This is a genomic window from Flavobacterium sp. (assembly GCF_047602195.1).
Taxonomy (GTDB): Bacteria; Bacteroidota; Bacteroidia; order Flavobacteriales; family Flavobacteriaceae; genus Flavobacterium.
This window is the reverse complement of sequence record NZ_JASGHW010000003.1, coordinates 230687-346029: the sequence shown is the minus strand read 5'-3', so window position 1 is coordinate 346029 and position 115343 is coordinate 230687. Positions and strand designations below refer to the sequence as shown.

Here is a 115343-nt window from a genome sequence, read left to right as displayed (position 1 = left end):
GCCAACCAGTACATCAACTTGGCAATGGATGATGCGACGTTCTACAATGCAAGGCACCGTAAAATCGAAATCTCCTCGATCCTGCCGATCATCGAAAAGGCCCAGCTCAACAAAGTCAACGACAAGAACGACACGCTCGAAAAGATTGTCATCCTGCTCACGGTTTTGGCACTGATCATCATCGTTTTCCTCGTGATTATTTTCAAGCAACTCAAGGCCAAAAATGCGGCGCGAAAAGCGATGGCCGATTCCTACGGCCAATTGCAGCACATGAATGTGAGTTTGAGCGAGGCCAATACGATCAAGGAAGAATACATCGCGTATTTCATCAAGGCGACTTCCGACCTGATCAACAAAATGGACCACCTGCAGAAAAGCACGATCCAAAAAATCATTTCCAAAAAAACCGAGGAAGTCATGGCAAGCCTCAAAAAATATGACGTCAAAAAGGAACGCGAGAACCTGTACCACCAGTTCGATGAGATTTTCCTCAAGCTGTTCCCTACTTTCGTGACCGATTTCAACCGGCTTTTCCCGCCCGACCACCGAAGCGTCATCAAAAAAGGCGAATTGCTCAATACCGAACTGCGTATTTTTGCCCTGTACCGATTGGGCATACAGGATTCCAACCAGATTGCAGATTTCCTTGAATTGTCGGTGGCCACGATTTATACATACAAAACCCGTATCAAGAGTCGTTCGGACTGCAAAGATGTTTTTGAGGAAAAAATTATGGCCATCAAAACCATTTAATGCTTAAATTTGTTCATCTTTTCGCCACAAAGCATGAACAATATCAAAACCGTTTTCAGTATCAAGGATTTGGAAAACCTCTCCGGTATCAAGGCGCATACGATTCGGATTTGGGAAAAAAGGTACAATGTGTTGCAGCCGATGCGTACGCAGACCAACATCCGAGAATATGATGTGGCGAATCTGCAGAAGCTGCTCAACATTACTTTGCTGCACAACCACGGTTATAAAATTTCGAAGATTTCCAAATTGCCCCCAGAACGGATTCCGCAACTCGTCAAGGAAATCGTCTCGCAGAAAAATTCGAAAGTCCATGCCGTGAATGCGTTCAAGATGGCGATGATCAATTTCGACCAGACGCATTTCCTGAACACCTACAATGCCCTATTGAACAACCATTCGTTCCGCGATATTTTCTATGAAGTGTTCATTCCGCTCATGAATGAAATGGGATTGCTCTGGCAAACCGATACGATTACGCCGGCCCAGGAACATTTCATCAGCCATCTGGTCAAGCAGAAAATCATGGTCAATACCGAGAAAATCCAACTGGTCGAACCGCTTTATACCGATACGGTGTACGTGCTTTTTCTTCCGATCAATGAAATCCATGAACTCGGACTGATGTACATCAACTATGAATTGTTGTCGCGTGGCCACAAAACGATTTACCTCGGCGAAAGTGTCCCGGCCGAAAACCTCAAGGATTTGCAAAGGCATTTCGAGCACCTCGTTTTTATCACCTATACCACGGTGCAGCCCGATTACGATTACATCAACGAATACCTCGATGCGGTTGACCGGCTTGTGCTCGAGAACGATTCGGAACTTTGGATCCTGGGCAAACAAACCCAATACATCGATACTGCAAAACTGAGCAAACGGATCCGCGTGTTCCGCTCAATTCCTGAAGTATTTTCGAACGAACTTTCTTAAAAATCTTTGCTTTGCTTAAATAAAAAAGCCTCCCGTCCGATACTTCGGAAGGAAGGCTTTTCTCCTTTTATAATTGTTTACTTTTTATCGAACATCTCCTGCAACGGTTTGAGTTGTTCCAAATCGACATTGGCATTTTGGAGCGCCGATACCATTTCCATAATATTGGTCGGGTTCATGTCATCGCCCAAAATCCGGATGACGGCAAATCCGTTTTCTTTCTTGTTGGCAAACAGCACAAACTCGTCAATGTGTTCGTCATCGCCCACAAAGCTCACCGAAGCGCCTTCTTTGCCAGAACCGAATTTCATCAACTGTTGGTATTTCTCGTCCTTGAGGATTTCGGCTACCTTGGCGCGTTCGGCTTCAAATTTTGCGTCGTTCTTGTCGTCTTTTTTGAAGGCCAGAATGTTCATTTTGTCAAATGATTTCCAGGCAGCTTTTTGTTCGGCGGTCAGTTTCGCTTGGTCTAAGTTCAAGATAGAGGGTGAAACATCGAGCGCGATGAAATCCTTGTCTTCGGTATTCTCTACAAAATACTTTTGCAATGTGGGTTCTGAATGACAGCCCACCAGCAGCAACCCGAGAAAAACCGCAATGATTGAAATTCGTTTCATGGCTTAATTTATTTTGCGCCTTTCGGGCCTTTAGGTCCTTTGCTGCCTTTGGTTGCTTTTTTAAGGTCGTCTCCGCCTGGGAAGCGCATCTTGTCGGTCAGGGTCGAAATCTCGTTGAGATCGAAATCGCCGGTGAGCGACATCAGGACGGTGTCGTCGCCTTTTCCGCCTTCGATGAACATGAGCAGTTCCCTGACCTGTGAATCTTTCGCACCCGATTTGACGAGGATTTTGATGTTTCTTCCGTTTTCGGTGATGCGCATCAGTTCTTTCGAGACCGGCCGTCTTGATATACTGGTTGGCCGTAGTTTTCATCTCATTTTCGACGCGGGTGCTCTTGGTGGTAAACACCTTGAGGTTGTCGAGTTTCTTGATTAGATTGAGGTACTGCTGGGCTTCCTTGTCGGAGGCATCCATCTTGACCTTGCTCATCAGATCGAACATCTTTTTGTTGACGATGATCGAGGTGACGTCGTCCTGCCCGTCGAATTTGTCAAACGCGTTTTGGGCGAAATTGAGGATTGGCATCAACGCTAATACTGTGGTTAAAATCAGCTTCTTCATTATTTCTTTTGTTTTATTTCTTAAAATTATTTTTGATTGTTTGGATAGAAAACCTTGTCTTTTGCGGTTTCGTATTCCTGTAAATAGTGGACACTTTCCACTCCTGTGTTCACATGGCCAGACAACATCGCCAAGGCTTTTTGGGTTTCCCTGAATGCCTCTTCGGGGCTGTCATAGGTTCCCAAATCTTGGGATTGGTTGGTTTTTCCATAATTAACATAGGCAAAAGTTCCGGCACTGACCAGGACAACAACCGAAGCCGCTATCGATAACCACGCTACGTTTCTGCGTTTTTTGGATTGTAGTGGTACGATGGGTTCGAACTGTTGTTCCTTGGCAATGGAGAAGTAACCGAACAAAGGTTTGTATTGTTCCAGAGGCGGAGCAACATCTGATGAAGAAAAATAAGTCCTCAATTCATCTTCTTCTTTAACCGTGGTTTCCCCTTCAAAGTATTTTTCTAATAGTGATTCAATTTTATGCAATTCCATAACTGTGTGTTTTCATCATAAATTCCCTAATCGTTTTTCTGGCCCTGGACAACGCGACGCGGACGGCGGTTTCATTCATGTCCATAAATTTGGCGATTTCCTCGAACTCACATTGTTCGATGTCGCGCATCTGTACAATTAACCGTTGTTGCTCGGGCAGATCGTTGATTACCTTTTCTACCCAGTTCATTGTGTCTGCGTCTTCCACTTGCTTCTGAAGCGGCGCTTCGCGGTCGGTGAAATTATTGTGGACAATCCTGAGGTTTCCGGCGCGCTTGGATTTGAGTTGGTCCAGACAATAATTCTTGGTCATCGTCATCGCCAAGGCTTCCACGCTGTTGTAACTGGAAAGGCTTTCGTTCTTTGTCCACAATTTCACCAGCACTTCCTGCGTCGCGTCTTCCGCTTCTTCAGTGCTTACGAGCAATCGCTTGGCCACCCGAAAGAGCTTGTCCTTGAATGGTGAGATTAACTGCATAAACTCAGTCTGGTTCATAAGTTGATTTTTTGATTGATTTTTGATTTCTCCGCAGCGTTCCGCAAAGTCCGCTTCGTGTGATTTAAAGTCCAGACGATGCCTGTTTATTTTTGTTACAAAGCCTGTTGTATAAAACTAAAATAATTATTTTTACGTTCATCAAAATAAAAATTGCCATGAAAAGATCCCTTAAATTCCTAACCTTATTGCTTGTTTCGGCTTTTGTTTTCCAAAGTTGCGAAAAGGACGACAATGAAGTCCCCGCCGATGTCGAAGTCAATAATTTTGTTTGGAAAGGACTCAACCTGTATTATTTATGGCAGGCCAATGTACCCGATCTATCCGATTCACGTTTTGGCAACCAAAAGGATTTGAACGGGTATTTGCGCGGGTATTCGAATCCGGCTTTTTTGTTTGACCAATTGCTGTACCAACCGTCGAGCCGTTTCCCGCAGGACGAGGCCGTTGATCGTTTCAGCGTTATCTTTAGCGATTATTATGAGCTTGAAGGCATTCTTTCGGGCACGACCAAAAATAACGGTGCCGATTTTGCGCTCTACTATAAAGACGATACGCAATATGAAATCGTTGGCGTCGTCCGTTACATTTTACCCGGTTCGGACGCGGCTTCCAAAGACATCCAACGCGGCGATATTTTCTACGCCATCAACGGGCAAACGCTCAACATCGACAATTACCGCAATCTTTTATCGGCCGATTTGTATACGATGAATCTGGCCAATTACGACGATGGAGATTTTACACCCAACGGCGAATCGGTTTCGTTGACCAAAACGGTGTTATCCGAAAATCCGGTGTATTTGACCAACGTAATCAATGATGGCGGACACAAAATCGGTTACCTGATGTACAACGGTTTTTACCCGAATTACGAAGCGCAACTCAACAATGCGTTTGGCCAACTCAAGGCAGCCGGAATCACCGAGCTCGTGCTCGATTTACGGTACAATTCGGGTGGATCGATCGCTACGGCATCGCGGCTGGCGAGCATGATCACCGGGCAATTCACAGGACAGGTTTTTGCCAAGGAACAATGGAATGCCAAAATCGAAGCCTATTACCAGGAAAACGACCCGGCGACTTTGTTCAACTTATTCCCCAATACCATGGGCAACAACGCGCCCATCAACAGCCTGAATTTGAGCAAGGTTTATGTATTGACGACCAAGGCCACGGCTTCGGCAAGCGAATTGGTCATCAACGGATTGGAACCTTACATCGATGTCGTGCAAATCGGCGATGCCACTACCGGAAAAAATGTCGGCTCGATCACCCTGTACGATTCGCCTGCTTTCACCAAATCGGGGGCGAGCACCAACCACCGTTATGCGATGCAGCCATTGGTGCTTAAAATCATCAATGCGGCCGGTTTTGGCGATTACATCAATGGCCTGCCACCCGATGAATTGCTCAAGGAAGATTTGGGCAATATGGGTACGCTGGGCAATGCAGATGAACCGTTGCTCAATGCCGCCATTACCCGGATTGTCGGTGGCGGAAGAAGCATGCCACGCCATCAGGAAACCAATTTCAAAATCCTCAAAGACAACCGCCTCATCCACCCGCTCAAGAGTGAAATGTACCTCGAAAAACTGCCCGACGGTTTTTCAAACATCCGTTAAAACAAAAGGCTTTCCGAATCAACAGAAAGCCTTTTTCATTATAGTTGGTTGGGATTAATTGAAATAAACGCCATTCGGGATCAATCCCGTAGCCGGGGCCTGAAGCTGTGTCCCGCTGAGCGAGTAGATGAAAACCTGCCCATCAGAAACGTAGTCTTTAGAATCGGTGACAAAGATTTTTCCATCTTCGACATTCAATCCGTAAGCATTCGTCGCCGTACTCGCAAACAAAGGCGTACTGCTGATCGAACCCGAAGAAAGCGCATCATCGTAAATGTTGCCGCCAATATTGAAATAGACCTTGTTGTTTTCGATATTGAGGTTTTGTGCACCGATCATGTCCGCCGGAAAAGTGATGTCGTTTTCAATGGCGTTGGTGGTCAGGTTGATCCGGATCAAATGGCTCGGTGCCGGGTCAAAAAAGCTGCTTCCGGTCAATACGTACAATTTGCCATTTTCTTCCTCGTAAGAATTCGGGCTTTGCGGCAGATCGATCGTGTCGATGATGTCTCCATTGGCCGGATTGATGACGGTAATGGTGTTGCCGTCGCCGTAACTGCCGTTCAACACATACAGTTTATTGTTCTCTACAAAAATCTTTTCGGCTATCGCGCCCACTTCGATTACATCTTCCACTTCATTGGTTGCCAGGTTGACCACCGTAATGAAATCGTCGGTCAGGTTGGCGAACGTATTGAGGTTGGTCACATACGCTTTGCCATTGTACACCGCCGCATAGCGTGGATTGACGAAATCGCCTTCGCTTTCGATGACATCGATGAGCTTGAATGTGTATCGGTTCACGACTGAAATCTTGTTCGAGGCGCTCGAGATGATGTACGCCCTGTCTTCATTGAAAAAAATCGACTGCAGGTAACCGCCCAATCCTTCACCGTCATTCTCTGCCCCGAAAATATCCTGCTTAACGATCGAATAATCATCCGACACAAAAGAAACGCTTCCCGCAGAAGCATTGCCTTCGTTGAGGATAAAAAATCCATTTTCATAAGCGCCCAAAGGCAGGTTGACTGTTGCATCGTCGCTGTCGTCGTCGCTGCACGACACCAATAAAACCGAGCCCAGAAGCGCGGCCATAAACATTTTGTTGAGTTTCATAGATTAAAATTTAAAAGTTAGTGTTGCATTAAAATGGCGTCCAGGCAACGGTCTGTCATCGACGCTCTCGTATTTTTGGTTCCAAAGGTTGAGCACTTTAAACCCCGCCTGGATTGTATTTTTTTTCCCAAAATCATAAAAAACCATCGCATTCGACACATGGTAATCCCCGACTTTTTTCTTCGGGTTGTTGTCCGATTGCGTGTACACGAAACCGTTGTACAAATGCTGGTACGCAAACGAAAGCTTGCGGAAACCATAACTCAAAACAGCCGTCGCTTTGTGAAACGGCACATAAATCAACTGCTTGTCGGTTTCCCTGTTGCGCGAATCGGTGTAGCCGTAGGTTCCGTTGGCATTGAAATGGTGATTGCCCAACCGGCGGTCGTACTGCAACGCCAATTCGGCCCCATTGATCAAAACCTGGTTCGTATTCTCGGGCGAAAACACACCGCCGCTTCCCGGAATCCAACGGATCATGTCCTGGATATGCACCTGGTAGACCGAGGCCGTCAAGCGGAAATATTTGGTCTTGAACTCATTCCCAATCTCGATCTGGCGTGAACTTTCGGGTTTTAAATCGGGGTTACCGCCTTGTTTCCAATACAAATCATTGAAGGTTGGGATGCGGAAATTCTTTGAAAAATTCATCTTGAGGCTGTAATGTTCCGAAGGCGACAAATTCGTCCCGATCGAAAACAACAACGGGCTGTCGTAATTCGAGGTCGTTTCCTTGCGCACCGACAATTCATACACAAATACCTTTTCAAAACGGTGTTTCCACAGCAAGGCCGCCGAACCGATCTGGCGTTTTTCGGGATGAATGTCCGAACCGTCGGCTTTGTTCTGCGTAAAATCGACGATCAAATTCGTGCGGATGTCGGGATTGATGTCGTAGGCCAAATCATATTTCGCGATGAAGGTTTCGACCTTGCCGAAATAAAAGTCATCCGATTGGATGTTTTCGAAATATTGGTATTTCTCGCTCAGGAAAGCGACTTTGACTTTTGATGTGAATCGGTTGAAAAAGCTGCTGCATTCGAGTAAATTCCGCGTGTTGAAATCGCGGTATTTCGTTTTGGTATCCGACGGATTGATCAGCGAAAAATGACGTTCGCTTTCAAAAACCTGGCTGTACAGTTTAAGGTAATTGTTCGTGTTGATTTTGTAACCGAACGCCACATTCATGCTCGTGTTGTAGAACTGTCCGTTCTCGTTTTTCAAATCCTTTTTTGAGTCGATGTAATCGTAATCGTTCTGCGAACTGTTCCTTGAAATCCCCGCATTGACACTGACTTTTTCATTCGATGCCAAAACGCGGTAATGTGCATGATAGGTTTCAAAACTGCCATAACCCAATTCGAATTCATTGCGGAATGTACTGCCGAAAACCAAATCATTGTTCAGGTGAATGCTGCCTCCGATGGCACTGCTGCCGTAAATCGCGCTGCCGCCACCCGAGCGCACCGAAATATTTTCAAAATCGCGTGTCGAGACCGTATTGAAATCGGTTTGCCCGTTGAGCTGCGAATTGATGTTGATGCCGTTCCAGATGACCGCCGTCTGCTGCGCCGTCGTCCCGCGGAAAGAAGGCGAAGACACCATACCGAGTCCGTTTTCCTTGAAATAAATCGGGGAATTGAAATTGAGCAATGAAGTGAGCGACGGTTCGTTTTTCTCTACGATCGAGTCGCCCAATTTCAGCACCGACTGCGACTGCGAGAATTGCCTGAGCTGGCTGTCGGAAACCGTCACTTCGCGGATGGCAATCGAATCCCGCTGCGCCCAAATACTCTGGCACACCAAAATCAACAAGCAAATAATGTATTTTCCTCTGGTCATTATTCAGAATCTTTTTCCCGAAGATTCGGCATTTCGTTACTGAAAAAGGCAGGTCTCCTGGCTTGCGTCTTGTTGTGTACCTTCCCATTTTAATTTTAGATTTTAGATTTTAGATTTTTTGATTGTCTGAAACAAATCTGAAATCTAAATTCCGAAATCTGAAATCCAAAACAGTGGTTTTGCAGATCACAACAAGCTGGATAGCTTACAGTTGCGGGAACAGCCCAGGCTTTTTATATTTTAGATTTATGATTTTAGATTTTTGGATTGTGTGATGAATCTGAAATCTAAATTCTAAAATCTGAAATCAACTACCTGATTCCCTTTTAATGCGGTCTTGAAAATCAAAATCCGCAACCTTAATTCGCTGCAAATATAGGCTTATGATTCGAAATAAAAATAAATTTTGAATTTTAAAACCGAATCGATATACCTTTGCAAAGCTTCAAAGCCGTGCTTATGAAAACCATTTCCCTCCGACTTATACTGTTTTTTTCACTGATTGCCTTGGTTTCGTGCAGACAAAACGAGGCGGCCGAAAAAAGCGAAATCCAAAAAACCGAGAACAGCATCCGCTATGCCAAAGGGCTTTCTATTTACCATTACGATGGTTATTCGATTGTCAAAATCACGAATCCTTGGCCCAACGCGACGAAGGATTATACCTATGTACTTCAAAAAAAAGACGCACAAATTCCTGACAGTTTAAGGCAACATACAGTGGTAAATGTTCCGTTGAAATCGATTGTGGTGACCTCCACCACGCACATTCCTTCTTTGGAAATGCTTGGCGTTGCCAATACCTTGATCGGTTTTCCACAACTCGACTTGATTTCTTCGGAGAAAGTACGCGAGCGCATCGACGCCGGAAAAATCAGAGAACTTGGCAACAACCAAAGCCTCAACACCGAAGTGGTCATCGACCTGCAACCCGAGCTCATCGTCGGCTTTGGCATCGACAACAACAATCCGACGCTCGACAACCTGCAGAAAAATGGACTCAAGATCATGCTCAACGGCGACTGGAACGAGCAAACCCCTTTGGGCAAAGCTGAATGGATCAAATTCTTCGGCGCACTGTACGACCAGGATGAAAAAGCCGAAACAATTTTTACCAAAATCGAAAAAGACTACCAAAAGACTTTGGAAATTGCACAGAAAACGACGACGAAGCCCACTGCTTTGGCCGGGGCGATTTACGAAAACCAATGGTATTTGCCGCACGGCAACAGTTGGGGCTCGATTTTTATCACGGACGCGGGCGGACAATATTTGTGGGCCGAAAGCCACGGCACCGGAAGTTTGGCATTGCCTTTTGAAACGGTTCTCGAAAAAGCCAAGGATGCCGATTTTTGGATCGGACCGGCACAGTTTACCTCGCTCAAGGAAATGACCGCCGACAATCCGCATTATGCGCAGTTCAAGGCATTCCAGAATAAGAACGTCTATTCTTTCAGCACGAAAAAAGGAGCAAAAGGCGGACTCATTTTTTATGAACTCGCCCCCAACCGACCCGATTTGGTGCTCAAGGACATGGTCAAGATTTTCCATCCCGAAGCGCTTCCCACTTATCAGTTGTATTTCTTCGAACAACTCCAATAATGCAGTCTTCCAAACGAAATAGCCTGTGGTTTACGATCCTTATTATGGGAACGTTTGTGCTGTTTCTTACTGATATTGCACTGGGTTCGGTAACGATTCCGGTCAACGAAATTTTCAAAAGCCTGTTCGGCGGAGCAGCCTCGAAGGAAACCTGGCAATACATCATTATCAATTACCGATTGCCCAAGGCAATCACGGCCATTTTGGTCGGCAGCGGACTTTCGATCAGCGGTTTGCTCATGCAGACTTTGTTTCGGAATCCATTGGCCGGTCCGTATGTGCTCGGACTCAGTTCGGGTTCCAGTCTGGGCGTGGCCATCGTGATCCTCGGTGCGGCTTTTCTTCCCGGATTGGCCGGTACCTTCTTGATTTCGTCCTATGGCATTATGCTGGCTTCGTGCCTCGGCAGTTTTATGGTATTGCTTGCAGTTTTGGTCGTTTCGCAACGGCTGCGCGACACCACGGCAATCTTGATCGTCGGGCTGATGTTTGGCAGTTTCACCACGGCTTTCGTAGGGGTACTGACCTATTTCAGTACGGCCGAACAATTGCAGAAATTTACGTTTTGGTCACTCGGAAATTTGGGCAATCTATCCTGGGTCTCGGTTTTGATTTTGGCGGTTTCGGTTTTGGTCGGATTGCTGTTGAGTTTGTTGAGCATCAAATCGCTCGATGCGTTGCTGTTGGGTGAAAATTATGCCAAAAGCCTCGGGCTCAATTACCAGAAAATGCGGTTCGTGATTATTTTTGCCACGAGTATCCTGGCCGGAAGCATCACCGCTTTCGCCGGACCGATTGCGTTTGTTGGCTTGGCGGTACCGCACATCGCGAAATTGGTTTTCCAGACGAGCAACCATTTGGTGTTGTTCTGGGGAACCATCTTTTTTGGGGCGGTCATCATGTTGTTGTGCGACATGCTGTCGCAGCTTCCGGGAAGCGAACTGACCTTGCCGATCAATGCAATCACTTCAATCATTGGCGCGCCGGTGGTCATCTGGCTGCTTGTGCGCAAACGAAAAATGCTGGCCTGATGGAACAAACGGTTTTACATACGCAGGACTTGCGCATTGGCTACGCCTCGAAAAAGGCCGAAAATGTCATCGCTTTTGATATCAATGTGTCGCTTCGCAAAGGAAAACTCATTGCGCTCGTCGGGGCCAATGGGATTGGAAAATCAACCTTGTTGCGTACGATTACTGGGATCCAGAAACCGCTATCGGGAACCGTTTTACTCAACAATCGATCGATTCACGAACAAACCGCTGCGCAAGTTGCCACCGCCTTGAGCGTGGTGCTGACCGAAAAATTACCCCCGAGCAACCTGACGGTTTTTGAACTCGTCGCCTTGGGCAGGCAACCCTACACGAACTGGATCGGCAAGCTCACCGAAGAAGACCATTCCAAAATCCAACAAGCGATTGGCCTGGCGCAAATTACTTCGTTGGTACACAAGAAGCATTACGAAATCAGCGATGGCCAGTTGCAGAAGGTTTTGATCGCACGCGCCTTGGCACAAGATACGCCATTGATTATCCTTGACGAACCGACGACGCACCTGGATCTGTTGCACAAGGTTTCGCTGTTCCGTTTGCTCAAAAAACTGACGCAGGAAACCCAAAAATGCATCTTGTTTTCTACACACGACATCGACCTGGCCCTACAGCTCAGCGACGAAATCGTCGTGATGACTGCCGATAAAACGGTGCAGGACATTCCTTCCAAACTGATTGCCGATGGGGTTTTCGACCAATTGTTCAAAGACGAACATATCGTTTTTGATGTGGAAAAAGGCAAGTTTGTCTTCAAAAATCTTTAAACTGAGCCGCAGTTGTCTTATCTTTGGTAACACACTAATCGTTTTGCCATGAGATTTTTATCCGCCGTATTGTTGCTTTTTGTTTCTTTAGGTTGGGCGCAACCCCAATTGGAAATGACGCCGCGGGGTTTTGCCCCCATCGAACTCCCTAGCCCGAACAAGCCCAACGAAAAACTCATGGAGGCCGTCGAAGCCTGGGTTCCTTACTACAACAAAAAAGGACATGATATTTATGACCTAACGACGAGCTCGGCATCGATTGACGCGTTTAAGGAGTATGCCTATTTCTATTACAATACGGGCGACCGTTACGATTGCAACATCGTGTACACGCTCAAAGTGGTTTTCAATCCGAATAAAACGTACACGCTGACGTTTTCGGTCAAGGAGATTTATGCCAAGCAAACCCTGACCAAAACCACCGTCGCCGATTTTTTTACGCCCGACGGCAAACTCAAAGACGATTTTGCAGACGTCAAGCCCTCGCTTGAAAAAACGGCCAACCGCATCGTCAAGTCTTTTGCGGAATTCATCGCGAACTGATTACTTGCCTTTGAGCAGATTGATGCTGACCGTTGCGGTATCGGCATCGGGGAATCTTCTGAATACGTGCGGATCGGGAAACAAACCAGCTTCGGATGCGATCTTGTTGAACACATCGATTTCTACAATGTACTGGTCCGAAAAACCATGCGTGGCATCATAAGCCGTAGCCGAGGTCTTGCCGAGATGGGCAGCGGCCAACGAAGGCGCAATCGTATGCAATTCAATCAGCAACAATCCGAAACGGCTCACATAAGGCGACCATTTCTGCAAATGCTCGAGCAGGTTGTCTTCGACTAAATTATTGGGAATGCGTCGGCCGCGGTGCGCGAAGGCGCCAGTCGATTGGCTGATACGGCCCGAAGTGGTTTTTTTGGGCTCGTCCCAAATGCGGTTGTGGTCGAGAAACGTACGCACGTTGAGCAAATCCTTGAGGTCGATTTTGTAGTTTTCCATCAGGTCATGGGCAAGGATATCGGGACGGCCAATATCACCCCAGATGACCTTGGCCCAAATATCGGCTTTGATCAGATTGGCACGCGAGACCTTGAGTGCGGTCTGGTTGTAATCGACGCCCACCAGGAACAACGGGTAATCATCGAGCATTTTCCCGCGCAAGGTTTGGCGGTCAATCACTTCGAAAATATGCTGCAGGAACGCGCCGTTACCGCATCCCATGTCGAGAATTCCTTTGGGCTGCTGCTCGATCGGCAGGTTAAAGAGGTGGATTAAAATCTCGTCGACTACTTTAAAATAAGTGTCGTGTGCGCCGCCGCTTCCCCAAACGTTCATCTCTCGGTCCACGTGAATTTCGTCTTCGCCATCGGCAACCATACGCAAAGCCGCCGGGTTTCCGAAAATGAGTTCCTCGATTTTGGCGAAGGTCGGCAGATAAGAAACCGTCACGCCATAAGCAGAGGCACGTTTGGCATAAAACAACCCGACTTCGGTGAACTGGTAATTGCCGTTTTTCTCGTTGAACCAGCCGAGCCATACCAGGAAGTCGAGGATTTTCTTGAACAATTCGGGTGATTTATGGAATTCCTCTGGCCGGAACGAAATTTCCATGAAGTATTTGTGAAACATGCCGTTCATGCCCAAACGCACCAAGGTCGGTCCGACCAGATAACCTTCGACATGTTTTAAAATCTGTTTCTGAATATCGCTTGTTACTGCATCATCGGACAACACCACGCCGTAATTTTTCTTGTATTTTTCAAAAATGAGGTTGAGTTTCTGGAACGGCGCTTCCTCAAAAAGCCTCGGATGGAATTGGGTCGAAAAATGCAGCAAATCGACCACATCCTGATAGAGGTAAAAATGGGCAAAGGCAATCTTGCTTTTGGCATTGAGGCTGACGCTGATTTCGTCCTTTGCCGTGTCGATGTGGTAGTCGAGAAAACCCTGGGAACTCAAAATCCTGAGTCCAACATTGAGATAGCCTTCATTGGCGTTGAACTGCGATGTCAATTCGGACAACGATACTTTTTCGTTGAGGACAATGTAATCGAGTATGCCCTTTTTTTCCAATGCCATGGCAACAGGTGCCGTCGCGAGTCCGTCAAGATGTTTGAAAATGGTGCTCCTGAGTTGGGTTTTGTCTGTCATGATCGATGGATTTATCCCAAATATAGGAAATTAACCCATTACCGCAGTTGCCTTTTTGCTTCTCCCAACACAAATGCGACCGAATTGGCCAAGTTGTAACTGCGCACCAATGGCGATTTGGGAATGGTCAGGTGGTTTGGAAAACGTTGCAACATTTCTGCACCTAGCCCTACGCTTTCTTTTCCGAAAACCAGCCAGTCGCCGTCTTGAAAATCATTGTCGTAATAGGTTTTTTCGGCATGCGAGCTGAACAAAAAAATACGCGAAACATCGGACACTTGTGCGAGCCATTCCCCTACATTCTGGTATTCGTGCCAGTCGAGGTGCACCCAATAATCGAGACCGGCGCGTTTTACACTCGAATCGGTAATCTTGAACCCAAACGGATGGATCAAATGCAACCGGCTTTCGGTACCAACGCAAAGTCGGCCGATGTTACCGGTATTGTTGGGAATTTCAGGTTCGACAAGAACAATATTCAACATCATATTACTGTTATTTTTAAACATCAAGACTTTCGACTTCAATCACTTCCCCCGATTGCAGACCGTCGAGTTGGATGTTGCCCACGCGGACACGCACGAGCCGCAGCGTAGGAAAACCGACTGCCGAGGTCATTTTGCGCACCTGACGAAATTTGCCTTCGTTGAGCGTAATCGAAACCCAGCTCGTCGGACCGTGGCGTTCATCGCGGATTTTGTAGGTGCGGTTTGGGAAATTGGGATCGGGAATCAATCTCGCCTCGCATTTTCGCGTACGGTATTTTTTGCCGTTGAAACCGATTTCTACACCGCCTTTCAATTGATCGACCGCCTGCTGGGTCATGACACCGTCGACTTGGGCGTAATATTCCTTGGATACTTTTTTGCCGCGGACGATTTCGCTCATCATACCGTCGGTGGTCAGCAACAGCAAGCCTTCGGAATCTTCGTCGAGCCGACCGATGGCCATGGTCCCTTGGGCAAAATCATGCAGTTCACCTAACAGTTTCTTCTTGCGCTTGAGCTCATAAATGAATTGGCTCAAATAACCGTAAGGCTTGTGGATGATGTAATGATGGTGCGCCATATGTTTGAAATCGCGGTAAAGATAAACTTTGCCCCGTCAAAAAGCAATGTTAAAGGGATGGTTTCCTTGGCCAAAAAATCGTAATATTAAAGAAGAAAAAAACAGCCCATGGAAACCAATAGCCCATCCAATCCCAAAAAAGACCGGGTTCAAAAAACCAATGAAGGATTCAGCGGGGACAACCTGCCGAAGGATTACAACCCGGCTGCCACCAAGCTCAAGCAGGAACTGGAAGCCCACCGGCAGCTTGAAAAAAAACCTTCAAAAGAAAACCAAAACCGATGAGAAATAAATACTTATCGGTTTTTTTATTTGAAAAAAATAATATATTTGCCGTCTATTCCCTCGGACTTATGATAGTTTCTGTCGTCCTCACTTTCTAACGTAGGACACTTTCCATACCGACAAAAATTTCAGGGCGCGCATTTGCGGCAGCCTCATTTTCCAATATTTATTTTTTCATCATGACACAATCAGCGCCTTCTAAAGGCAAATTAGCTATTATATTTTCTGTAATCAAGAAATCCCTGCGCGGCGAGGAACTCGACTACACGACCGGAAGCATCCGGATGTCGGTCATCTTGCTGGCCATCCCGATGATGCTCGAGATGATGATGGAATCAGTCTTTGCACTGGTCGATCTTTATTTTGTGGGACACTTGAAAGAAAGCAGTTTTGCAATCCAGACCGTCGGTTTGACCGAATCGGTACTTACAATCATTTACTCATTGGCCATCGGGATTTCTATGGCGGCCACGGCAGTTGTCGCCCGACGCGTCGGCGAAAAAGACCCGAAAGCAGCCGGAAAAGCCGCGATGCAGGCGATTCTCGTCGCTTCGTGCATCAACTTCGTGATTACGATTTTCGGGGTGTATTTCGGAACCGATATCCTGTTGCTCATGGGCGCTTCACCCGAAGCCGCCGCACACGGTACGCCGTTCATCCGGATCATGATGGGCAGCAGCATCATTATTACGCTGTTGTTTTTGATCAATGGGATTTTCCGCGGTGCCGGAAATGCCGCCATTGCGATGAAAAGTTTGTGGATCGCCAACATCAGCAACATCATCTTGTGCCCGATTTTCATCAACGGCTTGGGCCCGGTTCCGGCGTTTGGATTGACCGGGGCGGCCATTGCAACGACCATTGGGCGAAGCATCGGCGTAGCCTATCAGTTGTACCACCTGTTCAACGGAAAAGGATTGCTCAAGATTACCTTGGCCTATCTCAAACCCAATACAGAACTCATCCGGAGCATCGTCAAGATCGCCTCGCCTGCGGTGCTGCAATTCGTGATCGCCTCGTGTAGCTGGATTTTCCTCGCGCAACTCGTAGCCACCACCGGCGGCGACCACGGTTCGGCGGGTTACCAGACCGCGATGCGACTCATGATGTTTTTCCTGTTGCCTGCCTGGGGCATGAGCAACGCGGCAGCGACTTTGGTCGGGCAGAATTTGGGCGCCAAAGAAATCCAGCGCGCCGAGGATTCGGTACTCAAGACGGCCAAATACAATGTCATTTACATGGGCATCGTGATGTTGATTTCCCTGCTCGGTGCCGAAATTTTGGTGGCTTTCTTTACCAATGACGCGCAGGTTCAAGCCTATGCCATCCGGGCGGTAAGAATCATCGCTTTGGGTTATGTGTTTTATGGCATCGGGATGGTGATGATCAATGCGTTCAACGGCGCAGGTGACACTTGGACGCCGACAAAAGTCAACCTCGTTGGGTTTTGGTTTTTCCAGATTCCGCTCGCGTATTTTCTGGCGAAAGCCTTGAAAATGGGACCCGAAGGCGTTTTCATTGCGATTCCCGTAGCCGAAACTGCGATCACGATTGCGAGTTTTATTTTGTTCAAGCGCGGGAAATGGAAGGAAGTTAAGGTTTAACCGCTATGTGTTTGCGTGAAGGATGGAAGTGGAAATCCTTTTATTGCCATCGAATATGAGATTTCTCCTTGCAGTCGAAATGACAAACCCATCGCATCCCAATTATTCCTTTAGCAATAAAAGATTGCAACGGACAGCCTGACCTAGGGCCGAGCGTAAAGAAACAGCCCAGTGGACTGTTTTAGCGAGGAGCCAGCAGGTGCGCAGGCCGGTGTGAAAGGGCACGCCCACCAAAGGCCAACGCCAGAACTGAGCGTAGTCAATAAAAAAGCCACGAATACACGAATTTTCATTTTAATTCGTGCATTCGTGGCTTACTTTTTTAACCTTTATTATTGACGGCTTGAAACGTAATCGGACAATTCATCGGCGTTCGAGCTGAACTTGAAGATACCATTGAGTTTGTAATAACTCTGCGGCTCGATGCAGTAATCGTAGGCGAATTTGGCGAATTCGAGTTTGTTGTCCTCGAAGCTGAACAACTCGGCAATCTGCATGACCTGGTTGGTATTGAGGCAATTGGCCGAAACCACTTGTTTGGCGGTCTTGAGCTTGCTGTCCTCGAACGATTGCTTTTTGATCGTGGCCACCGCGGCATTGAAATCGCCGGGTGCCATCGCGTATCTTCGGTTGCAGCCGCGGTCGTGGCCGTGTCCGTCGTGGTTGCCATGGTGACCGCCGCCTCTTGGGCCGTCATTGTAATTTGCGCCTGTCGAAGTGGTCGTCGTGGTCGTGGTGGTTTGCGTGCCGCCCATCTGGTCGTTGATGTTGACGTTCATGTTGATGCCGCCCATGTTGATCTGTGCATTGGCATTGCCTCCGTTGCCGTTTGTTGTGGTCGTGGTCGTCGTGGTTTGGGTTACAGCCGGTTGCGGCTGGCCGTAATGGATGACATAGACGTTGCTCGGGACAACATAATTTTGCTGGACAGGAATCTGCGAGAAGAAGTTCAGTTTCCTCTTGTTGGTATTGTTCTTGTCGTTCTTGATTTTGTAGGTGACGTCGCAGAATTGGGCGTCGGCGTCCTGGAGCGACAAATAATTTTTGCTGATTTCCTGGAGGTTTTTGTTCTCGAAGATGATCTTGGCGTTGTAGTAGGGCTGATTCAAATCTTCGATGCGCAGGTTGGTTTGCGCGATGTCGTTCATTTTTTCGCCGTTGAGGATCAGGAAAAATTTATCGCCGTTCTCGGAAAAAATCGTCAGGTGGCCGACGTTTCCGTATTGGGCGAAGCTTAAAAATCCGAGCATCAAAAGGCAAAGGGTAAGAGTAATTTTTTTCATAGTTCTGTCTATTGGGTCAATATTTTGTTTTAAGGTCTTGATTTCGCGGCTTCCAAAAACGATGCCACGAAGTTAAGGCAATTGAAATTCAGGGTTAAAAATGAGGCCGATGGTGTTTCCCCACGGATCTTTCACCGAGGCCACAACGATTTCACCTCCGACGTTGGTGGGTTTTTCGTGTTCGGTGGCACCCAACGACAACAATCTGTCGTATTCGGATTCGACTTCGTTGACACCCCAATAGGTCAGCACGGATGCTGATTTTTCTGTGTCAGGATGTTCTTCGGGATGTAATCCGAGTTCATAACCTGCGATGTTAAAGCCGATATAAAATGGCTCGTCGAAATAGGGTTCGGTTTCGAAAGCTTCGGTGTACCAGGCTTTGGCCTTGTCCATATCGGAAACCTTGTAAATGGTCGTACGCAAGCCCAGGATTCTTTTTTGCATGGTATGGATTGTTATTTTTTGCCAAATATATTCAAATTCAGGAATTATATAAAACTATCTTAAAATCGTATAAACCACTAGCTTGATGCAAATTATAATTTAGTCCTACGTTAAAAAACCAGTAACGCAAACCCAAAACAATAACCTAAAAATGACCTGACTATGAAAACCCTGCTCCTTTTTGTTTCGTTGGCTGTATTTGCTTTTTCGGGTTACTATTTTGCGAACAACCTGCGGTATTCAACCGACTTGAATTACATCATCTATATGAGCACCTGGCTGGTATTGATCTTGATTTCGCTCGTCGGGATTGTGTCTTATTTCCCGATGCTGCGCATCCACAAACGCCGAGTGAGATCGCTCATTTACAACAGCTATTCCAGCCGCCGCATCCGCAACAAGGAATTCGACGGCCAATTCCATATTTTCAACTAACTCTTTTATATATATCCGGGTCACACCTGAAAAAATGGCTTTCAAAAGGAAGCCATTTTTTTATGGAACGCAGTGAACAACTTTCCGATTGCGTCGATTTTTCGCGGCGATAATTGTGTACATTTACTTTTTCAAAACCATACAAATGAATACCGAAATCATTACCGTAATTACCTTTATCATTGCACTCGGACTGGGCATTTTTATCGGAAAATTGATTTTTTCCGCGCGGTTCCAATCCGAGAAAATAGGGCTCGAGGAAAAACTGATCGGGCTTACTTCCCAATTCAACGCCTTGAAAGAACAAGGGCAAAACGACAAGGCTTCTTTTGAAAAACAACTGCAATTGTCGCAAACCGAAAAGGAAAACATCCGTACCGAAAAAGACAGCCTCGCGATCCAATTGTCCAAGAAAGAAACCGATTTTGAAAATTTGTGGCAGCGCAACCTCGAACAGAAAAAGGAAGTCGAGCAATTGCAGGAAAAATTCACCAAGGAATTCGAGAATCTCGCCAATAAAATCCTGGAGGAAAAATCGACCAAGTTCACCGAACAGAACAAGGAAAACCTCAAAAACATCCTCTCGCCTTTACAGGATAAAATCCAGTTGTTCGAGAAAAAAGTCGAGGACACACACAAGGAAAGCATCGGTTACCATGCGACTTTGCGCGAACAGATTTTTAACCTGCGCGACATGAACGACCGCATGAGCAAGGAAACGGTCAACCTGACCAAGGCGCTCAAGGGCGACAGCAAAATGCAAGGCAATTGGGGCGAACTCGTGCTCGAACGCGTACTCGAAAAATCGGGCCTCGAGAAAGGACGCGAATACGAAGTGCAGCAAAGTTTTACCAACGAACTCGGCCAGCGCGTGTTTCCCGATGTCGTGGTCAATTTGCCCGACGGCAAGAAAATGGTCGTCGATTCTAAAGTCTCGCTGACGGCTTACGAAAAATACATCAACGAGGAAGACGATTTGCTCAAGTCGGGTTACCTCAAGGAGCACATCGGCTCGATCCGGCGCCACATCGACCAACTCAGCGGTAAAAATTACCACGACTTGATCGAAAGCCCCGAATTTGTGTTGCTTTTCATTCCCATCGAACCTGCTTTTTCGATTGCGGCAAGCCAGGACGCCACGTTTTATGACCATGCGCTGGGCAAAAACATCGTAATCGTGACGCCATCTACCCTTTTGGCGACCTTGCGCACCATCGACAGTATGTGGAAAAACCAAAGGCGCCAGGAAAATGTCGAGGAAATTGCCCGTCAGGCTGGCGCGTTGTACGACAAATTCCATGGCTTATTGGCCGATCTGATTACGATTGGGAAGAAAATCGATGATTCGAAGGCTGGTTACAGCGATGCGATGAACAAATTGTTCGAAGGCAAAGGCAACCTGATCACGAGTGTCGAAAAAATAAGGAAACTGGGCGCCAAGGCCAAAAAGGAAATGCCCGAAAATATCCTCAGGCGTGCCGAAAGCCAAGACGGCGAATCATTGGAATAATACCGAACCTAAATAATCAGACCATGGAATTCAAGACCGTCCAATCGTCCCAAGTCACCATTTCCGAACTCATGCTGCCGTCGCATTCGAACTTTAGCGGCAAGATCCACGGCGGTTACATTTTGTCGTTGCTCGACCAGATCGCGTTTGCGTGCGCGTCCAAATTTTCGGGTTATTATTGCGTGACGGCTTCGGTCGATACGGTCGATTTCCTGAACCCGATCGAAATCGGTGAACTGGTCACGATGAAAGCCAGTATCAATTACGCGGGCAAAAGTTCGATGATCATCGGCATCCGCGTCGAGGCCGAAAACATCCAAACGGGAAAAATCAAGCATTGCAATTCGTCCTATTTCACGATGGTGGCCAAAATGCAAAACGGTGGAAATGCGAGCGTTCCGGGATTGGTTTTGTCCAACGAGGAAGATGTAAGAAGATTCCACAAAGCCATCAAACGAATTGCCCAAAAAAAGGAAAGAAACCTGCATGAGGAAAATTTCGACTACAATGCAGAGGAAACCTTGTCTTTGCTGGGAAACTACAATGTCAAATTGGAAATAAAACAAGGTTAAACTTAACATATTCTTACTAATTTTTCCAATTCCTTAATACTTATTTGCAATATTTATCTTTGTTATTGATTTTTTACTATTTTTGGTTTTCATTTTTAAAATTTTATGAGACAAAAATACCTACTGATAGCCCTGTTGTTTGTTGCTTTGGGATTCAATTCCTGTTCAAAAGATGACGAATATTTGAACATCAGTGAAGACGAATATTCGACCCAGAAAAAGACCGGCCCACAACCCGAAGCCGCTATCAAGCTTGACCTGAGCCAGGTTCCGTTGCCCAAATTGTCCGATTACCGCTTTTTTACCGGTGCGCTCAAAGACCAAAAGCCCAATTATCTGGTGATTCCTTACAAGCCAGCGAGCGACCTTTTCTCGGATTACGCCCACAAGAAACGTTTTGTATGGATGCCCAAAGGTACGCACGCGACTTATGTCAGCGACGACAATATTTTCGTGTTTCCGGTCGGTACGGTTTTCATCAAAACCTTTTATTACGACAACGTTCAGCCGGGCAATGTGACCAAAATCATCGAGACGCGCTTGCTGATCAAGAAATACGAAGCCACCGAAAACGATTCGGGTTGGAAATTGTATGATTACGTCTGGAATGAGGAACAAACCGAGGCTTACCTCGACACCGAAGGCAATGGTATTTTTGTTCCGATTACTTTCACCGAAAACAATGTGACGCGCAGCATCAACTATAAGATTCCGGCTTCGACCGAATGTGCGACCTGCCATAAATTGAACCCGACACAAAGTGAAAATGGGGAAATTGCGATTCCAATCGGACCCAAGCCGCAAAACCTCAACACCATGTTCAATTACGGCACTTACACCAAAAACCAATTGACGCGCTGGAAAGCGGCCGGTTACCTCGACAATTCATTGCCTTCATTGGCTTCGATCAATTCGACCGTAGACTGGAGAGACACGAGCCAGCCTTTGGAAAAACGCGTCCGCTCGTATGTTGACATCAATTGTGCGCACTGCCACAGACTCGGTGGTCACTGCGATTATGTCCCGATGCGTTTCAATTACAGCAACCCGAACCTCGCCCAATTTGGCGTATGCATGGTGCCAACGGCCCAAATCGATGGCGGTCCTTTTGTGATCAATGGCGGAAGGGCGGACCAATCCGAAATGATCATCCGGATGGGATCGACCGAAGAATCGGTCATGATGCCGATCATCGGACGCACGATTGTACACGAGGAAGGCGTACAGCTCATCTCCGACTGGATCAATTCGCTGTCGACCGAATGCAATTAAAGTAAAAAAACAATCCTAAATACGAACTGATGAAAAACTATTACTACTTACTCACATTCCTTGGTCTCAGCGGCGTGGCCTCCGCTCAGGGAATTACCTTCACCTCGCAGAATTTCGGTGGCAATGCCAGTATCTGCTGTGGTGTGGACATGAATGGCGACGGCCTGGACGACATCGTGACGGTCAACGCGCCCAACATTACGATCTACAAACAGAAAGCCGATGGCGGTTTTGAAGCGCAATCGTATACCGTCACCGGATTGACGACCAACCCAGGCTGGAGTATTGCTGCCGGGGATTACGACGCCAATGGTTACAACGACCTGGTCTTGGGAAGCCAAAGCCGTTGTGCGCTGGTCAAGGCCAATGCAGACGGGTCGGTCTATTCTCAATTGGTAAATGGCGGTAATCCAAATCCAAACTGGAACAATTTCAACCGAAACATCTTTACGCAAAGAACCAATTTCATCGACATCAACAACGACGGAAACCTCGATTTGTTTGCCTGCCATGATGTGGATCAAAGCCATGTGTACCGCAACGACGGTGCCGGAAACATGATTTTCGACATCCCGATGTTCCCGACTTTGGACGTGGGCGGAAACTACGCTTCGGTCTGGATCGATTATGACAACGACGGCGACATGGACATGTACGAAGCCAAATGCCGCGGTGGTGCGCCGGAAGGCGATTTGCAGCGCATCAACCTGTTGTACACCAACAACGGCGACGGTACTTTTACCGAAGATGCAGCGGCCAAAGGCATCAATGATGGCGCCCAGTCTTGGTCGACCGCTTGGGCCGATTTCGACAATGATGGCGATTTCGATTGTTTGTTGTCGAATATTTCAGACGAAAACAGATTGTACCTCAACAATGGCGACGGTACGTTCACCGATATTTATGCCACAACCGGAATCGAATCGACGGTAGGTTCTTGGGAATTGCAGGCCGCCGACTTCAACAACGACGGCTGGGTCGATTTCCTTTGGCAAAACAACAAACAGCTTTGGATGAACAACGGCAACATGACGTTCACCGGCTACAACCTCGGATTCAGTGAGGGCGCAATCGGCGACTACAACAACGATGGCTTCCTCGATGTACAAAGCGGCTCCAAAGTATGGTACAACAGCGGCAACCCGAACAAATGGCTGACCGTCAAACTGCAGGGAACCGTGAGCAACCGAAACGGAATCGGCGCACGTCTGGAATTGTACGGCCCTTGGGGTAAGCAAATCCGCGAAATCAGAAGCGGCGAAGGTTTCAGCCACATGAGCACACTCAATGCACACTTCGGTATCGGCACGGCCAGCTCCATCGAGAAACTCGTTATCAAATGGCCATCAGGAACAGTTGACGTGATCATGAACCCATCGAGCAACCAAAGCCTGACCGTGATCGAAGGTTCGGCACCGTTGAAAGTGGAAGAAATGTCCAACACCGATTTCAGCATTTTCCCGAACCCGGCCGCGGAGGTCATCAACCTGCGTTTCAGCCAATCGGTTGACATCACCTCGGCGCAAATCATCGATTTGAGCGGAAGAGTGGTTTTCAACACTCCTGTGGTGAACCAAACCGTAGATGTGAAATCGCTCGCCATCGGCCCTTATGTATTGAAATTGCAAAGTGCAGACGGCAAACAATTCACCCAAAAATTCATCAAGAAATAATTGCTGATCAACAAAAATATAGCCTCGTTTTCTGTATCGAAAACGGGGCTTTTTTTTTGCGAAGCCCTGTCGTTATTGGCTCTTTTCAAACCTCTTTCAAAAACCCCATAACTTTCTAAAATTTAACAGGATAGACTTCAAATTCCTAACTATTTTTTAATATTTTTGGTACAGCAAGCCGGATTTATGAAAAAAAATTACGCATTCCTTTTAGTGCCGTTTGTATGCCTCGTTTTGGCCATCTTTTCATGCTCCGAATCCGACGATGATAAAACATATACTCCTTTGCCCGTAGCGCCTGAGCAATCCATTTCGGTAGATTTGACGCGCGTCCCTTATCCCAAATTATCCGACTATCATTTCTTTGAAGGCATCATGAAAAATTTGCAACCGGCCGAAGGTTTGCTTCCGTTTGAACCCGCCAGTACGCTGTTTTCCGATTACGCCAAGAAGAAACGTTTCGTATGGATGCCCAAAGGGACCAAAGCCACTTACAATTCAGACGGGACGATTCTAGAAATGCCCATAGGCGGCGTCCTGGTCAAGACTTTCTATTATGAAAACGTGCAGAACGTTAGCCCCGTAGGCGCCACACGGATTGTAGAAACACGTTTGATGATCCGCAAAGCCGACCGTTGGATCTTTGCCAATTACATCTGGAATGCCGAACAGACCGAAGCCTATTACAACATGGCCGGTGGCATTACGCCCATCAGTTGGAAGGATGAAAACAATGTGGTCAAGTCGGCCAATTACAAGATTCCCGAAATATCCCAATGCCAAGCCTGTCACCGCGCGCTGCAAAATGTCAACGGCCACCAGGTCGATGTGTACATCCCGATTGGGATCAAACCGCAAAACCTCAATTTCAATTACCATTACGGAACCGCCACTAAAAACCAACTCGAGAAATGGATCGAAATGGGGTATCTCGAAAGTGGTTTCAGCCTGCCTTCGGCGGCGCACACCGTCATTAATTACAGCGATGCGGGACAACCGCTCGAGCTTCGGGCCCGTTCCTATTTCGACGCCAACTGTGCACATTGCCATGAGGCGAATCGGTATTGTTCGTACCGTCCGATGCGCATGGCTTTCAGCAATTCGAGTCTGCTCAGCAACATGGGCGTTTGTGTCGATACCCAAGACCTACAGGACTATCCGTTGCTGAACAAGATTGTCACCCCTGGAAAGATTGACCGCTCGATGCTTTTTTTCAGGATGAATACCGTATTAGAAGGTTACAGGATGCCGCTTCATGGACGATCGATTGTCCACGAGGAAGGCGTTGCCCTAATTAGAGAATGGATCAACAGTTTACACGATTGCGAATAACATTTAACCAACACCACCAAAATGAAAAAAATGAAATTAATTATGCTATTATTGCTGGGCTTGGGCATCCAACTGTCCTATGCACAGAACACCTGCGCCACGGCTTTGCCCATCGGCGCTGGGATTACAACCGTTCCGGGAATCGACGGGACCAATATTCCGACGGCCTGTTCGAATTCGGGCGATGCTTTGGCCGAATGGTACGTTTATGTACCGACACAGAATTACAGCGTCACCGTTACCTCAGACCTCATCCAAAACATCTGCAAGGACACACATTTCATGGTGTACACCGGGACTTGCGCGGGACTTACCTGTTATGCGAATGACGATGACGGCGGCGTCATCCAGTGCAATGTCGGCAATCCAAATTCGTATTTGTCGATCGACACTTTCGATGTGACCGCCGGAACCACCTATTACATCGTTTGGGACAACCGTTGGGGCCAAACGGCCGGATTCGATTTCCAATTGATCGAATCGCCAATTGTACCGAGCCCATGTGCAACCGCTACACCGGTTACCGCAGGGGTTACTACGGTAACCGCAGTCGATGGCGTCAACCTCAACACCACTTGCTCGTCGATCACGCTACAGGCAGAATGGTATGCTTATACGCCGACGCAGAATTTCCGCGTGACGGTCAGCTCCGATTTGCCACAAAACATCTGTAAGGACACCAATTTTAGCGTATACACCGGTTCGTGCAGCGGAACGCTCAACTGTTTGACCAGCGACGACAACTCGGGGATTATCGAGTGCAATGTCGGCAATACCAATTCCTTCCTTTCCAAGAAAACATTCGATGTGAATGCAGGAACGACCTATTACATCGTCTGGGACAGCAAATGGAGCGCGGCCGGTTTTGATTTCCAAATTACCGAAGTGCCGATCGTGATCCCGATCACCTACAACATCCAAAGCATCCCGACCGTAAACTCCGCTTACAATATGTGTGTCGTTGACATGAACGGTGACGGATTGGATGATCTGGCCGGAGTAAGCGGCAACAATTTGCGTGTGCATTACCAAGGTGCCGGTGGTACATTCACCTATACCGATTTTCCGATTGCCGGTACAAGCAACATGCCGGGCTGGAGTATGGCTGCCGGGGATTACAATGCCGATGGCTATACCGATTTGCTGCTCGGAAGTACCAACGGACTGAGCTTCTGGGAATCGAATGCCACAGGAACCGCTTACACCAGCATTACGCCAGGACAATTCATTTTCTGTCAAAGGACCAATTTCTCCGACCTCAACAACGACGGACACCTCGATGCGTTTTCTTGCCATGACGTGGCCCCGAATTGCTATTACCTCAATGACGGAAATGGCCATTTGTCCTCATTCTACCAAGTCGGTGTGACTGCCGGCTCGATGTCCCTGGGTTCTGTGGGTGGAAATTATGCGACCATCTTTTGTGATTACGACAATGATGGCGACTCGGACATGTTCGTTTCGAAATGTTCTGGACTTCCATGCGAATTGCACCGCAACGACGGCAATGGGGTTTTCACCGACATCTCTGCGGTAGCGGGCATCAACATCGTTCCTGATTCGTGGTCTTCGGCAGTGGGCGATTTCGACAATGATGGTGATATGGACATCATCGTCGGGGCCAATGGTAGCTACCCAACGGTAGTTTACCGAAACAACCTCGACCTGAGCAACAGTACAGAGGAACCATTTACCGATATTACCGTGGGTTCTGGATTCGACCTCAATTCCAATTCTGCAAGGGATTGGATCACCTACGATTTCGACAACGACGGCAACCTTGATGTATTGAGCAGCGGAAACCGGATCATGTTCGGCAAAGGCGACAATACATTTGAGCTCGTCAATTACCCGAGTATGGGCGTAGGCGCCGTGGGCGATCTCAACAACGACGGTTTCCTCGACATCCAGATGCCGAGCAGCGGCGCGATTCGCTACGCGGTTCCCAATGCCAACAAATGGATCAAGATTGTTCCAAAAGGCACGACCAGCAATTCGCAGGGAATTGGTGCCCGCGTTGAAATCTATGGCTCATTCGGCAAACGAATCAGGGACATCAGAAGCGGCGAAGGTTTTGGTTACATGAGTACGCTCAATGCACATTTTGGTATCGGTACCGGAACCATCGAGAAAATCATCATCAAATGGCCTTCAGGCGAGACCGATGTCATCATGAACCCACCGGTCAACCAAACCATCGAAGTGATCGAAGGATCTTCCCCTTTGAAAACCGACGAAATGGTCAGCCAAGCCTTCAGCATCTATCCTAACCCGGCATCGGATGCACTTTACTTTACATTCAATAGCAGTATCCAGGCCAAATCGGCCCAGGTCTTTGATTTGAATGGCCGTGAAGTATTGAACACAACGATTGCAAACGATACGATTTCGGTCAAGAAATTGGCTTCCGGAACTTATATCGTTTTGGTCAAAGATTTGAGCGGAAGACAATACACCCAGAAATTCATCAAAAAATAATTCATTTTTTTTCAGCTTAAAGAAGCCCCGTTTTTCAAGTGAAAGCGGGGCTTTTCTTTTACAATCTGGGTAGATTTTCGTCCTATTTTGTTAATTCATTTTACTGAAAATCAAACCAATGTGATTTTTTTATTATATTTGAGAAACCGCACCCCATCCCTACTCCTGCTTTGGTTTTCCATCATTGAGCCTATTCACTAATATCCAATAAAACCAAAACAATTATGAAAAAAATCTTACTCTTTTGTCTGTTCGCAGCGGGTACCTTTAGCGCCCATGCGCAGTACGATTGCTCGACGGCCTATCAGGTCACGCCTGGCTCTTATTTTGTCGATTCGGTCAACGGAACGCAAATCCCCAATCCGGTTTGCATTCCAGGAGCCACTGCCGCCACCGCCGGGATGTGGTATGTATACACGCCCACAGAAAACCACACCGTGACCGTCAGCACCGACCTGCCCATCAACAACGGACGCAACACCCGTTTCCAGGTGTACCGCGGCAACTGCGACAACCTGATTTGCCACGGAGGCGATGACGACAGCGGCACCGGCAACACTTCGATCGATAGTTTTGCAGCCCAAGTAGGTTGGAGTTATTATATTGCTTTCGACAACAAATGGAGTTCCCAAGGTTTTACTTTCGAATTGACCGAAGGCCCTTATGTGGTGGTGCCTGTCGAAGCCGGAATTGCCTTTAGTTCGCAAACGATTGTCTTGACCGGTGAAAAGGCCGTCGTAGACATGAACGGTGACTTTCTTGACGATATCGTTGGTGTAAACCAGACCAGCGTCAATATGGCCTACCAAAGCGCTACCGGCAGCGGATTTACGATGGCCACACTTACAACCCCCAGTGCAGCCTATATGCCCGGCTGGAGTATGGCCGCAGGTGACATCGACAACAACGGTTTCAACGATTTACTTTATGGCTCTGGAAGCGGCGTCAGTTTCATGAAGCAAAACAACACCCAAACCGCTTTCACCCAGATGTACACGACCAACAATGTATTTTCGCAGCGTTCCAATTTTGTAGACCTCGACAATGATGGGCACCTCGATGCTTTCGTCTGCCATGACGTCGCGCCAAATGTGTATTACACCAATGATGGCTTTGGCAACTATACCTTCCACCAGGGTGGTATGGGCGATTTCCCGAGTGGCGGAAACTACGGCTCCATCTTCGTCGATTATGACAACGATGGCGACCAGGACATGTTCATCGCCAAATGCCGCGGCGGAAACTCCGGGGCGAATATTGACGAGTTGCACCAAAACAATGGCGACGGTACATTTACCAATGTGAGTTTGTTTGCCGGTATGGCCGAACCCTCGCAATCGTGGTCTTCCGCTTGGGGCGATTTCGACAACGATGGCGACATGGATGCCTTGATCGGCGCGAGTTCATTTGCCACAGGCGGCCACAAGCTCATGCGCAACAATGGCGATGGGACTTTTACCGACATCACGGCCGGATCCGGATTTGAAATTTTCTCGGGAACCGACCACGAACACGTCGCACACGACTTCAACAACGACGGATGGATCGATATTTTCGCAGGCGCCAAAACCATCATGATCAACAACGGCAGCATGAATTTTTCACCATTGGTCATCCCGGCCGGCCACGGACCGATTGGCGACCTCAACAACGATGGTTTCCTCGACATCCTGAACAACAATTTCCCGAATACTACCGCTACGCTTTACCTGCATACCGGAAACGACAACAATTGGATCAAAGTACAACTGCAAGGCGTTTTGAGCAACCGAAGCGCGATTGGGGCAAGGGTTGAAATCTACGGCATCTGGGGCAAGCAAATCCGTGATGTGCGCAGTGGTGATGGGTTTGAATACATGAGCTCGCTCAATACGCATTTCGGTATCGGACCGGCCAATGCGATTGAAAAGGTGATCATCCGGTGGCCATCGGGAACAGTGGATACCGTTTTCAACCCGAACATCAACGAACCGCTAACGGTGATTGAAGGCTCAACACTGGGCACGACCAATTTTGCCAGTTCGTCGTTCAGCGTGTATCCGAACCCTACCGACGATCTGCTCAACATCAAAATGGCGCATACCTCCGAGATCAAGACGGTAGAAGTATACGACCTGACCGGAAGGAAAGTCCTCGATGCCGGAACCGCAGACCAGTTCTCTGTCAAGGCGCTTTCGTCGGGCACTTATATCTTGCTCATGAAAGACAATCAGGGCCGCCAACATTCGCAAAAATTCATCAAGAAATAATCACTACTTTATACCAACGAAAAATCCCGCTCAAAAGGCGGGATTTTTTATGCTTTGAATTGTTTTGGATTAAAAAACGCGCAACAAATTGAATCCGAAATAAATATCGCCCTTATCCCATTGCCCGGTGGTATTACCGAGAAAGCCTGCTTCATGGATGCCTTGGGAATTGGTGAAATGCATCTGGAATACGTGTCCGCCAGTCTCGATGTCAACCCCCACAGACAACGGATTGTGGAATGGGGAATTGCTGGAACGGTTCGTGTGCACGGCATAATCGGCGTTGATGGAAACCCGTTTGGAGATTTTGACCCTTCCGCCTCCACCGATGGCGAGTTGCGAATTGTCCTGCTCGTCATCGATTACGAAATTCTCGTGGAAAAAGGTCGGCGCCAATTCGAGCGACAACCAATTGTTGAACTTGCGCGAAACCAAAATCTGTGTCACGTAGGTCATCCGGTTCTCGAAATTCATGTTCGGATAATTGCTTTCCTTGAGTTGATTGTTGAAGGCCAAACTGTTGAACGACACAATCGAAACCGGAAGCCCATTGGTGGTCTGGTCTGCGATTTTAACCTTTCCCGAAACATCATAAGCCTGTTCGGAACGGCCGACAGCCACGGTCAGCCAATCGGTCAAACCGTACAGGAATTTGATCTGCGTCACGGCGTTGTCCAATCCGAAGAAACCTTCGAAACCGTCTTCGACCGAACCGAAACGGTGCGCCACGATAAAGTAGAAGTCCTTCTTGGCGGCGAGTTTGGTCGATTCGAGGTTGACGATTTTGATTGCCTTAAACGCCGAGTCGACTTTCTCGTTCTTCGGAACCGAATCTATTCCGGCCAACAAATCGTCCTGGGCCAAAGCAATAATGGGAAACAGTAAAAAAGCAAGTAGTAATTTTTTTTTCATAGAGCTAATTTTATTTGAGTATGGATACCTGATCCATTTTTAATTCGTCGACCAAATCATCGTAACCCAGGAAACGGCCCTTGATTTTGATGCTCTGTCCTGCTGCGATGGGTTCTTTGACTTTTTTCTTCTTAAGCACCGCGGAGAGTTTTTCATCGATGGTCAGCGTTCCCGTTGCGGCATCGAACGCAGTGACTTTTCCGTCTACCTCGATCGTTTGGTTGCCATAGGTCCGGTTGGCCAAACTGTCGTTGGATACAAATTCGATTTGAAGTTCCTTCACGGTCATGGTAAATTCCGGATCTTCAGAACCAATGTCACGATGCCCCTGATACAGGTAATTGTACGTGAGGAATCCCCCTGCCAAAATAACCAGCAGGATAATAAAGCGGATGTTTTTTTTGACTGCTTGTTTCATAGTTGTTAGATTATTTGGAACATATTAGTATTCAAATTTAATTATTTTTTTATTTTTTTCAATTTATTTAATCATTATTCTATAATTTTGGCTAAAACCTATGAAAAATGCGACTTGTAAGAAATTTAACCTTTTTTGCTGGATTGGCTGTCCTTACAGGCTGTTCCAATGACAGTACCTCCGACTTGATTGGAGATCCTATTCCTCCCGGCGCGACCATCACCTACTCTGGAAACGTGGCCGCCATCATCAACAACAACTGCCTGGGATGCCATTCCAATCCTACCCAAAATGGCGCGCCTATGTCTTTAACGACCTACGAATTTGTCAAGCAAGCGATTCAAAATCGTGGTCTTCTTGACCGTATCTCGCGTGACCAAGGTGCCGAAGGAATGATGCCTCTCGGCGGTACCCGATTACCGCAAAGCGCCATCGACATCATCGAACAATGGCAACAGCAAGGATTACAAGAATAAATTAAATAAACCGCTATGAAAAAGAAGATTGAAAAACTCCAAAAAGGTTGCTACCTATTTGTGAGAAAAAAGAGTATTTTGTTTTGTTTGCTGATAACTGCAGCGACGATTTCCGCACAGGAGAAAATGATTACCAAAGCTGGAAAAATTACCTTTGAGGCTTCCGTCCCCGCGTTTGAAGAAGTCAAAGCCACCAACACCACCGCAACCTGCGTACTCAATCCTGCCACAGGCGAAATCGCCAGCCTCGCGCTCATGAAGGGGTTCCGCTTTAAAGTGGCGCTCATGGAAGAACATTTCAATGAGAATTACATCGAAAGCGACAAATTCCCTAAAGCGACTTTCAAAGGAAAAATTGACAATTTTGATGCTTCGGCACTTTCAGGTACAGCCAAAGACTATACGATCAAAGGCAAACTCGAATTGCACGGAAAATCCAAAGACGTAACGATGACCGCAAAAATCCGCAAGACCGATGCCGGCATCGAAATCATCGCCAACTTTAGCGTCAACGCCGACGATTTTGCCATTGCGATTCCTTCGGTGGTCAAGAGCAAAGTCTCGAACAAGGTCAACGTCCATTCCGAATTCGTGGTCAAATAAAAATGAAAATGTCCCATTCAAGGGACATTTTTTTTATACGTTTAATTCCAATTGTCGATTTTGATATCGTGCGGCGACGGTTTTCCCTGGCCGGTTTCGACAAGTTGTTTAAGGCTCAACATAAAGATCGCCCATTTCATGCTGCAATGCGATTTGAATTCGACTTCCTCGGCCCAATTTCGATGGCTGAATAAAACGATGGTATAATCGCCATCCTGATGCAGATCGAAAATGACTTCCGTCCCGATCCATTCGGGCGGGCCCGCCGTGAATTCCCAGCGTACTTTTTTCTCCGGATCGAGCGTCTTTGCCGTAAAATGCATGCTGCCGATCTCGGTTCCTTCCAAAGTGTGAAATCGGGTGACGATTGTCCCTCCAATCTCAGATTTCCCAGTCGTGTCTTGCGTCCACCAACCGGCAATTCCTTGGATGGTGGCCAAAGCCTCATAAACTTTTTGCAAAGGTGCCTTGATGCCGACGCGATGATTGATGTGTACCATTTCTGTTTTTATTTTATATTTTAATTGTACTCAAAACTATTCAGGCATTTCACCATGATGGCCATGTTGGTTTTGGGTTCGTCCTTGAGTTGGCCATTGGCAGTGATTGAATAAAAAACACCTTGCTCTTTGCCCTTGACCAAAAACGTAATGATTTCGATCGGGTTTTCATTGGTCGATTGGAGATGCATGAAATAAGCGTCGTAATTGTTGAGCTTCGTTTTGCCGCTTTCTACCATTTCCAGAGTGGCTTTGTCTTCATGATATTTTCTTGAAGATTCATATTCTTTGTAAAGTGTTGCATTCTTTTGTAGACTTCGGTATTTATACACGCTAATGATTTGTGTGTAGCCACGGGTTGTTTCTGAAAAAGCCGCCGTAATTCCAAGCATCATTTTCTCCGATTCATATCGTTCCGATTTCCAAAACCAATTTTGTGGAATCGTCATTGAAAAATCATTGGACGGATGCGAAATTTTTTCTTTCGGATATTTCACAGGCAAAGCGACATACTCGCGAACAGGCGTGTAATTTTTGGAACACGAACCCAAAAGCAAAAGAAGCAAAAGAAGTGGTAAACCTTTCATATTTGAGCCGTTACTTTCTGATTATTTTTTCGGTCTGCGCATAACCTTCACCGCTGATTTTCACGAAATAAATCCCTTGTGCAAAATCAGAAAAATCCACCGCCGTCTCTTTTGAATGGCAGTTGAATTCGCGCAACAATTTTCCGCTGATGTCAAAAATCTGTACCGATTCGATATCGGTCGCAGCCGAAATATTCAGGTTGCCGCTCACCGGATTCGGATACACCGTCCTATTGGTTTTCGCAAAAGCGGTCGCCGATAAACTGGCATTCGATGCAATCCAACTCGAGGCCAAATTGTTGTCGAGCGCCGTGTCGATCAGTTGCAGATAGCTGCCGTTGCCATCGGCATTGGGCCAAGGCGAGGCATCGAAATATTCAACCGTATCGATCGTATTGCCAAACGAATCGGCCAAAACGAGTTTTTGTTTGCTGTTGGACAGATTGCGCGTGAATTGCCCAAAGGCTGCAAATCCGTAGCGCGCCTCGAAGGTCGCCAAATTGCTCGCGAGATAGACACTTTGGCCCGCTTCGACCGTGGCGGCGGGAAACACATACGAAATGCCCAATTCCTTGAAATAAATCCCGCCCAGGTTGACGGTTTGCGTCCCGGCATTCTTGATTTCGATGAATTCCTGGTCGTTGCTCACCGGAAACGAACCACTGGTCCCGGGATTGTAATTGATGCGGTTGATGACCAACGGCGGCGTAACGATTGCGTTGCAGGCCGAAAAACCTCCCAGGTTGGCCGTCATCCAGTTGATCCTTTGGTACAGCCAGGTCTTGAGGTTATCGATTTCGAGCGCATGGTCCGGAACGGTTCCCCAACGCTCCGCTTCCCTAGGGATCGCCTCGCCGATGTAGGTCACGGTCTGGTCGATGAAAGTGACCAGACTGTTGTGCTTGAGCGGCTGGCCCGCTGCGGTGAGTTCGTTCCATCGTTTGGACAAATAACAGCGAAAAGTGGGATTGACAAACAAATCCCGCCAAAATTTCGCGCCCGTATTGTCGCCGTTGTCAAGCTGCCACACATCGTAATGGCTACGGTCGAGGCCGAAATCGAAAAGGTCGTTGCCATAAGTCAGGTTGTAATCCCAGATCGGGCCGGCCCTGAGCTTGCCGTTGCGGTCTTTGTGGAAATAGGTGCTGAACTGGTAGCTGTCGGCATTAGAGGACAATTCGGACAAGACCATAAAATCGACAAAAGTCGGCACATCGATCACCGAAGGATAGCCGTTCACAAAACTCGTATTGTTGTTGTGTGCTGTCAACCCCAGATTGGTAAACTGGCTGTGGATGTACGCATCCTGTTGCGTAGTCACCTCCTCGGGCTTGGGCAGGTCGTGCAGAAAATCGGTGGTGCCGTTGTAGGAACTCATGCTCCAGGCGACCGGATCGCCGCCCGTGGTCTTGTCCGATTTGGTGATGTAGCCGCCGCTGAGTTCGGGCAAGGCATTATCGGCCGTAGTGATCTTGACCACATTAACGCGGTTCGAATCGGCCTTGATTTTTTCCTGGAACACATACAATCCTTTGTAATCGCCGTTGATGACGACCTCACAGTACTGGGTTCGCGGGGCATAATTCCCGATTTGGCGCGCGAGGTTGTAGGACAAATAATCCCGGATCAACGACGGATCGTAGGCCAATGAATTCAGCACCCAGTCGTTCTCGCTTGGCATTCCCAAAAGACTCACGTTGTTGTTGCTCGTATTGTTGGCCTGCAGCGTGGTCAATCCATATGGCTTTTTGGGCAGCCATTGCGAGGTCGACCCACGGATTTCGATACTGATGCGCCCATTGTAATTGAGGTAAGCCGGCGTGTTCTGGTCGGTCAGGTAATTGCGGCTGCCGTCGGGATGCTTGATGATTTTCATCGTGGCCAGTACGCGCGGATCGTCGGGGATTTCGTAAGGCTGGTTGGTTTCGGGATTGATGTCGGTATTGATGATGACGATCGGCAGGTTGCTGTCGGTGAAATCCTGTGCAAAAACTACGGCGCTTTGGATCACCAACAAGGTCAACAACAGCCGTTTGTAAAGATTCTTCATTGAGGCATTTTTTTAAACTCGAGTAACAAATGTAAGTTATTTTTTGTTTGGTGTTTTAACAAAATAAAGGTTGCACGACCGATGGGTTTCCGTTATCTTTCGGTATGCAAAATCAACCCTTACTTTTAGAACGCCTCGCGCAGGCACCGATTGAAAAAGTCTGGCGGGCGCTCACCGAAATCCAGCAATTGAAACAATGGTTTTTCCCGATGATGGAACATTTCGAACCCCAACCCGGATTTGAAACCGCTTTCGACGTACACCACAACGGCCATGTTTACCCGCACCTGATCAAGGTCGTGGAAGCCGACGCACCACAAAACCTTGCCTACACTTGGCGTTACGGCGGCTATCCTGGGAATTCCATCGTGCGTTTTGAACTGGAAGCCCTCGGCAACCAAACCCAAATCACACTCACGCATGCCGTCACCGAATCTTTTTTTGCTGAACAATATCCCGATTTCTCCGAAAATAATTTTAAATTGGGCTGGACGCATTTCATCGAGGCATTGCAGCAGTTTGCAGCGCGTTGAAGGCAAAACACACAACAGAGAAATGAACCAATCAATAGCAATCACATTTGGCGAGCCGGAACACGGATGGTTGCCGGTCGACTTCAGCTATCGGGATTTCCGTTTGCATTTTACGGCATCCGATGTCTTGAATGATCCAATGGCAGAGCTATACAGCGCCTTGGTCTCATTGGATAGCACCGCACCGCAAAACATCACCTGGTGGCTTGAACCTGAGGCGTATTTTTTCGAATTGGAAAAAGAAGCATCCCATTTTTCATTGACCATAACGGAAACCGAAAACCTTCATAATGGAAAGATGCCCAAAAGACAATTGATCAAAATAACCGGGACCGAAAAAGAAATCATAGCGCCTTTGCGTATTTCATTGAAACAATTTTCCGCAAAAACACATGACAAAAAACATTGGCCCTTTGATTTAAAAAAAGACAATGTGGACAAACTGTAAAATTTCTTTTTAGACCATCAAACCTTTTGTTGAATCGAAAATAACCCACTCCAAATGAACCAAACCCCAGAAACCCTAACAGATACGCAACCAAAAAATAAAATCGTACGCCGCAACTTATTACCCGTTTGGATGAAAATAGGTTGCTGGATATTCATGTTTATGGGCGTCATGGGAATCTTGTGCCTGCTCATCGGTGCCTTTGGTATTCCGGCAGACATGTCGCTTTACGGATATTCGACCAATAAACCTATTTCGTTTATGGGTATTTTTTTGGCTATTGTGATCGGCATAAAAGGCTTTGCGGCTTATAGCCTGTGGTTTGAAAAGTCCAATGCGATTTCAATCGGCAAATTCGATGCGATTCTGGGTTTCGTCTTGTGCGTCATCGCATTGGTGTATTTTCCGTTGGTTCACCATACGATAAGCATCCGGCTTGAAATCCTTTTCCTGATTCCCTATTACAAGGTCCTGAATCGAATGGAATATGCCTGGGAAAATCTCGAAGAACAATAGCACCGACGCCTTCCGGCAAACGAAACTTCCCGACTCCGAACGCGGGTTCACGGTATCCGAAAATTGCTATCTTTGAAAAAACGATTTGCCATGCGCTTGCTGTTGCTGTTGCTGCCCCTGCTGATTTTGTCCTGTAGCCCAGGTAAACCGACCGATTCCCGTGCCGATCAGACAGCCGCGGTCGCTACAGACGAAATCGTATTCCTGACGTTCAAGATCGAAAAAGACAGTTTGTCGCACCAAAATAAAATCACTTTACTGCACCAGACCAAAGCCGCCGGCAAACTCAAGGCTTTTGCCGAAAATGCCGGTACACCGCAGTTTTTGACCGTCGAATTGTTCCAGGGCGAACAATTGTCCAAAAGCTTTACGATAGCCCATCCACTTTACAAACACTTGGAATACCTCGATGCCAACCAACATTTTGCCGTCAAGGAGGCCCAGGTCGACCAGGAGGAATTTTTCTTCCGCATCCAGACCAAAGGAAACGGTTACCGCGTCCGGATTTCCGAAACCTTGAACCACCAACCCAAGACCGAACTCTTAACATTGACCCTCTGATGAAAAAACTGTACCTCCTGCTGTCCCTTTGCCTCTATGCAATCGCCAACGCCCAGACTTTCGAAGTCGAAACCTTGCAATACAAAGGCAGCACCGACCAATTCATCAACATTGCGATCCTTGGCGACGGCTATACCGCAGCGGAGCAGGACCTTTTTATCGAAAAGGCCACCGAACTCAGTGATGCCTTGTTTGCCGAATCGCCCTGGAACCATTACAAGGATTACTTCAATGTATTTGCGATTAAGGTCGTCTCGAACCAATCGGGGGCCAAGCACGCCGGTACGGCCAGTGACTGCAATACGGCTTTTCCGGCCGTTCCGGTCACTGCGCCCGATATTTATTTTGGCAGCCGATTCGATTACCTCGGCATCCACCGGTTGATTGTACCGCAGTTCAATTCGAAAATTGCGTTGGTACTCGCAACCAACCTCCCGAATTACGACCAGGCATTGATCATCGTCAACACGCCTTATTATGGCGGAAGCGGCGGAAACTGGGCCACCTGTACCGTAGACGAGGCGGCCTACGAGATCACCACGCACGAGATGGGACATTCGTTTGCCAACCTCGCCGATGAATATTACGCAGGCGAAATCTATTTCACCGAACGCCCGAACATGACCCAACAAAGCGACCCGGCCTTGATCAAATGGAAAAACTGGCTCACGCCCGACAGCAACGTAGGCATCGAACCGTATTGCTGCGGCGGAACCTCCAGCAGTTGGTTCCGTCCGGTGGACCACCAATGCAAGATGGAATTGCTCGGGACGTCTTATTGCGACGTGTGCCAGCAGACGATCGTGGAAAAAATCCATTCGCTGGTCAATACGATAGTGGCTTATACGCCGACGGCGCTCAACATCGAATCGGGTGAACAGTTCCTCGATTTCCATTTGACCGAATTGATGAAACCGATCCCGAACACGCTGCACATCCAATGGCAACTCGATGCAACAGTTTATGACAACAACAGCGAAACGTTCCAGGTGGACCAAAACACGTTGGCCATCGGCACGCATACGCTTACGGCGACCGTCACCGACAATGCGCAACTGGTTCGCGTGGACAACCACGGCGGTGTGCATTTCAGTACGGTGACCTGGACGATCAACCGAAACGCGTTGGCCACCAATGTCTTTTCTTCGGGAAACAAAATCGGTTATGCGGTCTATCCGAATCCGACGAGTTCGGTCGTGAATGTGGCTTTGGAGTTGGAAAAATCGGCCAGAGTTTCGATCCGTTTGCTGACATCTGATGGGAAAATCCTGGAGGAAATAGCCGAAAAAACCATCGCCGAAGGGAGTTTTACCCAATCCATCAACACCGAAAAACTATCGGCCGGGACTTATTTTGCCGTAGTCAAAATCGACGGTGCCGAATACACCCAGCCAGTGCTCAAAAAATAATCCGCCAGCGGGATGCAAAAGCTCGCAAGATTTTAGCTAAATTTGAGAGACCGCTCAACCACTAAAGAACAATATACATGGACAGTTTTATTCTAGGCGAAGACATCAAGGTCATGTGCATCACGGCAACCGAATTTCCCGACGGAATCGAGCGCGCGCACATCCAACTACACGCCATGCTTGCGGAAAAAGAACGTCGCCGCTTTTTCGGGATTTCCTGGCGAAAGGAAAACGGCGAAATCATCTACAAGGCTGCCGCCGATGAAATGGCTGCGGGCGAAGCCGAAAAATTGGGGCTCGAAACCTTCACGATCAAGAAAGGCCCCTACAATTCGTTTTACATCAGGGATTTTATGCAGGACGTGGGCAGCATCAAACGTGCATTCAAACTGTTGCTTTCGCAGCACGAGGTCGATCCTGACGGCTACTGCCTCGAATGGTACATTGGCGATAACGACGTGAAATGCATGGTGCCGCTGGGTCCCGATTACCAGGATTACACCGGACTCAACAAGGAATAGTTTCGCAAATCCCACCTTTATTTGTCGCACGCATACCGTTGGGTTGAAAGACCGGCAGCATAATTTTGTCCTGTAACAATCTGAAAAAAATATCATGGAAACCAAAAACAAAATGATCACCGTAGAAGCGACCGTCAATGCTCCGGTGGCAAAAGTATGGGCCTATTGGTCAGCACCCAAACACATCACCCAATGGTGCCAGGCGTCTCCCGATTGGCATGCGCCCAAAGCCGAAAACGACTTGCGTACCGGCGGCACTTTCAGTACGACGATGGCCGCGAAAGACGGCAGCATGAGTTTTGATTTCGGCGGCGTGTACGACGATGTAGTCGAACACCAGCACATCGCCTACACCATGGGCGACGGCAGGACAGTCGATATTACTTTCACCGCCAGCGGTGACCAGACGCATGTACGCGAAACTTTCGAAATGGAAAGCATGAATCCCGAAGAAATGCAACGCGGTGGTTGGCAAGCGATCCTCGACAGCTTTAAAAATTATACGGAAACGAATTGATCGGTTTCGTTTTAAAAAAACAGCGCCTCGATTAAAGGCGCTGTTTTTTTTTATCGTCTGATGCTTTCCAAAAAACGCATCGTAGGTTCTTTGTAACTCGCACCAATCGGGATCTCAATACCTTTCACATCAATCTCATGATTCGTAAAAGCCGTAATGTGACGCGTATTGATCAGGAACGAACGGTGCACCCGCAGGAATTTCGTGGAATCGAGTTCGAGCTCGATGTCGCCGATTTTGTACTTGAACACAATCGGGTTGCCGCCCACGCAAAAAATCTTGATGTAATCCTTGAGGCTTTCGATGTACAGGATGTCATCGGTGTTGATCTTGTAATTCTTGACCCCCGATTTGAGTACGACAAACGGATCGGCCGGCGCAGTTTCTGGCTTGACCTTAGCATTTTGCTGCACCACCAAAAACTTGTCCACGGCTTTAAAGAAACGTTCAAACGTTATGGGTTTCAATAAATAATCGACCACGCCGATGTCGTAGCTTTCCAATGCAAAATCGCGATAGGCCGTCGTCAGGATGGTCTTGGGCGGATGCTTGAGGTTGCGCAGGAATTCGATCCCGGTCATGTTGGGCATCTTGATGTCGAGGAACAGCAAATCGATCGGCTGGCTGTTCAAAATCTCGAACGCCTTGAGCGCATTGTTGCACGTGGCCGCGACCTCAAAGCCTTCCATTTTTTCGAGGTGCTTTTCGATGAGTTTGATCGCGAGCGGCTCGTCATCGACGAGTAGGCATTTAATTTTCATGGCCATCGGTATTGATTTTTAAAACGACTTTGAAGGAACCCGAAGTGCACTGGGTTTCCATCGCATAGCGGTCTTCATAAACCAGGTCAAGCTGTTTGCGGATGTTCGACAAGCCGATGCGTTCTTCCTTGACCATGTAGTCGCCCGAAACCGTATTGCTGATTTGGGCCCTGAAAAACTTCGGATGGCTTTCGATCTGGATGTCGATCTTTGGCGAACCGCTGTCCTCGCCTGCCCCATGCTTGAATGCATTTTCGACCAATGACAATAAAATGAGCGGCGGCAATTGGATTTCGCGCTGCACATCGGCGACCAAAGTGACTTCCAGCCGTTCGTCATAACGCAATTTCTCGAGTTCGATGTAATTGCGCAACAGGTTGATTTCACTCGAAAGACCTACTTTTTCCTCATTGCATTTGTACAAAATATGGTCGAGGATTTCGGATAATTTCCCGATGGCCTGTGGGGTTTTGGGCGAATTGTACAATGACAGCGAATAAATGTTGTTGAGCGTGTTGAACAAGAAATGCGGGTTCAATTGTGCCTTGAGCGTCTTGAGTTCGGCTTCGGTTTTTTGTTTGCTGAGCAGGATTTCCTTGTCCTTGCTGCGTTTGTAATCGAGGAAATACTTGACGAACAAAAACTGGAACGACACCGTGTAGACCACCGGCAGGTAATTGAAACACAGTTTCCCCAAATCGGTCATGATTTCCTGGATCGATTCCTGCTCGAACGGACGCGGCCTGACGAGTTCCTCACCCACGTGTACCGTTAAGATCCTGGCCAGCATCGGGAACAGGTACAGTGCAAGCGCCGCCAATAGACAGGCCATGACATACCGTTTCTTGAAAACGAATTTCGGGATCAGGAAATAGGCGAAGAAATACGCGGCCATCATCTGTGGGATGTGCAAACAGGCGTTCATGATCATCGTCACCGGGAATGTATCGTTGTCGAGCATCCCAAGCGGAATGTAGGTGATGAAAATGACGACCCAAAACAGCAGATGCCGCATGAGTCGGTGGGTTTGCAGGTAATCGATTATTTTTTTCCGGTATTCCATCTTTTCGATAATGGCCATAAAGATACAGGAGATTCGTTGTTTTTGGGAATGCAATCGACCAAACCCGCATTTTTCGACCTAAATACTTTGGTTTTGGTCCCCAATGATGGATTTTACCCAAAAACTCCCTTTTCATCTTCAAAAGGGCGGTTTGTGTCGACGGGCGTAGGAACATGGCTGTTTATTTTGACCTTTGACCCATCAACCAATTTTCATCAATCATGCAATCAATCAACGAACAGTTTAAAAATCGCTTGGGAAAAATCATCCTCGTTTTTTCCCTCCTTTGCAGTTCCGGAGTAATCGCCCAGGAACGGCATAAGATTGCCGGCAAAGTCCTTGAAAAAGACAACAAAGCCGCGATCGAGTTTGCCAATGTTTCAATCATCAACACTTCCAACCTGCCGGTTTCATCGACCGCCACCGATGCCAAGGGCGCCTTCGAATTGTCGGTTGCGCCCGGAACCTATGTGCTCAAAATCGACTTTATGGGATTCAAACCCATTTCGATCGACTTGACGGTACAAAGCAATCAGATCTTGGCGCCCATCTATTTGGCACCCGAAGCGGTCGAATTGCAGGCCGTCCAACTCAACACCGAAAAATCGACGATCGAGCACCAACTCGACAAAAAGGTTTTCAACGTCGGGAAAGACTTGGTTTCCAAAGGCGGTACGGCCAACGATCTGCTCAACAATGTGCCCTCGGTGAGCGTCAATGCCAGCGGCGTGGTGGCTTTGCGCGGCAACTCGGCGGTGCGCATCCTGATCAATGGCAAGCCATCGGTCTTGACCGCCAACAACGGGCTCGAACAGATCCCGTCGGAGAACATCGAAAAGGTCGAAGTCATTACCAATCCGTCGGCGCGCTACGATTCGGAAGGCACGGCGGGCATCATCAACATCGTGCTCAAGAAAAACAAGGCGGGCGGGTTCAGCAGTTCGGTATCGGCCACGACCGGCATCCCGGACAATCATGCCTTGGGCTACAACATCAGTTACAAGACTTCCAAGATCAACCTGTTCAGCGATTTCCGTTACCGCTACATGACTTGGCTCGGTTATGAAAAGGCGTTGCGCACGAATTACCTGGAGAATTCGATTTTGGATCAATACGTCGACAACGAGCGCAGCAACCGCACGGCCAACATCTACCTCGGCGGCGACTATTACATCAACGACAAGAACACGCTCACCTTGAGTTATTACTACCGCAACAACACGGGCAAGAACTCGGTCGATTATTCGTTTGATTATTTCGATTTGAACCAAATGCCGACACAGCTCACGCGTGCCAACGAACGGTACCGCGAGCCACAGGAAGCCAACCAGATCGAACTCAATTATGTCAAGAATTTCGAAAACGAGAAGAAGAAATTCACCGTCAACCTGCAATATGATTTCTGGAACGATGACGAAAATGAAACCGTCAATGAACAGCAATGGTTCCCGACTTATGTGCCAAGATCGATCAAAAGCCGCGACATCGAGAGCAGCAAGGATTTTTTGTTCCAGTCGGATTACACGGTCCCGGTGGGTCAAAAATCGAAAGTCGAGCTCGGACTCAAAGGCGAAATCCGCGACATCGACAGCGATTATAAGGTATGGGACAATGGCGTGTTCGTCGACAGCCTTACCAATGTGCTGCATTACCGCGAACGCATTTTTGGCGCCTATGTGCAATATGCCGGTGCGTTCAAAAAACTGCAATACCTTTTTGGATTGCGTACCGAACACGCCGATACCGGAAGCGACGATGTGCTCGGCCAGTTCAACATCGACAAGAAATACACCGATCTGTTCCCGACGGCCCACTTCACCTACAGCTTTACCGACGATTACAATGTGCAGCTCAGTTACAGCCGCCGCATCCAACGCCCGCGTTTCTGGCAGCTCAATCCATTTGGCGGGATTGCCGACCGCAGGAACATCACCATCGGAAACCCTGACCTGGATCCAATGTATACGAATTCGTATGAACTCAGTACATTGATCAAATGGAAATCGCTGAGCATCAACCCAAGCATCTACCACCAATACTCGACAAATTTATTCGAAGACACCTATTACACCAATCCGGGCGGCGTGCTGGTTTCGCAACAGGTCAATACCGGAAGCGAAAGCCGTTGGGGTGCCGAACTGAGCCTGACGTACAATGCCTTGAAATGGCTCACCTTGTCTGGTGAGATGAATTACTACAACTTCGAGCAAAAAGGGATTTTCCGCGTATCGGACCAAGCGTTTACCTCGAGGATAAATGCCCGACTCAAACACAAAACCTGGAGTGGCCAGGCCGGTTTCAATTACCAGGGCCAGCGCAACACCGGGCAAACTTTTGTCGATGCGCAATATTGGATGGACCTCGGCATCGGCAAGGATTTATGGAGTGAAAAAGTTACGGTGACGCTACGGGCCGACAACCTGCTTGACTCCAGGGCATACAAAGGTTATGTTTCGGGAGACGATTACAATTCCCGGTTCGAAAGCAAAAACAAAGGGCCGCGCGTGTCAGCTACGGTAACCTACCGCTTCAACCGCAAGAAAAATGATCGCGAGCGCCAACCCGATTAAACGACCACTTGATCTTTCGACCTGAGCCACAATGCCGCTGCATTTGTGGCTTTTTCATTTCCAGCGACACCGACGAAAAAGTGGAATCAATTAAATAATAACCCGAAGGTCACAAATAATAAGTGGGTTACTTTTGAATGGCAAACATCATTTACATTTGTTGCAGATAACTTAAAGCACCTCGTTTTGAAAAGTCCGTTACACCAAGCCATACTCATTTTCGCATTCGGCGCCAGCAGTTTGGCCCTTGCGCAAAATACCGAGGCCGACAGCCTCAGACGCGTTTTGCGTGTGGCGAAGACCGATACGGCCAAGGCGAACATCTACAACCACCTGGCCAGCCAATTTGCCTCGAGCAACCCCGATTCGACGACTTTCTATGCTGATATGGCCGGCTCGCTTTCGGCTAAAATCAACTACGGATTTGGAATCGCCAACGCGCAGATCAATAAAGGAAACGTAGCAATCATCATCGGGAAACTCGACGAAGCCTTGTTGCATTTCAAAAAAGCGCAGCGTTTGTATGAAAGCCTGGTCGAGGAAAATCCAAATGAGAAGTCTTTCAAGAACGGGCTGGCACGTGCCTTTGCGAGCGAAGGCATTGTGTATTCGCAACAGAGCAACTATTACATGGCGCTCGAGAATTACCAGAAAGCGCTCAAATTGTATGAGGAAGTCGGACAGAAAGTCAACATTTCCAAAGCGCTCAACAACATTGGGATTGTTTACAAGGCGCAGCTCAATTACCCCAAAGCACTCGAATATTTCAAGCGCGCGCACAAAATCCAACGCGAAATCGGTGAACAGAATGAAGCCGTTACATTGACCAACATTGGTGTCATCTATTTCGAGACCCGGCAAGACCAAGAAGCCATCCAATATTACAACCAGGCCAAGATATTGTTCGAGGAAAACGGAAACAAATACGGATTGGCGCTCGTGAGCAATTACATGGGCGATTATTACAGCAAACAATTGAATTTCCGGTTGGCGCTCGATTTTTACCAGAAGTCTACCGAATTGTATGATGCGATGCAGAACAAATTCGGGGCATCGTTGGCGCTGTACAATATCGGGAAACTGCATGCCGGCCAGAAACAATATGCCGAAGCGATGCCGTTTGCGCAGAAATCGCTCGCCTATGCCAAAGAAATAGGCGTACTCGACCAGACGTACCATTCGGAAAAACTCGTGAGCGATCTGTACAATTTCCTCGGCGACCCGGCCAAATCGCTCGAGCATTACAAGAATTACATCGCGGCGCGCGACAGCATCACCAATCAAGAAATGAACAAGAAATTCGCCTTGGCCGAAATGAATTTCGAATACAAGCAAAAGGAAGCGCTGCTCAACGAAAAGAACAAACGCCAGACACAGTTTACGATTTTTGCGATTTTGGGAACCATACTGTTGATCGGGCTCATCTTAGTGATTTACAACCGAATGCAGGTCAAACGCCGATTGACGCTGCAGAAGGAAGTCGCCGAATACGAACAGAAAGCGTTGCATTTGCAAATGAATCCGCATTTCGTGTTCAACTGTCTCGGTGCGATTTCGAGTTTCATTGTGCAGAACGGCACCGATTCGGCGCTCAAATATTTGTCGAAATTTTCGAAACTGATGCGACTCACGCTTGAATATTCGAAAGGGTCGCTGATTCCGATCGACAAGGAAATCGAAAGTTTGCGCAACTACCTCGAGCTCGAACAATTGCGTTTCAACCACAAATTTGACTTCACGCTGGAATCGAGCGACAAAGTCGAATTCAACATGGGATTGCCACCGTTGCTGATCCAGCCGTTCGTGGAAAATGCGATTCTGCACGGCTTGGTCCCAAAGGACGGCATCGGTAAAATCGAAGTGCATTTTGATGTGCAGAACGGCCAATTGCTGTGCACGGTGACCGACGACGGCATCGGTTTGTCGGAATCGAAAAATTTAAAGGAAAATTCGGTGACCGCGCACAAATCGATGGCGCTTGAGATCACGAGAAAACGTTTGGAAATCATGGAATCGACCACGTCCAAATCGGCACAAATTGACATTGCAGAAAGAGAAAACCAATCGGGTACACGAGTAACGTTGCGTTTGCCCATCCAATATATCCAATAAACCCCAATTATGATTACAGCTTTATTAGTCGACGACGACCAACATTTGAGAACCGGTTTGAAAGGTCTTTTGGACCGATACACGAACGACATTGCCATTATCGGGGAAGCCGACAGTGTCAAGACAGGAATCGAAGCCATTGAGAAACTACGGCCGCAGGTGATTTTCCTCGACATCCATTTGACCGATGGAACCGGGTTTGACATTTTGGAGCGCCTCAAACAGGCGACCGGCAAAATCAACGCGCACATCGTGTTCATCACGGCGCATGAGCAATATGCGGTCAAGGCGTTCAAATTCAGCGCGCTCGACTTTTTGCTCAAGCCCGTCGATTTTGAGGAATTGCAGCAGACGATCGCCAAGATCAAGGAAGCCGTCGGCAAGAACAGTTCGTTCGAACACATCGATTTGTTGCTCGAGAACATCCGCAAGAAAGTCGACAACTACAAACGGATTGCGCTCTCGACCAGCGACGGCATCCATTTGTTTGACGTGGCCGACATCATCCGTTGCGAGGCGAAAATCAATTACACCCAATTCTTCATCAAAAATCACAAACCGATTTTGATCTCGAGGACGCTCAAGGAATATGAAGAATTGTTGACCGAGCATGGTTTTGAAAGGATCCACCAATCGCATTTGATCAATTTGTCCTATCTCAAATCGTACATCAAGAACGATGGTGGCTATGTGATCATGGCCGACAACACGCACATCCCGATCGCGCAGAGCAAAAAAGAAAAGTTGCAGGAATTGATCCGGTCGCTTTAACCCCAAAAAAAGAAATTATGAACACGCTAAGTAAAATAACAAAAATGAAAAGAATAGTATTCTTGCTGCTGCTTTTGGCCGGAACGGCGCAGGCGCAGATCGTGAATATCCCTGACGCCAATTTCAAGGCGAAATTGCTCGAGGCCGATGTGACCAACAACATCGCGATGAATGCATCGGGGAATAACATGAAAATCGATACCAACAACGATGGTGAAATCCAACAGAGTGAGGCTTTGGCCGTTTACCGACTCCGGTTTTTGCAAGCCAACGTCATTAACCCGACCGGGTTGTCGAGTTTTACGAATTTGACGCATTTGGAATGCAGCGGCAACATCATCTTCAACCTCGATTTGAGTGCGTTGACCAATTTGACGCAATTGAATTGCAGTGCCAATTTCCTGCAAACGATTGACGTGAGCGCACTGACCAACCTGACACAATTTTCGTGTGACAGCAACCGCCTGACCAGCATCACCGGTTTGGAGAACCTGACCAATCTTGTTAGACTGAGCTGCTCCAGCAACCGGTTGACAAGCCTTGACATGACGCATTCCCCGGGCCTGATATTGTTGCTTTGCCAAAGCAATCTGTTAACAAGCCTCAATGTGGCAGGATTGTCCCAAGTTTCGATCCTGATGTGCAGCAGCAATAAATTGCCGGCACTCGATTTGACCGGCATGACCAACCTCCAGATCCTCGAAGCCAACAACAATGAATTGGCCAGCCTGAACGTTTCGTCCCTGGCCAACCTCGAATCGCTCAATGTTTTTTACAACCATCTGACCAGCCTCGATTTGAGCCAAAATACGCCATTGGAATTTTTAAGCTGCGGGGAAAACAATATTCCGGTACTGAACCTGAATGGGTTGACCAACCTGAACAGTCTGGAATGTTCGTATCTTCCGAACAACGCTGTCATCAACGCACTCAATACGACCGCGCTCGCAGGGTTCCAATACGCGGGTTCGAACACGGTCTTGACGCTGAACGGATTCCCGAATGCGCAAAGCATTTTCCTTACCTTGCCCAATACGACCGTGACCGTGAATGTGAGCGGAATGAATGCCAACACTGACCTAATGTTGTACCAGAACAACCTGACGAGCCTGACGATCAATGCCACCGGCACCACGTACCTCAAATCGGTTAATTGCTTCAACAACCAATTGACAACACTCAGTTTGAACGGGTTGACCAACCTCAGCGAATTGATTTGCCGCAACAACAAACTGACGACCTTGAGCCTGACCGGATTGACCGCGCTGACCAATCTCGATTTGGGGATGAACAAGGTAACGACGCTTAATCTGGCCGATACGCCGAACCTCAAATACCTCAATTGCAACAACAACAAATTGACGGCCCTGAACATCGCGGGATTAACGCAACTCGAATTCCTCGATTGTTCGAACAATGCCTCGACCGATATCGTGGGGAACCAAATTCCTTCGTTGGCACTGTCCGGTTTGACGAACCTGAAGTACCTCGACTGCTCGAACTATATGTTCAACGGGATATTGGGTGCCTTGGGCAACACGATTACCTCGCTTGATGTGAACGGGTTGACGCAAATGGAACAGCTCAAATGCTCGAAAAACAACATCCCGACCTTGGTGGTCAACGGCTTGACACACTTGACGCAGTTGGATTGTTCGTACAATTTATTGACGAGCCTTGATTTGATTGGTTTGACCGATTTGACGCACCTCAATTACAGCAACAACAGCCTGTCGAATTTGAACATGACCGGATTGGTCAACATCACCGAATTGAACTGTGCCAACAACCAAATCGAGACGCTGACCGTGGTAGACATGCCGAACCTGACCAAATTGACCTGTTCCAACAACAACCTCGAAACACTCGACCTGAGCGGATTGAACTTGATCACCTCTTTGATTTGCGACAACAACGAATTGACCGACCTCAATGTGGACAACATGCCCAACCTGTTCACGCTGATTACCAACAACAACCCGTTGGGAACTTTGAATGTCAATCATTTGTCCAATCTGGCCTATCTGCAATGTTCGGGCAACGGCCTGACGACACTTACCGTAGATGCATTGTCCAACCTGCAGCACCTCAATTGCACCGGCAACAACCTGATCAATCTGGACCTGGGCACATTGACCAACCTGTATGAATTGTCCTGCGATTTCAATGCGTTGACCAACTTGAGCGTCAACAACCTGCCATTGCTCAGGAGCTTGAGCTGCAGCAACAACAACTTGACCGCACTCGACATCAGTAGCTTGGCCAACCTCGAGTCGCTAGATTGCCGTTCCAACAGCATCACTGGCCTGACGCCAGCCGCTGCAGAAAATTTCCGTGTACTGGCCTGCAACAACAACGCCATCACTACACTCGACGTGAGTATGTTGCCAAGATTGACCGACTTCCTTTGCAACAACAATCTGCTGACGACCTTGAACATGAAGAACGGCAGTTACGAGACCAATTTCAATGCCTCAAACAACCCAACGCTAACTTACATCTGCGTAGACGACATGCAAGCGGGCAGTGTGCAATCGCAATTGAATGTGTGGGGCATGACCTCTACCGTAAGCAACTCTTATTGTTCATTCACACCGGGCGGTCCGCACAATACCGTCATGGGGACGACGATTTTCGATGGCAACAACAACGGCTGCAACCTCAACGATCCATTGCACCCGAACATCCGCATCGACATCACCGATAATTTCGGCAACACCGGAAGTGCCTTCACCGATCTTAACGGCAATTGTACGTTCTATACCGAAGCGGGCAATTACACTATTTTCCCTAACATCGAAAACGCCTCGGCTTTCAACATTTCGCCGGCGAGCGCTGCAATCAACTTCCCGAACAATAACAACAATGTGAGTGCGCAGAGTTTCTGTTTGTCACCCAACGGCAACCATCCGGATGTAGAAGTAGCCATCTCACCGGTTGGCCCTGCCCGTCCCGGTTTTGACGCAGAATACAAAGTCGTTTATAAAAACAAAGGAAACCAAACGCTTTCAGGCGACATCACACTCACTTTTGAAGACGACAAGATCGATTTCATTTCGGCCGACCCAACCGAACAAAGCCAGGCAGGCGGTAACCTGACTTGGTCTTACAGCGGACTGTTGCCTTTTGAAACGCGCAGCATCCACGTGATTTTCAATGTCAATTCGCCTGTGGAAACGCCACCGGTCAACAATGGAGATTTGCTCGTTTTCTCGGCAACGGTGACACCGGTTTCGGGAGATGAAACCCCTGCCGACAATGACTTTTCATTGAACCAAACCGTGGTCGGTCCATTTGACCCGAACGACAAGACCTGTCTTGAAGGCGATACGGTTTCGACCGAGCAGATCGGGCAATACCTGCACTACACAATCAATTTCGAAAACCTCGGTACGGCCGAAGCGGTCAACGTCATTGTCAAAGACGTCATCGACACCAACACGTTCGACATCAACTCTTTGCAAGTCATGTATGCCTCGCACGAAATGCAGGCGGCCATCCGCGGCAATGTGGTGGAATTCATTTTCCGCAACATCAATTTGGCACCGGTAGCGGGCGATCCACCGGTAGGCGGACACGGAACGATCCTGTTCAAAGTCAAGACCTTGCCAACACTCGAAAATGGCAGCATCGCCGAGAACACGGCCAACATCTATTTCGATTACAATGCACCAGTAGAGACCAACACGGCCCGGACGACTTTCTCTACTTTGAGCACCCCGGAATTCACGCTCGACCAAAGTGTGGTCTTGCACCCGAACCCGGCCAGCGATTTTGTCAACATCAGTTGCGACAGCGCAATCAAATCGGTAGAGTTGTTTGACATTCAAGGAAGATTGCTGCAAACTTCGATCGAAAACAAAAAACAAATACGCCTCGACATCTCAGGTCAGTCGACCGGCATCTATTTTGCCAGGATCACGACCGAGAAAGGCAAGCGCGTCGAGAAAATAATCAAGGAGTAGTAAGTTTAGATTTCAAAAATTGGTTGAAAGGGCCTCGGTACATCCGGGGCCTTTTTGTAGGTTTGAATGAGAATTCGCCGGTTTTGGATTAGAATTCGATTGGATTTGTTGGGATTTTTTTAACTATCTTTCCACCGTTATGTATGAGGAAACGGAACCTGAACAGGAACCGATCATCTTCAAAGTTTTAAAAATTTGAGCAATAAAAAATCCCCGAGTCATTCCGGGGATTTTTTTGTTGTTATTACTTGCTCAGGTACATTTTCCTTCTCGAATACAACTCGTAGAACTGGTCGTCCTTGAGGTCATCGATGAACAAGATGCTCTCGCCCGTCGATTTCATTTCCGGCCCGAGCGCCTTATTGACATTCGGGAATTTACTGAATGAGAACACCGGTTGCTTGATCGCATAGCCCTTGAGCTGTGGGTTGAAGGTAAAATCGGTGACTTTTTTCTCGCCGAGCATGACCTTGGTCGCATAATTCACATACGGTTCGCCATAGGCTTTGGCGATAAACGGAACGGTACGCGACGCACGTGGGTTGGCTTCGATGATGTACACCGTATCGTCCTTGATCGCGAACTGAATGTTAATCAATCCGACTGTTCTGAGTGCCAAAGCGATTTTCTTCGTATGGTCCTTGATCTGCTGCATCACGAATTCACCGAGGTTGAACGGCGGCAAGGTCGCATTCGAATCGCCCGAGTGGATGCCGCACGGCTCGATGTGCTCCATGATCCCGATGATGTAGACGTTCTCGCCATCGCAGATCGCATCGGCTTCGGCTTCGATTGCACCGTCAAGATAGTGGTCCAAAAGCAATTTGTTGCCCGGAATATTTTTGAGCAAATCGATGACGTGCTCCTCGAGTTCCTGTTTGTTGATGACGATTTTCATGCCTTGGCCGCCCAAAACGTACGACGGACGTACGAGTAACGGGAAATCCAAAACGTCTGCAAGAGCCGAAGCCTGGTCGGCATTCTCGGCTACCCCAAATTTCGGAAATGGGATTTTGAGTTCGGTCAAGAGTTCCGAGAATCGTCCGCGGTCTTCGGCCAAATCGAGCGCATCGAATGAAGTACCGAGGATCTTGATGCCGTATTTCGACAATTTTTCGGCCAGTTTCAAAGCGGTCTGTCCACCGAGCTGTACGATGACGCCTTCGGGTTTTTCGTGACGGATGATGTCGTAAATGTGTTCCCAGAATACCGGCTCGAAATACAGTTTATCGGCCGTATCGAAATCGGTCGAAACCGTCTCGGGGTTGCAGTTGATCATGATGGTTTCGTAGCCGCATTCTTTGGCCGCCAATACGCCGTGCACACACGAATAATCAAATTCGATCCCTTGCCCGATGCGGTTCGGGCCAGAGCCCAACACGACGACTTTTTTCTTATCGGTCACCACGCTTTCGTTGGCGACGAATTTCTTGCCGTCTGCGGTTTCGATTTCGGCTTCGAAGGTCGAATAATAGTAAGGGGTTTGCGCCTTGAATTCGGCAGCACAGGTATCAACGAGTTTGTACACGCGGTTGATGTTCATCGTCTCTCGCAGTTTGTACACCTGGCTTTCGAGACAGCCCATCATGTGTGCGATCTGGCGGTCGCCGTAGCCTTTCTGTTTGGCTTCGAGCAACAGTTCGCGCGGCAAAGTGTCGACTTTGTATTGGGATATTTCCTTTTCGATCAGGTACAATTCCTCGTATTGCTTGAGGAACCATAGGTCGATTTTGGTGATTTCGTGGATTCTTGAAAGCGGGATGCCCATCTGGATCGCATCGTAGATGACGAACACACGGTCCCAGCTCGCATAGGTCAGTTTTTCGATGATCTGCTCGTAATTCTTGTAGCCTTTGCCGTCGGCACCGATACCGTTGCGTTTGATTTCAAGCGATTGGGTCGCCTTGTGCAATGCTTCCTGGAACGAACGTCCGATGCCCATCACCTCGCCCACCGATTTCATCTGCAAGCCCAAAGTCCTGTCGGAACCTTCGAATTTGTCGAAATTCCAACGTGGGATTTTGACGATGACGTAGTCCAAAGTCGGTTCGAACAAGGCCGAAGTCGATTGGGTGATCTGGTTTTGGAGTTCGTCGAGCGTATAACCGAGCGCGAGTTTAGACGCGATTTTGGCAATCGGGTAACCCGTCGCTTTCGACGCGAGCGCCGATGAACGCGATACGCGCGGGTTGATTTCAATGGCGACAATATCTTCTTTTTCATCAGGCGAAACGGCAAACTGTACGTTGCATCCGCCCGCAAAATTTCCGATCGAGCGCATCATCAGAATCGCCATGTCGCGCATTTTCTGGAAGGTCGAATCCGATAAAGTCATCGCCGGGGCCACCGTAATCGAGTCGCCGGTATGGATGCCCATCGGGTCCATGTTTTCGATCGAACAGATGATGACGACGTTGTCGTTCTTGTCGCGCAACAATTCCAATTCATATTCTTTCCAACCCAGCAAAGCCTTGTCGATCAAGACTTCGTGAATCGGCGAAGCTTCGAGACCGCGCGTGAGCAATTCGTCGAAATCTTCTTTTTTGTGAACGAAAGCCGCACCGGTTCCGCCGAGCGTAAACGATGGACGGATCACGAGTGGAAATCCGAATTCCTGCGCGATTTCTTTGCCTTTTAAAAATGAGGTCGCGGTCTTGGCCGGCGCCGCCCCAACGCCGATGCGCTCGAGCAATTGCTTGAACTGCTCGCGGTCTTCGGTGATGTTGATGGCATTGACGTCTACCCCGATCAGTTTGACGTTGAAATCTTCCCAGATGCCTTTTTCATCGGCTTCGAGGCAAAGGTTGAGCGCCGTTTGGCCACCCATGGTCGGGAGCACTGCGTCGATTTGCGGATGTTCCTTTAAAATCTCAATGATCGATTTGGTCGTAAGCGGTTTGAGGTATACGTGATCGGCCATCGATGGGTCGGTCATGATTGTTGCGGGATTCGAGTTGATCAGGATGACCTCGATGCCTTCCTCGCGGATCGAACGCGCCGATTGCGAACCGGCATAATCGAATTCGCACGCCTGCCCAATCACAATGGGACCTGAACCTATAATGAGAACCGATTTGATGGAATTGTCTTTTGGCATTGTATGTAGTTAGTTGTTTTTTAGTTGTATTGTTTAATTAGATAATGAGTCAATTAGAAAATTAGATAATTTTTGTTTTGCGTTGAAAATTGTGTTTTACCAATCATTTTCTAATTGACCAATTTTCTAATTTTCTAATTCTAGCCCCGATTGCAGCGGCATCCTTTTGCGGAGTTTACGAAGCAAAAGATAGAGCGAAAAGCGGGAAATAGCTCCTAAATATTTCGCAACAAGATATAAAAAAAGGCGGTACTAATCGAAGTAACGCCTTGTTTTATGCTCTTATCGAACATTATTTTTTGTGTCTTGGCTCAGATGAAACAGTCAATTTGTGACGTCCTTTGGCACGACGACGCGCGAGCACTTTTCTTCCATTCGCAGTCGCCATTCTGTCCATAAAACCGTGTTTATTTCTTCTTTTTCTTTTCGATGGTTGAAACGTTCTTTTGCTCATTGCTTTATGTCTTTAAATCTTATTAATCTTAGTGCGAGATTGGTTTTGTGTTAAACCGGGTGCAAATATAGGAAGTTTTTTTTTGTTGGCAAGTGGTTTTTAAAATTATTTTTTCGAAGCTTTTTCCCGCTATTCGTTTCAATCTTTTGCTTCGTAAACTCCGCAAAAGGATTTCCACTGCTATCGGGGCTATCGCTGCCGCGAGGGCCTACTTTTGTCTGGCAACAAAAGTAGCAAAAATGCCTGGCGCGCAATCGTTCGGCGACCTGCTATTTTCTCGATTCGGAAATGAAATGAACTCGCTTCGCTCAAACAGCATTTCATTTCTACGAATCTTCGAAAAGCAGGTGCCCGCCTGCCACAATCAAAGCGCGCGGCCTCACGAAGAACACTTGTTGGTAATTGAAAATCTATCTTCGCTTGGGACAGAAAATCGTCGAATTCTCGAGGAATGTTCTTAGTAGGATTTTTGGCGCTTCGTCAGAAAGCCAAAAATAAATTAGGCAGTTCCTAACTAGTCCGACTTCAAATTAGAATCGTAAAAAACAGCGAGAAAGCGCTAGCGAGCATGCCTGGAGTTGAGCCGGCAAGGCGAACGGCTTGGCATGCGCAGCCAGCTTTGAGGTAGTTTTTGAGATTCTAATTTGAGAGCTACGCACTTTTGCTTCTTTTGTTGCGAGACAAAAGAAGATAATGTACCTTTGCCCCGCAAAAACACAAAAAAATGTTTCACAGATTTATCAAACTCATATTAGCCGCACTCATCATCATTACCGGCATTTGGCAAATGGCCGAAAACAACATCGGCAACGGGATTTTCCTGATTTTGCTCTCGGCGATCCCGATTTTCCTTTACTTCAAGAACGAATTTATTTTGCTCGCTTTTTTACGTCTCCGCAAACAGGATTTCGCGGGCGCACAGAAATGGCTGGCCTACATCAAAAATCCCGAAACGGCTTTGGTCAGAAAACAACAAGGCTACTTTAATTACCTGCACGGCATCATGAATTCGCAAACGAATTTGATCCAGGCCGAGAAGTATTTCAAAAAAGCCGTCGAGCTCGGATTGTCAATGGACATGGACATGGCCGTGGCCAAACTGAACCTCGCCGGAGTAGCCTTAACCCGCAGAAGAAAACTCGAAGCGACCAACCTTTTGAACGAAGCCAAGAAACTCGACAAACACAATATGCTCAAGGATCAGATCACGATGATGAAGGAGCAGATGAAGAAAATGTAGGTAAAATTCAGTTTACCAAACCATTAAGCCATTCCTAAACGAATGGCTTTTTTATGTTAAATTTCGGACGGTTTGAATTTCGTATGATTTAATTTGTTAATATTGTTACATATTAATCAATAAATTAACAAATTATGAGATTAATAATACTTCTTTTAACCGTTTTGTTGTTTCAGTCTTCCTTCTCCCAAGACAAAGTGGTTTACTTCTCCGACGCCATTAAAAGCAACATCAAAAAGTACAACAACGACAGCGACAAGGCTTTTGAAACTGGAGACATCCAAGCCGGTCAGGCGCTTTTCGATTCATTGGTCAAGAACAAGCTCGTCGGGTCTAAATTTGACGATTACTCCTTTAAGTCGGTCAACAGCCGCAAGGTGAAACTCAGCAAACTCAAGAAACCGGTTTTCATCATCACTTATTCTTCCTGGTGCGTCATCGGCAAAGGTGAAATCCAAGCGCTCAATAAACTGGTCCGCAAATACGACAAAGAAGTCCAATTCATCGCGGTGTTTTGGGACACCAAAAGCGACACCAAAAAGATTGCGCGCAAATTCAACAACAAAATCAAAGTCTGTTATGCGAATGAATCGTACAAAAACGACGCAAGAATTGTAGCGACCTTAAAACACACGCTCGGTTTCCCGACTTCGTATTATTTGAACAGCAATCTCGAAGTAGTCGACATCAAGCGCGGCGGCATCACACTTCCGCCCAGGACGAGCAACAAGGTCGCTTTTGAAATGAACTACCGCCTGTTCAACGAACGGCTTGATATTTTTCTCGACAAACAACAAACCGCTGTCACGCAATTGGCGTCAGTCACCGAATAATTGCTTGAACAATTTTCAAACCCGAAAAAATCTTTTAACTTTAATCCGGAATCAACACAAACATGTTCGGATATTGGAATTGAAAGACAAAAAAATTATTGCCGTTATTGCACACCCCGATGACGAAACCCTTGGCTGCGGCGGATTATTGAGCAAAGCCTCCCGATTGGGCGCAGATTGCAAAGTGGTTTTACCGCTTAAGCGTACCAATGAAAGAAAAACCGACAGTTGGTTGGATGAAATCGACCATTTCAAACTGGCCTGCAAACAATTGGGTGCAACTCCTGTTATTTTAGACGACTTGATCAGCGATGAACTCGCTTCATCAAATATTCAAAAAATCGCAAAGTCCATTAGTGAGCATGTCGCTTGGGCCGATCTGGTACTGTGCCACTGGAAAGGCGACATACACCATGCCCATCAATCGATAGCCAAAGCGGTGGAATTGGCCACAAGACCTTTTCGTACTGCCAAAACAGTAATGTGTTTTGAAATCCCTACCTCTACCGAACAAGGTTTCGAGAACACCTTCAATCCCAATTGCTTTGTGCTGCTTGATGAAACCGACAACGGCAACAAAAAAATGGCCATGTCCCATTACCAAACGGAAATTTTTCCGGGACGCACGCCGGACGACCTCGAATGGCAAATGCGCTACCGCGGAAGCCAAACCGGATCTAAGTATGCGGAAGCCTATACCATAGTAAGATATTTTTTGTAACCATGTCCAGAATTGCAGCCGCGTTATTGATCGTTTTCACTTTCCCGATTGTGCTGGCCTTTGCCTTGCTCATCAAATGGCAGTATCCAGGCCCTATGTTCTACAGACAAACCCGCGAAGGCAAAAATGGCCAACCTTTCGAGATCCTCAAATTGCGGACGATGGTTACCAACGCCAACCTCCTATTGGAGCAAATGTTGCAAAATGACCCCGTGCTTGCCGCTTCATGGGCCGCCACGGGCGTACTAAAAAACGATCCCCGAATTGCCGGAAAATTGGGCCGTCTGGCCCGCCAGCTCAGTATAGACGAATTGCCGCAGTTGGTCAATGTAATCAAAGGAGAAATGGCTTTCGTAGGTCCCCGCCCGCTCGAAATTCCATCGGTGGAAGCACTGCCACCGGCGACGCGAAAAATGCGTCATTCGGTATTGCCCGGGATTACTGGATTGATGCAAGTGAAATTCAGGGCCGCGAGTATCCGACAGATGATGTTCTACGACCGCATCTATGTGCACCATAAAAGTTTCGGCTTGGATTTTTTCATTTTGTGTCAAACCGTAACGGCCATCCTCAAACGCACCGGTGCGTAATTCTTTTACTTTCCGAAGAACATCTTTCCCGCGACCAGCAGCAGCACGACCGCAAAAATCTTGCGCAGCATTTTTTCATTGATATTGATCGCCACCTTGCTCCCAAAGTAGCTGCCCACGATAAAAAAAACCGAAATCACGATCGCGTATTTCCAATTGATGTTTCCCGCCTGGTGGTAATTGATTACCGCAAGTAAGGTCACCGGCGGAAGCAATGCGGCCAAACTGGTTCCCTGCGCCTGGTGCTGCGAGAACCCGATCAGCACCAACATGGGCACCATGATGATTCCGCCACCAATCCCGATCAATCCGCTCAGCATCCCCGCCAGCAAACCAATCCCGATCAAAATAATAAAAGTCGTCGTCGTCATCAATATCCGCTCGTCGGAATTTCAATCTCATACCTTTTCCTTCCGGGATTCATCAATTTCTTATCCCGCAACCACGGATTGTGGATTTTCAAAATCTTGTAGTTGATGCCTTGTGTCTTGGCAAAATCGGCCAAATCGGTAATCGCCGAATCCACCGGCACGATGCGCGTCGGCAGGTTTTGGTACAAATCGGACGGCAACACGTTGAAGCCGTATTTGTCCGGATTTTTCATGATTTCCTTCAAGGCCAGGATGCGGAACACATAACGCGAGGTTTCTTCGGTCAGCAGCAAATCATAATAATTGGTCACTTTCTGCATCTCGATCTGTTTGTTCACCCCGTTCATGCCGCCGTTGTACGAAGCCGCGGCCAATGTCCAGTTCCCGAAACGCGTCTTGGCGTCGAGCAAATATTTACAGGCCGCCTCGGTCGATTTTTGCAGATGGTAACGCTCATCGACCGCATCATTGACTTCCATTCCCTTTTCTTTCGCAGTTTCTGGCATGAATTGCCACACGCCACGCGCGCCTGCCGGCGATACCACATTGACGAGTCCGCTTTCGATTACCGCGAGGTATTTGAAATCATCGGGGACGCCGTATTTCTTCAAGATCGGCTCGATGATCGGAAACGAACGGTTCGCGCGTTTGAGGATGAGCAAGGTCGTCGCATCGAGGTTCGCATTGGTAATCAATTCGCGCTCGAAACGTTCTTTCACATCACTTATCTTCAAAGGCGCCTGCTCGCCTGCAAAGTCAATACTGTCGGGCACCACAAACCGTTGTACGGCCGTTTGCGTTTGCGTTTGGGGTTTGGGCTGATAGGTCGAATTGTAGACCAACAATCCGCTCGTGAGCACCACCGATGCCGTCAAGGCTGTTTTTTTGAACCAGTCCATAGTCATTTCATTTTAATTGGTTTTGGTAAACTTACAAAAATCGGGGAGGAATTAAAATTGGGTTTGGAAAATTTTAGCGTTGCTTCCGAAAGCGAAAAATATTGCTCGTGCCTCACTGCATTTTTCTGCTTCGGGACCCCGGGTCTTCCGCTCTATCTTTTGCTTCGCAAGCTCAGCAAAAGGATGCCGCTTCAACCCCTAACGCAGATCCCGCATCTATATTTCGTCCAGTATAATTTTGGGCAGATGTTCATTGATCCACCTAAAGCGGTTCAGGATCATGATGTGCGTCCCGCCCGGCACTACATGGCAATTCTTGATGTAGCGGATCGGGAAAATTTCGTCGGCGTCGCCATGGATGTGTACCACTTTTTCATCGATTTCGCTTCGGTCCCACAAGACTACATTGCGGATCGCCCATTGCAAATAACGGTCATCGCGCACCGACAAAAACCGGTCATACAATTCCATACGTTCCTTTACCGTTTTATTCGAAGACCACTTGGCCAGTTTTTCAATTTTATCAACCAGGTTATTTGGGACCAGCTTGTAGGCATGCAGCGCCTTGGTTACTTTCATGCGCCTAGGGAATTGGGTGTTACAGCGCACACTCGAAATGATGATTACCTTTCGGGCATCGACAAATTGGGCCATTTCCTGTACCAAAATCCCACCGAACGAAACGCCTACCAATACCGGATTGGGTTTGGTGATTTTTCGCGCAATCCTTTGGGCGTAATCCGAAAGCGAATCATTGTCGAGCGGAATTTCCCATTCAAGGAAAATCATCTCGAACTGGTCTTCGGGCAATTGGATTCTTTCAAAAATACTTGGGCTCGCCGCCAGTCCGGGCATGAAATAAACAGGAATTTTCTCCATAATTGTTTTTAACGAATAAATAACAGCCGTACGGAATATTATTCCGAAATTTGTATAAAAGTAAATTTTTCAACCGAATCGACTTTGGTTTGAACTTTATTTTATCAATAAATTATGACAACACAGCGCTTTCCCGCCGATCAAAGAGGCAAGGCCGACCACGGTTGGCTGCAGGCCAATTTCTCTTTTTCTTTTGGCAATTACTTCAATCCGAAGAACATCCAGTTTGGCATGCTGCGGGTGCTCAACGACGATACGATCGCAGCCGGAACCGGTTTCGGGACGCATCCGCACGACAACATGGAAATCATCACGATTCCGCTCGAGGGTGGTCTCAAACACCGCGACAGCATGGGCAATGAAGGCGTGATCCGATTCGGCGAAGTGCAGGTCATGAGTGCCGGAACGGGCATCTTGCATTCGGAGATGAATGCGAGCCAGACCGAGCGTGCGAAAACTTTACAGCTTTGGGTATTTCCTGAAAAGGAAAATGTCGAACCGCGTTACGGCCAGAAGTCATTCGACCTCGAGAACCAAATCAACCGTTTCGTTAAAGTTGTGACGCCACAAGACAAAAACGATGGTCACGCGCTTTGGGTGCACCAACAAACGTTTTTCAGTCTGGGCATCTTCGAGAACGGCCAAACGATTTCCTATGAGGTCAATATTCCGGGAAATGGCGTGTATCTTTTTTTGATCGAAGGTGAAATCGAAGTCGATGGCCAAACGCTGGGGCTACGCGACGCCCTCGGCATCACCGATTTCAACAACTTTGAAATCAACACCCACTCAAAATCAAAAATCTTGTTGGTCGAAGTACCAATGCAACATAATTAATCATGGAAGGAACAATGACAATGGACATCAAAGACAATACTTTCGCCAGGCAGTTTGAAGTCAATGCGCCCGAAGGTACCGTTACGGTGGAATATTCGTTTCAGGAGCGCAAGATTTTCCTGACGCGGATCAACACACCCGAAAATTTTGGCAACGATGATTTTATTACCGAGTTGCTCAAAAACATCATGGAAATCGCCTACGAACGCAAGCTGCGCGTGGTTCCGATTTTTCCGAAGATCGCGGCATTTTTTAGAAAAAATCCAGCTTATAAAGATTTATTGCCGCCCGGAATTAAGATTTAAACCAACGCCTTTCGGGGCGTTTTTTTATAGCTTTTCGAGTTGGTCGCGCGTGAGTTCACCCCTGGTATTTCCGGTGTTCAAGGTCGAAGCCGGTTCGAACAACATCACCGAAACTTCCTCTTTGGCCACAGGCCGATGCTCGACACCACGCGGCACGATTAGGAATTCATTTTCACGAAGCGTCACGGTCTTGTCGCGGAATTCCATATCGAATTCGCCTTTGAGCACATAAAACATTTCGTCTTCGTCCTCGTGTTGGTGCCATACGAATTCGCCTTGAAACTTTACGAGTTTGACATGCTGCCCATTGAGTTCACCTGCAATCCTCGGATTCCAATGGTCGCTGAACTGGGCCAGCTTTTCATTGATGTTTACCTTTTCCATACTCATTTCAAAAAATCGCCGTCGATGATTAACAGCTTGACTCCATTTTCCGAAAACGAACGGTGCGAGCTCGCGTCATCCGAAACGATGTAACTCATGCCTTGGGTAAGCGTAATTTTTTCACCGGTTTCCAATTCGCTGACAAATGCACCTTCGAGACAATGCACGATGTGCCCCTTTTGACACCAATGGTTGGCAAAATATCCCGCAGAATAAGTGACCAAACGTAAGCGCAATCCGTCGAATTGCAAGGTTTTCCAAAACGAAGTGCCGGTTTCACCTATGTGTTCGGTTTCGAGGATTTCGTCCCAGTTGATCGTTTGGAAAGGAATGATTTCCACTTTTATTCGACCATTAGTTTTTTAACCGATTGTGCCGCATCTGTAGTTATCTTAACCGAATAATTTCCGGATGCCAATGGTGAAATGTCAATCGGATGTACTGAATTTGTATTTAAAACAACCCTTCCGGTCGCATCAATGATTTCCACCGACGCCACTTTGGCATTAGGGACAAAAACAGTCAATCGGTCTGAAGCCGGATTCGGGTACAATACAAAAGCTTTTGATACAAATTTCGTTGCCGAAAGCGGCGTGACCAATGGATCGAGATAATCTGGAATGCCATTGTCATTGAGGTCGTCATCCTGTGGATCGCCATTGCCGTTGTAGTCTTCTTCGATAGTGGGCGTACCGTCGCCGTCGTCATCGGGATTCATGAAATTGGGAAAATACGGATTGCCGTTGTTGTCATCGTTGAGCACGCCATTGCCATTCAAATCTTCGTCTGCATTCGAAATTCCATCATTGTCGAAATCGCCATCGTATGGAATGGCGTCGAGAAATATGCCTCCCAACTGAAATAACTCAAACGGCCATCCCGGTGAAAGGAACGGGTCGAATACAGGACCATTGCCATTGTATTCAAAAGTCAGCGATATGAATTGATGGTTGTAAGTGTTGTAATAAATAGGTGTCAGCGGAACCTCTGGATCATCTTCTGCCCAAATGTCGTATCCGGCCATACTCTGTTCGGTATCAATTTCCAATCCCGGTCGGGCAATCGCCGAAATAAAATACGCAATATCAAAGGGTGCCGACCCATCGTTATCCATATCCAATGCATACCAAGGATTGGCGCCAAGTGGCGGTGGTGTCGGACTTTGCGCAAATCCATCAACAAAACAAAGCAGCAACAGCGAAAGTAATAATTTCCTCATGAGTGTATTTTTTTCAAATGTACACATTTGCATCAGAAACAAATACAAGCCGCGTTATTATTTAAAAACCATACCTTTACCGCATGAGTTCCGAAGAAACCAAACAAAAAGTCATTGCCTTTTTCGAAAACATTTCCAAATATTATGGCTGCAAAACCGAGATCACCGAAGGGCTGTATTCGCGCTACGAAGATTTCTCGGCCACGTCCACGACCTGGAATTTATCCGAATTTACACTGATCCGCTCCGCCTACCGCAACAACGGCGATCGGCTCATGATGGAAGGCGAGAAAATGTACTATGAGATTTCGGCCAAACTCTTGGTCGATTTCAAGCAACCGAAACGCCACACGTTTGAGTTTGTGGAATTGTACGGCAGCGATGTGTACCGGATCACGAAAGTGAAATTTCATTCGAAATATTGAGAGGAAAGACCGCTTCGCCGATAAAATAGACCACTTCGTTGCAAGAGCCAAGACCGCTGCACTACTAGACTTTAAAAAATATACTGATTTTTTTAAACCGGAATATTTGCAAATTCCATACGCACCGAACCGTCTTCGTCAATTTTCGTCAACGTGATCTCGTGTAAAGTATTGACGAGTTCCGGATTCCAAGGCGTTTTGACCTTGACGTAATTTTCGGTAAATCCGTGGATGTAGCCTTCCTTGTTTTCGCCTTCAAACAGAACCGTTCTTGAAGTCCCGAGTTGGCTTTCGTAAAACGCACGACGTTTCTTGACCGATAATCCACGCAACATTTTGCTTCGTTTCGCACGCACGTTCGCCGGAACGATTCCTTCAAACGAAGCCGCTTCGGTATTGTCGCGTTCCGAATAGGTAAACACGTGCAGGTAAGAGATATCGAGCTCGTTCAAAAAGTGATACGTTTCCAAAAAGTGCTCATCGGTTTCACCCGGAAAACCCACAATCACATCGACGCCAATGCACGCATGCGGCATCACCTCACGGATTTTCGCCACGCGCTCCGAATAGAGCTCTCGCATATAACGGCGTTTCATTTTCTTCAAAATATCATTGCTGCCGCTTTGCAACGGAATGTGGAAATGCGGCACAAACGTGCGGCTTTTCGACACGAAATCGATCGTTTCATTTCTGAGCAAATTGGGTTCGATCGAAGAAATGCGCAAGCGTTCAATCCCATCGACTTTATCGAGTTCCTGCACCAATTCCAAAAACGTGTGTTCATGCTTTTTATTCCCGAATTCACCTTTGCCATAATCGCCGATATTGACACCCGTCAACACAATTTCCTTGATGCCCTGCTGTGAAATTTCCTTTGCGTTTTTCAAAACATTTTCCATCGTATCGCTACGCGAAATGCCGCGCGCGAGTGGAATCGTGCAATAAGTGCATTTGTAATCGCAACCGTCCTGCACTTTCAAGAACGCACGCGTACGGTCGCCAATCGAATACGAACCCACATAAAAATCGGCTTCCTGGATCTCACACGAATGCACCTCGCCCATGTCGTTTTTCGACAAATCGTTGATGTAATCGGTGATCTTGAATTTTTCGGTGGCGCCCAAAACGAGGTCCACGCCATCGACTGCGGCGAGTTCTTCGGGCTTGAGTTGCGCATAACAACCTACGGCCGCGACAAACGCCTTGTCGTTGAGTTTCATCGCTTTTTTGACATACTGCTTGAACTGCTTGTCGGCATTTTCGGTGACCGAACAGGTATTGATCACATAAATATCGGCGACTTCCTCAAACTCGACCCGATCGAAACCTTCTTCCTGGAAACTGCGCGCAATGGTCGAAGTCTCCGAGAAATTCAGCTTGCATCCAAGGGTGTAAAAAGCGACTTTTTTTCTTTCCATTTTGTGGTGGGCGTTGCGCAAGCGCCTCGCTATCGGCTGCACACTGTGCTTGCCTCACACGAGCGAAGCGACTGCCGAAGGAATCGCTAACGCGGACATCCGTCTAAAATTAAGGCTGCAAATTTACACACAAAAATTAAATATGCCACGAATGCACGAATTAAAAAAAACATAATTCGTGCATTCATACACAACTTAACCCTCTGAAAATTAAAGCTATCTTAAAATCATTGCCGTGCGGTTTTGGTTTTTGTAACTTGAAACCTCATTATTAAAACACAACACCATGAACACATCAACTATTTTCGTCTGCTGTCTGCTTTTCCTGGGCATCACGACCGTCAGCGCACAGAAAAAAATCACCACCGCCGAATTGCCCAAAGGCGCCAACGAATTTCTCGAACAACATTTCAAAGGCATTGCTATTACCAAAGCCAAGAAAGACGCCGAACACGGCGAGAAAGGCTATGAAGTCATTTTAGCCGACGGCACCGAGGTCGAATTCTGGAAAGACGGCAAATACCGTGAAGTGGACGGCAAAGGCAAACCCATTCCGACTGCATTTCTCGATCCAAAGATTGTAGAATATGTCAAGAAAAATTACTCCGGAAAAGAAATCACGCACATCGATTACGGTCACAATGACGTGGATGTGGATTTAACGGGAAAGATTGATTTGGAATTCGACAAGAACGGGAATTTCCTCAAAGCGGATTAATGTGCCAATTAGATAATGAGACAATTAGATAATGAGACAATTAATTTTCTAATTGACTAATTGTCTCATTTTCTAATTACTCTTTACGCCATTTTTTCGTTTCCTCAAAAACGTGTTCCAAAATGCGCGCTTCTTTTTCATCAAATTCCACATGGCGGCGTGACATCACAATTTTTGCGGTCTCGAACGCTTTTTTGGTGATGTAGGTCGTAAATCCCGAAGCGCCGCCCCAGGAAAAACTCGGTACGAAATTGCGCGGGAAACCCGCCCCGAAAATATTCGCGCTCACACCGACGACGGTTCCTGTATTGAACATGGTATTGATGCCGCATTTGGAATGGTCGCCCATCATGAGCCCGCAAAACTGCAAGCCTGTTTTTTCGAACCCGCCGGTTTCATAGCTCCACAATTTGACTTCTTCGTAGTTGTTTTTTAAGTTGGAATTGTTCGTATCGGCACCTATGTTGCACCATTCGCCGAGCACCGAATTTCCTAAAAACCCATCGTGCCCTTTATTCGAATAACCCATCAAGACCGAGTTCGACACCTCGCCCCCGATTCTCGAATGTGGACCAACTGTCGTGGCGCCGTATACTTTGGTCGCCAGTTTCACCTGCCCGCCTTCGCACAACGCAAACGGTCCACGAATCACAGAATTTTCCATGATTTCTGAATCTTTTCCGATGTAGATCGGGCCCGATGAAGCATTGAGCGTGACGAATTCGAGCTTCGCTCCTTCTTCAATAAAAATGTTTTCAGGCGCGATGACGTTGACACTTTTCGGGATCGGTTGTGAAATACGGTCTTCGGTCAAGAGTTCGAAATCTTCGCGCAAAGCCACATCGTTCTTGGCAAAAATATCCCATGGTTTGGTCACCGTGAGGCAATCCTGGTTGTATTCAATCATTTCGTACTTGTCGAAATCGACTTCTTCCTGCGTTTCATTGGTAAAGAAAGCGATGATTTCCTCGCCCTTTATAATGGCTTGGTTCGGCTCGAGGTATTTGACCATTTCGGCCAAAATTTCATTGGGCAAAAAAGAGGCATTGATCAGAACGTTTTCTTCCATTTCGACCATTGGGAATTTTTCAGACAAATATTCCTCGGTAATTGTCGTCGTCGTTGTGCCGAGGTATTTTTCCCATTTTTCACGGATCGTCAAAATCCCGATACGGATATCGGCCACTGGACGCGTAAATGTAAATGGCAGTAAAGAATTGCGGGCTGGACCGTCGAAAAGGATGTAGTTCATGGCGGATCGTTTAATCGTTGATTCGTTTAACCGTTGCATCGGAAAACGTCCAAAGTTACAAAGTTAATTTTAACTGCATCATTCTAAATAAAAGCAATGTCGCAGATTATTAGGTAATGCTACGCACCAACATTCGTTTTTAACAAAAAACACAGTTTTTCTATACTTTAATCTGAAAAGTATTGAGTAGGGATAAACCCGATTCCCCTTCCCGATTGAGAGCAAAATACAATTTTAACCGATACGTTCCCTATAGAAAATCTATAATTCTTCTCTACTCTACCATGATTGCAATATTTACTAAAACAAAAAAGCCCTTCCAAACGGAAAGGCTTTTTCATATTTTGAACACCCGAAAGATTATCTTCCGTGCTTGGCATACTTGGTTTTGAACTTGTCGATACGTCCAGCAGTATCGATGAGTTTTGATTTACCAGTGTAAAAAGGGTGCGAAGTTCTAGAGATCTCCATTTTCACAACAGGGTATTCAACACCTTCGTGCGTGATGGTTTCTTTGGTTTCAGCGGTAGATTTAGTGATAAAAACTTCGTCGTTAGACATGTCTTTGAAAGCGACTAATCTGTAATTCTCAGGGTGGATTCCTTTTTTCATGGTAAATGTATTTTCTTTGTAATGGCTATAAATTCGTCTTGAAGCTTTCTCTTTGAAAGGTATAAACGCGTTATAACTTTTTGTTTTAATTGTTATTTTAAAGCCCGCAAATTTACAACTATTTTTTAATTATCAAATCTTTATCGGTATTTTTTTATTTCTGGACTGCAAACGATTTTTGCCCACGGTTTTAACAGAATTGCTATATTTGTTGATTCAATTAAAATAGAGTTTCATGAACGAAATCATCAAGAAAAATGGGATTACTTTCGGTGTCATCATGGGCGTTTTCTCGGTCCTGGTCACCACACTGATCTACACGATTAACCTTGAATTGTTCACCAGTTGGTGGATCGGACTGCTGGCCATCGCCATTTCGATTACGCTCGGCGTAGTGTTGTTGTCCAAAACCAAGCGCGAAATGGGCGGTTTGATGACTTTCAAGGAAGCTTTCACAACTTACTTTCTCGCCGCAGTAATCGGCAGTACCATTTCGGTTTTGTTCAACATCGTTCTTTTTAATCTGGTTGATCCTTCGGCCAAAGAAACGCTGCAGGAAATCAGCATCAAATATGCAGTCGAGATGATGCAGAAGTTCGGCGCGCGTGCCTCTGACATCAACCAGGCCGTCGCCGATATGCAAAACACTGACAATTATGCGCCCGGAAACCAATTATTCGGACTTGTTGTCAGTTTTATTTTCAGCGCCATATTCGGATTGATTCTTGCCCTGATTTTCAAAAACAAATCTTCGCAACAACTGTAAATGAATTTATCCATAGTCATTCCGCTTCTCAATGAAGAAGAATCGCTTACCGAACTCCACGATTGGATCGTTTCGGTGATGAACAGCAACCACTTTTCATACGAAGTGATTTTTATCGATGACGGAAGCACCGACAATTCGTGGCAGATCATTGAACAATTGTCGGCCAAAAACCCCAACATCCGCGGTATTCGTTTCCTCAAGAACTTTGGAAAATCACAGGCTTTGCACGCCGGATTTGCCCAGGCACAAGGCGATGTCGTGATCACGATGGACGCTGATTTGCAGGACAACCCCGAAGAAATCCCCGAACTGTACCACATGATCCTCAACGATCATTTCGATTTGGTTTCGGGCTGGAAGAAAAAACGCTACGACTCGGTGGTGAGCAAGAATTTGCCTTCGAAATTGTTCAACTGGGCGGCGCGCCGTACTTCGGGCGTCGAGCTCAACGATTTCAATTGCGGACTCAAAGCCTATCGTTCGGATGTGGTTAAGAATATTGAAGTGTCGGGCGAAATGCACCGTTACATTCCGGTTTTGGCCAAGAATGCCGGATTCGGAAAAATCGGTGAAAAGGTCGTCAAGCACCAGGCACGCAAATACGGCGAGACCAAATTCGGGATGGAACGTTTCATCAACGGTTTCCTGGATTTGATCACGATTTGGTTTTTGTCGCGTTTCGGCAAACGACCGATGCATTTGTTCGGCGCATTGGGATTGGTGATGTTTGTGATCGGGTTTATTTCGACGGGCGTCATCATTGGCGTCAAACTCGGGAAACTCGCCGCGGGATTGCCGACGATTTTGGTCACGAGCAACCCGTTGTTTTACATCGCGTTGACCACGATGATCATCGGGACACAATTGTTCCTCGCGGGATTTTTAGGCGAAATTATCTTGCGTACGAAAAACAACGAGGAACGTTATAAAATTTCAAAAAAAGTAAACTTCTAAATATAAAATACAGAATTTCAGGCTCACCTTACTGCCCTAGCCCTGATTGCAGTGGAAATCCTTTGAAAATGCAGCGCCGCGGAATTTTTAAAGATTGCAACGGAAAGCAGGAAATAGCTTCAAAAAATATAAAACATGAACATCGAAAAAGACATACTGGACCGCGTCAACGAATGGCTCACGCCGACTTTCGACGCCTCGACGCAAGACGAAATCAAGCAGATGATGACTTCCTCGCCGGCCGAATTAAAGGAAAGTTTTTACAAGAACCTCGAATTTGGAACCGGCGGCATGCGCGGCGTCATGGGCGTCGGCACGAACCGCATCAACAAATACACGCTCGGGAAAAATACGCAAGGACTTTCGAATTACCTCAAAAAGGTTTTTGCCGGAAAACAAATCAAGGTCGCGATTGCCTATGATTGCCGCCACAACAGCAACACGCTGGCTAAAGTCGTAGCTGATGTGTTTTCGGCCAACGGAATCGAGGTGTATTTATTCTCTGATTTGCGCCCGACACCCGAATTGAGTTTTGCCTTAAAACATTTGAAATGCCAATGCGGCATCGTACTCACGGCTTCGCACAATCCGCCTGAATACAATGGTTACAAAGTGTATTGGGAAGATGGCGGACAGCTCGTTCCGCCGCAGGACGCGGCAATCATCGAGGTGATTGAAGCGTTGAAATACGACGAGATCAAGTTCCAGTCGAATGAAAAACTGATCCATTACATCGACAAAGACATCGACGAAGCATTTTTCAAATCGTCGGTGGACAATGCAAGTTTTAATACGGCGCAATCTTCGAAAAGACAATTTGAACATTGTTTTTACTTCTCTGCACGGTACGTCGATTAAGGCAGTTCCACAAGTTTTGGCCAAAGCGGGCTATAAAAATGTACACATCGTTCCCGAACAGGCCGAGCCGAATGGGGATTTCCCGACCGTCAAATCGCCGAACCCCGAAGAACCGGAGGCGCTCACAATGGCCTTGGCACTGGCCGACAAGCTCGGTGCAGACATTGTCGTGGGAACCGATCCAGATTGCGACCGATTGGGCGTAGCCGTCAGAAACAACGAAGGCAAAATGATTTTGCTCAACGGCAACCAAACGATGGTTTTGATGACGCATTTTCTCTTGGAGCAATGGAAAAAGGCCGGAAAAATCAACGGCAAGCAATTCATCGGGTCGACGATCGTTTCCACGCCGATGATGCTGCAACTCGCCGACGCTTATGGCGTGGAATGTAAAGTTGGTTTGACCGGTTTCAAATGGATCGCCAAATTCATCAAGGATTTCCCTAATCAAGAATTCATCGGCGGCGGCGAAGAAAGTTTCGGATTCATGGTGGGCGACGCCGTGCGCGACAAGGATGCGGTGGCTGCTACTTTATTGATTTGTGAACTTGCCGCGCAGGCCAAGGCCAATGGCAGTTCGGTATACAAAGAATTGCTCAAATTGTACGTCGAATTCGGATTCTACAAAGAATATTTGGTTTCGATGACCAAGAAAGGCATCGAAGGTTTGGCCGAAATCAACCAGATGATGGTGGATTTGCGCAACAATCCGGTACAGGAAATCGACCACCAACGCGTGGTGATGGTCGAAGATTACAAGAATTCGGTCGCCAAGAATTTATTCACCGGGGAAACCGAAAGCATGACGATTCCCAAATCGGATGTACTGATTTATTACACCGAAGACGGTTCGAAAATCGCCGCAAGACCGAGCGGAACCGAGCCTAAAATCAAATTCTATGTCAGCGTCAACACCACGCTCGACAAAGTGGAAAACGCCGCAGCGGTCGAGGCGGAACTGGATGCCAAAATCAAAAACATCCTGACCGATTTAAACATCATTTAATGGAGAATTACAAAAAAATACTTCCTTTCGTCAAACCGTATAAAAGGAATGCGATCCTGAACATCGTGTTCAACGTTTTGTATGCCCTGTTCAGCTCGCTCTCGATGGTTTCGCTGATGCCGATGCTCAACATCTTGTTTGGCAAACAGGAAACGATTACCGAAAAACCAAAACTCGGATCGATTGGCGACCTGGGCGGTTTCCTCAAGGACACGCTCGGTTATTACGCCACCAAATTCACACAGGACAATCCCGTCAACGCCTTGTTGTTTGTCATCGGGTTGATCATTTCGCTGTTCCTGCTCAAGAACGTGTTCAATTACCTCGCGATGCGCCACATCACGGTGCTGCGCAACGGCGTGCTCAAGGATTTGCGCAACGTCTTGTTCAAGAAAATCATCGAATTGCCGATTTCGTTCTATTCCGAAAAGCGGAAAGGCGACGTCATGGCGCGTATGCTGGGCGATGTGGGCGAAGTGCAGACTTCGTTCTTCTCGATTTTCGAACTCGTCGTACGCGAACCGCTCACGATTTTGTTTACAATCATCACGATGTTTTACATCAGCGTCAATCTGACTTTGTTCGTGTTCATTTTCATCCCGATTTCGGGTTTCATTATTTCCCGGATCGGTAAATCGCTCAAGTCGAAATCGGAGCGCGCACAAATGGAATCGGGTTACTTTATTTCGATTTTGGAAGAAACCCTGAGCGGACTCAAAGTCGTGAAAAGCTACAACGCCGAGGAAAACTTCAAGACGAAATTCAACAATTCGGTCACGCGTTTGCTCAAACTCTCGAACAGCATCGGCAACAAGAACAACCTCGCTTCGCCGCTCAGCGAATTTCTGGGCATCATCACCATTGCGATTTTGCTGCTCTATGGCGGGCAGATGGTATTGGTCAGCAAAACCTTAGAAGGTGCAGCTTTCATTACCTACATGGCTTTGGCCTACAACATTTTGACCCCGGCCAAGGCGATTTCGAAAGCCTCGTACCAAGTCAAAAGCGGATTGGCCGCGGCCGACCGTGTTTTTGCCGTACTCGAGCAGGAAAATGAAATCACGAGCAAGGAGAATGCGGTCCAAAAAGACAGTTTCGACGAAATCGTGACGCTCGAAAAAATCAATTTCCGTTACGAAGAAGAAAACGTATTGAAGGAATTCTCGCTCAATGTCAAGAAAGGCCAAACCGTGGCATTGGTCGGACAATCCGGTAGCGGAAAAAGTACAATCGCCAATTTGCTCACGCGTTTCTACGACGTCAATGAAGGCGAAATCAAGATCGACGGCACCAACATCAAGGACATGCAACTCGAGTCGTTGCGCGGATTGATCGGACTCGTGACGCAGGACAGCATCCTGTTTAACGACACGATCAAGGAAAACATCTTGCTCGGCAAACCTGATGCGACCGACGATGAAATCATCGACGCGCTCAAAATTGCGAACGCTTATGAATTCGTGAAAGATTTGCCGCTCGGTATTTACACGAACATCGGCGACAGCGGCAACAAATTGTCGGGTGGACAAAAACAGCGTTTGTCGATTGCGCGCGCCGTACTCAAAAATCCACCGATCATGATCCTCGACGAGGCAACTTCGGCACTCGATACCGAAAGCGAAAAATTGGTACAGGTGGCGCTCGAAAACATGATGCAGAACCGCACCTCGATTGTAATTGCACACCGTTTGTCTACGATCCAGAAAGCCGACGTCATTGTCGTGATGCAAAAAGGACGCATCGTCGAACAGGGCACGCACGAACAATTGCTCGCTCACAACGGCACTTACAAGAAATTGGTCACTATGCAATCGCTTGAATCTTAAACCGATGACCTGTAAAAACTGCAGCAGCGAAATCAGCGGGAATTACTGTTCGAATTGTGGTCAGCCGGCCCAACTCAAACGCATCGACGGCCATTACATCATCCATGAAATCGAACATGTCCTGCATTTCGAAAAAGGGATTTTGTTTACGGTAAAAGAATTGCTGGTTCATCCCGGAAAAAATATCCGCGATTTCTTTTCCGAGAACCGCAGCAGGCTGGTCAAACCCATTATTTTTATCATTGTCACTTCGCTCATTTATTCGCTGACCAGTCATTTCTTTCACATTGAGGAAGGTTATGTGGTGACTAAAGGCATCCAAAAATCGTCGGTGACGGCCATCTTTACTTGGGTTCAGGGACATTATGGTTATGCCAACATCATCATGGGGGTTTTTATCGCGCTGTGGGTGAAATTGTTTTTCAGGAAATATGGTTATAACTTTTTCGAAATTCTGATCCTGCTTTGTTTTGTGATGGGGATGGCCATGCTGATCTTTGCCTTTTTTGCTTTTTTGCAGGGCGTTACGCACATCAAACTGATGACCGCAGCAGGAATAATCGGGTTTGCCTATTGCGCCTGGGCCATTGGTGAATTTTTCAGCCGAAAGCCGATTAATTACTTCAAGGCGTTTTGGGCGTATGTTTTGGGTTACCTTACTTTCTGCATCGCGGCATTCGCGTTGGGCAGCCTGATCGATTTAGCAATCCGGTAACATTGCCACAACATGGGTTGTTGGTGAAGCATTCCTTTTTTACTAACTTCGTGTTGCGCGCAGGCGTCCAACAAAAGCGACATGTACATCAGCGACGAACAAATCAAGCTCCCCGAAGATTGCGACACGGTCGTATGGAAATACCTCGACCTGTCGAAATTTGTCGATCTGCTGCTGTACCGCAAATTGTTCATGTCGCGTTCGGATAAATTCGAAGACCAATACGAAGGCACATTCAGTGAGCCGACTTTTGAGGAAATCCGCAAGCTCTCGGCCGACAATCCCGACTTTCTCGATTTCTACAAAACGCGCCGCAAGAATATCGTCGTGAGCAGTTGGCACATCAATGAATATGAATCGTTTGCCATGTGGCAGATTTTTACGCAAAAGAACGAAGGTTTGGCGATCCAGTCGACTTTGGGCAGGATCCAAAAGGCGCTCGAAAATGAAAAAACCTTTGACCAATACATCGGCGAGGTCAATTACATTGATTACAAAAAAGAATACATCCCGTTTGAGAACAGCTTCTTCCCGTTCCTGTTCAAGCGAAAAAGTTTTGTATACGAACGCGAAATCCGCATCATTACCGACGTGACTTCACACCATCTGACCATCGACAATGGGCTCAAGATCGATATCGGGATTGAAAACCTGATCGAGAAAATCTACATCCATCCCAAATCGGAAAACTGGTACAAGAACCTCGTGACCGAATTGGTGCGAAGACTGGGCTTTGATTTCATCATCGAAAAATCGGATCTTGAAAGCGACATCCTGATTTAGAGGAAAGATCACTTCGTTGAAAGAAAAAAGACCGCTTCGCTACAAGATTTTTCTTTCAGTACAGCGGTCTTTCAGTGAAACGGTCTTTCCTCTTTCTTCTCTTAAATCAAAATACGAATTCCAACGTCGCGTAAAAACTGCGTGTCTCCGATGGAATGATGCCTGGCCCCGGATAACCTGTCGCCCTTCTCGTAAAATATTTATTGTCGGTAAAATTGTTCACGCCCGCTTCGAGCTTGAAATTCTTCCATTTGTACGAAGCAGAAAAATCGGCCACATGGTACGCAGGAATCTTCCCTGAAATCCCACTCATGTTGTCGTTGCGATCGACCGTACTGTTGTTGGCATCGGTAAATTGTTCCGACACATAAGTAAATTGCAGGCTCGCGAGGAAGTTTTTATAACCGATCCCGGTTCCGGTCTTGAGGTTGTACAACGGCACGAATTCGACCGAATTGCCTTTGATGTTCGCTTCCTCCGACTCGGTGTATTCTGAATCGGTCAGCGAGAGGTTCGAGAACAAATTCCACTGGAAGTTTTCATTTTGCGCAAAAAACATCCGGTTGATTTTCCAGTCGAGCAACGCCTCAAACCCATAGGTAAAAGCCGTGCCGATGTTCTTGCGGACCCTGACGAAATTATTGTTGCTGTCGGTAGTCAGGTAATCCCCGATTTTTCCGTCGTAGTACAATCCAAAAACACTGGTATCAAAAGTGATCTGATCGGACAATTGTCCCCGTACACCGATGTCCGAAGTATAACCTTCCTCATCGGTAATGTGGGCATCAATGACTTGGTTGGGCACCGAGGTACGGATGTCGTTGAAGGTCACCGAACGGTAATTCATCGCCGCATTCCCATAAAATTCGATGCGTTGTTGCGGCTTGTAACTGAGCCCAATCCCGGCCAGGAAAAAATGGCGGTCCTTGGTGTTGTTTTCCGGTATGGTCTGGTCAAGAAGGATATTTCCCGCCAAATCCACATTGATTTTGCGGTAATACCCTTCGGCCTTGGTGCGTATTTTCTCCAAACGCAAACCCGGCGTAATCGAAAATCGAGGCGAAATCTTAAAGATGTTCTCGGCAAAAAAAGCCACATTTACGTTCGGGAAACGGTATTGCGATTGGTTTGGGTAATACGGAAATTCATCGGTCGCCAAATCAAAATCGGCGTTGATACCTGAACTGCCCGGCCCTTGCAGCCCCTTGTTGTCCGACTGGTAATATTTGGCCCCGATCAGAAACGTGCTCTTGTTGCCCATCAGGTTGTAACGCTGCAAATAACGCGCTTCGGCACCCCAGTTGACGAAATCCCCAACAATCAAATCGCGTTCGGTCCCGAGAATGTCACCCGTAGAGGCGCGGTTCTGGCGGAATCCTACCGTTTTACGGTTCGCGTCGAGCCCAAAAAGCTGCAACGAGAATTCGGCATTCGGGGTAAACGAATGGTCCAAACGAAGGGCAAATAAATTCCAGTCGACCGCAAACCAATTGCGCGTGCGGTTGCTCTGCAGCGGATCGTCGTAAAACATCTGGTCGGTCAAGCCGCCCGGTTGGTGCGCGAGGTAATTGAAATAAGTGTAATCGAAGTGCAGCGCGGTCTTTGCATTGAATTGGTAATTGAGGTTGGCAAAAAAGTTCTTGCTCTCAAAATTGCTGTTCGGACGGAAACCATCGCCTTTCTTGTAATTGAAATACGAATAATAACTGAACTTGCCCGGCGTGCCGCTCACGCTCGTGAAATTTGTATACAAACCATAGGACCCGATTGTATTTCGTGTCAGGAACGCAAACGGTTTTGCAACCGGCTTCTTGGTGATGAAATTGACGAGTCCGCCGAATTGCGTCCCGTATTGCAGCGAAGCCGCGCCGCGCACAATCTGGATTTCCTCGAGCGCTTCGGTCGGTGTGGCGTAATAACTTTCGGGATAGCCGAGCACATCGGCACTGATGTCGTAACCGTTCTGGCGGGTATTGAAATTGGAGGTGCGGTTCGGGTCGAGGCCGCGTCCGCCGATGCTGAGCTGCAGTCCGCCGTCGGAAGTTTCATTGATTGTGAGTCCGGCGACTTGCGCAAAAACCTGTCGCGTATTGTTGGTCGCCTTATTGGCGGTAATTTTATCGATGTTGATCACTTCGGTTTTTCTGCCCGCATAGATCGCCGTGCCTTCTACATCCTTGAGTTTGTGCAATGCAGCCCATTTTTCTTTTTGGTTTTGGACAACCACTTCGGAAAGGTTGGTGATCTTTTCCAGGGCCACTTCGTTGTTTTCGGATGGAGCAGCAAACGTTTTTTCGACGATTCCAAAACCGTCCTTGAAAAATACCAGTTCATAATCGCCTGCCTTTTCGACATCGACAGCAAACGAGCCATCGGCATTGGTCCATGTCTTTTGGCCGTTGGTTTTATTGAAAATTTCGGTCCTTCCCTTTTTTCCGTCAGAAGAAACCGTGCCCGAAATCTTGACCTGGGCACAAACGCTGATTCCCATCAGCAAAAATAAAATCGCACTAAAATCCTTTAATTTCATCGTTAAAATCGAGTATCCATTTTTTGTGGGCAAATGTATCATGTTCTTGGGCCAAATCTATGCTTGGATCGATATAAAGTTTGCTGAGCCTCCCGTTGAGTGCGACATAACTTTCGACGTGCACCTGCGGATCGGCATAACCCGCCTTTTCATAGTGGTCGTGAAGGAAATGTGCGTACTCCAGAATGAAATCGGGCTGGAATGCCATTTGTTTTTCCTGGAACGGGGTCAGGAAACGCGAATTGGCGATGTGGATCTTCTCGCCTGTTTTGGAATCGGTCACATTGAAAACGGTATAACCCGCCTTTTCCATGAGCATGACGCGCCACGAGAACCGGAAGCCTTCCTCGGTCCAGAACAATTCGTCTGGATAACACAGGTAGCGGAACGGAAACAGCAATTGGAACAGCAAAAATACAGTGATGGTTCCCATTTTTATTTGGGAAGCCAGGCTTCGAACTTCGACTTTCTCTTTTGCATTTTCAAACACGGTCAAGCCGATGCGAAACAGTTTGGCAACGGCCTGCAGGCTTTTTTTGTGGAAATCGGCGGGGAAAAAAATCAGCGTCGAGACAATCATCACATAGGGGAAAACGCCAATCGGGAACAAAATTTTGGTCAGGATGTGGAAGACCACCACGAGCATAAAAGCCCACAATCTGGTGCGTCTGTTGAGCAACAAGAACACAATGGCCAGATCGTAAATCATCCCGATCCAACTGAAGGCATAGATGACCCATTCCTGGTTCAGCAAAGGACCGATAACCGGCAGGTCGGCATTGTTGGGCAGCCAGATCTTGAGCGGCATCGCCTCGATGAGCCAATCGGAATTGATTTTGGCCAGGCCGGCGTAAAAGTAAACGATACCCAAAAGCAACTTCAGGATATCGGTATTCCACCGCGGGATTTTTTGAAAAGCGCGCTTGGGATTCTGGTATGCGTCAACCGAAAAATAAGCATTGGCCGGTAAAAAAATCATCACAAAACCCACCACCGAAATGAAATAATAATGGTTCAGGTAGGTGGTTTTGTCCATCAATTCGATGTAGGTAAAACTCAGGAAAAAAGTGATGGCCGCGATTCTATATTTGTAACCAATCGCTAGGCACAATGCGGCAATCCCACAAATGAGGAACAACAGATAGGTATAATTCCCGAGAGGTTTGACCCATTGGAAACCATAGTAGGTAAAATGGAATTCGGGGTCGATGTAGAATTTTTGGATCCAGCCGTAAGTCGCAAATCGGATCAGGCTCAGCAGCATCATAAAACCGAACGCCAGCCTGAAAAAGGCCAGCGTCGCTGATTCTGAATAACTTTCCAGATAGTTTTTGATGCGGATATTCATGGTTAGTCGCCGTCGCCGTCTACATAATCGACGGTGATGTTGAGTGCCTGCATCATATCGAGTTTGGTGTAAACGGTCTGTGCCTGCAAGGCTTGGTAAGTCGCGATCATTTTCGAGTTGTCGCTGTTGATCTGGTCTACGAAATTATTGCCCAATGCGTCGGTTGTCGCGAAAATGGCGTCGAATTGGTTGTTGATGATGTCGCTGAGCCTCGAACCGTTGCGGATGGCGTTGACATAATCGAGGTAGGATTTGAGTCCCGGCCCCTTGGTTTCGCTATTGAAATGCTTGCCGTTGAAGAAATCTTGCGCGGCTTGGAGTGAAACCAGCAGCAATTCCTTCGACACATCACCTTTGTAATAGGCTTCGACATTTTCAGGATGCAATACACCGTTCGAAAATTGCCCGCAAGGAAACCCGATTTTTGCCGTACGGATGTCGCGTTCAAAATTCTTGACAAAATTGTTGGTTGTCCGGTTGACCGAACTGCTTACGGTGGTTCCGTTGTTGGCCACGTAAGTATTCCGGTAACCGCCATTCCAGTCGGCCACGATGGCGTCGGCATTGGTTTTAAGACGTGCCATGACATCGGTTACATATTGTTTGTATTTGTTGGCGTTGGCGTTGATGGTATAAAAGGTCAGGATTTGGGCATCGCTGTCGTCCAAACCGTTGATCAGGTAATCGAGCGCCGGGAAACCTTGGCGGGTGAATTGCGCATACAACGCAAGATTGTAAGCCCCGCTGGTGATGTTGTTGTTGATCCCGTTTACATCGGTCGGATAGGTATTGGCGCTTTCCTTGAGAAAAACCGATTCGGCTTTCCCAAAATAATACATCGACACATATTGGTAAGCCTTGTAGGCTTCGAGCCAGGAAGCGCGCAATGCCGTCAGGTTATCAAGCGTAGGCGTGGCGGTAAAAGTACTGGCTTTCGCATGGAGATCGTTGACTTTTTGCTGGTAGTTTTCAAAAGCCGGAATGATGATGTTATCGGCCCAGTTGGTCAATAGCGCAGTGCGGTCGTAACCGTTTACCGGTGAATTGTCGCTGCCATTGTCACTTGAGGAACAGGCGGCCGCGACCACTACAAAAGCAAAAAACAAAAGAAACTTCTTCATTTTAAAAATTTTTGACAAAAATACGAAAGCAAAACTTACTTATCTGTATTAATTCTAAATTAATTTTAGAAAATTTCAAATGGACGACCGCCAATAAAATAAAGCCTTGTAAAAAACAAGACTGCTGATTTGCTGATGCCAACCAAAATAAATCAGCCGGATTATTTTTTTGTTTGTTTTAAAGTAAATACTTTTGCTTACGTTTAATCAATCTAAATAAAAACACCCATGAGGAAAAGTTTTTTGAAAATATCATTATTTTTTGTTGCCGCCACCGCCATCATTTCTTGTGGTGATGATGACAACCAAACACCAATCAACAACAACCTGGTCAGCAAAAAAGACATTATTGCCAACTATGCGAACATCGCATATGAAAACTACAAACAGGCTTATGACGATGCCGTGGTTTTGAAAACCGCCATCAATGCTTTCACCACTACACCGACTGAGGCCAACTTTACTGCAGCCAAAGACAAGTGGAAACTGGCCCGCGAGAGCTACGGAACCACCGAGGCTTTCCGTTTTGCCAACGGCCCAATCGACACCGGTGACGATGCGCCAGAAGGTTTGCTCAACGCCTGGCCGCTCGATGAAAATTACATCGATTATGTAGACGGCAACAGCAATGCCGGCATCATCAATGATCTGGGAACTTACCCAAACATCACGACCGATTTGCTCGTTGACCTTAATGAGGCCGGTGATGAAAAAAACATCAGTACCGGTTACCACGCGATCGAATTTTTGCTTTGGGGACAGGACCTCACCGACCCTACGGCAGATACGCCAGGGCTTCGTCCGTATACTGATTTCGTAGATGGCGGAACGGCTGCAAACCAAGACAGAAGAAGAGCTTACCTCAATGCCTGCGCAGATTTGCTGATCGAGCACCTCGGATATTTGGTAGACCAGTGGCAGCCTGAAGGCGAATACCGCACGGCTTTCCTGGCATTGAACGAAAACGAAGCCATTAAAAACATCTACCTCGGCATCACGACCTTGGTGATGGCTGAATTGCCTGTAGAACGTATGGAAGTGGCTTTGGCCAACGCCAACCAGGAAGATGAACACTCTTGCTTCAGCGACAACACCCACCGTGATATTTTCCTGAACATGCAAGGGGTGATCAATATCTATGAAGGCAAATACGGTGCAATCGAAGGCGCTTCTTTGCAGAGCCTCGTCAATACCGTCGATCCGTTTACGGGATTGCAAACCAACAATGCGATCAATGCCGCTGAGGAGGCCGTAGACGACATCCTTACCCCATTCGACCACGCGATTTCAGGCGGAGCCGAATCGACCGAAGGTGCGAAAGTACAGAACGCTGTAGTTAAATTGAAAGAATTGGGCTCCAACCTTTTGGCAGGCGCCACCAAATTGGGAATCAACGTAAACGGTTAATTCCTATTTTTGCAAAAATAAATTTAGAAAGTGTTCCTTGTTTTTCAGGGAACACTTTTCTGCTGTAAAACAAGAATGAAAAAGACCCGAAATATTGTCGCTTTTTTGCTGGGTGTACACTTGGTGCTCAGTTGCAGTTCTGATGACGCGCAAGAGGAAACCTACCTCCCGATTGCCGTAGAATCCCCCGAAGAAATGTCCGGTGGTTACAATACCACGGTATTCAACCAAACAGTGGAAGCTTTCGGCTTTGCAAGTAAAAAACTCACCGCCTCGGAGCAGACCGATTTTGGAGTCGGAAATTCGTTTTTCAGGCAAAGCTGGATTTCAGCCCCATCCTCAACCACAGCGCGCGACGGACTTGGCCCTTACTACAATGCCGTTTCTTGTGGAAGTTGCCATTTCAAGGATGGACGCGGACGGCCACCGATGAACACAAACGACCTCGGACACGGTTTGTTGCTGCGTCTTTCACTCGAAGGCCACGACAGCAACGGCAATCCATTTGAAGATCCGGTTTATGGCGGGCAATTGCAGGACAATTCCATCAACAATGTCATCCGGAAAGGAAATTATTCGATTACCTACACCACAGTTACCCGAAACCATGGCCGATGGTCATGTGGTCGAACTCCAACAACCAACCTACCATTTCATCGATCTCGGCTATGGCCCGATGGCTACCGGCTTGCTGGTATCCCCAAGGATCGCCAACCAGATGGTCGGTCTGGGGCTGCTCGAGGCCGTCACCGAAGCGGACATCCTGAGCCGCGTCGATGAAGCCGACAGCAACCACGATGGCATTTCAGGTCGCGCCAATTATGTGTATGATGTGGCCTCGAATGCCCAAAAGTTGGGGCGTTTCGGATGGAAAGCCAACCAGCCGTCGATACGCCAACAAGTAGCGGCCGCATTTTCGGGAGATTTAGGCATCACCTCGAGCCTTTTTCCTAACGAAAACTGTCCGCCCGGTGTAGATTGCGACGCCATTCCCAACGGCGGTTCGCCTGAAATTCCCGATTTGGCACTCAACCGTGTGGTGCTGTATTCGTCGACCTTGTCGGTCCCGGCACGCAGGAACCACACCGCACCCAATGTGGTCGCCGGAAAAAAAGTATTCAACGACCTCAATTGTGTGGCCTGCCATACGCCCAAAATGCAAACCGGAAACACCTATCCTATTGTCGCTTTGCGCAACCAGACCATCCGTCCTTACAGCGACATGCTGTTGCACGATATGGGTCCGGGACTCGCCGACAATGCCCCAAGCTTCCAGGCCAATGGCTTTGAATGGCGTACCCAGCCACTTTGGGGAATCGGTTTGATCCAGACGGTCAACGGACATACCAATCTTTTACACGATGGCCGCGCCCGCAATGTCGAGGAAGCGATTTTGTGGCACGGCGGCGAAGCGCAACAGGCCAAGGAGCGCTACAAACAGCTCACGGCCAAGCAGCGCAGCGACCTGCTCGAATTCATCAACTCACTTTAATCCCGAAATATGGGCTAATAAAAAAGGTTTGACTTCAATCGTCAAACCTTTTTTTATGGTATGGGTTCTGAATTATATCGGTTGGTAATCGGCGACTTTCCAATCCTTGGTCGACAGGTCGATGTAATGGTAATGGATGACATCGTTCTTGTCGAATTCGCCATTTTTGTTGGTGTCCTCGATGGTCCGGAAATACAATCGGTTCATCGATTCAAGCAGGCTCCAATCGATCAGCTCCTGGAAATCTGCCGACATTTTGGTGAATCTACCGCCGTTGCTTTCGCTCAAATACAAGGTCTTGATGTCGCTCGCATCGAGTTTGCCGTCCTTGTTCGTGTCCATATCGGCCAAGGCATAGACCATAACCTGTTGCTTGGTTTTCTCGGCCACCGATTTGAGGTAGGTCGCCGTTTGGATCAGTAGCGGCTTGTCGGACAAGGCATGGATCGAATCGGAACCGATTTGCTGGAACTTCAAATTGCGCAGGTAACCCGCAATCTCGCCTTCGCTGTAATTGGAAATCGTAAACCCGATGTCGTTGGTCGCCGAACCCGATTCGTATTTTTTCGCGCCGCCATAAATATTCAAATCACCGACCGGATGGATCAAATAATTGGTCCCCGGAATGTGGATGGGCAGGTCGGCCACTTCAATTTGCGTGGTATCGGTTTTGGGTGCCGGCTTTTCCTTGGCGGTACTTTCGTAGCTGACTTTGGGTTTCTCATCGGCTTCTTTGTTGCAGGCGACAAATAACAGCGCCGTCATTCCGATCAAAAGGAGATTTATATTCTTCATAGGAATACCATATTGGACTTTGTGTCAAATATAAGGATTTTGACAGTAAATGCTTCCGTGATTCAGGAGTTAATTAATTGGTAAAGGATGAGGTCTGCGGAAGCGGTACAAAAAGAAAAAATTGAGCGCGACCAATCCCAAAAACGAATAACCAATCAAGGGCATTTTTCGGAACAATCCATCAAAATCTTGCAGCACTTGATACCCGAATGATTTCGGTGCTTCTTTGGGATGCCAATACATACCGCCACAAGTCCACCTTTCAGGAATTTCCCTGCTTGCGGAAAACTTCTTTTGGGGAACCACATAGGCGTAAATGTCCTGCCGTTTGTCTACATAGTATAAAACATCTTCTATGAGCAACGCATCGAACGCATGGACAAAAACCTCATAGTCCGTTTTCCCGAAACGCAACTTGATGCCATTGATACTGTCGCCTTCGGCTTTGAGTCGGCGGCATTCGAGCTGCATCTGCTTGAGTTTTCCCTTTTCGCAGCACTCAGGCTTTTCGAAAACGAAGTCCTTGTATTTTCTGGGCAGCGGAGACGCGTTTGCCTTCATCATCTGATTTGACCCTCTTTCGATGTCATAGCGCATTGACGATTGTATGCGGGACCTTTCTACTTGCCGGAAATAATCCGAACACAGCAACAACAGCAACACCAATGAAATCATCCCGGGAGCATAATACAATCTCCTATGTCTGCCCGGTTTTTTCATCTACAGCTTGATCGCGAGTTTGACGTTGAAGGTCCGTGTGGTCAGGTAATTCGGGATGGCTTTCTGGTTTTCCTCATACAGGTCGCGTACCCAGGTATTGGTAATCGCGTTCTGGTTGTTGAACATGTTGAAGATCTCGAATCCAAGCGACAGATCCCGGAACTTCTTGAGCCAGTGCCCCTCGGGACGTTTGTCGTTCCTTTCGGTAAACACATACGAAAAGCCCACGTCGGCGCGGCGGTAATCGCGCAGGCGCAACTGGTAATCGTACGGGTCGGCATAAGAAGGCGAACCGCCCGGCAAACCAGTGTTGTACACGAGATTGAGGTAAATCTTGACATTTGGTATTTTCGGCATATAGTCCTGGAACAAAATCCCAAACTTAAGACGTTGGTCCGTCGGTCGGGCGATGTACCCACGGTCGTTGATGTTTTCCTCGGTCTTGAGGTAACCGAAACTGAACCACGATTCGGTGCCCGGAACGAATTCGCCGTTGAGCCTCATGTCGAGTCCTTGCGCAAAAGCCTTGGCGTTGTTGTTGGCGGCATATCGGATGCGGACGTTGTCCAACGTATACGGATTGACATCGGTCAGCGATTTGTAATAGGCTTCGGTCACCATCTTGAACGGACGTTTCCACAACTTGAAACTGTAGTCGTTGCTCAACACGATGTGGAAGGACGACTGCGCCTTGACCTCGGGATGCACCACCCCATCGGCGTCGCGGAGCTCACGGTAAAACGGCGGCTGGTAATACAAACCACCCGAGAGACGAAAGACCATGTCTTTTTCCCATTCGGGTTTGATGGCGAATTGCGCGCGCGGGCTGAACACGACCTGGCTTTTGCTGCCGGATTGGGCATCGACCGACCATTGGTGCGCACGAACCCCTGCATTGTACCACACTTCACTGCTGCCCAAACGGTCCTTCAAACTCCATTGCGCATAACCTGAAAAGCGGTTGATCTTGACAAAATTTTTGGCCCTGACGTTTTGGTACGGTGCCAATGGCCCTGTATCAGGCTCGTAAGGCTGCTCACCCGGAAACTGCAAAATCGGCTCGTTGAGCGAGAATCCCGCCGAATCGACGACTTCCCATTCTACAATCCGGTCGCGAATGTCTTCGCGTGTGTATTTGAACCCCCATTCGATCTGGTGTCTTTTCTTAATGTCGTGCGATCCCTTAAGCTCGACATTGACAATTACCGCATCGAGGTCGTTTCGCGCATGGTTCAATTGCGAACCCACGGCACGCGTGTACTTGACATCGCCAAAAGTATCCGATCCCAAATTGGTATCGACTTCACCGATTGAATAAGCCGCAAAAATGTCAAAATATTCCTGCTCCAAGGTATGATAGGCCGAACCGATCAATTTGAGCGTAAAATTCTCATTGACTTTATAGGTCGTCTTGAGCGCGGCAAAATAGGTTTCATATTTGTCTTTTTCCTCCCCGTCATACAACACCTGCAATACGCGCGGATCCTGCAAGGTCCCGAAAGTCGTTTGTCTGGAAAGCGGTTCGTATTCGTATCGGTTCATCGAAATATTGCCCAAAAGGCTAAACTCCCATTTGGTATTGGGCGTAAAAGTGATGTTCGATTGCAAATCGCCAAAGGTCGGATGGAAATTGCTTTCGGTGTCCTGGCTGTCGACCAAAAGACTGTTGTCGCGGTAACGGATTCCGGTAATTGCGGCCCATTTCTGGTCTTTGGAAACCGCATCGACGGTCAATCCGCCGCCGAGGAAACTCGCATCGAGCGCCGCACCGAATTTCGTTGGACGTCGATAAGTAATGTCCAACACCGAAGACAATTTGTCGCCGTATTTGGCCTGAAAACCACCCGCCGAGAAATCGACATTCTGCACCATATCGGTATTGGTAAAGCTCAATCCTTCCTGCTGGCCCGAACGGATCAGGAACGGACGGTAAATCTCGATTTCATTGACATACACGAGGTTTTCGTCATAATTTCCCCCACGCACCGAATAGGCAGTACTGAGTTCGTTGTTGCTCGAAACGCCCGGCAACGACTTGAGTACGTTTTCAATCCCGGCATTGGCTCCCGGAATTTTGCGGATCACTTCGGGTTCGATGTTGACAATTCCCTGCACGCGTTTGCGGTTGTTGACAACAGTCACCTCGCCGATGCTTTCGGCTGTACTGTTCATCACGATGTGCAATTCGTAATCCTCGTTGTTCTTGATCTGTATCGAAACGGTTACTTTTTTCAAGGTCGCATGCGTAAAGACAAGGTTCATCTGCTGGTTGGCCGGTACCGTCAATTCGTAATAACCGGTGGCGTCGGTGGTGGTCGAAAGTGAGCCGGCAGTCACGTTGACATCGCTGACCGCAATCTGGTTCTCATCGAGGATGACCCCTTTGACGCGACCCGTCTGCGCATAATTTATAAATCCGATAAAGAAAAAAAGCAGTAAGAATTGAATTTTCGTTCCCAAGAGTATCGTTTATTTTTGTTGACTTCTAAAAAAATGTGTTTCAAAGATAGCAGAATTTCCCACATTATCGGTCACTACTACTTTTAAATGGTTTTCGCCTTCGTTGAGCAACGCATTGTCGAAAATATGGCGGATGCGCTTGGCCTTGTGCTCGTACTCAAACAACACCCATTGGCCGTTCAAATAACCATTATAGCTCTTGATTCCCGACATCTCGTCGCTGATTGTCAAATCGATTTTGTCTTGCTTGGTGATCCATTTGCCTTCGATGGGCTTGGCGATGGCAATGCGTGGCGGCGTAACATCCTGGGCCAAGGTGAATCCGCCGAGATTTTTGGTCCAGGTCGTAAAAATGCCGTCCTTGAATTTGGTCGAATTGTACGTCAATCGCTTTCCTGAAACCGAAGCGACAAACGTTTTCTCGGGATTGGTTATTGCCGCATCCTTGATACTGACCTGGAAATTCGTGTGTACGGGCGTGAAATCGTCCTGGACGGTCATCGTTTTGCCGTCGACGCTAAAGTTGAGCGCAAAATCCTCATAAAAAGTTCCGGCCGGAAAAAACACCGACATGCCGTCTTTCTCAAAATTGGAGTCTTTGTCGTGGCGCACAAAATAAGGCGCCGTAACCGTTTCTTTGGGAATCGTCGCGGGAGCCGCCGTAAAATCGATCGGTACCAAGACCGAAGTCTTGTTGTCGTAAAAATCGGAAACCTCGATTTTGTACAATTGCGAAATGTTGGGTTGCAGATGCAAGATGCCACGCTGGGCATCGGTTCGGATGATGCTCAGTGGAAATGGTGTCGTCTGGAACAACTTCTGTACGCGCTGTTGCGATCGTTTGTACCTCGGAAAATCGATCAGGGCATTGATGTATCGGCCTTCATCAAACGCAAACGTATCGAATTGGTAGCCAAAAGACGGATTGCCGTTCAAGAAAGTCTGCACCTTGAAAATCCCGTTGTTGTTCCACGATACATCGTCCTGGTCGCCGCTGATGATGCCAAAACCCAACGCACCCGAAGCCACCGCTTTTTCGGCGAGATAAGTTCCATCGGGTTGCAGCGAAAGCCCTAGAATAATGGGACGCGCCGACTGGTTCACGCTGCTGCTGTCCCCGAGTGGATACGCGAACAGGCTCGTGATGAACGGTTTGCGGGTGTCTTTCAAATCAAAACCAAAATAGAGCGGGTTGATGATTTTTTCGGATTTCGTATGACGGAATTCGAAATGCAGGTGCGGCCCGTCGGAACCGCCGGTATTGCCCGAAAGCGCAATCGTATCGCCTTTGGCCACGACCAATTCGCCGGGTTTGGGGAACACTTCGATTTCGTAGGATTGTTGTTTGTATTGTTCGGCGCGGATGTATTCCTCGATCTTTCCATAGCCTTTTTGCAAATGCCCGTAAAGCGTGGTGTAACCGTTTGGATGGTCGATGTAAATCGCCTTGCCGTAGCCATAACTCGAAATTTTGATGCGCGACACATAGCCATCGCCTGCGGCGTGCACGACCAAACCTTCTTTCTGCTGCGTACGGAAATCGAAACCCGCATGGAAGTGGTTGTTGCGCAATTCGCCGAAATTCCCGGACAGTTGCATCGGGATGTCCAATGGCGGACGGAAATCGGCTTTGGGATAGTCGGTCGTTTGGGCAAAAATCGGCGTGTACAGTAAAATCAGGAGTAGAAATCTCATGGTTGGTTTGGTTTTATTTGATTCAAATCGATGAATGGCTAAGTTAAAAAATAAGGGGTAAAAACCACTGCAGATTTTCTGTATTTCTTTTACCGTGATAACGCATTATCGCTCAAAAGATTATCGGAAAACAGGTACAAAATTTAAAATTTCAAAAAAAACATTGGTATAATTCATCAGGAATATTAACTTTGTTCGGATTAGTAATGAACACCGCGAGGATGAGTGAAATCGTAGAAATTATTGATACTCTTGAAAGCCGGCTCCGGAAACTATTGGAAAAAATAGATCATCTCGAGCAGACATCGGTACAACTGAACCGGGAGTTACAAAATGCGACGAACACCATACAACAGCAATCGAACGAGATCGATGAACTGAAAAAGAAGTATGAAACACTCCGAGTTGCGAATTCATTGCTTGGCAGCGAAGAAAATAAACGAGATACAAAGCTCAAGATAAATGCACTGATTCGTGAAATCGACTACTGCATAGCCCAGCTTGCAGATTAACATATGGACGAAAAGCTCAAAATCAAACTGTCAATCGCCGACCGAGTTTACCCGCTGACGGTAGAAATGTCGCAGGAAGAAGGTCTTCGGAGCGCTTCCAAAAAGATTGACCAGATGATCAAGCAGTTCGAGGAAAACTACGCTGTTCGTGACAAACAGGATGTTTTGGCCATGTGTGCGTTGCAGTTTGCTTCCCAGTTGGAGCAAAGGCAACTCGACCATTCGATTGACGGAAAAGAAACCATAGAAAGACTCGGCAAAATCAATGATTTGCTGGTAAAATATCTCGATAAGTAATATTACGTTCTTACACATCGACTAAAAATACTGCCTACATTAGTTATATTTTGGTAAACTCAACACTAACAATTTAGAATGAGCAAATCGTCGCTACTAAAGCATGCTGCCCCGAGCAGAAACTTGAACAGCGAGTTAGCTCAAAACTTGTCTTTACGAGTTTATACATTCAACTGATGTAGGCTTTTTTTATATACCTAACCCTAACTTTAACAATGGAAATACTAATCATAATTATCGCAGCAATCGGCGGAATCGCGGCAGGTTTCGGGATTGCGAAGTTCATGGAGAAGAACAACGTCTCCAACCTGATCAAAAACGCCAAGAAAGATGCCGCGTCGATCATCAAGGACGCCAACCTCGAGGCCGAAAATATCAAGAAAGATAAAATCCTGCAGGCCAAGGAAAAATTCATCGAGCTCAAGGCCGAGCACGAGCAAGTCATCCTGGCACGCGACAAAAAAGTAGCCGAGGTCGAGAAACGCATCCGCGACAAGGAGTCGCAGGTGTCGAACGAATTGTCGAAGGCCAAGAAAGTCAACGACGATTACGAAAACAAGACCAAGGAATACGAATCGAAAATCGAAATCCTCGACCGCAAACGCGAGGAAGTCGAAAAAATGCACAAGAGCCAGCTCAATCAACTCGAAGTGATTTCGGGCTTGTCGGCCGAAGAAGCGAAAGAACAACTCGTCGAAGGACTCAAGGCCGAAGCGCGCACCAAGGCCATGTCGCACATCCAGGACACGATCGAGGAAGCCAAACTGACTGCGCAGCAGGAAGCCAAAAAAATCATCATCAACACAATCCAACGGGTCGGAACCGAAGAAGCCGTAGAAAACTGCGTATCGGTATTCAACATCGAATCGGATGATGTCAAAGGTAGAATCATCGGTCGCGAAGGAAGAAACATCCGCGCGCTCGAAGCCGCTACCGGTGTAGAAATCATCGTAGACGACACTCCGGAAGCGATCATCCTGTCTTGCTTCGATCCGGTACGTCGTGAAATCGCGCGTTTGTCGTTGCACAAGCTCGTCACCGATGGCCGCATCCACCCGGCGCGTATCGAGGAAGTCGTAGCCAAAACGGCGAAACAAATCGACGACGAGATCATCGAAGTCGGTAAACGTACCGTCATCGACCTCGGCATCCACGGATTGCACCCAGAATTGATCAAGGTCGTAGGCCGTATGAAATACCGTTCGTCTTACGGACAAAACCTATTGCAGCACTCGCGCGAAGTATCGAAATTGTGCGGTATCATGGCTGCCGAACTCGGACTCAACGTCAAGCTCGCCAAACGTGCCGGACTCTTGCACGATATCGGAAAGGTGCCGGATACCGAAAGCGATTTGCCGCACGCACTCTTGGGTATGCAATGGGCCGAGAAATACGGCGAGAAGGAAGAAGTGTGCAACGCGATCGGGGCGCACCACGACGAGATCGAAATGAAGTCGTTGCTTTCGCCGATCATTCAGGTGTGTGATGCGATTTCAGGTGCCAGACCGGGCGCACGTCGTCAGGTGTTGGATTCGTACATCCAACGTCTCAAAGATCTCGAAGATGTGGCGTACGGATTCAGCGGCGTCAAAAACGCTTATGCAATCCAGGCCGGACGTGAATTGCGTGTGATTGTCGAAAGCGAAAAAGTAACCGACGACAATGCGGCGAGCCTGTCGTTCGAAATCTCGCAGAAAATCCAAACCGAGATGACTTATCCGGGACAGGTGAAAGTGACGGTGATCCGTGAAACAAGAGCGGTAAACATCGCGAAATAAAAAATTAGCCACGAATGCACGAATTTTTCAACAGGTTGAGAAAAAATAATTCGTGCATTCGTGGCTTTCAAAAACCCAGCGCCATCAGGCGCTTTTTTTATGGCTTGTCGCGACCGGCAAACTTTTCTTTCCCAAGTAGGAAATTGATTGCTTTTGCTACATTTTCGCCGACTTTCTCCTCGGTTTTGAGGTGCGCGATGTACCGTACGATTTCTTTGCTTCTCGAAGGCGGCAGTTGATCGAACACTGCTTTCGCTTCGGGATTTTGAGCCAACGCCTTTTTTAAAACGGGATGCATTTCGATTGTTCTTTCGATAGGATCAAACGCGACGGTCACTTCAATCTGCTCCCCGATTCTTTGCGGCGATTTCTCCAGCATGATGGTATTGATGTACAAGCGCCATTGTCCCGCATATTTCACCAACGTTTGCAAATAGGGCTTTTGGTTGACCATTCCACAAATCGGGATTGGGCCTTTGTCTTTTTTCGCGTCCTTGAAAATCAACTCTAAGATTTCATCGGGCACCGACACATAAGGATTGATGCCGATGATGGCTAGGATTGCTGAAAATTCATATGGTTTCTTCATGTTTTATATTTTGGAAGAACTTGATTTGTTCAGGTGTGCGTTAGCGATGGAAGCGGTATCCTTTTGCTGAGCATACGAAGCAAAAGATAAAGCGGACAGCGCGGGCCGCAGGCAACGCCCTCATTTATCACTTCCGCGGATGAAACGTGTTTACGATCTGCGTCAAATGCTTGCGGTCGAGGTGCACATAAATCTCGGTCGTCGTAATCGATTCGTGGCCGAGCATCAATTGGATCGATCGCAAATCGGCGCCGTTCTCGAGCAAATGTGTCGCAAACGAATGCCGGAACGTATGCGGGCTGATCGTTTTGTTCAAATTGATTTTGACCGCCAAATCCTTGATGATCGTAAACACCATAGCGCGAGTCAATTGACTGCCCCGGCGGTTGAGAAACAAGGTATCTTCGTGTCCCTTTTTGATGGACAGGTGCGAACGGATGACGTTTTTGTAAATCTCGATGAATTTTTGTGTCGTGTTGCCGATCGGGACGAAGCGTTGCTTGTTGCCTTTTCCGGTTACCTTGACAAAACCTTCGTCGAAAAACAGATCGGAAATCCTGAGCGCGACGAGTTCGGACACGCGTAGGCCGCAGCCGTACAGGGTTTCGAGCATAGCGCGGTTGCGTTCGCCTTCGGGCAGGCTCAAATCGATGGCGGCAATCAATTTGTCGATTTCCTCGACCGACAAGGTATCGGGTAATTTGCGGCCAATCTTGGGCGTTTCGATCAACTCAAGCGGATTGTCGTTGCGGTAATCCTCAAAAATAAGCCAGGAAAAAAAACTCTTGAGTCCCGAAATGATCCTGGCCTGCGAACGCGCGTTGAGCTCGCGGGAGACTTGGTAAATGAATTGCTGCAGCGTTTCTTCGGTAATTTTTACTGGCGAAACTTCGATTCCATGCTCGGCCAAATAATCCTGCAATTTAAGTACGTCAAAAGCGTAATTTTCTATGGTATTGTCAGACAACCCACGTTCAATCTTGAGGTACGACTGATAACTTTTGAGATAGGAATTCCAATTCATGTCTGCAAAATACGCAATTTAAAGGCATAAAAAAACACCCCGGAGGGATGTTCTTTCCTATTGCAATTCTTGTTTTTGTTTTAGAATTTGTAACCGAATGACACCTGGAACACTTGGTTCTTCGCATCGGCCTTCTTGTCGCCCGGCTCCGGTTGCATGTCGTCGATGTTGGTCAATCCCAAAGTATAGCGGCCACTCACGAACATGTTGTTCTTGAAGTTGTAGGTCGCCCCGAGGTTGAGTCCGAAATCGATCGGCTTGACATCGTCCTTGGCATTTCTGGTGTGCGACTCGGTACGGTCGTTCCAGAATGTCGTTTCCATTTTGTATTCGGCATCGAGCAAAACCCCGATCTGCGGTCCGAAATCGATACTCAATGGATCGATCACATAATATTTAGCCATGATTGGAATGTGGAGGTACAACAAGTTGGCTTGGTACTGTACATTGTCGATGGCACCTTCGCCGTACCAGAAATCATCGTATTCGTGGTTCCACTCGGCACCGATGTACGACACCAACAATTCAGGTTGGACGGCAAACTTCTTGAATTTGAATTCGGCAAAACCACCGAGGTGTCCGGCGAACTTCGCTTCAGCGTCGTCAACGTTTCCGCTAAATGTAGAAGCGCCTACACCGCCTTTAACTCCAAACTTAATTTCTTGTGCGTTAGACACACCAAATGCTACTACTGCAAGCGCAGCAAAAAAGATTTTTTTCATTGTAAAATGATTTAGTTCCGCTGCGCTTTGATCTAATCTGCCGAATGTCCACTGGACATTCTCCTCTTAATATCAAATGCCTCGGGTTTGATTAATGATTGCCCCAGTAGACGCCGATATTTTTAAAACGTTACACAATTCTCAGTAAAAATTTTAAAAAAATAAAAAACGCCCTGAAATAGAGCGTTTTAAAAGTCCAATTTTATTTATTCTTTAAAATCGGTAGCCAAACGAAAGCTGGAATACATTGTTGGTCACTTTCGAACGGTAACGCACTGAATTGCCTGGCCCTGGGCCATCGACATAATAATAGTAATCGCCATCATTGATTCCGGACAATCCGACAGAGAAACGGCCTTCGAGGAAAATATTCTTGTTGAAATAATAAGCCGCCCCAAAGTTGAATGCCGCTTCGGCGGTTTTGTAACTGCCTTTCACGTTTTGCTTGCGCTCGAGGGCAAATACCTGTCCGTTGTCGTTTTCATAAACCGAGAAATCGTCTTTGGCACCGACCAGAATACCCAATTGCGGTCCCGCCTCGAGTGCCAGATTAGGAATGACGTAAAACTTCGCCATCACCGGGAAATTGAGGTACGTCAGGTGCAATTTGCTTTCTTCGCGGTAGACATAATCGGGTCCGCTTTCGGAATATTCGCTTTTGGCGCCTTGCAACGACAACAAGATTTCGGGTTGGATCGCAAAGCGGTTGGTCAATTTGATTTCGACCAGGCCACCGAAGTGCGCGCCAATCTTGGGATCGGCGTTGTCGATGTCACCCGAAAGCGTTGATACATTGAGTCCGCCCTTGAGGCCGAAGCTCACATCCTTGATACTGGGTTTGGATTTTTGCGCGTAAGTCAAACCAAACGCGAATACTGCCAGGGCAGTCAGAAAAACTTTCTTCATGATTAATTGTTTAGGTTGCTACAAACCTAGCCCAAATGTTAAAAGAAAGCTTTACATATAATGTGGTTTATCTTATACATTAAAACAGAAACGCGGATTGTTACAGAAATGAATCTGCGACAATCCGTGCATCTGAATCGTTATGAATTTAGAATTTGAATCCGCCATAGATACCTATGACACTGCTCCTTACATCAAAGTCCATGTCCTCGGAAATGCTCAAGACGCCCATGGTATAGCGCAAACCGGTGAAAATACCATTCGAGAAATCATAGCCGAATCCGGCGTTGATCCCAAAATCGGTTGAATCGTAATAGTGCTTTACATCGCGTTTCTGGGTAGCCTTGTTGGTGTTTTTGTATTCGGTTTCGGCCGATAATAGAATCCCGGCCTGCGGGCCCGCTTCTATACTGAATCCTTTGAAGGCGTAAAAACGTGCCATAATCAAAAGATTCAGGTAATCCATACGGGTTTTGCTGTCGTATGTCAGTTCGCCGCTTCCAAACTTAAGACCTCCGTCCGTTTGGGTACCTTGTCTGGAATATTGGATTTCGGGCTGCAGCGCAAAACGCCCGAATTTGATTTCAGCCACGCCACCCACATGGTATCCGATCAGCATTTTGTTATCGTCTGAGGCATCTCCGCCAACCAACGTGGAAATATTGAGCCCTGCCTTGGGGCCAAATTTAAATTGCTGTGCCTGCGAGACACCAAATACGGCCAAGGCCGCGAGTGCAAAAAAGTTTTTTTTCATATGATTGTTTGTTTAGGTTGCCATAAAAATAAAAAAAAAACATCCCGGTCGGCAAACCGGGATGCTACCCAAAAATTATTAACTACAAAACTATTTAAAATCGATATCCCACGCCCGCGTTGATGTTGCTGCCGAGGTAGCCGCTGATTCCGATATCGGCCCTGGCCTCTACATAGAAATTTTCCATGACGTCGTAGGTTGCACCCAAGTTGAAACTCGGTGAAAACTGGTCCTCGTCCCCATCGACTGCATAGTTGAGTGCCGGACCGGCCAATGCGTAAAATTTGTCGAAGAACGAATACTTGACCATTACCGGAACGCCGAGCGCGATGTAACCAGAATCTCCGGGAACTACCGTAATATTGAATTCGGGCTGGATGCGGAATTTATCGACGAGCTCGAGATCGAGTGTCGCACCGGCATAAACCCCTACATTGGATTCGTTGGAATCATAGGCGCCATTGCCCCAGTAGTAATATCCATCGTAAATTCCTTCATTGTCATCCTTGTGGAGTTTGTAGCCGTCGTATGCCGATGCCAAGATTCCTCCCCTGACGCCAAATTGAATATCCTGTGCGTTGGAAATAAAAAAGGCAAAAAAGCCCAACGCTGTTAATAAGATTTTTTTCATGCTGATTTGGATTAAAAATTACGTCTATCAAATTTAACTTTATTAACAACGGCGGTACTTTCAGAATATTTTGTCTTATCAACAACTTTATCAACACGAATTTTAAATATTGTTAACAAAGCATTAAATCGATTTTTAATCACGTCTTTATAAGGTACTTTTGAAAAATCTAAAACCAAAAAAAAACCATTATTATGAAGCATATTTTTTTAGCCCTCGCCCTTTTCGGCAGCGTCCTATGTGCCCAGGCACAATTGAAGTTCGGGATCAAGGCCGGTCCCAATTTTTCTGATGTCGATGGCAACATCGCCCCCGACACCAAGATGCGCACCAGTTTCCATTTTGGCGCCCTAGCCGAACTCAAGCTTCCCGGTCGTTTTGCACTCCAACCCGAATTGCTCTATTCTTCGCAGGGGGCCGAAGTGGAAAGCGCCGCTTTTAAAGACATCCAATACGACTACATCACGGTGCCGGTCATGCTCAAATACTACCTCATTCCTGACTTGTTCAACATCGAACTCGGGCCGCAGTTCTCGTTCCTGATCAATGACAACCAGGATTTCGATGTAGAAGATTCGTCTACCTTTGATTTTGCCGCCCTTGGTGGCGTAGGGGTCGATCTGGGCCAACACTTTTTTGTACAGGGCCGCTATGTGCTGGGCTTGACTGATGCATCCTCGAATGCCGACATCAAGAACCGCGTGATCCAGTTGTCGCTCGGCTACAAATTTTAAAACGCTTTGACTGCTTGAAACCGTTCCTTTGCGAATGGTTTCTTTTTTTTGGAAAATGGCCAACTTGTACAATTTTCCGATACTTTGCCAATAGTTTTACTATTTTTACGCGAATAACCCGCTTCAAAAATGCATCAACCAGCCATGAAAATCATCATTATCAACGGACCAAACCTGAACCTTTTGGGCAAACGCGAACCGGAAGTTTATGGCAACCAGTCTTTTGAGGATTATTTTGGCGGATTGCAGACGCGGTTTCCGCAGGTGGATCTCGAATACTACCAAAGCAATATCGAAGGCGAGTTGATCGACAAGATCCAGCAAACGGGTTTCAGCTACGACGGCATCATCCTCAATGCGGCCGCCTACACCCATACCTCGGTTGGGATTGGCGATGCGGTCAAGGCCATTGCCAGTCCTGTCATCGAAGTGCACATTTCCAATACTTTTTCGCGCGAAAGTTTCCGCCACCAATCATTCATTTCGCCCAGCGCCAAAGGAATTATCATTGGCTTCGGACTCCAAAGTTACGAATTGGCCTTGCGCCATTTCCTTCAATAATACCAGCCATAACCACCTATGAAAAAAATACTGACGCTTTTTTTACTGCTTTCGGCCCTTCAAAATTTCGCACAAATCAAAGGAACGGTGACCGACCAGAACGGCCAGCCGCTGCCTTTTGTTTCGGTCTACATCGAAAATTCGTATTCTTCGACCACCACCAACGAGCAAGGACAATACGAAATGACAACCAAAAGCCGCGACAAGCATTTCATCATCTTCAAATATTTGGGTTACAAGACGCAACGCGTCCGTTTCGTGATCGAGAACTTTACGCAGGAACTCAACATCAAGATGGAGGAAGAAATCATCACGATCAGCGAGGTCGTGATCGATAAGAAAGCCAATCCAGCCGATGGGATCATCCGCCATGCGATCGATTCGAAAAAAGACAATTCGGAGAAAACGGCCAAATACAGCGCAGACTTCTATTCGCGCGGGATTTTCCGCATCAAGGACGCGCCCAAAAAAATCCTCGGACAGAAATTCGACTTCTTTGACGAAGTGCTCGATTCGACGCGCAGCGGGATTTTGTACCTTTCGGAAACGGTCTCCAAGATCAACTTCCAAAAACCCGACAAACTCAAGGAAACCATTATCGCCTCTAAGGTGAGCGGCAACGACAACGGCTTTAGTTTCAACAATGCGGCTTCGGCCAATTTTGATTTCTACGACAATTACATTCCGTTCCAGGTCAATGTGGTTTCGCCGATTGCCGACAATGCGTTCAATTATTACCGTTACAAACTCGAAGGTACTTTTTTCGACAACGGCCAGCAGATCAATAAAATCAAGGTTAACCCGAGACGCACCTCAGAACCGGCCGTGGAAGGTTACATTTACATCGTCGACGACAGTTGGGCGATTTACGCCACCGACCTCAGCATCAAAGGCGAACAGATGCAGATGCCTGCGCTCAACGAACTCATGCTCAAGCAAAGCTACCTATACAACGACCGCAACAAAATCTGGGTCAAGAACACACAGACACTCGATTTTGTCGCCGGGATTTTCGGGATCAAATTGTCGGGACGGTTTACTTATGTGTACAACAATTATGTCTTTGAGCCGAATTTCGACAAGAAAACCTTTGGCGCCGAAGTTCTTTCGTTCGAAAAGGAAGCCAACAAAAAAGACAAACTGTATTGGGATTCGTTTCGTCCGGTACCGTTGACCAATGAGGAAACCAACGACTATTTCAAGAAGGACATGCTGCAAATCAGCAAGAAATCGCAAAAATACCTCGACTCGATCGATGCCAAGAGCAATAAATTTGGGGTGCTGGACCCTATTACAGGTTATACGTACAAGAATTCGTACCGCAAATGGGAACTGGGCTATGATGGCCTGTTGCGCGGGCTTGGCTTCAACACCGTCCAGGGGTTCAATTTCACCACAGGTCTTTCGTTTACGCGCCGCGATGAGGACACGCGCACCTGGTCGATCCTCAAGACTACTTTCAATTATGGCTTGGCCGAAAAGAAATTGCGCGGAACGGCGAGCTATGTGAACCGTTTCAACAACCAAAATTACAGTGAATTCAGGATTTCGGGCGGAAGTTCGGTGGCGCAGTTCAACCCCGAAGACCCGATCAGCCGCGTCGTCAATTCGATTGCGACCTTATTCTTCAAGGACAATTACATGAAATTGTACGAACGCAACTTCGTCAAGGCATCGTTCGGGCGCGAAGTGGTCAACGGATTGGTGATGAGCGCCATGATCGACTATTCCGAACGCAAACCGTTGTGGAACAATTCCGACCGCATCATCATCCAGGATCACAGCGACGCTTACACTTTGAACAACCCGTTGTTGCCTTATGACTTTGTGACGCCCGCCATCGTCAAACACAATCTCGTCAAGGGAACGATTACCGCCAAAATGACTTTCGGACAGCAATATTGGACACGCCCCGACGGCAAGTTCAACCTGCGCAACGACAAATATCCGGTGGTGTACCTCGGTTATGAAAAGGGATTTGCAGGCAACGAAAGCCAGTACAATTTTGACCACCTCAATGCACGCATGACCTATGATGTGACGCTCGGCAACAAAGGCAACCTGGCGATGAACGTCAAGGCCGGGAAGTTCTTCAATGCCGATGGCATCTCCTTTGTCGATTACAAACATTTCAACGGCAACCAGACCCACATCGGGCAAGCCGACCGTTACCTCAACGTGTTCAATTTGTTGCCGTATTACAGTTCGAGCACCAACGATTCGTATTTCGAGGCGCATGCCGAACACGACGACCAGGGTTATATCATGAACAAGATTCCGTTGCTCAGCAAATTGCGTTCGACCTTGGTTTTGGGGTACCACAATTTGTCGGTGCCGGACCGCAAACCCTACCACGAAGCTTCGGTCGGGTTGGACAATCTGGGTTTTGGCAAGTTCCGTTTCTTCCGTGTGGATTATGTGCATTCGTACCAAGGCCGTACCCATTCCGATGGCGTGGTGTTTGGCATCAAGCTGCTTAATGTACTCGACTAAATACTTTTTGACGAGAAAATGCGTTTAACCGTGATGAAGCGTGCTGCCCTATTTTTTATGCTTGGCTTAGCCCTGGTGGTTTTGGTATTGTTTGTCCTGACGTACAAGAATACCGAAATCCCAAAATCGGAATGCCATACCGCCATGGGAATCGTATCGAACATCCGCGAAGGCGGCGTTCAGGATGTGGTTTTTGAACTTGAGGGCAAACAACAACAATCCTATTATATCAATCGCGGGGTCTATTATGGGTTTGACATTCCGACTTTGGAAAAACAATTGCTCGCCGCAGAAGTTACGATTTACTATGCCGATGGTTGGTCGCTTTTCGACCTGCTGGGCTCCAAATGCAAACACATCCGCGAAATACGGAACGGCAATTGGATCATCTATAGCGAATTTTAAACCGACTTCTGTCGGTTTTTTTATGTCTTAAAATTTGTACGAAAATTTTTCATTCTTGTACAATTTTTTTAAGTTATAGACGTTAGTAAAATAATTTTATTGTTTAACCAAACAAATTGAACTATGCCTATACCAATTGAATCTTTTGACACCATAGACGACCTCGAAAATTATGTAATTCCCTACGGAACGGATATCAATCCATATACTGCAAACATTGTATTCTATGTAAAGAATTATAGCCAACCCAATGATGGTGGCGGCGGATTTTTTTCTTATTACAATGACTCTCTTGAAACCGATCCCTTCACCGTTAATGGCGGGACAGTTTTGCAAGCTAAAGTTATTGAAACTGAGGGCGGAGAAGCGGTCAATAAAGGCAAATGGATCCGTAAAATAGACAGCTATATCAATATCCGCTTTTTTGGCGTTCAAGGTTCAGGCGACCCTTTAATTGACCACACTGACCAAATCCAAAAAGCGATCGATTACGCTGCCTATAATGTCCATAGGCATCTAAAGGGCAGCACCGTTTTCTTTCCGCGAGGCAAATATCGGGTCAATGGAACTTTATATTTAAAAGACGGCGTATCGCTTCTAGGTGAAACATTGGAACAAACCGAAATCCAGGCTACCTACGACAAAACCAATGATGGCTTTTTACTTGAAATGAAAGAAGGCATTGTTAGGGGATGTAATGTCTCCAATATTACTTTCTATGGCGGCATCCCACATTATGAAACAGATTTCCCCATACTGCCTGATGTAAGGACAAAAGGCGGCATGTATTTTAAAGCACTTCCTGCAGGAGAGGGAAAAGCGGGAGGAATGTGGAACTGCACCTTTAAGAATATACTGATTCACGGCTTTAACGGACATGGGCTCGTAATTGAGGATAACGAAACGAAGTATATGACACCCAATCAGCAAATCATCTTTGAAAATATGATTATCCAACGCCAAAAAGTAAATTCCTATTGCCTCTACATTAAAGCGCAGGCCGGACAACTTACTTTTATTAACGTAGGATTCGATGGAATCAAGTACAATGAAGATAAAGAGAACGATACGCTTGAAATCACAAAAGGCGTTAATGTGTTTTTAGAAGGAAACAAAAAATCTATTGGCCTTCAACCCGCTGTGATTTCATTTATCAATTCGACATTCCAATACAGCGAATACGGCGTATTGATGGAATTTTGCGAAAGCGTAACATTCGACACCTGTTGGTTTGAAATGCTCGATATGGCTGTAACGGCAAGAGACATTGATAATCCTGAACTTACCCCTAGTAGAGCTATTAACATTCTCAATTCCCGATTCGCCAATGCAGCCGGTTTCGGAAGCCTCAAAGTTACCAACCAGCATCTTGACCCGAAGGGCAGATGCATCACTTCGGAAAACTCCAGCATGAATGTGTATAACAATTATGTCACGGTTTCCATGCTTGCGCCTAAAAAGGGAGAATGTTATTCCCCTTTCGGGAAAGCATTTATTATGGGATTAGGAGAAAATTATGGAATCCGGACTACCGGAAATACTTTCCGTAACGATGAACTCGGATACAGTGTAGGAATCATGCAGTACGTGCAGATAAAACCAGACCCGGAGTTTCCCGTTCCGCCTCCAGATCCACCGGAATGTTACCTCAACCTGCGCGACAATAAAATCGTCATTGTGAATCCAGGCCCATGCGACGGCCTTGATGTGGAACGCATCATATGCTCGGTCAGTTCAGGGGAAATCATATCAATAAGGGCTCATGAAAGAGCGGTTACTTTCAATACCAGAAAAAATATTTTCCTGTCCAACCAATCTACACTCACCTTGAAGAACGGCGATATTGCCACCTTTATCAAGATTGATTACGCCGGAAATTTTGGACTTGAGGAAATATTCCAGCTCATCTCAGTACTTAAATCAACCTCTCCATTGTAATAAAAAAACCCGACTTTTTGGTCGGGTTCTTTTTTATCTGAAATTAAAAGTTTTAAGCGCGTACTATCTTAGCTCCTAAAGCCCGCAATCTTTCATCGATTCTTTCGTAACCACGGTCGATTTGCTCGATGTTTTGGATCGTACTGGTTCCTTTGGCCGAAAGCGCCGCGATCAATAACGAGATTCCTGCACGGATGTCTGGCGAAGACATCGTCGTGGCCTTGAGCTGCGATTGGAAATTGTGTCCCATCACGACAGCACGGTGCGGATCGCACAACATGATTTTTGCGCCCATGTCGATCAGTTTATCGACAAAGAACAAACGGCTTTCGAACATTTTCTGGTGGATCAACACGTCTCCGTCGGCTTGCGTGGCCACGACCAAAATAATGCTCAAAAGGTCGGGCGTAAATCCAGGCCATGGCGCATCGGCTACGGTCAGGATCGAACCGTCTATATCGGTTTTGATTTTATAGGTTTCGTGTGTCGGGATGTAGATGTCGTCGCCTTTTCTTTCGAGGGTGATGCCGAGCTTGCGGAACACATTCGGGATCACGCCGAGGTTTTCCCAGCTTACATTCTTGATCGTGATTTCACTGCGGGTCATTGCCGCCAAACCAATCCACGAACCGATTTCGATCATGTCCGGCAAAATTCTGTGCTCACATCCGCCGAGGCTTTCCACGCCCTCAATCGTCAATAAGTTCGACCCGACGCCCGTGATTTTGGCGCCCATCGAATTGAGCATCTTGCACAACTGTTGCAAATACGGTTCGCAGGCCGCGTTGTAAATCGTCGTCACGCCTTTGGCCAAAACGGCTGCCATGACAATGTTGGCCGTTCCAGTAACCGAAGCCTCGTCCAAAAGCATGTCGGTACCGACCAAACCTTCCTTGGTTTTTTCGACCCCGTAAAAATGGTCTTCGCGGTTGTAACGAAATTTCGCTCCGAGGTTGATGAACCCTTCAAAGTGTGTGTCCAATCTTCTGCGTCCGATCTTGTCGCCGCCCGGTTTCGGGATATAACCTTTGCCGTAACGTGCGAGCAACGGACCGACAATCATGATCGAACCGCGCAACGAACCGCCTTCTTTCTTGAACGCTTCGGTTTCGAGGTAATCGACATTGACGTTATCGGCCTGGAACGTGATCGAACCTTGGCCGTTTTTTTGGATCTTGACACCGAGGTTGCCCAGGAGCGTGATCAATTTATTGACATCGATGATGTCGGGAATATTGTTGATGGTGACTTTTTCTGGTGTCAGCAACACCGCGCATAAAATCTGTAATGCTTCATTCTTGGCGCCCTGCGGCGTGATTTCGCCTTTTAAACGGACACCGCCTTCAATTTTGAAAATGCTCATGTTTGTGGATATGCGTTAGATTTAAAAACTACTGTTGTTTTTTCTGGTTCTTGTGTTGCTTGTTCTTTTTCTGCTTTTGCTGGTTGTTGTTGTTATTGTTGCTGGGCATGTTGGCCTTGTTCGATGTTTTCTTGTTGGTGCGCATGAGTTCGGTCGTGTTGAGCAATTCCTCCGAACTCTGCAGCAAATCGATCTTGCCGCCCGACAATTCATACAAATGTTCAAAAATCACCGCATCGGTTACGGTGTCCTTGTTCCAGCTCAAATACGATTTCTTCATGTGGTTCGCGATGACCTTGATGAGTGCATCCTTGAGTTCGCCTTCCTCCCATCCGTTGGCCACATCGATCATGTACTTGATGTTGTTGCCATAGAAACGGTACCTCGGGTGGTTCTGCGGATAATTGAGCGCATCGGGACGCAACTGCAACACCTCACGCGACGGGATCGGATACGGCGACTCGACATCGATCTTGAAATCGCTCATGATGAACAACTGGTCCCACAGCTTGTGCTGGAAATCGGGCACATCGCGCAAATGCGGATTGAGGCTGCCCATGACCTGGATGATGTATTTGGCGGCCTTGTTGCGCTCGTCGCGGTCGGCAATCTCGGTCGCCTGGTCGATCAGCTTTTGCAGGTGACGGCCGTATTCGCGGATAATCAAGTTCGGGCGCTCCGAATTGTATTCGAGGTAATGCACCACATCGGCGGCTTTCTCTCTGGTATATTTTGGCGTCATAGTTATAAGGAAATTATGCCTTCAATGGTCGAAACCTCGAGGTATTTGTCGATCACCTGCTGCGAACTGTTCATCGTCACATTGACGGAAATACTCGTAAAATTCCCGTTCTTCGATTGCGTCGTCTTGATCACCGCGCCCATTTGGTTGAACGCCGCCTCGACCTGCGCAATCTTGTGCGAATCGCTCGGCACGATAAATTTATACAGGTATTCGGCAGGCCAGGCGTTGCTGTTGTCGAGTTCTTCCTTGAGCCTGATGTAAAATTCTTCGGTCTTCTTGTCCATTGTAAATAAAAAAGCAAATATACGCGAAAGGATTTTAGATTTAGGATTTTAGATTTAAGATTTCAGGAGGTTATAAACAGATTTTTGAGGAGCTGTTCCCGCTATCCGTTGCAATCTTTTTCGCTTTAGCTTACGCACAGCGAAAAAGGATTTCCACTACTATCGGGGCTAGGCATCCGAATTCTTTCACGTCTCCAAAAACTTTGCAACTCTGCAACTTTGTCACTTTGCAACTTTTACGTAAGTTTGCGCCTTATTTTCCAAACGTGCAAAAAGAGATTATCGTTATCATCGGCGGTCCCGGAACCGGAAAAACCACCATCATCGACGGATTGCTGGCCCAAGGCTACTGCTGCTATCCCGAAATCTCGCGCGAAGTCACGATGGAAGCCAAAAAACAGGGCATCGAACAACTGTTCCTCGAAAAGACCATTGCTGTTCAGCGAGTTGCTGCTCGAAGGCCGCAAGAAACAATTCCACAGCGCACTCAACGAACCGCATGAAAAGGTCTTCATCGACCGCGGCATCCCCGATGTGTTGGCCTATATGCATTACATCGGCGATTCCTATCCCGCTTTTTTCGATGCTGCTTGCAAGGAACACATCTACACCAAAATCTTTATCCTGCCGCCTTGGGAGGAAATTTACGTCAGCGATGAGGCACGGTACGAAAACTATGAGCAGGCCAAACTCATTTACGGCCATTTGACCGAAACCTACGAGAAATACGGGTACAATTTGATTGAAGTCCCGAAAGGCAGCGTGGAGGAGCGTATCGGCTTCATTTTAGGGCAACTGTCCTAAATTTCAACGTTCGACATTCGTTGTTCGATATTCGACATTAAATCCTTAATTTTATTTTGAATATCGAATGATGATTAACGAGTAACGAATTTTGAAGTTTTATACGCCATGCTAACCGCCCTCGAAATTTTACAAAAACACTGGAACCATTCCAGTTTTCGCGAACCGCAAAACGAAATCATCGATTCGGTTTTAAGCGGCAAAGACACTTTTGCGCTTTTGCCGACGGGCGGTGGAAAATCGATTTGTTTTCAAGTTCCCGCAATGATGATGCCCGGAATCTGCCTCGTCGTTTCGCCACTCGTCGCACTCATGAAAGACCAGGTCACCAATCTGCAGAAACGCGACATCAAGGCCATGGCTTTGACGGGTGGGATTTCGACCGATGAGATGAGCGATTTATTGGACAACGCCCAATTCGGAAACTACAAATTCCTGTACCTGTCGCCCGAACGTTTGCAATCGGAATGGATTGTAGACCGGCTCAAAAACCTGCCGATCAATTTGATTGCAGTGGACGAAGCGCATTGCGTGTCACAATGGGGACACGATTTTCGTCCGGCCTACCTCAAGATTGCGGTGCTCAAAACCCATTTTCCGAAAGTGCCGTTTTTGGCTTTGACCGCATCGGCTACGGATCGGGTAAAACAAGACATTATTGTGCAATTGCAGTTGGCCCAAGCTGCTGTTTTCCAAAAGTCGTTTGCACGGGACAACCTGGCCTACATGGTTTTTGACGTCGAGGACAAACTGTACCGCATCGAACAGATCTTGCGCAAAAACCCAGAACCGTCGATCATTTATGTGCGCAACCGCAAATCTTGCCTCGACGTATCTTCGCAACTGGGCGCACTCGGATTCAAAAGTACGTTTTACCACGGCGGATTGTCGACCAAGGAAAAAGACCAACACATGCAATTATGGATGAATGAACAGGTGCAGGTCATCGTGGCCACCAATGCGTTCGGAATGGGTATCGACAAGGCCAATGTCAAAACGGTCATTCACATCCAATTGCCCGAAAATCTCGAAAATTATTACCAGGAAGCTGGGCGGGCCGGCAGAAACGGCGAAAAAGCATTTGCGGTTTTGCTCCATGCTCCCTCCGATGTGATCCAGGCCGAAAACCAATTTCTTTCGGTGCTGCCAGACAAGAAATTCCTCAACGAGGTGTACATTAAATTGTGCAATTATTTCCAGATCGCGTATGGCGAAGGCATAGACGAACAGCATCCGTTCAACCTGAACCATTTTTGCACGAAATACCAATTTCCGCCTTTAAGGACTTACAATGCGTTGCAGTTTTTGGACCGGCAAGGCATCCTTTCGCTCTCTCAGGAATTCTCAGAGAAGATTACGCTGCAATTCCTGATCGAATCCAAAGAAGTGATCCGGTACATGAGCCTGAACCCCAACGACGAGGAAATCATGCTCGCGATTTTACGCACCTATCCCGGCATCTATGACATGCCGACGGCGTTCAACCAATCGTTGATTGCCAAAAAGTCGAACCGCAGTGAACAAGAAGTGCATCACGTACTGGAAAAACTGCGCGACCGCCACATCATCGATTACCAATCGCGCAACAACGATGCGGTATTGGTGTTCAATGAAATCCGCGAAGACGACAAGACCATCAACCGCGTCTCGAAATATTTGGACAACCAAAACCAACTCAAGGTGGCACAATTGCGTTCGGTGTTGGATTATGTCGCGAACAAAAACACTTGCAAAAGCCGATTGTTGCTGGGTTATTTCGGTGAAAACCAAACCAAGGATTGCGGTATCTGTTCGTATTGTATCTCCAGGAACAAAAAGCCCGATGTGCTTTCGCTGACCAAGGACGTCCTGGAACTGCTCAAGGCGGGCGCCAAGGATTCGCGTGAAATCGAAAAACTTTGCGCGCAAAACTTCGGCGTTGAGGGCAGCGATGTTATCTTTGCGCTGCAAATGCTGCTCGAGAACGAAATCATCGTGCTGCATCCGAACAACACTTATACCTTAAAAAATTAAATGGAAAAATTGCGCATTGTATTTATGGGAACGCCCGAATTTGCCGTCGGCATTCTCGACACGATTGTCCAAAACAACTACGAGGTCGTCGGCGTGATCACCGCTGCCGACAAACCGGCGGGTCGCGGGCAGAAGATCAAATATTCGGCAGTCAAGGAATATGCAAGGGAAAAAAACCTGCGCTTGTTGCAACCGGCCAACCTCAAAGACGAATCCTTTTTGGAAGAACTCCGGTCCTTGAACGCCAACCTTCAGGTGGTCGTGGCTTTCCGCATGCTTCCCAAAGTGGTTTGGGAGATGCCGAAATGGGGTACTTTCAACCTGCACGCATCGTTGCTTCCGAATTACCGCGGGGCGGCCCCGATCAATTGGGCGATCATCAACGGCGAAACGAAAACGGGCGTGACGACTTTCTTTATCGACGACAAAATCGATACCGGCGCGATGATTTTATCGGCGGCGACCGACATCAATCCCAACGAAAATGCGGGACAATTGCACGACCGATTGATGGAACTCGGAAGCCAGACCGTCATCGACACTTTGCAATTGATCGAAAAAGGAAAGGTCGAAACGACAATCCAAACCGATTCGGCGGAAATCAAGACCGCCTATAAGCTCAACAAAGACAATTGCAAGATCGACTGGACCAAACCGGCCAACGAAATTTACAACCTGATCCGCGGTCTGTCGCCTTATCCGGCGGCCTGGTGTCATATTAAGGACAAGGGACAGGAATGGAATGTCAAAATTTACAGCGCCGATGTGGTCAAAGAAACGCACGATTTTCCGGTCGGGAAATTGTTGGCGTCGAAAAAAGAAATCAAGATTGCGGTTTCGGACGGATTCATTCAATTGTTGGCTTTGCAATTCCCTGGAAAAAGCAAAATGGAAGCGCAACAATTGTTAAATGGAATGTCGTTTTCGGACGAAGCCAAAGCGTGCTGAAGTCGCGCCGGCTCTGATTTGGGACTATTTCCGACAAAAACAACTTACTTTATCAACAAAAACAACCATTTATCAACAAATCGATTAAAAACAACGCCCAAGTCTTGTCCAGTAAGGAATTCCTACTAAATTTGTTATATTAACTAAATGTTTAACCAACAATTAATAACTATTATTATGAACAAATCAGAATTAATCGATGCTATCGCTGCTGACGCAGGAATTTCAAAAGCAGCTGCAAAATCAGCTTTAGAATCATTCATGAACAATGTAGGTGGAACCTTGAAAAAAGGAGGAAGAGTATCTTTGGTAGGTTTCGGATCATGGTCAGTATCTAAGAGAGCTGCAAGAGACGGAAGAAACCCACAAACTGGAAAGACTATCAAAATCGCTGCTAAGAACGTTGTTAAGTTTAAGGCTGGTGCTGATTTAGAAGGAAACGTAAACTAATCAAAACGTTTACTTTACCATAAATAAAAGGGCTTCCCGAAACGGAAGTCCTTTTTTTATTGCCCTTTTTATTTGGTTTATTCGATTTTTTTGTTAAATTTATTTTAAAATTGCGAGAAGATGATTTCAGAAAAACTCAAAAAAGGTCATTTGCTCATTGCGGAGCCTTCGATAATTGGAGATTTGTCTTTCAACCGCTCCGTCATTTTACTGGCAGACCACAACGACGACGGGTCGGTCGGGTTCATCATCAACAAGCCGCTCAAATACACCATCAACGACTTGGTTCCCGACGTGGAGGCCAATTTCAAGATCTACAATGGTGGGCCGGTCGAACAGGACAATTTGTATTTCATCCACAACATTCCGGAACTCATCACCAACAGCGTCGAAATCTCGAACGGGATTTATTGGGGTGGCGATTTTGAACTGACCAAAACCTTAATCAACGAAGGGAAAATCAAGAAAGACAACATCCGTTTCTTTTTGGGTTATACCGGATGGGCAGCGCGCCAGCTCGAAAACGAAATGCAATCGAACTCTTGGATCGTGGCCGAAAACCTGTACCAGAACAAAATCATCGGCAAATCGACCACCGATTTCTGGAAAGAAAAGATCCTTGAACTCGGCGGCGACTACATCATCTGGTCGAACGCCCCCGAAAATCCACTGCTCAATTAACCCAAACGCAACTGCGCGTTGAGTCGCAGCAAAATACTTTCTGCAAAACCTTTGACAAATTCTTTTTTGCGGTAACGCGTAATCGGCTGGATTCCGATAATCACATTGGTCACGAACAACTCGTCGGCTTTTTGAAGATCAAACGGCGAAATCGATTCTTCGACCACTTCAATTTCCTCCATTTTTTTGGCGATGGCCAAAACCTGGCGTCGCATGACCCCATTGAGACAGCCGTCGGACACGGGTGGCGTCACCAATTTGTTTCCCGTCAGCATAAACAGGTTTCCGTTGAGCGCTTCGATGACATTCTTGGCATCGTTGAGCAGCAGGCAATTCTGCAATCCGTTTTCATTGGCAAAGATGCTTCCGGTGATGTTGATCAGGCGGTTGGTCGTCTTGATCGAGGACAACAATTGTTGCGTGACATAAAAATCTTTGTACAGATCGACTTCATACTCGTTTTGCCCGATGCGATAAAGCGGATTTTCCAACGATGTGGCTTCGACCACATATCCTATATTATTGTCGGTCGGCAAGTATTTCCCGCCGGGATTGCGAAAAACCGTCAAACGGACGCGGCCCGAATTGCTGCAATGATTGGCCTCGGCTGTTGACAGCAGTTGGGTTTCGAAGTACTCCATCGTAAAATCCATCGGGATTTCCATACGCACGATTCGCATACCCGACATGAGCCTAAAGTAATGGTCTTCAAGAAACAATACCTTGCCGTCGAGGACTTTTACGGTTTCGAAAATGCCATCGCCGTAGAGGAATCCGCGGTTGTTGGCCAATAAATGATCTGTGGAGGACACCATCGTCCCGTTGAAATTAACCATAAAAAATGCCCTGTTTAATGCAGGGCAAATATAAGTCGAATTAATAATATTCTAAACCGAACCGATGACATGTTTGAGATCGGAAATTTGGTTTTCCCACAACAGGGTCGCCTCGCTGATTTCGTCTTCCTGGGCAAAGTCGATGACCATCAAGGAAACGTCCTTGGTAATTTCGTCTTCGAGGATGCGCAGTTCAAAAAAGTAGTCGGTGTCTTTCTTGTCTTCGTCGATCCAGCGGAATTTGACTTTCTCGCCGGTCTTTTTAGAAGTAAGCCTGGCGTTTTCTTCGGTATCGTCCCAAATAAAAGTAAAGAATTCCCCACGGGAATTGACATTGTCGGCAAACCACTCTTGCAAACCAGAAGGCGTTGAGATGTACTGATACAATAATTGAGGCGAGGAATTAATGGGAAATTCCAGTTCGTAGCGTGCTTTAGGTTCCATTGGTAGCAAATAATTTTTGGGAAATATATAGAATATAAAACTTAAAAAAAAGCATTTATAAAAATAAAATTTTTTTCCACTTTTATATTTGCAACCTCTGATTTAAGTTTTATATTTGCACCCGCAATTAAGGTTGTACCAACGATTCGGCGAGGTAGCTCAGTTGGTTAGAGCGCAGGATTCATAACCCTGAGGTCGAGAGTTCAAATCTCTCTCTCGCTACGACAAAATCCCCTGACAAAATAGTCTGGGGTTTTTTTTTGTCTTCATTTGATTTGCCGTCCATTATACTTCACACAAAATTCCCATTTTCTTAATCCTTTTTCGGCCCATTTGGCAGTTTTTGCAAAAAACTATCTGTCAATCACTTATCGGTTTTGCAAAACTGTAAGGTTTTTGATAATTTTTGTAATCTACAACTTACAAAACAACTATTTTTATGCATTTCATCGATATTTTTTAGCTTTTTATCGATGAAATTAAAATTTTCTTATAGTTTTACCTCGCAATTTCATAGTACGCACAAATTAGATTCACACCACATGACTAACTAATAACCCCTGGATTATGAAAACAATTACATCGTATCATAAAAAAGCTTTACTGGTCTTAGGACTTTTATTGGTGACTTTTTTAAACTACGGACAAACGCAAACTTACTCCACACCGGGAACGTATACTTTTACAGTACCTACAGGTGTCACCAGCATCACAGTTGAAGCTTGGGGTGCCGGTGGAAAAGGAGGTTCAAGAAGCAGTTCTTCGACCTATGCAACCGGTGGCGGTGGCGGTGGCGCTTACGCACGTCGTGCAGCCATAGCCGTAACCGCGGGCGCTACCTATACAGTAGTAGTAGGTGCCGGAAGTAGCGATAACAACCAGCCGGGCGGCAATTCAACGTTCACCCACTCCACCAGTACACTAAATGTAGTGGCCGAGGGTGGCGATTCTTGCCCTACCAACACCTTGACCGGTGCCACTGGTGGAACTGTAGCCGGAAGTTTCGGTGCAACTGTTTTTGCCGGAGGTAATGGTGCTACTGGTGTCAATAGCGGTACCAGATGGTCTGGCGGCGGTGGATCTTCTGCCGGACGCGGTGCAGGTACCGGAGCCGCAGGTGTTACCGCAACAACCATGACCGGTGCCACAGCCCCTACCGTGGGTGGAGACGGCGGAGACGGAAGAAACTCCAACAACGACGGCCAGGCTGCCAACAACCCAGGTGGTGGCGGTGGTGGCGCGTACCGCAGCAGCGGTAGCTCAAGAAACGGTGGACAAGGCGGTAACGGACAAGTGATCATTACCTATACCTGTCCTACCTACTCTTTTAGTACCGCACCCACTTCATCCAATACTTGTGTGGGAACAGGTGCTGTCGTAACCTTGCGTTCGAATGCCATGGCTACAGGAACCTATACCGTGACGTATAACCTTACCGGTACCACAGTAGCTACTGGCAATACCGCTACGATGAACTTTACTGCCGGAACACCGGGAACAGGAACCTTCACTACATCAAACTTGAATGTCGGCGCTACCATCGTGACGGTGACCAATGTCGCTTCGTCCTATTGCAGCACCAACCATATGACCGGAAACTCGGTATCAGTGACGGTAATCGCTACGCCTACGGCCAATGCGGGAAGCGCCGTATCCACCTGTACGTCAACGCCAGTTAACGTTACATCAGGTTCGAGTGCGTCCAATTCCAGCTCGGTTCTCTGGACCTCTAGCGGAACGGGTGCCTTTACCGGCGCGACTTCGTTGACTACCGCTACTTATACTCCAAGTGCAGCCGATATTACCGCAGGAAGTGTAACCCTGACCTTGACCGCTTATGGAAATACACCTTGTGGAAACGCCACATCGAATAAAACCTTAACGATCCGATCTTTGCCGACTGCGGTCGCCGGGTCGAATATGTCGCTGTGTAATTCAGCCGCTTCGGTCAACATTACTGGAGGCTCCAGCGCGACCAACCAATCATCTGTACAATGGACTTCTAGTGGAACCGGTTCGTTTTCGAACGCCACTTCAATGACTTTGGCCACTTATACGCCTAGTGCAGCCGACAAGCTTGCCGGTAGCGTCACCCTAACATTGACGGCCAATGCCATGTCCCCTTGTACCGGAAATGTGACCTCAAATAAAACCTTGACATTTATCCCGAACCCATCCGCCAATGCCGGTACGCCAATCGTTATGTGCGCCACCGATGGTGCGGTCAATGTAACCACAGGCGCTTCGGCCTCGTTTTATACCAGTGTACAATGGACTTCTAGTGGAACAGGTACTTTTACCAACGCCACTTCGATCATCAACTGTACCTACAACCCAAGTGCAGCCGACCGAACTGCCGGAAGCGTCACCTTGACCTTGACTGCACTGAGCCCGGGTTGTACAAGCGGCAGCTCCAACAAGACCTTGACCATCCGTGCGGCAGCGACTGCAGTGGCTGGAACCGATGTAGGCGTTTGCGGCAGCGGATCGGCCAACATTACGGCGGGATCGAGCGCATCCAACTACAGCGTGGTAACCTGGACTTCAAGTGGAACAGGTACGATTACCAATCCGAATTCCTTGACAACAGCTACTTACAACCCAAGCCCGGCCGATATTCTTGCCGGTTCGGTTACCCTGACGCTGACCGCTACCGGGAATTCGCCTTGTGTCGATGCTGTTTCAACCAAGACATTTTCAATCAACAATCCGGTGACCGCCGATGCAGGGACCGCTATTTCGACTTGTTCGACTTCGAGCGCGATCAACATCACGGCCGGCGCCGCTGCCACCAACTATACTTCGGTATTGTGGACCTCAAGCGGAACGGGAACTTTCACCAACGCCAACTCTTTGACTTTGGCCACTTACAACCCGAGTGCCGCAGATAAGACGGCCGGAAGCGTGACCCTTACACTTACCGCCAGCAATGCAGGTTGTGGCAGCGATTCTTCGACCAAGACATTGACGATCTATACCACACCAACGATCACCGGAACGACTCCAGCTACCCGAACAGGTCCTGGAACCGTTATCTTGGGTGCGACGGCTTCAGTGGGAACACTGTATTGGTATGCCGCTCCAACCGGCGGACCATCGCTTGGTTTTGGTACGAGCTTTACGACACCTTTCATTTCAAGCACGACTACCTTCTACGTAGAAGCCGTCAACGGAACTTGTACTTCTTCTCCGAGGACAGCAGTTGTAGCTACGGTATTGTTCTCTGAAATCGACATCCGCGGTAATGCCGTATCGATTGCCGATGGTGACAACACTCCATCGCTTACCGACTGGACCGATTTCGGATCGACCAACATGAGCCGTACCTTTACGATTTACAATACCGGTGCGGGTGTTTTGAGCCTCAGCGCCCCAGTTATTGTAGGGCCTGACGCGGGTGATTTTACGATCACTACGCTGCCGAACAGCACCGTAGCCTCAGGACAAACGACTACTTTTACGGTAACGTTCAACCCGACCGCGGTAGGTATCCGTTCGGCCGGTATTAAGTTGAACAACAACGATACCGACGAGGGTACTTATGACTTCTCGTTGCAGGGAACCGGTGTGGCGACTGAAATCGACATCCAAGGTAACGCCACAAGCATTGCCGATGGTGACACTACGCCTACTACCGCAGACTGGACCGATTTTGGTTCGGTGGTGGCTACAAGAACATTTACGATCCGCAACCTGGGGAACATTGTCCTCAATGTAGGCGCGATCAACTTTAGCGGTGTGAACGCCGGTGATTTCTCGGTGACTACACTTCCTGCCGCTACCGTTGGTGCTTATGGATCGACCACTTTTGTGGTGACTTTCACCCCGAGTGCCATCAACGACCGTTACGCAACGATCAGCATCGACAACGATGACGCCAATGAAAGTGTATACGACTTTGCCTTGCACGGTTTCGGTATCATCCCAGAGATCGATATCCAAGGAAACGCAACTTCGATTGCCAATGCCGATGCAACACCTACGACTACAGACTGGACCGACTTCGGCAGCGCCACCGTGACGCGTACCTTCACCATTTTCAACCAAGGAAATACCTTGTTGAACATCGGTACGATTACTTTCACGGGGGCCAATGCTACAGAATTTACAGTAACCGCATTGCCAGCAAGCCCAGTGGGTGCTTTCAGCTCGACCACTTTTACCGTGACGTTTGCACCGACTGCAACCGGAACCAGAAACGCGACCATCAGCATCCCGAACAACGACAGCAACGAGAACCCCTACACTTTCGCGATCCGCGGTACGGGTGTGGCACAGGAAATCGATGTTCAAGGTAACGCGACCTCGATCGCGGACGGCGATACGACACCGACCACTGCCGACTGGACCGATTTCAGCACCGTGGCTTTGTCGCGCACTTACACGATCAGAAACTTGGGTAACCTGGTATTGACCTTGGGCACCATCACCTTTAGCGGAACCAATGCCACCGACTTCTCGGTAACGGCTTCTCCTGGAACCGTGGTACCGGCATTCGGAAGCGTAACGGCTACCGTGGCTTTCAACCCGGGCGGTATCGGACAGCGCAATGCCACGATGAACATCCCAAACAATGACAGCAACGAAAACCCATACGATTATGCGATCCGTGGAACGGGCGGTGTACCTGAAATCAACATCAAGAGCCAGTACAACGTCAATATTGTCGATGGTACCACCACGACTTCGACCAGCGACCAGACCAATTTCGGCGAGGTTTCGATGGACGGCGGTAGCGTATACGTAAACCTCATCATCGAAAACACGGGAACCGGTGCCTTGGCAATCGGGGCAGCCAGCTTTAGTGGCGTGAACGCTTCCAACTTCAGTGTCATTTCTGCTCCGGCCTCTACCATTGCGGCCGGTGGAAACTCGCGCTTCAAGATTGCCTTTACGCCGACTACCATCGGGGTCAAAAACGCGATGTTCTCTATCGTGAACAACGACAGCGACGAAAATCCATACAACTTCGCCCTTTCTGGAACCGGTGTACAAACCTATAAGGATACCGACGGTGACGGCATTACCGACAACAAAGACATCGACGACGACAACGACGGCATCATCGATATCCAGGAGCAAACCGACGGTCTGGCCTACCCATTGACCGGTCTGGTGGAGTATGTGTTCCTCAACGAAACTTTCGGTGCGGGAACCACCAAGGGCCAAATCAACGTCAATACGCCGG

106 protein-coding genes, 1 tRNA gene, 1 other RNA gene, 3 pseudogenes and 1 riboswitch (2 of these 112 running past the window's edge) are annotated in these 115343 nt (G+C 47.4%); of the genes and pseudogenes, 63 read left to right on the top strand and 48 right to left on the bottom strand.

The window, feature by feature from the left end; all coding sequences use genetic code 11:
• Both QM717_RS04930 and QM717_RS04925 read left to right on the top strand, forming a co-directional pair.
• Positions 1-753: the final stretch of a DUF6377 domain-containing protein gene (locus tag QM717_RS04930; protein ID WP_415035432.1), read on the top strand. The gene continues 846 nt to the left of window position 1, outside the view; 753 of the gene's 1599 nt are visible here — the last part of the coding sequence; its start codon lies beyond the left edge, outside the window; its stop codon occupies positions 751-753.
• Between the two features lie 33 nt (positions 754-786).
• Positions 787-1689, top strand: a complete 903-nt coding sequence (locus tag QM717_RS04925; RefSeq protein WP_415035430.1) for a MerR family transcriptional regulator — start codon at positions 787-789, stop codon at positions 1687-1689.
• A 77-nt stretch (positions 1690-1766) separates the two neighbouring features.
• Here the strand turns inward: QM717_RS04925 and QM717_RS04920 are convergent, their stop codons facing one another.
• From QM717_RS04920 to QM717_RS04900, 5 genes and pseudogenes are all read right to left on the bottom strand, one after another.
• Positions 1767-2306 (bottom strand): DUF4252 domain-containing protein, encoded by a 540-nt coding sequence (locus QM717_RS04920; RefSeq protein WP_415035428.1) that lies wholly within the window; start codon positions 2304-2306, stop codon positions 1767-1769.
• An 8-nt stretch (positions 2307-2314) separates the two neighbouring features.
• Positions 2315-2569, bottom strand: a complete 255-nt coding sequence (locus QM717_RS04915; RefSeq protein ID WP_415035426.1) for a DUF4252 domain-containing protein — start codon at positions 2567-2569, stop codon at positions 2315-2317.
• A gap of 70 nt (positions 2570-2639) precedes the next feature.
• Positions 2640-2738 (bottom strand): annotated as a pseudogene (locus tag QM717_RS04910) (DUF4252 domain-containing protein); the annotation flags it as partial.
• Positions 2739-2896: 158 nt separating this feature from the next.
• Positions 2897-3361 (bottom strand): hypothetical protein, encoded by a 465-nt coding sequence (locus QM717_RS04905; protein ID WP_415035424.1) that lies wholly within the window; start codon positions 3359-3361, stop codon positions 2897-2899.
• Positions 3348-3857 carry an RNA polymerase sigma factor gene (locus QM717_RS04900; protein ID WP_415035422.1) on the bottom strand — a complete coding sequence of 170 codons (510 nt, stop codon included), beginning with the start codon at positions 3855-3857 and terminating at the stop codon, positions 3348-3350. Before QM717_RS04900 ends, QM717_RS04905 begins: the two co-directional genes overlap by 14 nt.
• Positions 3858-4015: 158 nt before the next feature.
• Here QM717_RS04900 and QM717_RS04895 point away from each other — a divergent pair, with 158 nt between their 5' ends.
• Complete coding sequence (locus tag QM717_RS04895; RefSeq protein ID WP_415035420.1) at positions 4016-5482, top strand: S41 family peptidase; 1467 nt, start codon at positions 4016-4018, stop codon at positions 5480-5482.
• Positions 5483-5536: 54 nt separating this feature from the next.
• Here QM717_RS04895 and QM717_RS04890 read toward each other — a convergent pair whose 3' ends face one another.
• On the bottom strand, positions 5537-6598 hold the full coding sequence (locus tag QM717_RS04890; RefSeq protein ID WP_415035418.1) for a YncE family protein: 1062 nt from the start codon (positions 6596-6598) through the stop codon (positions 5537-5539).
• Positions 6599-6601: 3 nt separating this feature from the next.
• Positions 6602-8440: a TonB-dependent receptor plug domain-containing protein gene (locus QM717_RS04885; protein ID WP_415035416.1), complete on the bottom strand. Its 1839-nt coding sequence runs from the start codon at positions 8438-8440 to the stop codon at positions 6602-6604.
• Between the two features lie 29 nt (positions 8441-8469).
• Positions 8470-8817: riboswitch (cobalamin riboswitch) on the bottom strand.
• Positions 8818-8899: 82 nt separating this feature from the next.
• Here QM717_RS04885 and QM717_RS04880 point away from each other — a divergent pair.
• The 4 genes from QM717_RS04880 to QM717_RS04865 are packed head-to-tail and all read left to right on the top strand — an operon-like array spanning position 8900 to position 12401.
• Positions 8900-10042: an ABC transporter substrate-binding protein gene (locus QM717_RS04880; RefSeq protein ID WP_415035414.1), complete on the top strand. Its 1143-nt coding sequence runs from the start codon at positions 8900-8902 to the stop codon at positions 10040-10042.
• Positions 10042-11073, top strand: a complete 1032-nt coding sequence (locus QM717_RS04875; protein ID WP_415035412.1) for an iron chelate uptake ABC transporter family permease subunit — start codon at positions 10042-10044, stop codon at positions 11071-11073. Before QM717_RS04880 ends, QM717_RS04875 begins: the two co-directional genes overlap by 1 nt.
• On the top strand, positions 11073-11858 hold the full coding sequence (locus tag QM717_RS04870) for an ABC transporter ATP-binding protein (protein WP_415035410.1): 786 nt from the start codon (positions 11073-11075) through the stop codon (positions 11856-11858). The genes QM717_RS04875 and QM717_RS04870 overlap by 1 nt, the downstream gene beginning before the upstream one ends.
• A 48-nt stretch (positions 11859-11906) precedes the next feature.
• Positions 11907-12401, top strand: a complete 495-nt coding sequence (locus QM717_RS04865; RefSeq protein WP_415035408.1) for a hypothetical protein — start codon at positions 11907-11909, stop codon at positions 12399-12401.
• Here QM717_RS04865 and QM717_RS04860 read toward each other — a convergent pair whose 3' ends face one another.
• Genes QM717_RS04860 through QM717_RS04850 form a run of 3 tightly spaced genes read right to left on the bottom strand, consistent with a single transcriptional unit; the run spans position 12402 to position 15077 of the window.
• The gene (locus QM717_RS04860; protein ID WP_415035406.1) at positions 12402-14009 is read right to left on the bottom strand and encodes a class I SAM-dependent methyltransferase; all 1608 of its coding nucleotides are present in this window, start codon (positions 14007-14009) and stop codon (positions 12402-12404) included.
• A gap of 38 nt (positions 14010-14047) precedes the next feature.
• Entirely contained in the window at positions 14048-14494 is a 447-nt protein-coding gene (locus QM717_RS04855; protein WP_415036009.1) for a tRNA (cytidine(34)-2'-O)-methyltransferase, read from the bottom strand.
• Between the two features lie 16 nt (positions 14495-14510).
• Positions 14511-15077 (bottom strand): pseudouridine synthase, encoded by a 567-nt coding sequence (locus QM717_RS04850; RefSeq protein WP_415035404.1) that lies wholly within the window; start codon positions 15075-15077, stop codon positions 14511-14513.
• Positions 15078-15185: 108 nt separating this feature from the next.
• Here QM717_RS04850 and QM717_RS04845 point away from each other — a divergent pair, with 108 nt between their 5' ends.
• Together QM717_RS04845 and QM717_RS04840 are read left to right on the top strand one after the other, a co-directional pair.
• A complete protein-coding gene (locus QM717_RS04845; protein WP_415035402.1) occupies positions 15186-15362 on the top strand; it encodes a hypothetical protein in 177 nt (58 codons plus the stop codon).
• Positions 15363-15541: 179 nt separating this feature from the next.
• Positions 15542-16966, top strand: a complete 1425-nt coding sequence (locus QM717_RS04840; protein ID WP_415035400.1) for an MATE family efflux transporter — start codon at positions 15542-15544, stop codon at positions 16964-16966.
• Positions 16967-17298: 332 nt separating this feature from the next.
• On the opposite strand, the gene QM717_RS04835 is transcribed toward QM717_RS04840, so the two are convergent.
• Both QM717_RS04835 and QM717_RS04830 read right to left on the bottom strand, forming a co-directional pair.
• Entirely contained in the window at positions 17299-18249 is a 951-nt protein-coding gene (locus tag QM717_RS04835; RefSeq protein WP_415035398.1) for a DUF4476 domain-containing protein, read from the bottom strand.
• Between the two features lie 72 nt (positions 18250-18321).
• A complete protein-coding gene (locus QM717_RS04830) occupies positions 18322-18696 on the bottom strand; it encodes a VOC family protein (protein ID WP_415035396.1) in 375 nt (124 codons plus the stop codon).
• Between the two features lie 162 nt (positions 18697-18858).
• On the opposite strand from QM717_RS04830, the gene QM717_RS04825 reads away from it, so the two are divergent.
• From QM717_RS04825 to QM717_RS04790, 8 genes are all read left to right on the top strand, one after another.
• Positions 18859-19131: a hypothetical protein gene (locus QM717_RS04825; RefSeq protein ID WP_415035394.1), complete on the top strand. Its 273-nt coding sequence runs from the start codon at positions 18859-18861 to the stop codon at positions 19129-19131.
• 145 nt (positions 19132-19276) lie between these two features.
• Positions 19277-20641, top strand: a complete 1365-nt coding sequence (gene rmuC, locus QM717_RS04820) for a DNA recombination protein RmuC (RefSeq protein WP_415035392.1) — start codon at positions 19277-19279, stop codon at positions 20639-20641.
• 23 nt (positions 20642-20664) lie between these two features.
• Positions 20665-21213, top strand: a complete 549-nt coding sequence (locus QM717_RS04815; protein ID WP_415035390.1) for an acyl-CoA thioesterase — start codon at positions 20665-20667, stop codon at positions 21211-21213.
• Positions 21214-21318: 105 nt separating this feature from the next.
• Positions 21319-22485 (top strand): hypothetical protein, encoded by a 1167-nt coding sequence (locus QM717_RS04810; RefSeq protein ID WP_415035388.1) that lies wholly within the window; start codon positions 21319-21321, stop codon positions 22483-22485.
• Between the two features lie 29 nt (positions 22486-22514).
• Positions 22515-24158 (top strand): FG-GAP-like repeat-containing protein, encoded by a 1644-nt coding sequence (locus tag QM717_RS04805; RefSeq protein ID WP_415035386.1) that lies wholly within the window; start codon positions 22515-22517, stop codon positions 24156-24158.
• 186 nt (positions 24159-24344) lie between these two features.
• Positions 24345-25490 carry a hypothetical protein gene (locus tag QM717_RS04800; RefSeq protein ID WP_415035384.1) on the top strand — a complete coding sequence of 382 codons (1146 nt, stop codon included), beginning with the start codon at positions 24345-24347 and terminating at the stop codon, positions 25488-25490.
• 30 nt (positions 25491-25520) lie between these two features.
• The gene (locus QM717_RS04795) at positions 25521-27968 is read left to right on the top strand and encodes an FG-GAP-like repeat-containing protein (RefSeq protein WP_415035382.1); all 2448 of its coding nucleotides are present in this window, start codon (positions 25521-25523) and stop codon (positions 27966-27968) included.
• Positions 27969-28192: 224 nt separating this feature from the next.
• Entirely contained in the window at positions 28193-30217 is a 2025-nt protein-coding gene (locus QM717_RS04790) for an FG-GAP-like repeat-containing protein (protein ID WP_415035380.1), read from the top strand.
• 69 nt (positions 30218-30286) lie between these two features.
• Here the strand turns inward: QM717_RS04790 and QM717_RS04785 are convergent, their stop codons facing one another.
• Positions 30287-31129 (bottom strand): DUF5777 family beta-barrel protein, encoded by an 843-nt coding sequence (locus tag QM717_RS04785; RefSeq protein ID WP_415035378.1) that lies wholly within the window; start codon positions 31127-31129, stop codon positions 30287-30289.
• A gap of 10 nt (positions 31130-31139) precedes the next feature.
• Positions 31140-31547, bottom strand: a complete 408-nt coding sequence (locus tag QM717_RS04780; RefSeq protein ID WP_415035376.1) for an OB-fold protein — start codon at positions 31545-31547, stop codon at positions 31140-31142.
• Between the two features lie 107 nt (positions 31548-31654).
• Here QM717_RS04780 and QM717_RS04775 point away from each other — a divergent pair, with 107 nt between their 5' ends.
• Positions 31655-32023 (top strand): hypothetical protein, encoded by a 369-nt coding sequence (locus tag QM717_RS04775; RefSeq protein WP_415035374.1) that lies wholly within the window; start codon positions 31655-31657, stop codon positions 32021-32023.
• Positions 32024-32038: 15 nt separating this feature from the next.
• Positions 32039-32626, top strand: a complete 588-nt coding sequence (locus tag QM717_RS04770; protein ID WP_415035372.1) for a YceI family protein — start codon at positions 32039-32041, stop codon at positions 32624-32626.
• A gap of 41 nt (positions 32627-32667) precedes the next feature.
• Here QM717_RS04770 and QM717_RS04765 read toward each other — a convergent pair whose 3' ends face one another.
• Genes QM717_RS04765 through QM717_RS04755 form a run of 3 tightly spaced genes read right to left on the bottom strand, consistent with a single transcriptional unit; the run spans position 32668 to position 35763 of the window.
• Positions 32668-33126, bottom strand: a complete 459-nt coding sequence (locus QM717_RS04765) for an SRPBCC family protein (RefSeq protein WP_415035370.1) — start codon at positions 33124-33126, stop codon at positions 32668-32670.
• 20 nt (positions 33127-33146) lie between these two features.
• On the bottom strand, positions 33147-33713 hold the full coding sequence (locus QM717_RS04760; RefSeq protein ID WP_415035368.1) for a hypothetical protein: 567 nt from the start codon (positions 33711-33713) through the stop codon (positions 33147-33149).
• 10 nt (positions 33714-33723) lie between these two features.
• Complete coding sequence (locus QM717_RS04755) at positions 33724-35763, bottom strand: CotH kinase family protein (protein WP_415035366.1); 2040 nt, start codon at positions 35761-35763, stop codon at positions 33724-33726.
• A 104-nt stretch (positions 35764-35867) separates the two neighbouring features.
• Between QM717_RS04755 and QM717_RS04750 the strand changes: the two genes are divergently transcribed.
• The 7 genes from QM717_RS04750 (at position 35868) to QM717_RS04720 (ending at position 40268) form a co-directional block, all read left to right on the top strand.
• The gene (locus tag QM717_RS04750) at positions 35868-36296 is read left to right on the top strand and encodes an SRPBCC family protein (protein WP_415035364.1); all 429 of its coding nucleotides are present in this window, start codon (positions 35868-35870) and stop codon (positions 36294-36296) included.
• A complete protein-coding gene (locus QM717_RS04745) occupies positions 36283-36744 on the top strand; it encodes a hypothetical protein (protein WP_415035362.1) in 462 nt (153 codons plus the stop codon). Before QM717_RS04750 ends, QM717_RS04745 begins: the two co-directional genes overlap by 14 nt.
• Before the next feature lie 132 nt (positions 36745-36876).
• On the top strand, positions 36877-37260 hold the full coding sequence (locus QM717_RS04740; protein ID WP_415035360.1) for a hypothetical protein: 384 nt from the start codon (positions 36877-36879) through the stop codon (positions 37258-37260).
• Positions 37261-37332: 72 nt separating this feature from the next.
• Entirely contained in the window at positions 37333-37821 is a 489-nt protein-coding gene (locus QM717_RS04735; protein WP_415035358.1) for a hypothetical protein, read from the top strand.
• A complete protein-coding gene (locus tag QM717_RS04730) occupies positions 37821-39230 on the top strand; it encodes a M64 family metallopeptidase (protein WP_415035356.1) in 1410 nt (469 codons plus the stop codon). Before QM717_RS04735 ends, QM717_RS04730 begins: the two co-directional genes overlap by 1 nt.
• Before the next feature lie 77 nt (positions 39231-39307).
• Complete coding sequence (locus QM717_RS04725; RefSeq protein ID WP_415035354.1) at positions 39308-39751, top strand: hypothetical protein; 444 nt, start codon at positions 39308-39310, stop codon at positions 39749-39751.
• Between the two features lie 94 nt (positions 39752-39845).
• A complete protein-coding gene (locus QM717_RS04720) occupies positions 39846-40268 on the top strand; it encodes an SRPBCC family protein (protein WP_415035352.1) in 423 nt (140 codons plus the stop codon).
• Between the two features lie 50 nt (positions 40269-40318).
• Here QM717_RS04720 and QM717_RS04715 read toward each other — a convergent pair whose 3' ends face one another.
• Complete coding sequence (locus QM717_RS04715) at positions 40319-41035, bottom strand: LytR/AlgR family response regulator transcription factor (RefSeq protein ID WP_415035350.1); 717 nt, start codon at positions 41033-41035, stop codon at positions 40319-40321.
• Positions 41019-42110 (bottom strand): sensor histidine kinase, encoded by a 1092-nt coding sequence (locus tag QM717_RS04710; RefSeq protein ID WP_415035348.1) that lies wholly within the window; start codon positions 42108-42110, stop codon positions 41019-41021. The genes QM717_RS04715 and QM717_RS04710 overlap by 17 nt, the downstream gene beginning before the upstream one ends.
• Positions 42111-42313: 203 nt before the next feature.
• Between QM717_RS04710 and QM717_RS04705 the strand changes: the two genes are divergently transcribed.
• From QM717_RS04705 to QM717_RS04690, 4 genes are all read left to right on the top strand, one after another.
• Positions 42314-44662: a TonB-dependent receptor domain-containing protein gene (locus tag QM717_RS04705; RefSeq protein ID WP_415035346.1), complete on the top strand. Its 2349-nt coding sequence runs from the start codon at positions 42314-42316 to the stop codon at positions 44660-44662.
• A 186-nt stretch (positions 44663-44848) separates the two neighbouring features.
• Complete coding sequence (locus QM717_RS04700; RefSeq protein WP_415035344.1) at positions 44849-46774, top strand: tetratricopeptide repeat protein; 1926 nt, start codon at positions 44849-44851, stop codon at positions 46772-46774.
• A gap of 9 nt (positions 46775-46783) precedes the next feature.
• On the top strand, positions 46784-47545 hold the full coding sequence (locus tag QM717_RS04695) for a LytR/AlgR family response regulator transcription factor (protein ID WP_415035342.1): 762 nt from the start codon (positions 46784-46786) through the stop codon (positions 47543-47545).
• A 44-nt stretch (positions 47546-47589) separates the two neighbouring features.
• Positions 47590-51510, top strand: a complete 3921-nt coding sequence (locus QM717_RS04690; RefSeq protein ID WP_415035340.1) for a T9SS type A sorting domain-containing protein — start codon at positions 47590-47592, stop codon at positions 51508-51510.
• A 244-nt stretch (positions 51511-51754) separates the two neighbouring features.
• On the opposite strand, the gene carB is transcribed toward QM717_RS04690, so the two are convergent.
• Positions 51755-54607, bottom strand: a complete 2853-nt coding sequence (gene carB / locus QM717_RS04685; protein WP_415035338.1) for a carbamoyl-phosphate synthase large subunit — start codon at positions 54605-54607, stop codon at positions 51755-51757.
• 292 nt (positions 54608-54899) lie between these two features.
• Complete coding sequence (rpmH, locus tag QM717_RS04680; RefSeq protein ID WP_091142558.1) at positions 54900-55061, bottom strand: 50S ribosomal protein L34; 162 nt, start codon at positions 55059-55061, stop codon at positions 54900-54902.
• A 724-nt stretch (positions 55062-55785) separates the two neighbouring features.
• On the opposite strand from rpmH, the gene QM717_RS04675 reads away from it, so the two are divergent.
• The 4 genes from QM717_RS04675 to QM717_RS04660 all read left to right on the top strand — a co-directional run bounded on the left by QM717_RS04675 (position 55786) and on the right by QM717_RS04660 (position 58445).
• Positions 55786-56301, top strand: coding sequence for a DUF2892 domain-containing protein (locus QM717_RS04675; protein ID WP_415035335.1), 516 nt, complete (start codon positions 55786-55788; stop codon positions 56299-56301).
• 134 nt (positions 56302-56435) lie between these two features.
• Positions 56436-57134, top strand: coding sequence for a TlpA family protein disulfide reductase (locus QM717_RS04670; RefSeq protein WP_415035333.1), 699 nt, complete (start codon positions 56436-56438; stop codon positions 57132-57134).
• Between the two features lie 73 nt (positions 57135-57207).
• Positions 57208-57855, top strand: coding sequence for a PIG-L deacetylase family protein (locus QM717_RS04665; RefSeq protein ID WP_415035331.1), 648 nt, complete (start codon positions 57208-57210; stop codon positions 57853-57855).
• A gap of 2 nt (positions 57856-57857) precedes the next feature.
• Positions 57858-58445: a sugar transferase gene (locus tag QM717_RS04660; protein ID WP_415035329.1), complete on the top strand. Its 588-nt coding sequence runs from the start codon at positions 57858-57860 to the stop codon at positions 58443-58445.
• Between the two features lie 5 nt (positions 58446-58450).
• Here the strand turns inward: QM717_RS04660 and QM717_RS04655 are convergent, their stop codons facing one another.
• The 3 genes from QM717_RS04655 to QM717_RS04645 form a co-directional block, all read right to left on the bottom strand.
• On the bottom strand, positions 58451-58816 hold the full coding sequence (locus QM717_RS04655) for a sulfite exporter TauE/SafE family protein (RefSeq protein WP_415035327.1): 366 nt from the start codon (positions 58814-58816) through the stop codon (positions 58451-58453).
• Entirely contained in the window at positions 58816-59715 is a 900-nt protein-coding gene (locus QM717_RS04650) for a lytic transglycosylase domain-containing protein (protein WP_415035325.1), read from the bottom strand. Before QM717_RS04650 ends, QM717_RS04655 begins: the two co-directional genes overlap by 1 nt.
• Positions 59716-59931: 216 nt before the next feature.
• Entirely contained in the window at positions 59932-60594 is a 663-nt protein-coding gene (locus QM717_RS04645) for an alpha/beta hydrolase (RefSeq protein WP_415035323.1), read from the bottom strand.
• A 114-nt stretch (positions 60595-60708) separates the two neighbouring features.
• On the opposite strand from QM717_RS04645, the gene QM717_RS04640 reads away from it, so the two are divergent.
• Both QM717_RS04640 and QM717_RS04635 read left to right on the top strand, forming a co-directional pair.
• The gene (locus QM717_RS04640) at positions 60709-61431 is read left to right on the top strand and encodes a pirin family protein (RefSeq protein ID WP_415035321.1); all 723 of its coding nucleotides are present in this window, start codon (positions 60709-60711) and stop codon (positions 61429-61431) included.
• A gap of 20 nt (positions 61432-61451) precedes the next feature.
• On the top strand, positions 61452-61736 hold the full coding sequence (locus tag QM717_RS04635; protein ID WP_415036007.1) for a GNAT family N-acetyltransferase: 285 nt from the start codon (positions 61452-61454) through the stop codon (positions 61734-61736).
• Positions 61737-61760: 24 nt separating this feature from the next.
• On the opposite strand, the gene QM717_RS04630 is transcribed toward QM717_RS04635, so the two are convergent.
• Genes QM717_RS04630 through QM717_RS04620 form a run of 3 tightly spaced genes read right to left on the bottom strand, consistent with a single transcriptional unit; the run spans position 61761 to position 63339 of the window.
• Positions 61761-62120 carry a cupin domain-containing protein gene (locus tag QM717_RS04630; protein WP_415035319.1) on the bottom strand — a complete coding sequence of 120 codons (360 nt, stop codon included), beginning with the start codon at positions 62118-62120 and terminating at the stop codon, positions 61761-61763.
• Between the two features lie 2 nt (positions 62121-62122).
• Complete coding sequence (locus QM717_RS04625; RefSeq protein WP_415035317.1) at positions 62123-62461, bottom strand: DHCW motif cupin fold protein; 339 nt, start codon at positions 62459-62461, stop codon at positions 62123-62125.
• Positions 62462-62463: 2 nt separating this feature from the next.
• Positions 62464-63339 carry a T9SS type A sorting domain-containing protein gene (locus QM717_RS04620; RefSeq protein ID WP_415035315.1) on the bottom strand — a complete coding sequence of 292 codons (876 nt, stop codon included), beginning with the start codon at positions 63337-63339 and terminating at the stop codon, positions 62464-62466.
• An 83-nt stretch (positions 63340-63422) separates the two neighbouring features.
• Here QM717_RS04620 and QM717_RS04615 point away from each other — a divergent pair, with 83 nt between their 5' ends.
• A complete protein-coding gene (locus QM717_RS04615) occupies positions 63423-63764 on the top strand; it encodes a hypothetical protein (protein WP_415035313.1) in 342 nt (113 codons plus the stop codon).
• 92 nt (positions 63765-63856) lie between these two features.
• Here QM717_RS04615 and mtaB read toward each other — a convergent pair whose 3' ends face one another.
• Positions 63857-65182 carry a tRNA (N(6)-L-threonylcarbamoyladenosine(37)-C(2))-methylthiotransferase MtaB gene (mtaB, locus tag QM717_RS04610; RefSeq protein WP_415035311.1) on the bottom strand — a complete coding sequence of 442 codons (1326 nt, stop codon included), beginning with the start codon at positions 65180-65182 and terminating at the stop codon, positions 63857-63859.
• 286 nt (positions 65183-65468) lie between these two features.
• On the opposite strand from mtaB, the gene QM717_RS04605 reads away from it, so the two are divergent.
• A complete protein-coding gene (locus tag QM717_RS04605; RefSeq protein WP_415035309.1) occupies positions 65469-65900 on the top strand; it encodes a PepSY-like domain-containing protein in 432 nt (143 codons plus the stop codon).
• 76 nt (positions 65901-65976) lie between these two features.
• On the opposite strand, the gene QM717_RS04600 is transcribed toward QM717_RS04605, so the two are convergent.
• Together QM717_RS04600 and QM717_RS04595 are read right to left on the bottom strand one after the other, a co-directional pair.
• Positions 65977-67152, bottom strand: coding sequence for a GlmU family protein (locus QM717_RS04600; protein ID WP_415035307.1), 1176 nt, complete (start codon positions 67150-67152; stop codon positions 65977-65979).
• A 360-nt stretch (positions 67153-67512) separates the two neighbouring features.
• Positions 67513-67764 carry a type B 50S ribosomal protein L31 gene (locus QM717_RS04595; RefSeq protein ID WP_415035305.1) on the bottom strand — a complete coding sequence of 84 codons (252 nt, stop codon included), beginning with the start codon at positions 67762-67764 and terminating at the stop codon, positions 67513-67515.
• A gap of 235 nt (positions 67765-67999) precedes the next feature.
• Here QM717_RS04595 and QM717_RS04590 point away from each other — a divergent pair, with 235 nt between their 5' ends.
• The 6 genes and pseudogenes from QM717_RS04590 to QM717_RS04565 all read left to right on the top strand — a co-directional run bounded on the left by QM717_RS04590 (position 68000) and on the right by QM717_RS04565 (position 74675).
• Positions 68000-68530 (top strand): DUF4199 domain-containing protein, encoded by a 531-nt coding sequence (locus QM717_RS04590; protein WP_415035303.1) that lies wholly within the window; start codon positions 68000-68002, stop codon positions 68528-68530.
• Complete coding sequence (locus QM717_RS04585; RefSeq protein WP_415035301.1) at positions 68531-69487, top strand: glycosyltransferase family 2 protein; 957 nt, start codon at positions 68531-68533, stop codon at positions 69485-69487.
• Positions 69488-69622: 135 nt separating this feature from the next.
• Positions 69623-71351: pseudogene (locus QM717_RS04580) on the top strand (phospho-sugar mutase).
• Positions 71351-73177 (top strand): ABC transporter ATP-binding protein, encoded by a 1827-nt coding sequence (locus QM717_RS04575; RefSeq protein ID WP_415035299.1) that lies wholly within the window; start codon positions 71351-71353, stop codon positions 73175-73177. The pseudogene QM717_RS04580 and the gene QM717_RS04575 overlap by 1 nt, the downstream one beginning before the upstream one ends.
• Before the next feature lie 4 nt (positions 73178-73181).
• Positions 73182-73892 carry a DUF3667 domain-containing protein gene (locus tag QM717_RS04570; RefSeq protein ID WP_415035297.1) on the top strand — a complete coding sequence of 237 codons (711 nt, stop codon included), beginning with the start codon at positions 73182-73184 and terminating at the stop codon, positions 73890-73892.
• 81 nt (positions 73893-73973) lie between these two features.
• Positions 73974-74675, top strand: coding sequence for a hypothetical protein (locus QM717_RS04565; protein ID WP_415035295.1), 702 nt, complete (start codon positions 73974-73976; stop codon positions 74673-74675).
• A 106-nt stretch (positions 74676-74781) separates the two neighbouring features.
• On the opposite strand, the gene QM717_RS04560 is transcribed toward QM717_RS04565, so the two are convergent.
• From QM717_RS04560 to QM717_RS04550, 3 genes are read right to left on the bottom strand one after another with little or no spacing between them, the layout of a single operon-like run.
• Entirely contained in the window at positions 74782-77166 is a 2385-nt protein-coding gene (locus tag QM717_RS04560) for a TonB-dependent receptor domain-containing protein (RefSeq protein ID WP_415035293.1), read from the bottom strand.
• A 19-nt stretch (positions 77167-77185) separates the two neighbouring features.
• Positions 77186-78553, bottom strand: a complete 1368-nt coding sequence (locus QM717_RS04555) for an HTTM domain-containing protein (protein WP_415035291.1) — start codon at positions 78551-78553, stop codon at positions 77186-77188.
• Positions 78554-78555: 2 nt separating this feature from the next.
• Positions 78556-79674, bottom strand: a complete 1119-nt coding sequence (locus QM717_RS04550) for an imelysin family protein (RefSeq protein WP_415035289.1) — start codon at positions 79672-79674, stop codon at positions 78556-78558.
• A gap of 228 nt (positions 79675-79902) precedes the next feature.
• On the opposite strand from QM717_RS04550, the gene QM717_RS04545 reads away from it, so the two are divergent.
• The 3 genes from QM717_RS04545 to QM717_RS04535 all read left to right on the top strand — a co-directional run bounded on the left by QM717_RS04545 (position 79903) and on the right by QM717_RS04535 (position 82573).
• On the top strand, positions 79903-81081 hold the full coding sequence (locus QM717_RS04545; protein ID WP_415035287.1) for an imelysin family protein: 1179 nt from the start codon (positions 79903-79905) through the stop codon (positions 81079-81081).
• A gap of 75 nt (positions 81082-81156) precedes the next feature.
• Positions 81157-81861 carry a di-heme oxidoredictase family protein gene (locus QM717_RS04540; protein WP_415035285.1) on the top strand — a complete coding sequence of 235 codons (705 nt, stop codon included), beginning with the start codon at positions 81157-81159 and terminating at the stop codon, positions 81859-81861.
• Complete coding sequence (locus QM717_RS04535) at positions 81758-82573, top strand: di-heme oxidoredictase family protein (protein WP_415036005.1); 816 nt, start codon at positions 81758-81760, stop codon at positions 82571-82573. The genes QM717_RS04540 and QM717_RS04535 overlap by 104 nt, the downstream gene beginning before the upstream one ends.
• A 72-nt stretch (positions 82574-82645) precedes the next feature.
• Here QM717_RS04535 and QM717_RS04530 read toward each other — a convergent pair whose 3' ends face one another.
• From QM717_RS04530 to QM717_RS04515, 4 genes are all read right to left on the bottom strand, one after another.
• Positions 82646-83368, bottom strand: a complete 723-nt coding sequence (locus QM717_RS04530) for a hypothetical protein (protein WP_415035283.1) — start codon at positions 83366-83368, stop codon at positions 82646-82648.
• 69 nt (positions 83369-83437) lie between these two features.
• The gene (locus tag QM717_RS04525; RefSeq protein WP_415035281.1) at positions 83438-83932 is read right to left on the bottom strand and encodes a hypothetical protein; all 495 of its coding nucleotides are present in this window, start codon (positions 83930-83932) and stop codon (positions 83438-83440) included.
• Positions 83933-84088: 156 nt separating this feature from the next.
• Entirely contained in the window at positions 84089-86548 is a 2460-nt protein-coding gene (locus QM717_RS04520; RefSeq protein WP_415035279.1) for a carboxypeptidase-like regulatory domain-containing protein, read from the bottom strand.
• Positions 86549-86557: 9 nt separating this feature from the next.
• Positions 86558-88243, bottom strand: coding sequence for a M23 family metallopeptidase (locus tag QM717_RS04515; protein ID WP_415035277.1), 1686 nt, complete (start codon positions 88241-88243; stop codon positions 86558-86560).
• Between the two features lie 221 nt (positions 88244-88464).
• Here QM717_RS04515 and QM717_RS04510 point away from each other — a divergent pair, with 221 nt between their 5' ends.
• From QM717_RS04510 to rny, 4 genes are all read left to right on the top strand, one after another.
• A complete protein-coding gene (locus QM717_RS04510; RefSeq protein WP_415035275.1) occupies positions 88465-88755 on the top strand; it encodes a hypothetical protein in 291 nt (96 codons plus the stop codon).
• Positions 88756-88758: 3 nt separating this feature from the next.
• Positions 88759-89052: a cell division protein ZapA gene (locus QM717_RS04505; RefSeq protein WP_415035273.1), complete on the top strand. Its 294-nt coding sequence runs from the start codon at positions 88759-88761 to the stop codon at positions 89050-89052.
• A 57-nt stretch (positions 89053-89109) separates the two neighbouring features.
• Positions 89110-89215, top strand: a non-coding RNA gene (ssrS, locus tag QM717_RS04500) — 6S RNA.
• A gap of 52 nt (positions 89216-89267) precedes the next feature.
• Positions 89268-90830: a ribonuclease Y gene (rny, locus tag QM717_RS04495; RefSeq protein WP_415035271.1), complete on the top strand. Its 1563-nt coding sequence runs from the start codon at positions 89268-89270 to the stop codon at positions 90828-90830.
• A 97-nt stretch (positions 90831-90927) separates the two neighbouring features.
• Here the strand turns inward: rny and QM717_RS04490 are convergent, their stop codons facing one another.
• From QM717_RS04490 to QM717_RS04465, 6 genes are all read right to left on the bottom strand, one after another.
• Positions 90928-91419 (bottom strand): YdeI/OmpD-associated family protein, encoded by a 492-nt coding sequence (locus tag QM717_RS04490; protein ID WP_415035269.1) that lies wholly within the window; start codon positions 91417-91419, stop codon positions 90928-90930.
• A 127-nt stretch (positions 91420-91546) separates the two neighbouring features.
• Complete coding sequence (xerD, locus tag QM717_RS04485; protein WP_415035267.1) at positions 91547-92443, bottom strand: site-specific tyrosine recombinase XerD; 897 nt, start codon at positions 92441-92443, stop codon at positions 91547-91549.
• 80 nt (positions 92444-92523) lie between these two features.
• Positions 92524-93165 carry a porin family protein gene (locus QM717_RS04480; RefSeq protein WP_415035265.1) on the bottom strand — a complete coding sequence of 214 codons (642 nt, stop codon included), beginning with the start codon at positions 93163-93165 and terminating at the stop codon, positions 92524-92526.
• A gap of 213 nt (positions 93166-93378) precedes the next feature.
• Complete coding sequence (locus tag QM717_RS04475; protein ID WP_415035263.1) at positions 93379-94071, bottom strand: porin family protein; 693 nt, start codon at positions 94069-94071, stop codon at positions 93379-93381.
• 148 nt (positions 94072-94219) lie between these two features.
• Positions 94220-94825, bottom strand: a complete 606-nt coding sequence (locus QM717_RS04470) for a porin family protein (RefSeq protein WP_415035261.1) — start codon at positions 94823-94825, stop codon at positions 94220-94222.
• A gap of 94 nt (positions 94826-94919) precedes the next feature.
• Positions 94920-95456, bottom strand: coding sequence for an outer membrane beta-barrel protein (locus QM717_RS04465; protein WP_415035259.1), 537 nt, complete (start codon positions 95454-95456; stop codon positions 94920-94922).
• 194 nt (positions 95457-95650) lie between these two features.
• Between QM717_RS04465 and QM717_RS04460 the strand changes: the two genes are divergently transcribed.
• The 5 genes from QM717_RS04460 to QM717_RS04440 all read left to right on the top strand — a co-directional run bounded on the left by QM717_RS04460 (position 95651) and on the right by QM717_RS04440 (position 101587).
• The gene (locus QM717_RS04460; RefSeq protein WP_415035257.1) at positions 95651-96190 is read left to right on the top strand and encodes a porin family protein; all 540 of its coding nucleotides are present in this window, start codon (positions 95651-95653) and stop codon (positions 96188-96190) included.
• A gap of 144 nt (positions 96191-96334) precedes the next feature.
• The gene (aroQ, locus tag QM717_RS04455) at positions 96335-96751 is read left to right on the top strand and encodes a type II 3-dehydroquinate dehydratase (protein ID WP_415035255.1); all 417 of its coding nucleotides are present in this window, start codon (positions 96335-96337) and stop codon (positions 96749-96751) included.
• A gap of 18 nt (positions 96752-96769) precedes the next feature.
• A complete protein-coding gene (locus tag QM717_RS04450; protein ID WP_415035253.1) occupies positions 96770-99244 on the top strand; it encodes a DUF5686 and carboxypeptidase regulatory-like domain-containing protein in 2475 nt (824 codons plus the stop codon).
• A 57-nt stretch (positions 99245-99301) separates the two neighbouring features.
• Complete coding sequence (locus tag QM717_RS04445; RefSeq protein WP_415035251.1) at positions 99302-99649, top strand: hypothetical protein; 348 nt, start codon at positions 99302-99304, stop codon at positions 99647-99649.
• 123 nt (positions 99650-99772) lie between these two features.
• Positions 99773-101587 (top strand): glycosyl hydrolase family 28-related protein, encoded by a 1815-nt coding sequence (locus QM717_RS04440; RefSeq protein ID WP_415035249.1) that lies wholly within the window; start codon positions 99773-99775, stop codon positions 101585-101587.
• Positions 101588-101639: 52 nt separating this feature from the next.
• Here QM717_RS04440 and murA read toward each other — a convergent pair whose 3' ends face one another.
• Genes murA through QM717_RS04425 form a run of 3 tightly spaced genes read right to left on the bottom strand, consistent with a single transcriptional unit; the run spans position 101640 to position 103979 of the window.
• Positions 101640-102950: a UDP-N-acetylglucosamine 1-carboxyvinyltransferase gene (gene murA, locus QM717_RS04435; protein WP_415035247.1), complete on the bottom strand. Its 1311-nt coding sequence runs from the start codon at positions 102948-102950 to the stop codon at positions 101640-101642.
• 28 nt (positions 102951-102978) lie between these two features.
• On the bottom strand, positions 102979-103692 hold the full coding sequence (locus QM717_RS04430) for a DUF4290 domain-containing protein (RefSeq protein WP_415035245.1): 714 nt from the start codon (positions 103690-103692) through the stop codon (positions 102979-102981).
• A gap of 2 nt (positions 103693-103694) precedes the next feature.
• Positions 103695-103979, bottom strand: a complete 285-nt coding sequence (locus QM717_RS04425) for a DUF493 family protein (protein ID WP_415035243.1) — start codon at positions 103977-103979, stop codon at positions 103695-103697.
• A gap of 266 nt (positions 103980-104245) precedes the next feature.
• On the opposite strand from QM717_RS04425, the pseudogene QM717_RS04420 reads away from it, so the two are divergent.
• From QM717_RS04420 to QM717_RS04400, 5 genes and pseudogenes are all read left to right on the top strand, one after another.
• Positions 104246-104783, top strand: a pseudogene (locus QM717_RS04420) (AAA family ATPase).
• Between the two features lie 108 nt (positions 104784-104891).
• A complete protein-coding gene (locus QM717_RS04415) occupies positions 104892-106796 on the top strand; it encodes an ATP-dependent DNA helicase RecQ (RefSeq protein WP_415035241.1) in 1905 nt (634 codons plus the stop codon).
• Entirely contained in the window at positions 106797-107744 is a 948-nt protein-coding gene (gene fmt, locus QM717_RS04410; protein WP_415035239.1) for a methionyl-tRNA formyltransferase, read from the top strand.
• Positions 107745-107921: 177 nt separating this feature from the next.
• Positions 107922-108194 carry an HU family DNA-binding protein gene (locus tag QM717_RS04405; RefSeq protein WP_415035237.1) on the top strand — a complete coding sequence of 91 codons (273 nt, stop codon included), beginning with the start codon at positions 107922-107924 and terminating at the stop codon, positions 108192-108194.
• Between the two features lie 120 nt (positions 108195-108314).
• Positions 108315-108875, top strand: a complete 561-nt coding sequence (locus QM717_RS04400; protein ID WP_415035235.1) for a YqgE/AlgH family protein — start codon at positions 108315-108317, stop codon at positions 108873-108875.
• On the opposite strand, the gene QM717_RS04395 is transcribed toward QM717_RS04400, so the two are convergent.
• Both QM717_RS04395 and QM717_RS04390 read right to left on the bottom strand, forming a co-directional pair.
• Complete coding sequence (locus QM717_RS04395) at positions 108872-109711, bottom strand: aminotransferase class IV (RefSeq protein WP_415035233.1); 840 nt, start codon at positions 109709-109711, stop codon at positions 108872-108874. The genes QM717_RS04400 and QM717_RS04395 overlap by 4 nt on opposite strands.
• Before the next feature lie 51 nt (positions 109712-109762).
• Positions 109763-110155, bottom strand: coding sequence for an START-like domain-containing protein (locus QM717_RS04390; protein WP_415035231.1), 393 nt, complete (start codon positions 110153-110155; stop codon positions 109763-109765).
• Positions 110156-110303: 148 nt separating this feature from the next.
• Between QM717_RS04390 and QM717_RS04385 the strand changes: the two genes are divergently transcribed.
• A tRNA-Met gene (locus QM717_RS04385) sits at positions 110304-110377 on the top strand.
• A gap of 345 nt (positions 110378-110722) precedes the next feature.
• Positions 110723-115343, top strand: partial view of a choice-of-anchor D domain-containing protein gene (locus tag QM717_RS04380; RefSeq protein WP_415035229.1) — the 5' portion only. Its footprint extends 3719 nt past the window's final position; the window shows 4621 of its 8340 coding nt (coding positions 1-4621); its start codon is at positions 110723-110725; its stop codon lies beyond the right edge, outside the window.

What these genes read in the sequence shown, in the direction of transcription:
- QM717_RS04865 (WP_415035408.1), top strand. Translation starts at nt 11,907, where the DNA reads ATGAGATTTTTATCCGCCGTATTGTTGCTTTTTGTTTCTTTAGGTTGG.
- QM717_RS04400 (WP_415035235.1), top strand. Translation starts at nt 108,315, where the DNA reads ATGATTTCAGAAAAACTCAAAAAAGGTCATTTGCTCATTGCGGAGCCT.
- QM717_RS04755 (WP_415035366.1), bottom strand. Translation starts at nt 35,763, where the DNA reads ATGAAGAATCTTTACAAACGGCTGTTGTTGACCTTGTTGGTGATCCAA.
- QM717_RS04705 (WP_415035346.1), top strand. Translation starts at nt 42,314, where the DNA reads ATGCAATCAATCAACGAACAGTTTAAAAATCGCTTGGGAAAAATCATC.
- QM717_RS04880 (WP_415035414.1), top strand. Translation starts at nt 8,900, where the DNA reads ATGAAAACCATTTCCCTCCGACTTATACTGTTTTTTTCACTGATTGCC.
- QM717_RS04715 (WP_415035350.1), bottom strand. Translation starts at nt 41,035, where the DNA reads ATGGCCATGAAAATTAAATGCCTACTCGTCGATGACGAGCCGCTCGCG.
- QM717_RS04670 (WP_415035333.1), top strand. Translation starts at nt 56,436, where the DNA reads ATGAGATTAATAATACTTCTTTTAACCGTTTTGTTGTTTCAGTCTTCC.
- QM717_RS04535 (WP_415036005.1), top strand. Translation starts at nt 81,758, where the DNA reads ATGGCTACCGGCTTGCTGGTATCCCCAAGGATCGCCAACCAGATGGTC.
- QM717_RS04885 (WP_415035416.1), bottom strand. Translation starts at nt 8,440, where the DNA reads ATGACCAGAGGAAAATACATTATTTGCTTGTTGATTTTGGTGTGCCAG.
- QM717_RS04720 (WP_415035352.1), top strand. Translation starts at nt 39,846, where the DNA reads ATGGAAACCAAAAACAAAATGATCACCGTAGAAGCGACCGTCAATGCT.
- QM717_RS04790 (WP_415035380.1), top strand. Translation starts at nt 28,193, where the DNA reads ATGAAAAAAATCTTACTCTTTTGTCTGTTCGCAGCGGGTACCTTTAGC.
- QM717_RS04925 (WP_415035430.1), top strand. Translation starts at nt 787, where the DNA reads ATGAACAATATCAAAACCGTTTTCAGTATCAAGGATTTGGAAAACCTC.
- QM717_RS04740 (WP_415035360.1), top strand. Translation starts at nt 36,877, where the DNA reads ATGAAAATAGGTTGCTGGATATTCATGTTTATGGGCGTCATGGGAATC.
- QM717_RS04895 (WP_415035420.1), top strand. Translation starts at nt 4,016, where the DNA reads ATGAAAAGATCCCTTAAATTCCTAACCTTATTGCTTGTTTCGGCTTTT.
- QM717_RS04825 (WP_415035394.1), top strand. Translation starts at nt 18,859, where the DNA reads ATGAAAACCCTGCTCCTTTTTGTTTCGTTGGCTGTATTTGCTTTTTCG.
- QM717_RS04780 (WP_415035376.1), bottom strand. Translation starts at nt 31,547, where the DNA reads ATGAAACAAGCAGTCAAAAAAAACATCCGCTTTATTATCCTGCTGGTT.
- QM717_RS04750 (WP_415035364.1), top strand. Translation starts at nt 35,868, where the DNA reads ATGCAAAATCAACCCTTACTTTTAGAACGCCTCGCGCAGGCACCGATT.
- QM717_RS04855 (WP_415036009.1), bottom strand. Translation starts at nt 14,494, where the DNA reads ATGTTGAATATTGTTCTTGTCGAACCTGAAATTCCCAACAATACCGGT.
- QM717_RS04805 (WP_415035386.1), top strand. Translation starts at nt 22,515, where the DNA reads ATGAAAAACTATTACTACTTACTCACATTCCTTGGTCTCAGCGGCGTG.
- QM717_RS04800 (WP_415035384.1), top strand. Translation starts at nt 24,345, where the DNA reads ATGAAAAAAAATTACGCATTCCTTTTAGTGCCGTTTGTATGCCTCGTT.
- QM717_RS04460 (WP_415035257.1), top strand. Translation starts at nt 95,651, where the DNA reads ATGAAGCATATTTTTTTAGCCCTCGCCCTTTTCGGCAGCGTCCTATGT.
- QM717_RS04590 (WP_415035303.1), top strand. Translation starts at nt 68,000, where the DNA reads ATGAACGAAATCATCAAGAAAAATGGGATTACTTTCGGTGTCATCATG.
- QM717_RS04550 (WP_415035289.1), bottom strand. Translation starts at nt 79,674, where the DNA reads ATGAAGAAGTTTCTTTTGTTTTTTGCTTTTGTAGTGGTCGCGGCCGCC.
- QM717_RS04900 (WP_415035422.1), bottom strand. Translation starts at nt 3,857, where the DNA reads ATGAACCAGACTGAGTTTATGCAGTTAATCTCACCATTCAAGGACAAG.
- fmt (WP_415035239.1), top strand. Translation starts at nt 106,797, where the DNA reads ATGGAAAAATTGCGCATTGTATTTATGGGAACGCCCGAATTTGCCGTC.
- QM717_RS04540 (WP_415035285.1), top strand. Translation starts at nt 81,157, where the DNA reads ATGAAAAAGACCCGAAATATTGTCGCTTTTTTGCTGGGTGTACACTTG.
- QM717_RS04920 (WP_415035428.1), bottom strand. Translation starts at nt 2,306, where the DNA reads ATGAAACGAATTTCAATCATTGCGGTTTTTCTCGGGTTGCTGCTGGTG.
- QM717_RS04530 (WP_415035283.1), bottom strand. Translation starts at nt 83,368, where the DNA reads ATGAAGAATATAAATCTCCTTTTGATCGGAATGACGGCGCTGTTATTT.
- QM717_RS04860 (WP_415035406.1), bottom strand. Translation starts at nt 14,009, where the DNA reads ATGACAGACAAAACCCAACTCAGGAGCACCATTTTCAAACATCTTGAC.
- xerD (WP_415035267.1), bottom strand. Translation starts at nt 92,443, where the DNA reads ATGAATTGGAATTCCTATCTCAAAAGTTATCAGTCGTACCTCAAGATT.
- QM717_RS04390 (WP_415035231.1), bottom strand. Translation starts at nt 110,155, where the DNA reads ATGGAACCTAAAGCACGCTACGAACTGGAATTTCCCATTAATTCCTCG.
- QM717_RS04525 (WP_415035281.1), bottom strand. Translation starts at nt 83,932, where the DNA reads ATGATGAAGGCAAACGCGTCTCCGCTGCCCAGAAAATACAAGGACTTC.
- QM717_RS04630 (WP_415035319.1), bottom strand. Translation starts at nt 62,120, where the DNA reads ATGGAAAAGGTAAACATCAATGAAAAGCTGGCCCAGTTCAGCGACCAT.
- QM717_RS04515 (WP_415035277.1), bottom strand. Translation starts at nt 88,243, where the DNA reads ATGAGATTTCTACTCCTGATTTTACTGTACACGCCGATTTTTGCCCAA.
- QM717_RS04480 (WP_415035265.1), bottom strand. Translation starts at nt 93,165, where the DNA reads ATGAAAAAAATCTTTTTTGCTGCGCTTGCAGTAGTAGCATTTGGTGTG.
- QM717_RS04765 (WP_415035370.1), bottom strand. Translation starts at nt 33,126, where the DNA reads ATGGTACACATCAATCATCGCGTCGGCATCAAGGCACCTTTGCAAAAA.
- QM717_RS04775 (WP_415035374.1), top strand. Translation starts at nt 31,655, where the DNA reads ATGCGACTTGTAAGAAATTTAACCTTTTTTGCTGGATTGGCTGTCCTT.
- QM717_RS04810 (WP_415035388.1), top strand. Translation starts at nt 21,319, where the DNA reads ATGAGACAAAAATACCTACTGATAGCCCTGTTGTTTGTTGCTTTGGGA.
- QM717_RS04675 (WP_415035335.1), top strand. Translation starts at nt 55,786, where the DNA reads ATGTTTCACAGATTTATCAAACTCATATTAGCCGCACTCATCATCATT.
- QM717_RS04395 (WP_415035233.1), bottom strand. Translation starts at nt 109,711, where the DNA reads ATGGTTAATTTCAACGGGACGATGGTGTCCTCCACAGATCATTTATTG.
- QM717_RS04795 (WP_415035382.1), top strand. Translation starts at nt 25,521, where the DNA reads ATGAAATTAATTATGCTATTATTGCTGGGCTTGGGCATCCAACTGTCC.
- QM717_RS04560 (WP_415035293.1), bottom strand. Translation starts at nt 77,166, where the DNA reads ATGGGAATCAGCGTTTGTGCCCAGGTCAAGATTTCGGGCACGGTTTCT.
- QM717_RS04845 (WP_415035402.1), top strand. Translation starts at nt 15,186, where the DNA reads ATGGAAACCAATAGCCCATCCAATCCCAAAAAAGACCGGGTTCAAAAA.
- QM717_RS04405 (WP_415035237.1), top strand. Translation starts at nt 107,922, where the DNA reads ATGAACAAATCAGAATTAATCGATGCTATCGCTGCTGACGCAGGAATT.
- QM717_RS04565 (WP_415035295.1), top strand. Translation starts at nt 73,974, where the DNA reads ATGTACATCAGCGACGAACAAATCAAGCTCCCCGAAGATTGCGACACG.
- QM717_RS04450 (WP_415035253.1), top strand. Translation starts at nt 96,770, where the DNA reads ATGAAAAAAATACTGACGCTTTTTTTACTGCTTTCGGCCCTTCAAAAT.
- QM717_RS04915 (WP_415035426.1), bottom strand. Translation starts at nt 2,569, where the DNA reads ATGCGCATCACCGAAAACGGAAGAAACATCAAAATCCTCGTCAAATCG.
- QM717_RS04690 (WP_415035340.1), top strand. Translation starts at nt 47,590, where the DNA reads ATGAAAAGAATAGTATTCTTGCTGCTGCTTTTGGCCGGAACGGCGCAG.
- QM717_RS04785 (WP_415035378.1), bottom strand. Translation starts at nt 31,129, where the DNA reads ATGAAAAAAAAATTACTACTTGCTTTTTTACTGTTTCCCATTATTGCT.
- rpmH (WP_091142558.1), bottom strand. Translation starts at nt 55,061, where the DNA reads ATGAGCAAAAGAACGTTTCAACCATCGAAAAGAAAAAGAAGAAATAAA.
- QM717_RS04770 (WP_415035372.1), top strand. Translation starts at nt 32,039, where the DNA reads ATGAAAAAGAAGATTGAAAAACTCCAAAAAGGTTGCTACCTATTTGTG.
- QM717_RS04730 (WP_415035356.1), top strand. Translation starts at nt 37,821, where the DNA reads ATGAAAAAACTGTACCTCCTGCTGTCCCTTTGCCTCTATGCAATCGCC.
- QM717_RS04430 (WP_415035245.1), bottom strand. Translation starts at nt 103,692, where the DNA reads ATGACGCCAAAATATACCAGAGAGAAAGCCGCCGATGTGGTGCATTAC.
- QM717_RS04905 (WP_415035424.1), bottom strand. Translation starts at nt 3,361, where the DNA reads ATGGAATTGCATAAAATTGAATCACTATTAGAAAAATACTTTGAAGGG.
- QM717_RS04445 (WP_415035251.1), top strand. Translation starts at nt 99,302, where the DNA reads ATGCTTGGCTTAGCCCTGGTGGTTTTGGTATTGTTTGTCCTGACGTAC.
- QM717_RS04415 (WP_415035241.1), top strand. Translation starts at nt 104,892, where the DNA reads ATGCTAACCGCCCTCGAAATTTTACAAAAACACTGGAACCATTCCAGT.
- QM717_RS04695 (WP_415035342.1), top strand. Translation starts at nt 46,784, where the DNA reads ATGATTACAGCTTTATTAGTCGACGACGACCAACATTTGAGAACCGGT.
- QM717_RS04510 (WP_415035275.1), top strand. Translation starts at nt 88,465, where the DNA reads ATGAGTGAAATCGTAGAAATTATTGATACTCTTGAAAGCCGGCTCCGG.
- QM717_RS04505 (WP_415035273.1), top strand. Translation starts at nt 88,759, where the DNA reads ATGGACGAAAAGCTCAAAATCAAACTGTCAATCGCCGACCGAGTTTAC.
- QM717_RS04850 (WP_415035404.1), bottom strand. Translation starts at nt 15,077, where the DNA reads ATGGCGCACCATCATTACATCATCCACAAGCCTTACGGTTATTTGAGC.
- QM717_RS04725 (WP_415035354.1), top strand. Translation starts at nt 39,308, where the DNA reads ATGGACAGTTTTATTCTAGGCGAAGACATCAAGGTCATGTGCATCACG.
- QM717_RS04870 (WP_415035410.1), top strand. Translation starts at nt 11,073, where the DNA reads ATGGAACAAACGGTTTTACATACGCAGGACTTGCGCATTGGCTACGCC.
- QM717_RS04890 (WP_415035418.1), bottom strand. Translation starts at nt 6,598, where the DNA reads ATGAAACTCAACAAAATGTTTATGGCCGCGCTTCTGGGCTCGGTTTTA.
- rny (WP_415035271.1), top strand. Translation starts at nt 89,268, where the DNA reads ATGGAAATACTAATCATAATTATCGCAGCAATCGGCGGAATCGCGGCA.
- aroQ (WP_415035255.1), top strand. Translation starts at nt 96,335, where the DNA reads ATGAAAATCATCATTATCAACGGACCAAACCTGAACCTTTTGGGCAAA.
- QM717_RS04585 (WP_415035301.1), top strand. Translation starts at nt 68,531, where the DNA reads ATGAATTTATCCATAGTCATTCCGCTTCTCAATGAAGAAGAATCGCTT.
- QM717_RS04440 (WP_415035249.1), top strand. Translation starts at nt 99,773, where the DNA reads ATGCCTATACCAATTGAATCTTTTGACACCATAGACGACCTCGAAAAT.
- QM717_RS04650 (WP_415035325.1), bottom strand. Translation starts at nt 59,715, where the DNA reads ATGGACTGGTTCAAAAAAACAGCCTTGACGGCATCGGTGGTGCTCACG.
- mtaB (WP_415035311.1), bottom strand. Translation starts at nt 65,182, where the DNA reads ATGGAAAGAAAAAAAGTCGCTTTTTACACCCTTGGATGCAAGCTGAAT.
- QM717_RS04470 (WP_415035261.1), bottom strand. Translation starts at nt 94,825, where the DNA reads ATGAAAAAAAACTTTTTTGCACTCGCGGCCTTGGCCGTATTTGGTGTC.
- QM717_RS04760 (WP_415035368.1), bottom strand. Translation starts at nt 33,713, where the DNA reads ATGAAAGGTTTACCACTTCTTTTGCTTCTTTTGCTTTTGGGTTCGTGT.
- QM717_RS04660 (WP_415035329.1), top strand. Translation starts at nt 57,858, where the DNA reads ATGTCCAGAATTGCAGCCGCGTTATTGATCGTTTTCACTTTCCCGATT.
- QM717_RS04595 (WP_415035305.1), bottom strand. Translation starts at nt 67,764, where the DNA reads ATGAAAAAAGGAATCCACCCTGAGAATTACAGATTAGTCGCTTTCAAA.
- QM717_RS04555 (WP_415035291.1), bottom strand. Translation starts at nt 78,553, where the DNA reads ATGAATATCCGCATCAAAAACTATCTGGAAAGTTATTCAGAATCAGCG.
- QM717_RS04655 (WP_415035327.1), bottom strand. Translation starts at nt 58,816, where the DNA reads ATGACGACGACGACTTTTATTATTTTGATCGGGATTGGTTTGCTGGCG.
- QM717_RS04605 (WP_415035309.1), top strand. Translation starts at nt 65,469, where the DNA reads ATGAACACATCAACTATTTTCGTCTGCTGTCTGCTTTTCCTGGGCATC.
- QM717_RS04465 (WP_415035259.1), bottom strand. Translation starts at nt 95,456, where the DNA reads ATGAAAAAAATCTTATTAACAGCGTTGGGCTTTTTTGCCTTTTTTATT.
- QM717_RS04475 (WP_415035263.1), bottom strand. Translation starts at nt 94,071, where the DNA reads ATGAAGAAAGTTTTTCTGACTGCCCTGGCAGTATTCGCGTTTGGTTTG.
- QM717_RS04840 (WP_415035400.1), top strand. Translation starts at nt 15,542, where the DNA reads ATGACACAATCAGCGCCTTCTAAAGGCAAATTAGCTATTATATTTTCT.
- QM717_RS04545 (WP_415035287.1), top strand. Translation starts at nt 79,903, where the DNA reads ATGAGGAAAAGTTTTTTGAAAATATCATTATTTTTTGTTGCCGCCACC.
- QM717_RS04490 (WP_415035269.1), bottom strand. Translation starts at nt 91,419, where the DNA reads ATGAAGAAACCATATGAATTTTCAGCAATCCTAGCCATCATCGGCATC.
- rmuC (WP_415035392.1), top strand. Translation starts at nt 19,277, where the DNA reads ATGAATACCGAAATCATTACCGTAATTACCTTTATCATTGCACTCGGA.
- QM717_RS04615 (WP_415035313.1), top strand. Translation starts at nt 63,423, where the DNA reads ATGAGTTCCGAAGAAACCAAACAAAAAGTCATTGCCTTTTTCGAAAAC.
- QM717_RS04835 (WP_415035398.1), bottom strand. Translation starts at nt 18,249, where the DNA reads ATGAAAAAAATTACTCTTACCCTTTGCCTTTTGATGCTCGGATTTTTA.
- QM717_RS04830 (WP_415035396.1), bottom strand. Translation starts at nt 18,696, where the DNA reads ATGCAAAAAAGAATCCTGGGCTTGCGTACGACCATTTACAAGGTTTCC.
- QM717_RS04640 (WP_415035321.1), top strand. Translation starts at nt 60,709, where the DNA reads ATGACAACACAGCGCTTTCCCGCCGATCAAAGAGGCAAGGCCGACCAC.
- QM717_RS04575 (WP_415035299.1), top strand. Translation starts at nt 71,351, where the DNA reads ATGGAGAATTACAAAAAAATACTTCCTTTCGTCAAACCGTATAAAAGG.
- QM717_RS04635 (WP_415036007.1), top strand. Translation starts at nt 61,452, where the DNA reads ATGGACATCAAAGACAATACTTTCGCCAGGCAGTTTGAAGTCAATGCG.
- QM717_RS04570 (WP_415035297.1), top strand. Translation starts at nt 73,182, where the DNA reads ATGACCTGTAAAAACTGCAGCAGCGAAATCAGCGGGAATTACTGTTCG.
- QM717_RS04645 (WP_415035323.1), bottom strand. Translation starts at nt 60,594, where the DNA reads ATGGAGAAAATTCCTGTTTATTTCATGCCCGGACTGGCGGCGAGCCCA.
- QM717_RS04600 (WP_415035307.1), bottom strand. Translation starts at nt 67,152, where the DNA reads ATGAACTACATCCTTTTCGACGGTCCAGCCCGCAATTCTTTACTGCCA.
- QM717_RS04710 (WP_415035348.1), bottom strand. Translation starts at nt 42,110, where the DNA reads ATGGCCATTATCGAAAAGATGGAATACCGGAAAAAAATAATCGATTAC.
- QM717_RS04620 (WP_415035315.1), bottom strand. Translation starts at nt 63,339, where the DNA reads ATGAGGAAATTATTACTTTCGCTGTTGCTGCTTTGTTTTGTTGATGGA.
- QM717_RS04875 (WP_415035412.1), top strand. Translation starts at nt 10,042, where the DNA reads ATGCAGTCTTCCAAACGAAATAGCCTGTGGTTTACGATCCTTATTATG.
- murA (WP_415035247.1), bottom strand. Translation starts at nt 102,950, where the DNA reads ATGAGCATTTTCAAAATTGAAGGCGGTGTCCGTTTAAAAGGCGAAATC.
- QM717_RS04815 (WP_415035390.1), top strand. Translation starts at nt 20,665, where the DNA reads ATGGAATTCAAGACCGTCCAATCGTCCCAAGTCACCATTTCCGAACTC.
- carB (WP_415035338.1), bottom strand. Translation starts at nt 54,607, where the DNA reads ATGCCAAAAGACAATTCCATCAAATCGGTTCTCATTATAGGTTCAGGT.
- QM717_RS04425 (WP_415035243.1), bottom strand. Translation starts at nt 103,979, where the DNA reads ATGGACAAGAAGACCGAAGAATTTTACATCAGGCTCAAGGAAGAACTC.